This window comes from Pseudomonas sp. AC532 (assembly GCF_979258965.1).
This window is the reverse complement of the sequence record NZ_OZ409888.1, coordinates 904,224-1,015,837: the sequence shown is the minus strand read 5'-3', so window position 1 is coordinate 1,015,837 and position 111,614 is coordinate 904,224. Positions and strand designations below refer to the sequence as shown.

General features: G+C 63.6%; 103 protein-coding genes, 1 pseudogene and 1 riboswitch (2 of these 105 cut by a window edge). Of the genes and pseudogenes, 69 read left to right on the top strand and 35 right to left on the bottom strand.

The genetic code is table 11. The features are described from left to right. The 11 genes from ACZ0AV_RS04855 to ACZ0AV_RS04805 form a co-directional block, all read left to right on the top strand. Nucleotides 1-600, top strand: partial view of a DUF2797 domain-containing protein gene (locus tag ACZ0AV_RS04855; protein ID WP_499149990.1) — the 3' portion only. 234 nt of this gene lie to the left of the window's left edge; only the last 600 of its 834 coding nucleotides appear in the window; the start codon falls outside the window, past its left edge; its stop codon occupies nucleotides 598-600. A gap of 68 nt (nucleotides 601-668) precedes the next feature. Beyond that, a complete protein-coding gene (pepN, locus tag ACZ0AV_RS04850; protein WP_499149989.1) occupies nucleotides 669-3,332 on the top strand; it encodes an aminopeptidase N in 2,664 nt (887 codons plus the stop codon). Between the two features lie 515 nt (nucleotides 3,333-3,847). Next, entirely contained in the window at nucleotides 3,848-5,821 is a 1,974-nt protein-coding gene (locus tag ACZ0AV_RS04845) for a DUF1302 domain-containing protein (RefSeq protein WP_499149988.1), read from the top strand. 15 nt (nucleotides 5,822-5,836) lie between these two features. Continuing rightward, entirely contained in the window at nucleotides 5,837-7,198 is a 1,362-nt protein-coding gene (locus ACZ0AV_RS04840; RefSeq protein ID WP_499149987.1) for a DUF1329 domain-containing protein, read from the top strand. A 155-nt stretch (nucleotides 7,199-7,353) separates the two neighbouring features. Further along, nucleotides 7,354-8,400 (top strand): WD40/YVTN/BNR-like repeat-containing protein, encoded by a 1,047-nt coding sequence (locus ACZ0AV_RS04835; protein ID WP_499149986.1) that lies wholly within the window; start codon nucleotides 7,354-7,356, stop codon nucleotides 8,398-8,400. 19 nt (nucleotides 8,401-8,419) lie between these two features. Then, nucleotides 8,420-10,792 (top strand): efflux RND transporter permease subunit, encoded by a 2,373-nt coding sequence (locus tag ACZ0AV_RS04830; protein ID WP_499149985.1) that lies wholly within the window; start codon nucleotides 8,420-8,422, stop codon nucleotides 10,790-10,792. A 271-nt stretch (nucleotides 10,793-11,063) separates the two neighbouring features. Continuing rightward, nucleotides 11,064-11,780, top strand: coding sequence for a hypothetical protein (locus ACZ0AV_RS04825; protein WP_499149984.1), 717 nt, complete (start codon nucleotides 11,064-11,066; stop codon nucleotides 11,778-11,780). A 79-nt stretch (nucleotides 11,781-11,859) separates the two neighbouring features. Next, nucleotides 11,860-12,384 (top strand): GIY-YIG nuclease family protein, encoded by a 525-nt coding sequence (locus ACZ0AV_RS04820; RefSeq protein ID WP_499149983.1) that lies wholly within the window; start codon nucleotides 11,860-11,862, stop codon nucleotides 12,382-12,384. Between the two features lie 105 nt (nucleotides 12,385-12,489). Beyond that, nucleotides 12,490-13,389 carry a hypothetical protein gene (locus ACZ0AV_RS04815; protein WP_499149982.1) on the top strand — a complete coding sequence of 300 codons (900 nt, stop codon included), beginning with the start codon at nucleotides 12,490-12,492 and terminating at the stop codon, nucleotides 13,387-13,389. An 89-nt stretch (nucleotides 13,390-13,478) separates the two neighbouring features. Then, nucleotides 13,479-13,964, top strand: a complete 486-nt coding sequence (locus tag ACZ0AV_RS04810; protein WP_499149981.1) for a hypothetical protein — start codon at nucleotides 13,479-13,481, stop codon at nucleotides 13,962-13,964. Nucleotides 13,965-14,166: 202 nt separating this feature from the next. Next, entirely contained in the window at nucleotides 14,167-14,754 is a 588-nt protein-coding gene (locus ACZ0AV_RS04805) for a LysE family translocator (RefSeq protein WP_499153296.1), read from the top strand. 535 nt (nucleotides 14,755-15,289) lie between these two features. Here ACZ0AV_RS04805 and ACZ0AV_RS04800 read toward each other — a convergent pair. The 8 genes from ACZ0AV_RS04800 to ACZ0AV_RS04765 form a co-directional block, all read right to left on the bottom strand. Beyond that, entirely contained in the window at nucleotides 15,290-16,111 is an 822-nt protein-coding gene (locus ACZ0AV_RS04800) for an AraC family transcriptional regulator (protein ID WP_499149980.1), read from the bottom strand. 13 nt (nucleotides 16,112-16,124) lie between these two features. After that, nucleotides 16,125-17,765 carry a BatD family protein gene (locus ACZ0AV_RS04795; RefSeq protein WP_499149979.1) on the bottom strand — a complete coding sequence of 547 codons (1,641 nt, stop codon included), beginning with the start codon at nucleotides 17,763-17,765 and terminating at the stop codon, nucleotides 16,125-16,127. Next, nucleotides 17,762-19,516 (bottom strand): VWA domain-containing protein, encoded by a 1,755-nt coding sequence (locus ACZ0AV_RS04790; protein ID WP_499149978.1) that lies wholly within the window; start codon nucleotides 19,514-19,516, stop codon nucleotides 17,762-17,764. Before ACZ0AV_RS04790 ends, ACZ0AV_RS04795 begins: the two co-directional genes overlap by 4 nt. Further along, nucleotides 19,513-20,544: a vWA domain-containing protein gene (locus ACZ0AV_RS04785; protein WP_499149977.1), complete on the bottom strand. Its 1,032-nt coding sequence runs from the start codon at nucleotides 20,542-20,544 to the stop codon at nucleotides 19,513-19,515. The genes ACZ0AV_RS04790 and ACZ0AV_RS04785 overlap by 4 nt, the downstream gene beginning before the upstream one ends. After that, nucleotides 20,537-21,031: a DUF4381 domain-containing protein gene (locus tag ACZ0AV_RS04780; protein WP_499149976.1), complete on the bottom strand. Its 495-nt coding sequence runs from the start codon at nucleotides 21,029-21,031 to the stop codon at nucleotides 20,537-20,539. The genes ACZ0AV_RS04785 and ACZ0AV_RS04780 overlap by 8 nt, the downstream gene beginning before the upstream one ends. After that, nucleotides 21,028-21,981, bottom strand: a complete 954-nt coding sequence (locus ACZ0AV_RS04775; protein ID WP_499149975.1) for a DUF58 domain-containing protein — start codon at nucleotides 21,979-21,981, stop codon at nucleotides 21,028-21,030. The genes ACZ0AV_RS04780 and ACZ0AV_RS04775 overlap by 4 nt, the downstream gene beginning before the upstream one ends. After that, nucleotides 21,981-22,940, bottom strand: a complete 960-nt coding sequence (locus ACZ0AV_RS04770) for an AAA family ATPase (protein ID WP_499149974.1) — start codon at nucleotides 22,938-22,940, stop codon at nucleotides 21,981-21,983. Before ACZ0AV_RS04770 ends, ACZ0AV_RS04775 begins: the two co-directional genes overlap by 1 nt. A 182-nt stretch (nucleotides 22,941-23,122) precedes the next feature. Continuing rightward, entirely contained in the window at nucleotides 23,123-25,006 is a 1,884-nt protein-coding gene (locus ACZ0AV_RS04765) for a methyl-accepting chemotaxis protein (protein WP_499149973.1), read from the bottom strand. A gap of 282 nt (nucleotides 25,007-25,288) precedes the next feature. On the opposite strand from ACZ0AV_RS04765, the gene ACZ0AV_RS04760 reads away from it, so the two are divergent. Continuing rightward, nucleotides 25,289-30,157: an NAD-glutamate dehydrogenase gene (locus ACZ0AV_RS04760; protein WP_499149972.1), complete on the top strand. Its 4,869-nt coding sequence runs from the start codon at nucleotides 25,289-25,291 to the stop codon at nucleotides 30,155-30,157. Nucleotides 30,158-31,723: 1,566 nt separating this feature from the next. On the opposite strand, the gene ACZ0AV_RS04755 is transcribed toward ACZ0AV_RS04760, so the two are convergent. Together ACZ0AV_RS04755 and ACZ0AV_RS04750 are read right to left on the bottom strand one after the other, a co-directional pair. Then, the gene (locus ACZ0AV_RS04755; protein WP_499153295.1) at nucleotides 31,724-32,716 is read right to left on the bottom strand and encodes an alpha/beta fold hydrolase; all 993 of its coding nucleotides are present in this window, start codon (nucleotides 32,714-32,716) and stop codon (nucleotides 31,724-31,726) included. Between the two features lie 75 nt (nucleotides 32,717-32,791). Continuing rightward, on the bottom strand, nucleotides 32,792-33,682 hold the full coding sequence (locus ACZ0AV_RS04750; protein ID WP_499149971.1) for a DUF6685 family protein: 891 nt from the start codon (nucleotides 33,680-33,682) through the stop codon (nucleotides 32,792-32,794). A 158-nt stretch (nucleotides 33,683-33,840) separates the two neighbouring features. On the opposite strand from ACZ0AV_RS04750, the gene ACZ0AV_RS04745 reads away from it, so the two are divergent. Further along, a complete protein-coding gene (locus ACZ0AV_RS04745) occupies nucleotides 33,841-34,062 on the top strand; it encodes a DUF2835 domain-containing protein (protein ID WP_499149970.1) in 222 nt (73 codons plus the stop codon). Nucleotides 34,063-34,267: 205 nt separating this feature from the next. Further along, entirely contained in the window at nucleotides 34,268-35,287 is a 1,020-nt protein-coding gene (locus tag ACZ0AV_RS04740) for a quinone-dependent dihydroorotate dehydrogenase (RefSeq protein ID WP_499149969.1), read from the top strand. 95 nt (nucleotides 35,288-35,382) lie between these two features. Here ACZ0AV_RS04740 and rmf read toward each other — a convergent pair whose 3' ends face one another. Further along, a complete protein-coding gene (gene rmf / locus ACZ0AV_RS04735) occupies nucleotides 35,383-35,598 on the bottom strand; it encodes a ribosome modulation factor (protein ID WP_073268316.1) in 216 nt (71 codons plus the stop codon). A 423-nt stretch (nucleotides 35,599-36,021) separates the two neighbouring features. Here rmf and rlmKL point away from each other — a divergent pair, with 423 nt between their 5' ends. After that, entirely contained in the window at nucleotides 36,022-38,268 is a 2,247-nt protein-coding gene (rlmKL, locus tag ACZ0AV_RS04730) for a bifunctional 23S rRNA (guanine(2069)-N(7))-methyltransferase RlmK/23S rRNA (guanine(2445)-N(2))-methyltransferase RlmL (protein ID WP_499149968.1), read from the top strand. Nucleotides 38,269-38,419: 151 nt separating this feature from the next. Here rlmKL and dacB read toward each other — a convergent pair whose 3' ends face one another. After that, on the bottom strand, nucleotides 38,420-39,898 hold the full coding sequence (gene dacB / locus ACZ0AV_RS04725; protein ID WP_499149967.1) for a D-alanyl-D-alanine carboxypeptidase/D-alanyl-D-alanine endopeptidase: 1,479 nt from the start codon (nucleotides 39,896-39,898) through the stop codon (nucleotides 38,420-38,422). Nucleotides 39,899-40,101: 203 nt separating this feature from the next. On the opposite strand from dacB, the gene ACZ0AV_RS04720 reads away from it, so the two are divergent. Beyond that, on the top strand, nucleotides 40,102-40,446 hold the full coding sequence (locus ACZ0AV_RS04720) for a YggL family protein (protein WP_499149966.1): 345 nt from the start codon (nucleotides 40,102-40,104) through the stop codon (nucleotides 40,444-40,446). Between the two features lie 32 nt (nucleotides 40,447-40,478). On the opposite strand, the gene ACZ0AV_RS04715 is transcribed toward ACZ0AV_RS04720, so the two are convergent. The 7 genes from ACZ0AV_RS04715 to ACZ0AV_RS04685 all read right to left on the bottom strand — a co-directional run bounded on the left by ACZ0AV_RS04715 (nucleotide 40,479) and on the right by ACZ0AV_RS04685 (nucleotide 47,159). Beyond that, entirely contained in the window at nucleotides 40,479-42,194 is a 1,716-nt protein-coding gene (locus tag ACZ0AV_RS04715; RefSeq protein ID WP_499149965.1) for a PDC sensor domain-containing protein, read from the bottom strand. Between the two features lie 94 nt (nucleotides 42,195-42,288). Next, nucleotides 42,289-43,386 (bottom strand): FUSC family protein, encoded by a 1,098-nt coding sequence (locus ACZ0AV_RS04710; RefSeq protein WP_499149964.1) that lies wholly within the window; start codon nucleotides 43,384-43,386, stop codon nucleotides 42,289-42,291. Between the two features lie 2 nt (nucleotides 43,387-43,388). Beyond that, entirely contained in the window at nucleotides 43,389-44,720 is a 1,332-nt protein-coding gene (locus ACZ0AV_RS04705; protein WP_499149963.1) for a deoxyguanosinetriphosphate triphosphohydrolase, read from the bottom strand. Nucleotides 44,721-44,849: 129 nt separating this feature from the next. Beyond that, a complete protein-coding gene (locus ACZ0AV_RS04700) occupies nucleotides 44,850-46,010 on the bottom strand; it encodes an EAL domain-containing protein (protein ID WP_499149962.1) in 1,161 nt (386 codons plus the stop codon). A gap of 82 nt (nucleotides 46,011-46,092) precedes the next feature. Next, a complete protein-coding gene (locus ACZ0AV_RS04695; RefSeq protein ID WP_499149961.1) occupies nucleotides 46,093-46,434 on the bottom strand; it encodes a hypothetical protein in 342 nt (113 codons plus the stop codon). Next, entirely contained in the window at nucleotides 46,431-46,817 is a 387-nt protein-coding gene (locus ACZ0AV_RS04690; protein ID WP_499149960.1) for a phage holin family protein, read from the bottom strand. Before ACZ0AV_RS04690 ends, ACZ0AV_RS04695 begins: the two co-directional genes overlap by 4 nt. Nucleotides 46,818-46,829: 12 nt before the next feature. Further along, nucleotides 46,830-47,159 (bottom strand): ElaB/YgaM/YqjD family protein, encoded by a 330-nt coding sequence (locus ACZ0AV_RS04685; protein WP_131179119.1) that lies wholly within the window; start codon nucleotides 47,157-47,159, stop codon nucleotides 46,830-46,832. 368 nt (nucleotides 47,160-47,527) lie between these two features. Here ACZ0AV_RS04685 and ACZ0AV_RS04680 point away from each other — a divergent pair, with 368 nt between their 5' ends. From ACZ0AV_RS04680 to ACZ0AV_RS04665, 4 genes are all read left to right on the top strand, one after another. After that, nucleotides 47,528-48,736: an ammonium transporter gene (locus tag ACZ0AV_RS04680; RefSeq protein ID WP_499149959.1), complete on the top strand. Its 1,209-nt coding sequence runs from the start codon at nucleotides 47,528-47,530 to the stop codon at nucleotides 48,734-48,736. A 111-nt stretch (nucleotides 48,737-48,847) separates the two neighbouring features. Further along, a complete protein-coding gene (locus tag ACZ0AV_RS04675) occupies nucleotides 48,848-49,966 on the top strand; it encodes a DUF5610 domain-containing protein (protein ID WP_499149958.1) in 1,119 nt (372 codons plus the stop codon). Between the two features lie 53 nt (nucleotides 49,967-50,019). Further along, nucleotides 50,020-50,256: a glutaredoxin family protein gene (locus ACZ0AV_RS04670; RefSeq protein WP_499149957.1), complete on the top strand. Its 237-nt coding sequence runs from the start codon at nucleotides 50,020-50,022 to the stop codon at nucleotides 50,254-50,256. 81 nt (nucleotides 50,257-50,337) lie between these two features. Further along, nucleotides 50,338-51,225 carry a chemotaxis protein gene (locus tag ACZ0AV_RS04665; RefSeq protein WP_499149956.1) on the top strand — a complete coding sequence of 296 codons (888 nt, stop codon included), beginning with the start codon at nucleotides 50,338-50,340 and terminating at the stop codon, nucleotides 51,223-51,225. Between the two features lie 28 nt (nucleotides 51,226-51,253). Here the strand turns inward: ACZ0AV_RS04665 and ACZ0AV_RS04660 are convergent, their stop codons facing one another. Next, complete coding sequence (locus ACZ0AV_RS04660; protein WP_499153294.1) at nucleotides 51,254-51,790, bottom strand: SprT family zinc-dependent metalloprotease; 537 nt, start codon at nucleotides 51,788-51,790, stop codon at nucleotides 51,254-51,256. Between the two features lie 43 nt (nucleotides 51,791-51,833). After that, a complete protein-coding gene (locus ACZ0AV_RS04655; protein ID WP_499149955.1) occupies nucleotides 51,834-52,412 on the bottom strand; it encodes a DNA-J related domain-containing protein in 579 nt (192 codons plus the stop codon). 155 nt (nucleotides 52,413-52,567) lie between these two features. On the opposite strand from ACZ0AV_RS04655, the gene ttcA reads away from it, so the two are divergent. The 15 genes from ttcA (at nucleotide 52,568) to ACZ0AV_RS04580 (ending at nucleotide 65,803) form a co-directional block, all read left to right on the top strand. Next, a complete protein-coding gene (gene ttcA, locus ACZ0AV_RS04650) occupies nucleotides 52,568-53,392 on the top strand; it encodes a tRNA 2-thiocytidine(32) synthetase TtcA (protein ID WP_499149954.1) in 825 nt (274 codons plus the stop codon). A 20-nt stretch (nucleotides 53,393-53,412) separates the two neighbouring features. Then, nucleotides 53,413-54,132, top strand: coding sequence for a DNA-3-methyladenine glycosylase I (locus ACZ0AV_RS04645; protein WP_499149953.1), 720 nt, complete (start codon nucleotides 53,413-53,415; stop codon nucleotides 54,130-54,132). Further along, entirely contained in the window at nucleotides 54,132-54,920 is a 789-nt protein-coding gene (locus ACZ0AV_RS04640) for an NAD-dependent deacylase (protein ID WP_499149952.1), read from the top strand. Before ACZ0AV_RS04645 ends, ACZ0AV_RS04640 begins: the two co-directional genes overlap by 1 nt. A gap of 45 nt (nucleotides 54,921-54,965) precedes the next feature. Next, on the top strand, nucleotides 54,966-55,598 hold the full coding sequence (locus tag ACZ0AV_RS04635) for a C40 family peptidase (protein WP_499149951.1): 633 nt from the start codon (nucleotides 54,966-54,968) through the stop codon (nucleotides 55,596-55,598). Nucleotides 55,599-55,734: 136 nt separating this feature from the next. Beyond that, nucleotides 55,735-56,262, top strand: a complete 528-nt coding sequence (locus ACZ0AV_RS04630; protein ID WP_499149950.1) for a C40 family peptidase — start codon at nucleotides 55,735-55,737, stop codon at nucleotides 56,260-56,262. A gap of 271 nt (nucleotides 56,263-56,533) precedes the next feature. Next, nucleotides 56,534-56,766, top strand: a riboswitch (cobalamin riboswitch). A 144-nt stretch (nucleotides 56,767-56,910) separates the two neighbouring features. Further along, nucleotides 56,911-57,537 carry a cob(I)yrinic acid a,c-diamide adenosyltransferase gene (gene cobO / locus ACZ0AV_RS04625; protein WP_499149949.1) on the top strand — a complete coding sequence of 209 codons (627 nt, stop codon included), beginning with the start codon at nucleotides 56,911-56,913 and terminating at the stop codon, nucleotides 57,535-57,537. 8 nt (nucleotides 57,538-57,545) lie between these two features. Beyond that, nucleotides 57,546-58,862, top strand: coding sequence for a cobyrinic acid a,c-diamide synthase CobB (locus ACZ0AV_RS04620; protein ID WP_499153293.1), 1,317 nt, complete (start codon nucleotides 57,546-57,548; stop codon nucleotides 58,860-58,862). Then, nucleotides 58,859-59,524, top strand: a complete 666-nt coding sequence (gene bluB / locus ACZ0AV_RS04615) for a 5,6-dimethylbenzimidazole synthase (RefSeq protein ID WP_499149948.1) — start codon at nucleotides 58,859-58,861, stop codon at nucleotides 59,522-59,524. The genes ACZ0AV_RS04620 and bluB overlap by 4 nt, the downstream gene beginning before the upstream one ends. Before the next feature lie 12 nt (nucleotides 59,525-59,536). Beyond that, a complete protein-coding gene (gene cbiB, locus ACZ0AV_RS04610; RefSeq protein ID WP_499149947.1) occupies nucleotides 59,537-60,445 on the top strand; it encodes an adenosylcobinamide-phosphate synthase CbiB in 909 nt (302 codons plus the stop codon). Continuing rightward, nucleotides 60,438-61,430, top strand: coding sequence for a threonine-phosphate decarboxylase CobD (gene cobD, locus ACZ0AV_RS04605; RefSeq protein ID WP_499149946.1), 993 nt, complete (start codon nucleotides 60,438-60,440; stop codon nucleotides 61,428-61,430). The genes cbiB and cobD overlap by 8 nt, the downstream gene beginning before the upstream one ends. Next, nucleotides 61,427-62,938 (top strand): cobyric acid synthase, encoded by a 1,512-nt coding sequence (locus ACZ0AV_RS04600; protein ID WP_499149945.1) that lies wholly within the window; start codon nucleotides 61,427-61,429, stop codon nucleotides 62,936-62,938. The genes cobD and ACZ0AV_RS04600 overlap by 4 nt, the downstream gene beginning before the upstream one ends. Further along, nucleotides 62,939-63,460 (top strand): bifunctional adenosylcobinamide kinase/adenosylcobinamide-phosphate guanylyltransferase, encoded by a 522-nt coding sequence (cobU, locus tag ACZ0AV_RS04595; RefSeq protein WP_499149944.1) that lies wholly within the window; start codon nucleotides 62,939-62,941, stop codon nucleotides 63,458-63,460. Then, nucleotides 63,457-64,512, top strand: coding sequence for a nicotinate-nucleotide--dimethylbenzimidazole phosphoribosyltransferase (gene cobT, locus ACZ0AV_RS04590; RefSeq protein WP_499149943.1), 1,056 nt, complete (start codon nucleotides 63,457-63,459; stop codon nucleotides 64,510-64,512). Before cobU ends, cobT begins: the two co-directional genes overlap by 4 nt. Next, nucleotides 64,509-65,075: a histidine phosphatase family protein gene (locus ACZ0AV_RS04585; RefSeq protein ID WP_499149942.1), complete on the top strand. Its 567-nt coding sequence runs from the start codon at nucleotides 64,509-64,511 to the stop codon at nucleotides 65,073-65,075. Before cobT ends, ACZ0AV_RS04585 begins: the two co-directional genes overlap by 4 nt. Next, the gene (locus tag ACZ0AV_RS04580) at nucleotides 65,072-65,803 is read left to right on the top strand and encodes an adenosylcobinamide-GDP ribazoletransferase (RefSeq protein WP_499149941.1); all 732 of its coding nucleotides are present in this window, start codon (nucleotides 65,072-65,074) and stop codon (nucleotides 65,801-65,803) included. The genes ACZ0AV_RS04585 and ACZ0AV_RS04580 overlap by 4 nt, the downstream gene beginning before the upstream one ends. Here ACZ0AV_RS04580 and ACZ0AV_RS04575 read toward each other — a convergent pair whose 3' ends face one another. Continuing rightward, the gene (locus ACZ0AV_RS04575) at nucleotides 65,804-66,133 is read right to left on the bottom strand and encodes a four-helix bundle copper-binding protein (protein WP_499149940.1); all 330 of its coding nucleotides are present in this window, start codon (nucleotides 66,131-66,133) and stop codon (nucleotides 65,804-65,806) included. A 127-nt stretch (nucleotides 66,134-66,260) separates the two neighbouring features. On the opposite strand from ACZ0AV_RS04575, the gene ACZ0AV_RS04570 reads away from it, so the two are divergent. From ACZ0AV_RS04570 to ACZ0AV_RS04555, 4 genes are read left to right on the top strand one after another with little or no spacing between them, the layout of a single operon-like run. Further along, nucleotides 66,261-66,665: a MarR family winged helix-turn-helix transcriptional regulator gene (locus ACZ0AV_RS04570; RefSeq protein WP_499149939.1), complete on the top strand. Its 405-nt coding sequence runs from the start codon at nucleotides 66,261-66,263 to the stop codon at nucleotides 66,663-66,665. Nucleotides 66,666-66,722: 57 nt separating this feature from the next. Then, a complete protein-coding gene (locus ACZ0AV_RS04565) occupies nucleotides 66,723-67,925 on the top strand; it encodes an MFS transporter (protein ID WP_499149938.1) in 1,203 nt (400 codons plus the stop codon). Continuing rightward, nucleotides 67,922-68,047 (top strand): hypothetical protein, encoded by a 126-nt coding sequence (locus ACZ0AV_RS04560; protein WP_499149937.1) that lies wholly within the window; start codon nucleotides 67,922-67,924, stop codon nucleotides 68,045-68,047. The genes ACZ0AV_RS04565 and ACZ0AV_RS04560 overlap by 4 nt, the downstream gene beginning before the upstream one ends. Before the next feature lie 28 nt (nucleotides 68,048-68,075). Beyond that, nucleotides 68,076-68,627, top strand: a complete 552-nt coding sequence (locus ACZ0AV_RS04555) for a glutathione peroxidase (RefSeq protein ID WP_499149936.1) — start codon at nucleotides 68,076-68,078, stop codon at nucleotides 68,625-68,627. Nucleotides 68,628-68,686: 59 nt separating this feature from the next. Here ACZ0AV_RS04555 and ACZ0AV_RS04550 read toward each other — a convergent pair whose 3' ends face one another. Beyond that, on the bottom strand, nucleotides 68,687-69,988 hold the full coding sequence (locus ACZ0AV_RS04550; protein WP_499149935.1) for an OmpP1/FadL family transporter: 1,302 nt from the start codon (nucleotides 69,986-69,988) through the stop codon (nucleotides 68,687-68,689). A 640-nt stretch (nucleotides 69,989-70,628) separates the two neighbouring features. Between ACZ0AV_RS04550 and dapA the strand changes: the two genes are divergently transcribed. The 7 genes from dapA (at nucleotide 70,629) to ACZ0AV_RS04515 (ending at nucleotide 76,578) form a co-directional block, all read left to right on the top strand. Then, nucleotides 70,629-71,483 (top strand): 4-hydroxy-tetrahydrodipicolinate synthase, encoded by an 855-nt coding sequence (gene dapA / locus ACZ0AV_RS04545; RefSeq protein ID WP_499149934.1) that lies wholly within the window; start codon nucleotides 70,629-70,631, stop codon nucleotides 71,481-71,483. Between the two features lie 56 nt (nucleotides 71,484-71,539). Next, on the top strand, nucleotides 71,540-72,673 hold the full coding sequence (gene rnd / locus ACZ0AV_RS04540; protein ID WP_499149933.1) for a ribonuclease D: 1,134 nt from the start codon (nucleotides 71,540-71,542) through the stop codon (nucleotides 72,671-72,673). Beyond that, entirely contained in the window at nucleotides 72,670-72,963 is a 294-nt protein-coding gene (locus tag ACZ0AV_RS04535) for a YcgL domain-containing protein (protein ID WP_499149932.1), read from the top strand. The genes rnd and ACZ0AV_RS04535 overlap by 4 nt, the downstream gene beginning before the upstream one ends. A 15-nt stretch (nucleotides 72,964-72,978) precedes the next feature. Then, nucleotides 72,979-73,908: a D-2-hydroxyacid dehydrogenase gene (locus ACZ0AV_RS04530; protein ID WP_499149931.1), complete on the top strand. Its 930-nt coding sequence runs from the start codon at nucleotides 72,979-72,981 to the stop codon at nucleotides 73,906-73,908. 83 nt (nucleotides 73,909-73,991) lie between these two features. After that, entirely contained in the window at nucleotides 73,992-74,441 is a 450-nt protein-coding gene (locus tag ACZ0AV_RS04525; protein WP_499149930.1) for a YcgN family cysteine cluster protein, read from the top strand. A gap of 135 nt (nucleotides 74,442-74,576) precedes the next feature. Continuing rightward, nucleotides 74,577-75,803 carry a hypothetical protein gene (locus tag ACZ0AV_RS04520; protein ID WP_499149929.1) on the top strand — a complete coding sequence of 409 codons (1,227 nt, stop codon included), beginning with the start codon at nucleotides 74,577-74,579 and terminating at the stop codon, nucleotides 75,801-75,803. Between the two features lie 235 nt (nucleotides 75,804-76,038). Continuing rightward, nucleotides 76,039-76,578: a heme utilization protein gene (locus ACZ0AV_RS04515; RefSeq protein ID WP_499149928.1), complete on the top strand. Its 540-nt coding sequence runs from the start codon at nucleotides 76,039-76,041 to the stop codon at nucleotides 76,576-76,578. Nucleotides 76,579-76,638: 60 nt separating this feature from the next. Here the strand turns inward: ACZ0AV_RS04515 and ACZ0AV_RS04510 are convergent, their stop codons facing one another. Together ACZ0AV_RS04510 and ACZ0AV_RS04505 are read right to left on the bottom strand one after the other, a co-directional pair. Beyond that, the gene (locus ACZ0AV_RS04510; protein ID WP_499149927.1) at nucleotides 76,639-77,106 is read right to left on the bottom strand and encodes an RNA methyltransferase; all 468 of its coding nucleotides are present in this window, start codon (nucleotides 77,104-77,106) and stop codon (nucleotides 76,639-76,641) included. Between the two features lie 159 nt (nucleotides 77,107-77,265). Continuing rightward, complete coding sequence (locus ACZ0AV_RS04505) at nucleotides 77,266-77,634, bottom strand: YajD family HNH nuclease (protein WP_499149926.1); 369 nt, start codon at nucleotides 77,632-77,634, stop codon at nucleotides 77,266-77,268. Between the two features lie 135 nt (nucleotides 77,635-77,769). Here ACZ0AV_RS04505 and ACZ0AV_RS04500 point away from each other — a divergent pair, with 135 nt between their 5' ends. After that, nucleotides 77,770-78,027 carry a hypothetical protein gene (locus ACZ0AV_RS04500; RefSeq protein ID WP_499149925.1) on the top strand — a complete coding sequence of 86 codons (258 nt, stop codon included), beginning with the start codon at nucleotides 77,770-77,772 and terminating at the stop codon, nucleotides 78,025-78,027. Nucleotides 78,028-78,062: 35 nt separating this feature from the next. On the opposite strand, the gene ACZ0AV_RS04495 is transcribed toward ACZ0AV_RS04500, so the two are convergent. Continuing rightward, on the bottom strand, nucleotides 78,063-80,099 hold the full coding sequence (locus ACZ0AV_RS04495) for a S9 family peptidase (protein WP_499149924.1): 2,037 nt from the start codon (nucleotides 80,097-80,099) through the stop codon (nucleotides 78,063-78,065). A gap of 143 nt (nucleotides 80,100-80,242) precedes the next feature. Between ACZ0AV_RS04495 and ACZ0AV_RS04490 the strand changes: the two genes are divergently transcribed. From ACZ0AV_RS04490 to ACZ0AV_RS04480, 3 genes and pseudogenes are all read left to right on the top strand, one after another. Next, entirely contained in the window at nucleotides 80,243-80,713 is a 471-nt protein-coding gene (locus ACZ0AV_RS04490; RefSeq protein ID WP_499149923.1) for an MFS transporter, read from the top strand. A 24-nt stretch (nucleotides 80,714-80,737) separates the two neighbouring features. Beyond that, nucleotides 80,738-81,513 (top strand): annotated as a pseudogene (locus ACZ0AV_RS04485) (class II glutamine amidotransferase). Between the two features lie 34 nt (nucleotides 81,514-81,547). Continuing rightward, nucleotides 81,548-82,081 carry a DUF2937 family protein gene (locus tag ACZ0AV_RS04480; RefSeq protein ID WP_499149922.1) on the top strand — a complete coding sequence of 178 codons (534 nt, stop codon included), beginning with the start codon at nucleotides 81,548-81,550 and terminating at the stop codon, nucleotides 82,079-82,081. A gap of 500 nt (nucleotides 82,082-82,581) precedes the next feature. On the opposite strand, the gene ACZ0AV_RS04475 is transcribed toward ACZ0AV_RS04480, so the two are convergent. From ACZ0AV_RS04475 to ACZ0AV_RS04460, 4 genes are all read right to left on the bottom strand, one after another. Further along, nucleotides 82,582-83,760 (bottom strand): vWA domain-containing protein, encoded by a 1,179-nt coding sequence (locus tag ACZ0AV_RS04475; protein ID WP_499149921.1) that lies wholly within the window; start codon nucleotides 83,758-83,760, stop codon nucleotides 82,582-82,584. Between the two features lie 10 nt (nucleotides 83,761-83,770). Beyond that, nucleotides 83,771-84,166: a GFA family protein gene (locus tag ACZ0AV_RS04470; RefSeq protein WP_499149920.1), complete on the bottom strand. Its 396-nt coding sequence runs from the start codon at nucleotides 84,164-84,166 to the stop codon at nucleotides 83,771-83,773. Beyond that, nucleotides 84,166-85,011, bottom strand: a complete 846-nt coding sequence (locus tag ACZ0AV_RS04465) for an AAA family ATPase (RefSeq protein WP_499149919.1) — start codon at nucleotides 85,009-85,011, stop codon at nucleotides 84,166-84,168. The genes ACZ0AV_RS04470 and ACZ0AV_RS04465 overlap by 1 nt, the downstream gene beginning before the upstream one ends. A 121-nt stretch (nucleotides 85,012-85,132) precedes the next feature. Next, on the bottom strand, nucleotides 85,133-86,206 hold the full coding sequence (locus ACZ0AV_RS04460; protein ID WP_499149918.1) for a DUF748 domain-containing protein: 1,074 nt from the start codon (nucleotides 86,204-86,206) through the stop codon (nucleotides 85,133-85,135). Nucleotides 86,207-86,340: 134 nt separating this feature from the next. Between ACZ0AV_RS04460 and cysK the strand changes: the two genes are divergently transcribed. Beyond that, a complete protein-coding gene (gene cysK, locus ACZ0AV_RS04455) occupies nucleotides 86,341-87,315 on the top strand; it encodes a cysteine synthase A (protein ID WP_499149917.1) in 975 nt (324 codons plus the stop codon). 138 nt (nucleotides 87,316-87,453) lie between these two features. Here the strand turns inward: cysK and ACZ0AV_RS04450 are convergent, their stop codons facing one another. Beyond that, complete coding sequence (locus tag ACZ0AV_RS04450; RefSeq protein ID WP_499149916.1) at nucleotides 87,454-88,341, bottom strand: DMT family transporter; 888 nt, start codon at nucleotides 88,339-88,341, stop codon at nucleotides 87,454-87,456. A gap of 381 nt (nucleotides 88,342-88,722) precedes the next feature. Here ACZ0AV_RS04450 and ACZ0AV_RS04445 point away from each other — a divergent pair, with 381 nt between their 5' ends. From ACZ0AV_RS04445 to ACZ0AV_RS04430, 4 genes are all read left to right on the top strand, one after another. Beyond that, a complete protein-coding gene (locus tag ACZ0AV_RS04445) occupies nucleotides 88,723-90,774 on the top strand; it encodes a TonB-dependent receptor family protein (protein ID WP_499153292.1) in 2,052 nt (683 codons plus the stop codon). A gap of 171 nt (nucleotides 90,775-90,945) precedes the next feature. Continuing rightward, a complete protein-coding gene (locus ACZ0AV_RS04440; RefSeq protein ID WP_499149915.1) occupies nucleotides 90,946-91,071 on the top strand; it encodes a PA1414 family protein in 126 nt (41 codons plus the stop codon). A gap of 872 nt (nucleotides 91,072-91,943) precedes the next feature. Next, nucleotides 91,944-93,509, top strand: a complete 1,566-nt coding sequence (locus ACZ0AV_RS04435) for a methyl-accepting chemotaxis protein (RefSeq protein WP_499149914.1) — start codon at nucleotides 91,944-91,946, stop codon at nucleotides 93,507-93,509. 60 nt (nucleotides 93,510-93,569) lie between these two features. Then, nucleotides 93,570-94,169, top strand: a complete 600-nt coding sequence (locus ACZ0AV_RS04430) for a tRNA-uridine aminocarboxypropyltransferase (protein WP_499149913.1) — start codon at nucleotides 93,570-93,572, stop codon at nucleotides 94,167-94,169. 89 nt (nucleotides 94,170-94,258) lie between these two features. On the opposite strand, the gene ACZ0AV_RS04425 is transcribed toward ACZ0AV_RS04430, so the two are convergent. From ACZ0AV_RS04425 to ACZ0AV_RS04415, 3 genes are all read right to left on the bottom strand, one after another. Then, entirely contained in the window at nucleotides 94,259-95,107 is an 849-nt protein-coding gene (locus ACZ0AV_RS04425) for a pirin family protein (RefSeq protein WP_499149912.1), read from the bottom strand. A gap of 129 nt (nucleotides 95,108-95,236) precedes the next feature. Beyond that, on the bottom strand, nucleotides 95,237-96,016 hold the full coding sequence (locus ACZ0AV_RS04420) for an MlaA family lipoprotein (RefSeq protein WP_499149911.1): 780 nt from the start codon (nucleotides 96,014-96,016) through the stop codon (nucleotides 95,237-95,239). Next, complete coding sequence (locus ACZ0AV_RS04415) at nucleotides 96,009-97,307, bottom strand: serine/threonine protein kinase (protein ID WP_499149910.1); 1,299 nt, start codon at nucleotides 97,305-97,307, stop codon at nucleotides 96,009-96,011. Before ACZ0AV_RS04415 ends, ACZ0AV_RS04420 begins: the two co-directional genes overlap by 8 nt. 275 nt (nucleotides 97,308-97,582) lie before the next feature. Between ACZ0AV_RS04415 and ACZ0AV_RS04410 the strand changes: the two genes are divergently transcribed. Beyond that, nucleotides 97,583-97,957, top strand: a complete 375-nt coding sequence (locus tag ACZ0AV_RS04410; protein ID WP_499149909.1) for a hypothetical protein — start codon at nucleotides 97,583-97,585, stop codon at nucleotides 97,955-97,957. A gap of 47 nt (nucleotides 97,958-98,004) precedes the next feature. On the opposite strand, the gene ACZ0AV_RS04405 is transcribed toward ACZ0AV_RS04410, so the two are convergent. Then, on the bottom strand, nucleotides 98,005-99,561 hold the full coding sequence (locus ACZ0AV_RS04405) for a glycoside hydrolase family 17 protein (RefSeq protein ID WP_499149908.1): 1,557 nt from the start codon (nucleotides 99,559-99,561) through the stop codon (nucleotides 98,005-98,007). Between the two features lie 182 nt (nucleotides 99,562-99,743). On the opposite strand from ACZ0AV_RS04405, the gene ACZ0AV_RS04400 reads away from it, so the two are divergent. From ACZ0AV_RS04400 to fliM, 13 genes are all read left to right on the top strand, one after another. Further along, entirely contained in the window at nucleotides 99,744-100,070 is a 327-nt protein-coding gene (locus tag ACZ0AV_RS04400) for a ComEA family DNA-binding protein (RefSeq protein WP_499149907.1), read from the top strand. 292 nt (nucleotides 100,071-100,362) lie between these two features. Beyond that, on the top strand, nucleotides 100,363-100,692 hold the full coding sequence (gene fliE / locus ACZ0AV_RS04395) for a flagellar hook-basal body complex protein FliE (RefSeq protein ID WP_499149906.1): 330 nt from the start codon (nucleotides 100,363-100,365) through the stop codon (nucleotides 100,690-100,692). Nucleotides 100,693-100,708: 16 nt separating this feature from the next. Continuing rightward, nucleotides 100,709-102,514 (top strand): flagellar basal-body MS-ring/collar protein FliF, encoded by a 1,806-nt coding sequence (fliF, locus tag ACZ0AV_RS04390; protein ID WP_499149905.1) that lies wholly within the window; start codon nucleotides 100,709-100,711, stop codon nucleotides 102,512-102,514. Beyond that, a complete protein-coding gene (gene fliG / locus ACZ0AV_RS04385; RefSeq protein WP_499149904.1) occupies nucleotides 102,507-103,523 on the top strand; it encodes a flagellar motor switch protein FliG in 1,017 nt (338 codons plus the stop codon). Before fliF ends, fliG begins: the two co-directional genes overlap by 8 nt. A gap of 3 nt (nucleotides 103,524-103,526) precedes the next feature. Continuing rightward, on the top strand, nucleotides 103,527-104,315 hold the full coding sequence (fliH, locus tag ACZ0AV_RS04380) for a flagellar assembly protein FliH (protein WP_499149903.1): 789 nt from the start codon (nucleotides 103,527-103,529) through the stop codon (nucleotides 104,313-104,315). Then, nucleotides 104,305-105,663 (top strand): flagellar protein export ATPase FliI, encoded by a 1,359-nt coding sequence (gene fliI / locus ACZ0AV_RS04375; RefSeq protein ID WP_499149902.1) that lies wholly within the window; start codon nucleotides 104,305-104,307, stop codon nucleotides 105,661-105,663. Before fliH ends, fliI begins: the two co-directional genes overlap by 11 nt. Nucleotides 105,664-105,666: 3 nt before the next feature. Then, nucleotides 105,667-106,119, top strand: a complete 453-nt coding sequence (fliJ, locus tag ACZ0AV_RS04370) for a flagellar export protein FliJ (RefSeq protein ID WP_499149901.1) — start codon at nucleotides 105,667-105,669, stop codon at nucleotides 106,117-106,119. A 206-nt stretch (nucleotides 106,120-106,325) separates the two neighbouring features. Further along, nucleotides 106,326-106,631 carry an STAS domain-containing protein gene (locus tag ACZ0AV_RS04365; RefSeq protein WP_499149900.1) on the top strand — a complete coding sequence of 102 codons (306 nt, stop codon included), beginning with the start codon at nucleotides 106,326-106,328 and terminating at the stop codon, nucleotides 106,629-106,631. A 6-nt stretch (nucleotides 106,632-106,637) separates the two neighbouring features. Further along, complete coding sequence (locus tag ACZ0AV_RS04360) at nucleotides 106,638-108,335, top strand: fused response regulator/phosphatase (protein WP_499149899.1); 1,698 nt, start codon at nucleotides 106,638-106,640, stop codon at nucleotides 108,333-108,335. 86 nt (nucleotides 108,336-108,421) lie between these two features. Then, on the top strand, nucleotides 108,422-108,778 hold the full coding sequence (locus ACZ0AV_RS04355) for an Hpt domain-containing protein (protein ID WP_499153291.1): 357 nt from the start codon (nucleotides 108,422-108,424) through the stop codon (nucleotides 108,776-108,778). A 72-nt stretch (nucleotides 108,779-108,850) separates the two neighbouring features. Next, complete coding sequence (locus ACZ0AV_RS04350; RefSeq protein ID WP_499149898.1) at nucleotides 108,851-110,119, top strand: flagellar hook-length control protein FliK; 1,269 nt, start codon at nucleotides 108,851-108,853, stop codon at nucleotides 110,117-110,119. Between the two features lie 252 nt (nucleotides 110,120-110,371). Continuing rightward, on the top strand, nucleotides 110,372-110,896 hold the full coding sequence (gene fliL, locus ACZ0AV_RS04345) for a flagellar basal body-associated protein FliL (RefSeq protein ID WP_499149897.1): 525 nt from the start codon (nucleotides 110,372-110,374) through the stop codon (nucleotides 110,894-110,896). Between the two features lie 15 nt (nucleotides 110,897-110,911). After that, nucleotides 110,912-111,614 carry the 5' portion of a flagellar motor switch protein FliM gene (gene fliM, locus ACZ0AV_RS04340; RefSeq protein ID WP_499149896.1) on the top strand. The gene runs 269 nt beyond the window's last position, so the window shows 703 of its 972 coding nt (coding positions 1-703); the start codon lies at nucleotides 110,912-110,914; its stop codon lies beyond the right edge, outside the window.

The following is a 111,614-nucleotide window of genomic DNA, read 5'->3' as shown; positions in this document are numbered from 1 at the left end:
CTGTGCATCATGAGCCCGGAACGCTGCCACTACGATGCCGGCACCTGCCGCGACCCAAGCTGGGGCGAGCAGTTCTGCATGACCGATCACGTGGTCTACCTGGCCAACTCGTCGGGCATCAAGGTCGGTATTACCCGCGCGACGCAGATTCCCACCCGCTGGATCGACCAGGGTGCCACCCAGGCGCTGCCGATCATGCGTGTGGCCACGCGCCAGCAATCCGGCTTCGTCGAGGACCTGTTGCGCACTCAGGTGGCGGACAAGACCAACTGGCGCGCCTTGCTCAAGGGCGATGCGACGCCGGTCGATCTACTCTATGTGCGTGAACAGATTTTCCACGCCTGCGCCGAGGGTATTACTGCGCTGCAGCAGCGCTTTGGCTTGCAGGCCGTGCAACCGCTCAACGAGCAGAGCGTGGTCGAAATCCGTTATCCGATGGAAGGCTATCCGGCCAAGATCACCAGCTTCAACCTGGACAAGAATCCCGTCGCGGAAGGCACGTTGCTCGGTATCAAGGGCCAGTACCTGATGTTCGACACCGGCGTGATCAACATCCGCAAGTACACCGCTTACCAGATCGCAGCCAGCTGCGCCGCCTGAGCGGCGGGGGTTGCTGAGGCCATTCACCTGTCTGCCGCGCACATTGGCGTGGCATCGAAGAGGTTCCCATGCGCACCGAACAATCCAAGACCATCTACCTGAAAGACTATCAGGCACCGGATTACCTGATCGACGAAACCCACCTGACCTTCGAGCTGTTCGAAGATCACACCCTGGTGCATGCCCAACTGGTGATGCGCCGCAACCCCGAGTTGGCCGCCGAGCTGCCGGCGCTGGTGCTGGACGGCCAGCAGCTGGAGCTGCTCGAACTCAAGCTCGATGACCGCGAGCTGGGGGCAGGCGACTACCAGTTGACCGACAGCCACCTCACCCTGCAGCCGACCGCAGCCAGTTTCGTCATCGACAGCACCGTGCGTATCCACCCGGAAAGCAACACCGCGCTGGAAGGGCTGTACAAGTCCAGCGGCATGTTCTGCACCCAGTGCGAGGCCGAGGGGTTTCGCAAGATCACCTATTACCTCGACCGCCCGGACGTGATGAGCAGCTTCACCACCACGCTCAGCGGCGACAAGCAGAAGTACCCGATCCTGCTGTCCAACGGCAACCCGATCGCCAGCGGCGAGGAAGACGACGGCCGCCATTGGGCGACCTGGGAAGACCCCTTCAAGAAGCCGGCCTACCTGTTCGCCCTGGTCGCCGGTGACCTGTGGTGCGTGGAAGACACCTTCACCACCATGAGCAGCCGTGACGTGACCCTGCGCATCTATGTCGAGCCGGAAAACATCGACAAGGTGCAGCACGCCATGGACAGCCTGAAGAAGTCCATGAAGTGGGACGAAGAGGTGTATGGCCGCGAGTACGACCTGGACATCTTCATGATCGTCGCGGTCAACGACTTCAACATGGGCGCCATGGAGAACAAGGGCCTCAACATCTTCAACTCCAGCGCCGTGCTGGCCCGTGCCGAAACCGCCACCGATGCCGCCCACCAGCGCGTCGAGGCGATCGTCGCCCACGAGTATTTCCACAACTGGTCCGGTAACCGCGTGACCTGCCGCGACTGGTTCCAGCTGTCGCTCAAGGAAGGCTTCACGGTGTTCCGTGATGCGGCGTTCTCGGCTGACATGAACTCGGCGACGGTCAAGCGTATCCAGGATGTCGCCTACCTGCGTACCCACCAGTTCGCCGAGGATGCCGGCCCGATGGCCCACCCGGTGCGCCCTGATGCGTACATGGAAATCTCCAACTTCTACACCCTGACCATCTACGAGAAAGGTTCCGAAGTCCTGCGCATGATCCACACCCTGCTGGGCGCCGAGGCGTTCCGCAAAGGCTCGGACCTGTACTTCGAGCGCCACGACGGCCAGGCCGTGACCTGCGACGATTTCGTCAAGGCCATGGAAGATGCCAGTGGCATCGACCTGACCCAATTCAAGCGCTGGTACACCCAGGCCGGCACGCCGCGCCTGGCCGTCAGCGACAGCTACGACGCTGCCGCTAAAACCTACACGCTGACCTTCGCCCAGAGCTGCCCGGCCACGCCAGGGCAGCGCGAAAGCGACAAGCTGCCGTTCGTTATTCCGGTGGAACTTGGCCTGCTCGACGCTCAGGGCAACGACTTGCCGCTGCGCCTGCAGGGCGAGGCGGCGGCTGCTGGCAGCAACCGCGTGCTGTCGGTGACCGAGGCGCAGCAGTCGTTCACCTTCGTCGACGTCGCCGAGAGGCCATTGCCGTCGCTGCTGCGTGGCTTCAGCGCGCCAGTCAAACTGAGCTTCGCCTACGACCGCGATCAGCTGATGTTCCTGATGCAGCACGACAGTGACGGCTTCAACCGCTGGGAAGCCGGCCAGCAGCTCAGCGTGCAGGTGTTGCAGGCGTTGATCGGCCAGCATCAGCGCGGTGAGTCGCTGGTGCTCGATCAGCGCCTGGTAACCGCTCTGCGTACCCTGCTCGAAGACCCGTCGCTGGATCAGGCGATGGTCGCCGAGATGCTCTCCCTGCCGGGCGAGGCGTACCTGACCGAGATCAGCGAGGTAGCCGACGTCGAGGCCATTCACGGCGCCCGTGAGTTCGCCCGCCAGCAACTGGCCGACGCATTGTTCGAGCCGCTGTGGCAGCGTTACCAGGCCAACCGCGAGGTCTCGCGTACCACGCCGTATGTGGCCGAGGCCGAGCATTTCGCCCGTCGTGCGCTGCAGAACATCGCGCTGTCGTACCTGATGCTCAGTGGCAAGCCCCAGGTACTGGCTGCGGCGCTCGATCAATTCGACACCAGCGACAACATGACCGAGCGCCTGACCGCCCTGGCGGTGCTGGTCAATTCGCCGTTCGAGGCCGAGCGTGCCAAGGCTCTGGAAAGCTTCGCCGAGCAGTTCAAGGACAACGCCCTGGTCATGGACCAGTGGTTCAGCGTGCAGGCGGCCAGCACCCTGCCTGGGGGCCTGGCGCGCGTGCAGGCGCTGATGGAGCACCCGGCGTTCACCCTCAAGAACCCCAACAAGGTGCGCGCGCTGATTGGCGCTTTCGCGGGCCAGAACCTGGTCAACTTCCACGCGGCGGACGGCAGCGGTTACCGCTTCCTGGCCGACCAGGTGATCGTGCTCAATGCCCTCAACCCGCAAATCGCCTCGCGCCTGCTGGCGCCGCTGACTCGCTGGCGCAAGTACGGCCCTGCGCGGCAGGCGGCGATGAAGGCAGAGCTGGAGCGGATTCTCGCCTCCGGTGAGCTGTCGCCCGATGTGTATGAGGTGGTCAGCAAAAGCCTGGCATGAGTGTCGGCAGCATGCCGGTGATGCCCTGTCACCGGCTTGCAATCAGGCAGTAACAGGCAACCGGCATTTTTCTTCGCACGCTGTGCGCCCAGGTGATTTCATTCCTGGGCGGCAGTCGCTAATCTGCCGCCCAGGTGACACTGTTACGCTCGCTCGCAGCGGTAACAGATAACGTTACCGGCTGAAATAAAAAGCAACTTTCTACGGATTCCATCGCCCGGATTCAGCTTGCATTTTGGCGGCAGGCGCGCTCGTTCGTGTGCGTTCGGCCTGCACTTCTGGGGAGAAGTGCCGATATGTACCGCGAAATCGGGATTATTGGTCAGTGGACGATCAGTCACAAAGAGACGCAGCGGAACTGCTCTGGAAAAGCCGTTTCAGCTAATACGATCGTTTGAATTGGCACCAAGGTTGCACTGCATAAGGCAGTAACGCCAGCCAGTCCGACGCCCATACAGGTCTGCCCAAGCAGACCGATCAGAAAAACGACTGTCTGTCAGCGGAGTAGAGATTCGATGCGTATCAAGTCCTTTGAGCCGGCCTTGCGCCCGGTGCCGGCGAAGGCGGGCTATGCCCTGGTCAGCGTGTTACCGCTGCTGGTCGCGGTTCCCGTCCAGGCGGTGGAGTTCAGCTTCGCCGACAACGACGTCAGCGGCTCGCTCGATACCACGCTGTCCTACGGTCAGCTGTGGCGTGTGCAGGGGCAGAGCCGTAGCAACGACGACGTCAACCTCAACGACGGCAACCGCAATTTCGACACCGGGCTGGTCTCCGAGGTATTCAAGATCACCTCGGATCTGGAAATGAACTACCGGAACTACGGGCTCTTCGTACGGGGCACGGCGTTCTACGACACGCAGATCATGGACCGTCGCAACGATTTCAACAGCGGCGAGCGTGCCGCCCAGCCAAGCCAGAATTTCCCGCGCGATGACCGCTTTACCGGCGACACCCGGCACAAGGCCGGGCGCGATGCGCAGATTCTCGACGCGTACGTTTACGGCAACTGGGATGTCGCCGAACGCCCGGTCAGCGCGCGGCTCGGTCGTCAGGTGTTCAACTGGGGGGAGGGCGTGTTCTACCGCGGCGGGGTGAATACCAGCAACCCGGTGGATGGCGCGCGGTTCCGGTTGCCCGGTTCGGAAGTCAAGGAAGTGCTGATTCCCGTCGAGGCGGTGAGTTTCAATATCGGCCTGACCGACAACCTGTCGATGGAGACCTTCTACCAGTTCAACTGGAAAGAAACCGCCATCGACCCGGTGGGCAGCTATTTCTCGGAGACCGACCTGTTTGCCGAAGGCGGCCATACAGCCTACAGCCGCAATGCCGCGCTGGGCAGCCCGGCTTTCCAGGGCGGTTACGCGGCGTTGAGCGGCGCGGGCGTGGGCGGATTGCAGGGCAACAGTTACCTGGACGGCAACGGTTATTTCAAGGTTGCCACCATCGGCTCCGATCTCAACGCCAGGAACGACGGGCAGTTTGGCGTGGCGTTTCGTTACATCGCCGAGCAGCTGAATTCCACCGAGTTCGGCTTCTACTTCGTCAATTACCACGCCAAGGAACCCACCGTATACGCCGACCTGGAAGGCTTCACGGGGCTGGACCTGGACGCCATCACCAGTGCTGCCAGCAGCAATGGTTTCACCGATTACGCCTCTCTGGTCAGTGCCGCCGGTGCCGGTAGCCCGGTGGCGCAAACCCTGCTGGGCCTGGTGAACGGCGTGGCCACGGTGGATACCGCCAACCGTGTCACCGCCCGCCGCGAGTACGCCGAAGATATCCGCATGTACGGCTTCAGCTTCAACACCACCCTTGGCGATGCCTCGGTGTTCGGTGAACTGGCCTATCGACCCAACCTGCCAATTGGCGTGGCGGCGACCAACGACCTGCTCGGCGATCTGCTGCGCCAGGCACCGCAACTGGCGCAGGGGCAGCAGGGCAACATCGGCGGCAGCACCCTGCAACTGGGCGACCAGATTCACAACTACGAGCGGGTCGAGGCGTTCAACGCCTCGCTGGGCACCCTCTACAACTTCGGCCCGTCGCTGGGCTTCGACGGCCTGACCGGCGTGGCCGAGCTGGCTTCCGAGCACCTGCGTGGCACCGACCTGCAATACACCGCCTACGATGGGTCGACTCGCTACTACGTCGGGCGCGGCGACTCCTCTTACGTCTTCGGTTACGGGCGCAGCTACCAGGCGAACAAGAACGCCTACGGTTACACCCTGGTGCTGTCCGGCACCTGGAACGACGTGGTCGCCGGGGTGAACCTGTCGCCCTTCGTCGTTTACAAGGACGATTTCGAGGGCAACTCCTACCAGACCGGCAACTTCATCGAGGGCCGCAAGGCGTACACCGTCGGTATGAAGGCCGCGTACATGAACAGCCTGGAAGCGGAGCTGCAGTACACCGAGTTTTCCGGTGGCGGTAACAACAACGCCGTGCGTGACCGCGACAATATCGGCCTCAACGTCAAATACTCCTTCTGATCACGGAGAAACAGGATGCTGAATATCAAAGGCGTTGCCGTCGCGCTGGTTCTGCTGACCGGCAACAGTCTGGCAGCGGTTTCTCCGCAGGAAGCGGCCAGGCTGGGTGCCAGCCTGACGCCGCTCGGCGCCGAGAAATCCGGCAACGCAGCGGGCACCATTCCCGCCTGGACGGGCGGGATTACCCAGGCGCCGGCCGGCTATCAGGGCTCTGGCAAGCACCATGTCGACCCCTTCGCGGGCGACAAGCCGCTGTTCACCATTACCCGGGCCAACCTGGCGCAATACCGCGATAACCTGACGCCAGGGCAGGTCGCCCTATTCGAAGCCTACCCCGACACCTTCCAGATGCCGGTCTACGCGACCCGGCGTTCCGGCTCGGCGCCGCAGTGGGTCTATGACAACACCGCGAAGAACGCCGTCAGCGCGAAGCTGCTCAATGGCGGCAACGGCTTCGCCGACGCCTACGGCGGCATCCCGTTTCCGATTCCGCAGAGCGGCGTCGAGGCGTTGTGGAACCATATCGCCCGCTACCGCGGCACCTACGTGGTACGCCGCGCCTCGGAAGTGGCGGTGCAGCGCAACGGCGCCTATTCGCTGGTCACCTCGCAGCAGGAAGCGCTGTTCAAGTTCTATGACCCCAAAGGCAGCTACGCCAACCTCAACAACATCCTGTTCTATTACCTGTCGTTCACCCGCAGCCCGGCGCGCCTCGCCGGCGGCGCGGTGCTGGTTCACGAGACGCTCGATCAGGTAAAGGAAGCGCGCCAGGCCTGGGGCTACAACGCCGGCCAGCGCCGTGTGCGGCGTGCGCCTAACCTCGCGTATGACACACCGATCTCTGCCGCTGACGGCTTGCGTACCGCCGACGACACCGACATGTTCAACGGTGCCCCGGACCGCTATGAGTGGAAGCTGCTCGGCAAACGGGAAATCTACATCCCCTACAACAACTACAAGGTCACCAGCCCCCAGGTCAGCTACAAGGACCTGCTGCAGGTCGGTCACCTCAACCCGGCGTTCACCCGTCACGAGCTGCATCGGGTGTGGGTCGTGGAGGGCACGCTCAAGCCGGGCGCCCGGCACATCTATTCCAAGCGCACCCTGTACCTCGACGAAGACAGCTGGCAGGCCGCCGCGGTCGATCAGTACGATGGGCGCGGTGAGCTGTGGCGTGTGTCGCTGGCCTACCTGAAGAACTACTACGAACTGCCGACGACCTGGTCTGCCCTGGACGTGTTCCATGACCTGCAGGCGCGTCGCTACCACGTACAGAACCTGGACAACGAAGAGCCCGATACCATCGACTTCAGCCAGCCGATGGTCGATGACGGCCACTTCACGCCGGCCGCGCTGCGACGTCGCGGCACGCGCTGAGCAGGTGGCGCAAAGGCTTTCATTCGTGCGGTCGATAACGCGGGCTTTTTCTTACAAAACAGCAGATCGTGGTGGCTACCACGATTCGCGAAGGCCAATAGCATACGGGGCGCTCTGCAGGCGCTGGCAATAACAAGAAGAAGGGGAAGTTGTGTATGAGTGAGCCCATTGTGCGCTGCACCTGGAGCGCCAAAGCCCTGCGGCCGATGCTGCAGGTGCTGTCGGTTTGCGTGCTGCTGGCCAGTGCCGCGCCCCTCGTGCAGGCGCAGGTCGCCGAGCAGGCCGTTGTGTATTCGGTGCCCTCGGCCAGGGCGGCCTCCAGCCTGCTGCTCGACGTTGCCCACGCCGGCAAGCGCCTGGTGGCCGTTGGCGAACGCGGCCACATCGTGTATTCCGACAACGATGGGGTGGACTGGCAGCAGGCCAAGGTGCCGACCCGGCAGATGCTCACCGCCGTGTTCTTCCTCGACGACCAGCACGGCTGGGCGGTCGGCCATGACGCGTTGATCCTGGCCACCACCGACGGCGGCGTGACCTGGGCCAAACAGTTCGAGGACCTGCAGCGCGAAGCGCCGCTGCTCGACCTGTGGTTTACCGACCTGCAGCACGGCTTTGCCGTTGGCGCCTACGGGGCGCTGCTGGAAACCACCGACGGTGGCGGCAACTGGGAAGATGTCAGCGACCGGCTCGACAACGAAGACGCCTACCACCTCAACGCCATCACCGCGGTCGAGAATGTCGGCCTGTTCATCGTCGGCGAGATGGGCAGCCTGTTCCGCTCCGTGGACGGCGGCGTCAGCTGGGAAACCCTGGAGGGCCCTTACGAGGGTTCGCTGTTCGGGGTACTGGCCACGGGTGAGCCGCAGAGCCTGCTGATCTATGGCCTGCGCGGCCACCTGTTTCACTCCGCGGACGGCGGCGAGAACTGGCAGCAGGTCCCGCTGACCACCGCCAGCGGCGGCACCCTGGAATTCGGCCTGGCCAACGCTGCGCTATTGGGCGACGGCAGCATCGTGGTGGTTGGCCACGGTGGCAGCGTGCTCAGAAGTAGCGACCACGGGCGCACCTTCAGCGTCTTCAACCGCGCCGATCGGGTGTCGCTGGCCGCAGTGACGGCAAGTGCCGACGGCAATCTGATTCTGGTGGGGCAGGGCGGCGCACGCGTGGCCTCGGCGACCGGTGCCAATCCAGGCCAACAATAACAAGCTGGGGTAGTGTTCGATGAGTAACCAAGACAAGGCTAGCCTGCTTGAACGCCTGATCTTCAACAACCGGCCGGCGGTGATCGCGATCTGCCTGCTGGTCAGTCTGTTTCTGTTCTTCCAGGCCACCCAGGTGCGGCCGTCGACCAGCTTCGAGAAGATGATTCCGCTGAGCCATCCGTTCATCCAGAACATGATGGAGCACCGCAATGACCTGGCGAACCTCGGCAATACCGTGCGTATCGCCGTGGAAGCCAAGGATGGCGACATCTTCAGCAAGGACTACATGGAGACGCTGCGTCTGATCCACGACGAAGTGTTCTACATCCCGGGCGTCGACCGCTCCGGCTTGAAGTCGCTGTGGAGCCCCAGCGTGCGCTGGACCGAGGTCACCGAGGAAGGCTTCGCTGGAGGCGAGGTGATTCCGCAGACCTACGACGGCAGTGCGCAAAGCCTCGAAGAGCTGCGCGGCAACGTGCTCAAGTCCGGACAGATCGGACGCCTGGTGGCCAACAATTTCAAATCCAGCATCATCGACGTGCCGTTGCTCGAGTCCTACCCGGACCCTGAAGATCAGGGCCGCCTGATCAAGCTCGATTACCAGCAGTTCTCCCACCAGCTCGAAGAAAAGATCCGCAGCAAGTACCAGGCGCAGAACCCGGACGTGCAGGTGCACATCATCGGCTTCGCCAAAAAGGTCGGTGACCTGATCGACGGCCTGGTCATGGTCGCGCTGTTCTTTGGTGTGGCGCTGCTGATCACCTTCGTGCTGCTGTACTGGTTCACCTGGTGCATTCGCAGCACCATCGCCGTGCTGATCACCACCCTGGTAGCGGTCGGCTGGCAACTGGGGCTGATGCACACGGTCGGCTTCGGGCTCGACCCGTATTCGATGCTGGTGCCGTTCCTGATCTTCGCCATCGGCATTTCCCATGGCGTGCAGAAGATCAACGGCATCGCCCTGCAATCCAGCGCGGCTGACACGCCACTGATGGCCGCGCGGCTGACCTTCCGCCAGCTGTTCCTGCCGGGCATGATCGCCATCCTCGCCGATGCCGTGGGTTTCATCACGCTTCTGCTGATCGATATCGGCGTGATCCGCGAACTGGCCATCGGCGCGTCCATCGGTGTAGCGGTCATCGTCTTCACCAACCTGATCCTGCTGCCGGTGGCGATCTCCTACATCGGCATCAGCAAGAAGGCCGTCGAGCGCAGCAAGCGCGATGCGGTCAGCGAGCATCCGTTCTGGCGCCTGTTGTCGAACTTCGCCAGCTCCCGCGTGGCGCCGATTTCCGTGGCCCTGGCGTTGGTCGCCGGGATTGGCGGCTTCTGGTACCAGCAGCAGAACCTGCAAGTCGGTGACCTCGATCAGGGCGCCCCGGAGCTACGCCCGGATTCGCGTTACAACCTCGACAATGACTTCGTGATCCGCAACTACTCGACCAGCTCCGACGTGTTGGTGGTGATGGTCAAGACCGCGCCGGAAGGCTGCTCCACGTATGAAGCCATGGCCGCCATGGACGAGCTGATGTGGACCATGGACAACACGCCGGGCGTGCAGTCGTCGATCTCCATGGTCAGCGTGTCGCGCCAACTGATCAAGGGCATGAACGAGGGCAACCTGAAGTGGGAAACCCTGTCGCGCAACCAGGACGTGCTCAACAACTCCATCGCCCGCGCCGACGGCCTGTACAACGCCGACTGCTCGGTGGCGCCGGTGCTGGTGTTCCTCGAAGATCACAAGGCGGAAACCCTCAAGCGCGCGGTGGCGTCGGTCGAAGGTTTCATCGAGGAGCACCCGTCGCAGAACGTGGAATTCCTGCTGGCTGCCGGTAATGCCGGGATCGAGGCGGCGACCAACGAAGTCATCAGCACCTCGGAGTTGCTTATCCTCGTCCTGGTGTACCTGTGCGTCGGCGTGATGTGCATGATCACCTTCCGCTCGTTCGCCGCGACCGTCTGCATCGTGCTGCCGTTGATCCTCACCTCGATCCTGGGTAACGCACTGATGGCCTTCCTGGGCATCGGCGTGAAGGTCGCCACGCTGCCGGTGATCGCCCTGGGCGTGGGCATCGGCGTGGACTACGGCATCTACATCTACAGCCGCCTGGAAACCTTCCTGCGCGCCGGCCTGCCACTGCAGGAAGCCTACTACCAGACGCTGCGCTCCACCGGTAAAGCGGTGCTGTTCACCGGCCTGTGCCTGGCCATCGGCGTGGCGACCTGGATGTTCTCGGCGATCAAATTCCAGGCCGACATGGGCCTGATGCTGACCTTCATGTTTATCGTCAACATGTTCGGTGCGCTGTGGCTGCTGCCGGCGCTGGCGCACTTCCTGATCAAGCCCGAGAAGCTGGCGGGCAAGAAGGGTGGTTCGCTGCTGGCGCACTGACGGGTTGGCTCTATAAAAGGCGCGACCTCTACGGCATTTGCATGCCGTAGAGGTCGTTTTGCTAATGCACGGTGGGGCTGATTTTTATAGGGCAGTGATGGCCGTGAAAATGCGGAAGTCAGGCGAATACAGATGGGGCCGTTCTGTAGGTCGGTAAGTTGTTGATCGCCATGGAGTTTGATTTTTGCGAATACGGGTAGGGTGCGCTTATACAGAACGCTTTACTATTGCGTTAACGCAGAATTCTGTCTAATCACTGTTAGGTATGACAATGAATCAAGGCCAGACCATAAATCCTCAAAAAATAAATAAGCCAATACAGCTTCTAGCTGCCTGGCTGGCCGGTCTAATTCTAATAAATGGTACGTTTCTTTCTACCGCGGTACTTATCGAGAAACCTAGTTGGGCAGCAGGCTTCTTGGTCGTTGCAGCCACAATAAACGTGCCTGTATTCATACTGTCTCTTTTTCTACTGCAAACAAAATTTCGCCCTGAAATGCAGGAAGACTCTTTCTACCACGAGTATCTTATTAATAAACTTGGCGCCCCCAAAGACATAGCTAAGTCTGAGTTTCCCGCAACAACTAAAAACGCCACCTGGGAAGGGTATAAAATTTTAATTAACCATCATTTTATAAAAGACCAAATGCTTATAAGTTCATTATCACGCCACGGAATTCAAGTGACAGGAGCATTTGGAGCAAAAAATCCCCCTCAAGATAAAGTTGCCACCGTAGGCAGAAACTTCACCCTGGAGCAGCTAAAGCAAATATTGCCAGTATTGCGCGAAGCAAATTTCGGATGGGTAAACTTTGGGGCTGATGAAGAAATTGATGGAGAGTATGATAATACAATTCTTATTGGGTCGTATGTTTCATCCCCTAACAAGCACTCCATAACAACTTCGTCAGCATTAGAGATAACAAGCAAAGAGAATGCTGTTGCCAGCGATTTTTATACTGCGCTAACTTCAGCTTACGCAGGTTAACCTAACAAATGATTCAAATCGTTCGCTTCGCTCACTGGGACGGGCTAAAGCCCGCCCCTTAACCAAACGTTAGATGCCTATGAATAATCGCAGCCACCCTCACTACGAATCAATAAACTTCACTGACCAGCACCATGCTGAAATAGCGGAGCTATTTGACTATTCAAATGCATCGGACGCAGAGGTAGAGCTAGCTATCGCGAAGTATAAAAAATATGTAGGCAATGATGAATCACCAAGGTATCTGTACCTAATACGCCAGCTAAGAACAAAATATTATAAAATCGGAATAACTAACGACCTAGAAAAACGACTATCTACGCTCCAAACGGGCTGCCCTTACCAGCTAAGGGTTGTGTTTTATGTAGAAGCCGACATGGACGATTATTTAGGCAAGGAAATTAAGTACATCGAAAGCTTTCTACATAAAAATTTTGAGCAGTACCGACATAGAGGTGAGTGGTTCAAGCTTGACTATAGCCATCTTTCTGGCATCGTGATGTTTTTAGATATAAACAGAGAACTCGCAGTAAGAATTTGCTCGAACAATGAGCTGTCTTATTACTTCAATAAGTTAAAAAGGCTAGGTAGCCTTGATGATTAGGCATCTAACAATGCGCTCAAACCTTTCGCTTCGCTCACTGGGACCGGCTAAAGCCGGCCCCTTAGCTTAATCGTTATGTGTATCCGTCTTAGCCAAGGAAGCCTTATGGACAACAGAATAAAATTTGCACTATATCTCAAGGACTGGCTTTTCCAAGGCGGAGATAAAGCTCAACTCAAGAAAAACTCTGAAAACATATTGATTGATGAGTACACCCCACAAATGAAGGGGTTTGTATTCTGTCCTGAGTGCTCCGCAAATCTTTTTCGTTCACCAGAAGACAAAGAGTTTTCCTCTAACGGAAGAGCAGCCTACTTTGCTCATAGTAGAGGCACAAAAACAGATTGCGGCCTTCGCACCAAGAGGGCAGAAGGTAAAAAATATCTGACAGAAGAAGATGCAAAACGCGCAATTCAAAATGAGGAGCTTGTCATTGTAGAAGGCTTTATAAAAGACAAGCCCATTGCGCCAAACAAGAGCCCTGCCGAATATGATGCTTCGCAAGTAGAAGAGATTGATGGGCCGACCGCCAATGTTCCAATAGGTCGGCACAAAGGGGAGGCTTTCAAGCTGCCGAGCAAATTCAAGACTATTCGCGGGATTTGTAATAAGTTCGATGAAAATATCAGCAGATACTTTTACATGCCAAACGGGCAGCATGCCATTCAGCTACAAGACCTGCTTAAAAACATTGAAACCGTAACAGAAGAAGATGAAATCCCTAGAATTTATTATGGGAGAATCATTCGATCAGCTAATGCAGGTAAAACGCCACAGAATATCCGCATGACCAAACTTAAGTACAAAAAATCCGACTATGCCGATTTCTACCTAAAACTGACCGATGAGAAACAGCAGGAAAAAGGAATCGATGACAACTCTATCGGAAGAGTTGTTCTGATGTATGGAAAAATAACAACAAGCGGAGCAGGTCTCTGCATAGAAAATATTGGGTGGGGTGAGTTTGCTCTTCTCCCACAAAAGTATGAACGCTTGCTGTATTAAACACATAACAACTGGTTCAAATCGCTCGCTCCGCTCGCTGGGACGGACTAAAGCCCGCCCCTTTACCAAACGTTAGGTGTCTTGCAAACATGGTCATTGACCTAATATCAAAGCCAATGCTCGGCTACTGGGATGTTTCTCCTTCAATATCGCAGTGTGAATACCAGTTTGGACAAAGACTTATCTACGTGCAGCATCCAAAAAATGAGCCCCCTAATCTATACCTTTCGAGAGCACAGGAGACCGTTGAGGCTGCGTGGAGCGATATCGATAATGCAGTTCTCTTTGCAGAGAAATTGTCACGGAATTTGCTTCCTAACTTTTGGAAAGTGCACGATAAAAGCAACAAGGCCGGCGCAAGATTTACCGTTTACTCAATTCACTATAACCTCGACACACCACAGCTCATCTATGTAATCGGAAAGAGTCACGATTTTGATTTTGAGTACACATCCTACGCCGAAGAAGATTTGTGGCAAGAATCACCAATAACCACAAACCTACCTGAGCCACCGGATAACTTCTGGATATCTATAAAGCGTATAAAAGAAAACCACTTTGAAGAAGCCACCTAAGGGAAAAAAGGAACAGATTTATTTATGGCGCTGTGCCATTTGTATAAAATAAATCTGTCCGCTTATTTAGAGATGATCGGTAAATGAAAAAACGCGGTTTGGCCGCGGTTTTTCATTTCAGAGCATGCAAATTTTCTTCAATACGCCCGCATTGGCGCTGCGTAACGTGCCTCACTCGATCAGCAGTGAGGTAGGCGTGATGATGAGTCTGTATCTGTCCATGGCGGCGTTCGCGCTGGCCGCTTCCATTTCGCCCGGGCCGGTTAATCTGGTGTCGCTGAGCGCCGGTGCTCGACATGGCCTGCGGGTGGCCATGGGGCATGTCGCGGGGGCGACCCTGGGCTTTACGCTGCTGCTGGTGCTGATCGGCCTGGGATTGCACCAGCTGATGGTATGGCTGCCCTGGCTGGCGACCGCGATCCAGTGGGCCGGGGTGGCGTTTCTGCTCTATCTGGCCTGGCGCTTGGCGGTCGATAGCGGCGCGTTGCACAGCGCTGAGGGCGGGGCGGGTGCGTCCTTCGCAGGCGGCGCGTTGATGCAGTGGCTCAACCCCAAGGCGTGGCTGGCGGCGATTGCCGGCACGGGCGCCTTTGCAGCCGATGGCGATGCGTGGCGGGTGGGGCAGTTCGCGGCGATCTATTGTGTGGTCTGTTATTTGTCGCTGGCCTGCTGGGCCTACGCCGGGACCTGTTTGCAGCCGTATCTGCAGGCGCCGCAGCGGGTGCGGGTTTTCAATAGGGTATTGGCGGGGTTGCTGGTGGCCAGTGCGGGGTACCTGCTGCTGGCATAAGCCCGTTAAACCTGTTCACGATCTTTATGCGCGTGACGCGGCAACTACAAGGCAGAAGCAGACGTAGGGTGGACGACGCTTGCCTGCGCGGCCCGATCCGTCCACCGCACTACCTATCGCAATGGTGGACAAAAAAAGCGTTGTCCACCCTACGGGCTGTGGGAGCGGGCCATACCCGCGAAAAATCACGGGCATGGCCCGTTCCCACAATGAATCACCGAACGTCTGCTCTCGCCACTTAGCTGGCAAAATCGACAAACCTGGGCTGAAAGATTCTGAACAGGTTCTTAGAGCACGGCGTACTCGCGAAGCAGTACGCCGTTGCGGTGGCGTCAGGCCCGGCATGAATTGGCGGACTGTTCGCTTCGCTCCTGAGTCCGCCCTACGCGCTGATGGCATAAGCCGATTAAAGCGCCGGAGAGCCGTAGCCCGCGGTTGAGCGTAGCGATACCGGGGCAGCCTCGCGAGTGACTCCTGGGTATCGCTACGCTCAACGCCAGGCTAAGGGGTTGGGCCAGGTGCGGCGTGGTTGTCGCTAGCGGCGGTATTGGCCGGGGGTGGCGGCGAGGAATTGCTTGAAGGTACGCTGGAAATGGGCCTGGTCGGCGAAGCCGGCTTCCAGGGCGACTTCGGCCAGGGGGGCGCCGCTCTTCAAGCGAGCATGGGCAAACTGGATGCGGCGGTTGAGCAGGTAGGCGTGGGGCGTCATGCCGTAGCGCTGCTTGAAGCCGCGAATCAGCTGTGACGGCGAGAGCCGCGCCGCTTCGCACAGCGTGTCCAGCGTGAGCGTTGCGCCGCAGTGCTGGTGTATCAGGCGAGCGGCCTGTTCCAGTTGCGGGTTGATGCTGTCGTCATGTCGCTGCAGCGTCAGCCGCTGCAGCGCCAGGCTGAAGCAGGTAGTCGCCTGGGTGGCCTTGTCAGCTGCCGCGCGGCTGGGGTCGAGGAGGGTGTCGCGCAACCGCAGCAGGCCCTGGTAGAGCTCGCCGTCTTCGCTGGCGATGCAGGCGAAGCGCTGGAAGGCGGGCGTATCGACCAGCCCCTGCGCCTGTTGCAAGCGACCCAGCCAATGCGGGTCGACATAGAGCATCAGGTATGACCAGGGCGCGCCGTCGATGGGATTGCAGGCGTGCACATCGCCCGGATTCATCAGCACCACGGTGCCCTGGCTGACGTGGCAATCCGTATCGCGATTGCTGTAGGTGCTCTGGCCGTGAGTGATCGCGCCGATGGAGAAGAACTCATGGCTGTGGCGGCCATAGCAGACCTGACGACCGTCCTCGATCGAACGCATCTCCAGAAAGGGCACGGCATCGTCACGCCAGAAGCTGGGGATGGAGGGGGCGAGCAGAGCGGTCATCAACCTGTCCTGTTCAGCGTGGATAAAGCGGCGGAAGCTGGGTGGCTTCCTGGCCGTTTTCCTGAGTTTTTTCGGCAGCCGGTAATTCACCAATGGCTTGCCACAGCTGGGCCCCTTGCCAATGCTGGCCGCTTTCGCTGTACAGCGCGCCGTTGAGGCCGTCGAGGGCTTCGGACAGCGGTGCGAAGCGGGCGGCCATGTCGGCCAGGGTTTCCGGTTGCTGGCGGGCCCAGGCGTCGAGTGCCTGGCGGGTGGCCTGGCTGTCGTTGGCCAGGCAGGCACGCTTGAGGTCATCGAGCAGGGTGCGCGGGCTGGGGCCGGCTTGCGCGGCGCGCTGGATGGCCGGCTGGCGACGCGCGTGCCACCACAGGCCGAAGCCCAGCAGCGTGGTCAGCGCCAGCAGCACGGTGCTGACTTGCCAGGGCCAGAGCAGGACGCTTTCCATGGGCTCGCTGCGCGGCCGCGGGTCCGCTGGCTGCTCCGCGTTCATCGCCGGGTCGGCCGCGACCTCCAGGCTGCGACCGGGCAGGGTGGTGCGTTCCAGGCGATCTTCATGAGTGTTCCACCACACCAGCTCGACCGCCGGCAGTTCCAGGGTGCCAGCCTTGCTGGCGACCAGCGCCTCGCGTTCCTCGCGGCTGCCGATCACGCCGCGTTCGCTGCTTTCGTTGTGCAGCTGCGGTTGGTCCGGGTAGCGGCGCAGGCCATCCACCGTGGTGGCCGGCAGTGGCGGCAACTGCGCGCTGGACAGGCCGTCGGCCTTGAGCATCAGGCTGCGGGTCAGCGAGTCGCCGACCTTGACCTGCTCAGGTTCCGGGGTCCAGGCCTCGGCCAGGCTCAGGGCGCGGGCCGGCAGCCAGGGCACGTCGGTGGGGTACTCGGCCGGCCTGGGTTTGACCGTCAGCGGTATTTGCGGTGATTTGACCCGCGTGACCCTGCCGGGACGCGGGCCGAACGGCAGGTAGTCGCTGTTGTTGGAACGGTCGACCAGGGTGGCGGTGAACACCTGGGCCGGGATCGTCAGTTGGCCGCTCTTCTGCGGAAAAATGGCGTAGCGCAGCTCGATCACCCCGTGGCGCACGCCACCGATGTCCTGCTCGTAGGTGCGTGGCTCGCCCAGTGACTCGACCCGCGCGTCGGCGATCTCCAGCGGCGTCAGGCTGCTGTCGTCGTACAGCGATACGGAATGATAGATGCGCAGGGTCAGCACGCTTTGCGCCTGCACGTACACGCTGTCGTGATCCAGGCTGGCGTCGATGAACACCGGCGCCATCTGCTCGCCCGCCTTCTGCGTGGTGGATTCCAGTACATGCAGGCTGATCGGCTGGCTTTGCAGGTCGCCGAGACGCAGCGGCGGCACCACCACATAGCCGCTATGGCGCGGGCGCAGGGTGACGAGCCAGCGCGTGGTGGCGCGGGCCTGACCATCCAGGGTGGTCAGGCGATTGACCTGGCGGGTACCGAGCACCTCGAACAGCTCGTCGAGCGGCGCCAGGTCCGGCTTGCCGAACTGGGTGGCGTCGCTCGACTCCAGGGCCAGCTCGACGCTTTCGCCGAGGTTCAGCCGGCTGCGGTCAACGCTGGCGATAAAGTCCTGCGCGCTGGCCTGGAATGTCAGCAGGCAGAAGAGCAGGGTGCAGAGCAGACGGGTCATCGTGGTTGTTCCTGACGCTGTTGCTGTTCGTACCAGAATTTGCGGCGCAGCAGCTCGCCCGGGTCATCGGGAATCTGCCGCAGCCATTGTTCGAGGGCCTGGCGGCGTTCGCTGTCGAGGGGCGCGTTCGCGTCCGAGGTGCCGGTGTCATCGACCGGCGAGGCGGGCGATTCACCGTTCTCGGCGTTCTCGGTGGGCTGCGCCTGCGAGCCGGGCGGCTCGTCCGCTGGCGGCTGATCCTGCGCGCTGGCGGACTGCCCCTGGCTGTCCTGGCGCTGCTCCGGCGTGGGCGCGGTGGACTGCCCGGGCTGCTGCTGTTCGGCGCGCTCGTCGCGGCTCTGCTCGTCAGGTTGATCCTTGGGCTGGGCCTGCTGTTGTTCGCGCTGGCGCAGCAGTTCTTCCACCAGTGCCTTGTTCTTCGTGGCCTGGAGCAGTTGCGGGTCGATTTCCAGGGCCCGTTCGTAGGCATCCACGGCAGCTTCCAGCTCGTTGCTGCGGGCCAGGGCATTGCCACGGTTGTACAGCGAGGCAGCGCTGTCGGTGAGCGCGAACTGCTCGGCCGCGGCTGCATAGTCACCGGCCTCGTACAGCGCCAGCCCCCGCCACTGCGGGTCCTCGAAGCGTTCGGCGGCTTCCTTTGGGCGCTGCGCCTCGAGCAGGCGCTGGCCCTGTTGATCGGCACGCAGCCAGAGGTCCTCGAAGCTGAACGCCATCGCCGATTGCGGCATGCCAAGCAACAGCAGCGGCAGGCACAACAGCCAGCCGCGACGCCCGGCACAGGCGGCCAGCAACAACAGGGGCAGCAGCAGCCAGTGGCCCTGATCGGCCCAGGTGCGCAATTGGGTCTTGTGGCCGTTGTCGCGCAGCTGTTGCGGCCCGTCGAGCAGGCCGAGGGTGCGCAGGTCGCGCTCGTCGAGGCTGATGCTGCGGTATTGGCCGCCGAGGCTCCGGGCGAACTGGCTCAGGCCCTGCGCATCCAGGCGCGGCATGAGGATGGCGCCTTGCTCGTCCCTCATGAAGGCGCCGTCCTCCTGGATGATGGGCGCGCCTTCACTGCTGCCGACGCCAAGGATACGCAGGCGCTCGCCGCGCCGGCCGAGCTGTGTGGCGATGGCGCTGCGTTCGCTGGCGTCGAGGCTACCGGTGATCAGCAACAGCCGGCCCTGGCCCTGGGCGCCGCCCTTGAGCAGTTCGAGTGCCTTGGCCACGGCCAGGTCGGCGCGCTTGCCCGGTTCCGGCATGATCGACGGTTGCAGCGCTTCGAGCAGGTTGCGGCTGGTGCCCAGGTCGTCCGAGAGTGGCACCACGGTGTGGGCGCTACCGGCGTAGACGACGATGGCGGTTTGCGCATCGCCGCGTGCCTGCAGCAAATCCAGCAACTTGCGGCGCGCCTGGGCCAGGCGATTGGGCGAGGCGTCGCTGGCCAGCATCTGGGGCGTCAGTTCGAGCATCACCACCAGCGGGTCGGCGGGCTTGAGGTCATTGTGCTCGACCCGTTGCCAGCTCGGCCCGAGCAGGGCGAGCACGGCCAGCAGCCAGGCCAGGCCAAGGGCGATCCACGGCAGGCGGCTGGCGCGGCCGTGGCCGCCGCTCAGCAATGCCGCATGGAAGGCGGCTGGCAACAGGCTCTGCCAGCGGCCGCTGCGTTTTTCCCGGTGCGTGAGCAGCCACAGCAGCCAGGCCATCAGGGGCAACAGCAACAGCCACCAGGGGCGCAGCAGGTGCGGCCACAGGCCGCTGAGCTCGTTCATGGTGCCTTGCGCCTCAACCGCTGCAGGGCGCTCAGGCGCTGCTGTCGTAGCTGGGGCCACAGGCTGCGCAGCACCAGCGCCAGGCTGAGCAACACGGCCGCGGCCAGTGGCCACACGTACAGCGCCTGGGCCGGGCGAGCCAGGGTCGGCTGTTGGGCCACGGGTTCGAGGCGGTCGAGCGTGGCTTCGATGGCTTGCAACTCGCCCTGGTCGCGGGCGCGGAAATAGTCGCCGCCGCTGAGTTCGGCGATGGCGCGCAGGGTCGGTTCGTCGAGGTCCAGGCTCGGGGTGACGCCGAACGCGGCGAAGTTGCCGCCTTGTTGCGGGTCGGCACCAATGCCGATGGTGTAGATGGTCACGCCTTCCTCGGCGGCCAGGCGCGCGGCGATCATCGGTTCGATTTCACCGCCGTTGTTGGCGCCGTCGGTGATCAGCACCAGTACCCGGCTGTTGGCTGGTCGCTGGCGCAGGCGTTTGACGGCCAGGCCAATGGCATCGCCGATCGCGGTGTTCTTGCCGGCGATGCCGATCACCGCTTCGTCGAGCCAGGTGCGCACGGTCTGCCGGTCGAAGGTCAGCGGCGCCTGCAGATAGGCCTGGCTGCCGAACAGGATCAGCCCGAGACGATCGCCGGTGCGGCCCTCGATGAAGTCCCCGATCAGGTGCTTGACCAGTGCCAGGCGGCTGACTTCTTCGTCTTCCCAATGCATGTCGGCGTAGCCCATGGACCCGGACACATCCACGGCAATCAGCAGGTCGCGACCGCTGGCGGGCAACGGCAGCGCATCGCCAACCCACTCCGGGCGCGCCGCGGCGGTGAGCAGCAACAGCCAGAGCAGGGCGAAGTGTAGTTGTTTCTTCCAGGGCGGCAGTTGCAGGCGAGCGCGACGCCCGGAGAGGTTTTCCAGCTCACCGAGGAAACTGACCTGCAGCGCGGCCTCGCCGCTGTCGGCCGGCGGCAGGCACAGGCGTAGCAGCCACGGCAGCGGTGCGAGCAGGAACAGCCACGGCCAGGCGAACTCAAACATGCTTGCGAATCCAGATGGCGACCGCGCCGTTGAGGCCTTCGATGGCCTTGTCGTCGAGGGTGCACTGCGGCTTGTAGGCGCCCTCGACCAGGATCATCCAGCGCGTGAGGCCCGCCGCCGGGCAGCGGTTGTCGAGAAATGCCAGCCAGGCGCGGCTGCTCAGGGTATGGCTGTGGCTGTCCGGGTAGCGTTCGCGGCACAGGCGCTTGAGCAGCCCGTTGATCTGCTGCAGCCAGGGCCCGGCCGGGGCGCCGTCGTAGGGTTTGCTCATGCGCTGCAATTCCTGCAGCGCGGCTTCGCGCAGCGGCTCCAGCGGCTGCTCGGCTGTCTGTCGGCGCCGCCGCCGGGGCAGCCGCTTGAGCAGCCGGAAGGTGGCCCACAAAAGGGCTGGCAACAGCAGCGCGAGCAGCCACCAGCCCGGCGCCGGCGGCCACCAGCCGATGGCTGCGGGGGCGATCAGGGGGTCGAGCTGCTCCAACGGGTTCATGCCGATTTCCCGGGGCGCAGGTTGTTCAGGTGTTCGCGCAACTGGTCGACCAGCTCGTGGGCGGTGCTCAGCGACAGCAGTGGTACGCCGAGTTTTTGCGCCAGTCGCTGCCAGCGTGCCTGGCGCGCCTGGGCCTGGGCGGCGTAGCGGTGTTGCAGCTCGGCATCCTCGGTGTCGACGTCCAACTGCGCGTCACCGTCGGCGAAACGCAGCAGGCCGGAAGCGGGCAGGGCATGGTCCAGCGGGTCGGAGACGGGCAGCAGCAGCAGGTCGGTGTGGCGGGCGAGCAGGATCAACTGCTGCTCGCTGCTTTCGCTGAGCGTGCGTTCGTCGCACAGGATCACCACCAGGCTGCCAGGGCGCAGCACTTCGCGGGCGCGGCGCAGCGCCTGGCCGAAACCGTCGCGGTTCAGCGGCATTTCGGCGGACAGCGCCTGGTTGGCGCGGGCCAGCCGGCTGAGCAGTTGCAGAAGGCTCTGTTTGCTGCGCCGCGGCTTGATCTCGTGGTGCTCCGCGCCGCCAAACACCAGGCCGCCGATGCGGTCGTTATGGCCCAGCGCCGCCCAGCCGATCAGGCCGGCGGCGCGGGCGGCGAGCACCGACTTGAACATCAGCGCAGAGCCGAAGAACAGCTGACGACTCTGCTCCACGAGGATGTAGATCGGCCGTTCGCGCTCTTCATGGAACAGCTTGGTGTGCGGCTCCTGGGTACGCGCGGTGACGCGCCAGTCGATGGTGCGCACGTCGTCGCCGGGCTGGTAGACGCGCACCTGGTCGAAATCCACACCGCGGCCGCGCAGCTTCGAATGGTGCAGGCCGATCAGCGGGCTGCGCTGGCCAGGCGTGGAAAACAACTGCACCTCGCGCACGCGATGACGCATGTCGATGAGTTGATGGAGATCGGTACGGATGCCCGCCTGCAGCTCAGGGTTATCCGCCTGGGCGTGCATCAGGCCACCGCAACCACGTCGAGGATGCGCTGGATCACCCGGTCCTGGTCGACCCCCGAGGCTTCCGCCTCGAACGACAGGATGATGCGGTGGCGCAGCACGTCGAACAGCACCGCCTGGATGTCTTCCGGGCTGACGAAGTCGCGCCCGGCCAGCCAGGCGTGGGCGCGCGCGCAACGATCCAGGGCGATCGAGCCGCGCGGGCTGGAGCCGTGGGCAATCCATTCGGCAAGTTCGGCGTCGAACTTGCCGGGCGTGCGCGAGGCCATCACCAGCTGCACCAGGTATTCTTCCACCGCATCGGCCATGTACAGGCCGAGGATTTCCTTGCGGGCGGCGAAGATGGCCTGCTGGCTGAGGCGATGATCCGGCTTGGTTTCACCGTGCAGCGCTTCGCCACGGGCCTGGGCGAGGATCTTGCGTTCCACGCTGGCGTCGGGAAAGCCCATCTTCACGTGCATCAGGAAACGGTCGAGCTGGGCCTCGGGCAGGGGATAGGTGCCTTCCTGCTCGATGGGGTTCTGGGTGGCCATCACCAGAAACAGCGGCGACAAGTCGTAGGTGCTGCGGCCGACCGACACCTGGCGCTCGGCCATGGCTTCTAGCAGCGCCGACTGCACCTTGGCCGGTGCCCGGTTGATCTCGTCGGCCAGCACCAGATTATGGAAGATCGGCCCCTGCTGGAACACGAAACTGCCGGTTTCCGGGCGATAGATCTCGGTACCGGTGATATCGGCGGGCAATAGGTCCGGCGTGAACTGGATGCGGTGGAACTCGGCTTCGATACCCTCGGCCAGCTCTTTGATCGCTTTGGTCTTGGCCAGGCCGGGCGCACCTTCGACCAGCATGTGGCCGTCGGCAAGCAGGGCGATCAGCAGCCGATCGATGAGCTTCTCCTGGCCGAGGATCTGGCTGGCCAGGAAGTGGCGAAGGGCGAGCAGCGCGTCTCTGTGTTCCATAGGTTTTCCAGGATGGAAATCGCGAGCGACGACCCCGCTCGTGAGGGCCGTCCATGATAATCGAAGCCAGGGGTATTAAGCCACGCAGGCCACGACCCACTTCGCAGATCGGACGGCTGCGACGCTGCAAGCGTGGGCTGGTTCGCAGCGCTGGCTGCGGGCGTGGCAGCGGCCCATGACGGTCAGGCGATGCGGAACTGATTGGCGCTGTGGTTGAGAACCTCGACCTGGTGCGACAGACCCTGGGTGTGTTCGTCCAGGCTCAGGCGCAAGGTCTTGGTCTTGCCGGTGTGCAGGTTGATGTCCTCGACCTTGCTGGCGATCTCTTCCGTGCTGCCAGACACCTGTTCGATGGCGACCACCACCTGGCTCATCTGCCCATTGAGTTGCTCCATGGCGTTGGTGATGCCTGCGATGGCGCCGGCCACTTCACCGGAGCTGCGTTGGCCCGCTTCGGCGAGGCTCAGGCCGCTGGTCATCAGTTGATCCATTTGTTGGGTCTGCTGCCTGAGCTCATTGACGATCGCGGCGATGTCGGTGGTCGCCGACATGGTTTTCTGTGCCAGCGAGCGAACTTCGTCAGCCACCACCGAGAAGCCACGCCCGGCCTCGCCAGCCCGTGCAGCCTCGATGGCGGCATTGAGCGCCAGCAGGTTGGTCTGGTCGGCCAGACCGTTGATCACGCCGATGATGCTGGTGACCTTGCCGCTGGACAGGGTGAGCGCGCTGACCTGGGCATGGGTGTTCTGAATCAGCTGCGCCAGCTGGTTCATGCTCTCGGCGCTGGCACTGATCACCTGACCGCCGTTGCGCGCCGCATCGTAGGCGCTGTGGGTGGCGTTACCGACCGCTGCAGTGCGTTGGGCCATGTCGCTGAGCGTGGCGCTGATCTGCTGCGAAGCCGCGGCAGCCTGTTCGGTCTGCATTTCTACCTGGGTGCTGTTGTCGCCGAGCTGGCGCATGGCGTCATCGAGGTGCCCGTGCAGGCGGTTGAGCTCGCGGTTGGCGTCCATCACCTGAGCGACGATGCGGCCGATATCGCGAATCATGCTGTTCGCCGCGCCAGCCAACTGGTTGAACTCGTCCTTGGTGTTGCTGCCGACCGGCAGGGTGCGGGTCAGGTCGCCCGACGCCACCTGGCTCAGCAGTTGGGTAACGTTTTCCAGGCGCCTGACCAGTGTCCGGGATGCCTGCAACAGGGTCAGGGAGAGCAGGGCAGCGACTGCTGCGAAGCTCAGCCCCATCAGCCAGAGCGACGACAGCCGCGCCTGTTTGGCGGCCTCGGCGCGCTGTAGCAGCAGCCCGTTTTGCAGGTCGTGCCGTTGCGCGTCGATGCGCGCCTGCAGTTGCTCGCCGAGTTCGCTCAGTTGGGCGTTGGTGGCGTTGAGCTGCTCGACGCTGTTCTGGGTTTCGAGGAAGGTCTGCTGGAATACCTGCACGGTCTTGCCCACCGGCGTGTCCCGCCATTCGAGCTCGTCGATCTGCGCCTGCAGTTTCTTGATCGCGGTGAGGGTCATTTCGGCGAACACCGGGTCAGAGGTGGCCAGGTAGTCACGCTGGCTGCTCAGGGCGCTGGTGACGGCCGCCTTGATCATGTCGAAGCTGATGGCCTCCAGCGCCTTGCTCTTCTCGCTGAGCGCCTTGCGCTGCCCCTCGAATGGAGTGAGGCCGAGCGTCTGGTTGAGGCTCAGCAGGCGTCGCTGTTGCGCCACCTCCTGTTGCAACACGGCCTGGATTTGCCGGGCGTGCTCCAGCGTGCCGGCGTCGCCGAGTGTCTGTGCCTGCCTCGGCAGATCGTCGACCAGGGCCTGCAGCTCATCCAGGCCCGCGGCAAAGGCCGCCTGGTTGTCAGGCGTGAGTTGCTGGCGCTGCGCGTTGCTGCGCCACCATTGATTCATCAACGTGGTGCTGGCGTTGACGTAGGCGGCGGCGTCTTCTCGCGCGGCCAGCGAAGAATTGAGGCGCTGGCTGGCCCAGAACGAGGCGGCGGTGAGCAGCGCCAGGCTGGTCAGGGTGATGAGGATCAGCAGACGAAACTTCTGCTTCCACGAGAGGAAGAAGGGCATGGGGGCAGTCCGGTTGGCTTTATTTTTATTGACGCCAGACTTTAGGCGTTGTGCCACTACAGTGCAAGCAGTTGTATGACGTCTGCTGAGCCGTGACGGCGGTGAACGAAAATGTCGCCGCACCGCAAGCGCCCGCTACGCTTGCATCGTTAAGCTCGCGCAACGCCGGTGACCGGGCGTCGTTGTGCAGGCCGGGTTAGCGTTTGGAGGCAGCCGGTCTAAGGTTGAACTACGCATGGAAACACGAATCGCAGATACCAAGTCCATAGACGGAGCATAAACATGGCGTTCTTCACCGCGGCCAGCAAAGCCGACTTTCAGCACCAACTGCAAGCGGCCCTGGCGCAGCATGTCAGTGAGCAGGACCTACCACGAGTGGCCCTGTTCGCTGAACAGTTCTTCGGCATCATCGCGCTCGAGGAGCTGACGCAACGGCGCCTCTCCGACCTGGTCGGCTGCACGCTTTCCGCCTGGCGTCTGCTGGCCAGCTTCGACCCGGCCCAGCCGCAGGTTCGCGTGTTCAACCCCGATTATGAAAAGCATGGCTGGCAAAGCACGCACACCGGTATCGAGGTGCTGCACCCGGACATTCCGTTTCTCGTCGATTCCGTGCGTATCGAACTCAAGCGTCGCGGCTACAGCATTCACACCCTGCAGAACAGCGTACTGAGCGTACGTCGCGATGCCTCCGGTGCGCTGATCGACCTGCTGCCCAAGGGCAGCGCCGGCGAGGGCGTGAGCCACGAATCGCTGATGTTTCTGGAGATCAACCGCTGCGCCAGCAACACCGAGATCAAGTCGCTGCACAAGACCCTGCTCGACGTGCTCGAAGAAGTTCGCCTGAGCGTCGCCGACTTCCAGCCCATGAAGGCAAAGGCCCAGGAACTGCTGACCAAGCTGGGCGACGGCTCGTTTGGCCGCGGCCAGACCGAGGCAGCCGAACTGGACGAGATCAAGGTGTTTCTCGACTGGCTGCAGGATGACCATTTCACCTTCCTCGGCTACGAGGAGTTTACCGTTCATGACGATGCCGATGGCGGCTACCTGCAGTACGACGAGGCGTCTCTGCTCGGCCTCTCCAAGCGCCTGCGCAGCGGCCTGAGCAAGGAAGACCTGCACATCGAGCCCTACGCGCTGGCCTACCTGCGCGAGCCCAGCCTGCTGTCGTTCGCCAAGGCCGCGCAGCCGAGCCGCGTACACCGGCCGGCCTATCCGGATTTCGTCTCCATCCGGGAAATCGACGGCAATGGCAAGGTGGTCAAGGAATGCCGGTTCCTCGGCATCTACACCTCGACGTCCTACAGCGAAAGCGTGCGAGAGATACCCTACATCCGCCGCAAGGTCGCCGAGGTGGAGCAGCGCTCGGGGTTCATTTCCCAGGGGCACCTGAGCAAGGAACTGGTCAAGGTTCTGGAGGTGCTGCCGCGCGACGACCTGTTCCAGACCCCGGTGGACGAGCTGGCCAGCACTGCGCTGTCGATCGTGCAGATTCAGGAACGCAACAAGGTGCGCCTGTTCCTGCGCTTCGACCCCTACGGGCGTTTCGTCTACGCCCTGGCATACGTGCCGCGTGACATCTATTCCACCGAAACACGCCTGCGCATCCAGCAGGTACTGGTCGACCGCCTGCAGGCCAGCGATTGCGAATTCTGGACCTACTTCTCCGAGTCGGTGCTGGCGCGCGTGCAGTTCATTCTGCGTGTCGACCCGAAGAACAAGCTGAGCATCGATCCGCAGCAACTCGAACGCGAAGTCATTCAGGCGTGCCGGTCGTGGACCGACGATTACGCCGCCCTGGTCGTCGAGAATTTCGGCGAGGCCAAGGGCACCCGCGTGCTGACCGACTTCCCCAAGCATTTCCCGGCTGGTTACCGCGAGCGCTTCCCGGCGCACTCCGCAGTGGTCGACATGCAGCACCTGCGCAGCATCTCCGACGAGCGCCCGCTGGTGATGAGCTTCTACCAGCCGCTGATTCCCGGTGAGCGCCAGTTGCGCTGCAAGCTGTACCAGGCCGACGAGCCATTGGCGCTGTCCGATGTGCTGCCGATCCTGGAAAACCTCGGCCTGCGCGTACTCGGCGAGTTCCCCTATCGCCTGCAGCACCAGAATGGCCGTGAATTCTGGATTCACGATTTCGCCTTTACCTATGGTGAAGGGCTCAAGCTGGACATCCAGCAGCTCAACGACACGCTGCAGGATGCCTTCGTGCACATCGTGCGTGGCGACGCCGAGAACGATGCCTTCAACCGCCTGGTGCTGACTGCCGGCCTGCCATGGCGCGACGTGGCGCTGCTGCGCGCCTATGCCCGTTACCTGAAGCAGATCCGCCTGGGCTTCGACCTGGGCTACATCGCCAACACGCTGCTCAACCACGCCGATATCGCCCGCGAGCTGGTACGCCTGTTCAAGACGCGCTTCTACCTGGCACGCAAGCTCAGCGCCGACGACCTGCATGACAAGCAGAACAAGCTGGAACAGGCGATTCTCGGCGCTCTCGACAACGTTGCGGTGCTCAACGAAGACCGCATCCTGCGGCGCTATCTGGACCTGATCAAGGCCACCCTGCGCACCAACTTCTATCAGCCGGATGCCCAGGGCGAGGCGAAGCACTACTTCAGCTTCAAGTTCAACCCGAGCGCCATCCCGGAATTGCCGCGTCCGGTGCCGAAGTTCGAAATCTTCGTCTACTCGCCGCGGGTCGAAGGCGTGCACCTGCGCTTCGGCAATGTTGCGCGCGGTGGCCTGCGCTGGTCCGACCGGGAAGAGGACTTCCGTACCGAAGTGCTCGGGCTGGTAAAGGCCCAGCAGGTCAAGAACGCGGTGATCGTGCCGGTTGGCGCCAAGGGCGGTTTCGTGCCGCGCCGTCTGCCGGTGGGTGGCGGTCGTGACGAAATTCAGGCCGAAGCCATCGCCTGCTATCGCATCTTCATCAGCGGCCTGCTGGACATCACCGACAACCTGAAAGAAGGCGAGGTGGCGCCACCGGCCAACGTGGTTCGCCACGACGCCGATGATCCCTATCTGGTGGTTGCCGCCGACAAGGGCACCGCGACCTTCTCCGACATCGCCAACGGCATTGCCGAGGAATATGGCTTCTGGCTGGGCGACGCGTTCGCCTCCGGCGGCTCGGCCGGTTACGACCACAAGGGCATGGGCATCACTGCCAAGGGCGGCTGGGTTTCCGTGCAGCGGCACTTCCGCGAGCGCGGCATCGACGTGCAGAAAGACCTAACCACCGTCATCGGTATCGGCGACATGGCCGGCGACGTGTTCGGCAACGGCCTGCTGCTGTCCGAGTCGCTGCAGATGGTCGCTGCATTCAACCACCTGCATATCTTCATTGACCCGAACCCGGATGCGGCGCGCAGCTTCGTCGAGCGCAAGCGCCTGTTCGACCTGCCGCGCTCCAGCTGGGCCGATTACGACACCTCGCTGATTTCCCAGGGCGGCGGCATCTTCCTGCGCAGCGCCAAGAGCATTCCCATCAGCCCGGAAATGAAGGCCCGCTTCGACATCCAGGCCGACAAGCTGGCGCCAACAGAGCTGCTCAACGCGCTGCTCAAGGCGCCGGTGGACCTGATCTGGAACGGCGGCATCGGCACCTACGTGAAATCCAGCCGCGAAAGCCACGCCGACGTTGGCGACAAGGCCAACGACCTGCTGCGTGTCGACGGTCGTGAATTGCGCGCCAAGGTGGTGGGCGAGGGCGGCAACCTGGGCATGACCCAGCTGGGCCGCGTCGAGTTCGGCCTCAACGGCGGCGCCAGCAACACCGACTTCATCGACAACGCCGGCGGGGTGGACTGCTCCGACCATGAGGTGAACATCAAGATCCTGCTCAACGAGATCGTTACCGCAGGCGACATGACCGGCAAGCAGCGCAACACGCTGCTCGCCGAGATGACCGAGGATGTCGGCAACCTGGTGCTCGGCAACAACTACAAGCAGACCCAGGCACTGTCGCTCGCCGAGCGCCGGGCGCGCGAGCGCCAGGGTGAATACAAGCGGCTGATGGCCGCCATGGAAGCGAGCGGCAAGCTCGACCGTGCCCTGGAGTTCCTGCCGACCGAGGAAGAGCTCAACGAGCGCGCCACCAAGGGCCAGGGGCTGACCCGTCCGGAGCTCTCGGTATTGATTTCCTACAGCAAGATCGAGCTGCAGGAGTCGCTGATCAAGTCCGACATCGCCGATGACGATTACCTGGCCCGCGAGATGGAGACCGCGTTCCCGCCGCGCCTGGCGCAGCAGTACGGCGAGGCCATGCGGCGTCACCGTCTCAAGCGCGAAATCGTCAGCACGCAGATCGCCAACGATCTGGTCAACCACATGGGTATCACCTTCGTGCAGCGTCTGAAGGAGGCTACCGGCGTGGGCTCGGCACAGGTGGCGGCCGCCTACGTGGTGGTACGTGACGTGTTCCACCTGCCGTTCTGGTGGCGGCAGATCGAGGCACTGGACAACCAGGTGCCGGCCGACCTGCAGTTGACCATGATGGACGAGCTGATGCGTCTGGGCCGGCGGGCTACCCGCTGGTACCTGCGCAGCCGCCGCAACGACCTGGACGCGGCACGTGACGTGGCCCACCTCGGCCCGCGGGTCAAGGCGCTGGCCATGCGTCTCGACGAACTGCTGGAAGGCCCTGCCCGCGATGAGTGGATGGCGCGCTACCAGACCTACGTAGAGGCCGGTGTGCCGGAGCTGTTGTCGCGCGTGGTGGCGGGCACTGGCCACCTCTACACCCTGCTGCCGATCATCGAGTCGGCGGACCTCACCGGTCGCGAGCCCACCGAAGTGGCGTCGGCCTACTTTGCCGTTGCCGATGCGCTGGACCTGTCGTGGTACCTGCAGCAGATCAGCAGCCTGAGCGTGGAAAGCAACTGGCAGGCCCTGGCCCGCGAGGCGTTCCGTGACGACCTGGATGCCCAGCAGCGGGCCATCACGGTGTCCGTGCTGCAACTGCCGGGCGGTCCGGAGTCCATCGAGGAGCGGGTCGAGGCCTGGCTGGAGCAGAACCGTCGTCTGGTCGAGCGCTGGAAGGCCATGCTTGCAGAACTGCGTTCGGCCACGGGGAGCGACTACGCGATGTATGCCGTCGCCAACCGCGAGCTGAGCGACCTGGCGCAGAGCCAGTTGCCGGTGTTGCCAAGCTGATGGGCTGAGCACCTGCAGGTCACGAAAACGCCCCGACTGGTTCAGGGCGTTTTTTTGGGCGGTAGGAACAGGCGGCCAATGGCGGCCATGCCGCGAGCCTGCAGGCTGGCTGCGATCGTTCGCGCCGAGGTCGACGCGCCTACGCGAGAGGCGTGCCCGCAGGTTGCGAGATGGGCGCGCTTTTGTAGGAGCCGCGACCCCGCGGCGATTGGCGGGCATGCCGCGAGCCTGCAGGCTGGCCGCGATCGTTCGCGCCGAGGTCGACGCGCCTACGCGAGAGGCGTGCCCGCAGGTTGCGAGATGGGCGCGCTTTTTGTAGGAGCCGCGACCCCGCGGCGAATGGCGGCCATGCCGCGATCCTGCAGGCTGGCTGCGATCGTTCGCGCCGAGGTCGACGCTCCTACGCGAGAGGCGTGCCCGCAGGTTGCGAGATGGGCGCGCTTTTTGTAGGAGCCGCGACCCCGCAGCGAATGGCGGCCATGCCGCCAGCCTGCAGGCTGGCCGCGATCGTTCGCGCCGAGGTCGACGCTCCTACGCGAGAGGCGTGCCCGCAGGTTGCGAGATGGGCGCGCTTTTGTAGGAGCCGCGACCCCACGGCGAATGGCGGCCATGCCGCGAGCCTGCAGGCTGGCCGCGATCGTTCGCGCCGAGGTCGACGCGCCTACGCGAGAGAGGCGTGCCCGCAGGTTGCGAGATGGGCGCGCTTTTTGTAGGAGCCGCGACCCCGCGGCGAATGGCGGCCATGCCGCGAGCCTGCAGGCTGGCCGCAATCGTTCGCGCCGAGGTCGACGCGCCTACGCGAGAGGCGTGCCCGCAGGTTGCGAGATGGGCGCGCTTTTGTAGGAGCCGCGACCCCGCGGCTAATGGCGGCCATGCCGCGAGCCTGCAGGCTGGCTGCGATCGTTCGCGCCGAGGTCGACGCTCCTACGCGAGAGGCGTGCCCGCAGGTTGCGAGATGGGCGCGCTTTTGTAGGAGCCGCGACCCCGCGGCGAATGGCGGCCATGCCGCGAGCCTGCGGGCTGGCTGCGATCGTTCGCGCCTAGGTCGACGCGCCTACGCGAGAGGCGTGCCCGCAGGTTGCGAGATGGGCGCGCTTTTGTAGGAGCCGCGACCCCGCGGCGAATGGCGGGCATGCCGCGAGCCTGCAGGCTGGCCGCGATCGTTCGCGCCGAGGTCGACGCTCCTACGCGAGAGGCGTGCCCGCAGGTTGCGAGATGGGCGCGCTTTTGTAGGAGCCGCGACCCCGCGGTGAATGGCGGGCATGCCGCGAGCCTGCGGGCTGGCTGCGATCGTTCGCGCCGAGGTCGACGCGCCTACGCGAGAGGCGTGCCCGCAGGTTGCGAGATGGGCGCGCTTTTGTAGGAGCCGCGACCCCGCGGCGAATGGCGGCCATGCCGCGAGCCTGCAGGCTGGCCGCGATCGTTCGCGCCGAGGTCGACGCGCCTACGCGAGAGAGGCGTGCCCGCAGGTTGCGAGATGGGCGCGCTTTTGTAGGAGCCGCGACCCCGCGGCGAATGGCGGGCGTGCCGCGGGCTGGCTGGTTCAAGCAGCGACGCTAACGGACCTTACGACTTGGGCTGCAAGCCTTCGAGCAGGGCCTTGTGGAAGCGCTCGGGTTCCTGGATCTGTGGCGAGTGGCCGAGGTCCGGGAAGGTCACCAGGGTGGCATCGGGGATGCGCTTGGCGGTTGCCGGACCCAACGCCTTGTAATTGCCGAGTTTGCTGCGCAGGGCTTCGGGCGCTGCATCCTTGCCGATAGCCGTGTTGTCCTGTTCACCGATCAACAGCAGCACCGGCATCTTCAGGTCCTTGAACTCGTAGACCACCGGCTGCGTGTAGACCATGTCGTAAGTCAGCGCCGAATTCCAGGCGACGATTTCCTTGCCTTCGCCCTTGAACATGCCGGCCTGCATGTCGACCCAGCGGTCGAACTCGGCTCGCCATTGGCCGGCGTAATAGGTGTTCTTCTGGTAGTTGCGGCTGGCTTCGGCGGTGGTTTTCAGTTCTCGCTGGTACCACTGGTCGACGCTCAGGTAAGGAACGCCCAGGGTTTTCCAGTCTTCCAGGCCGATAGGATTGACCATTGCCAACTGCTCGACCTGCTGCGGGTAGAGCAGGGCATAGCGGGTGGCGAGCATGCCGCCCATGGAATGGCCCATGACCGTCACCTTGTCGATGTCGAGCTGTTCCAGCAGCGCGTGGGTGTTGCGTGCCAGTTGCTGGAAACTGTACTGATAGTGACTCGGCTTGCTGGATTTGCAGAAGCCCACCTGGTCGGGCACCACCACCCGGTAGCCGGCCTGGGTCAGCGCATCGATGCTGCCTTCCCAGGTTGCGCCGCAGAAGTTCTTGCCGTGCATCAGTAGCACCGTGCGGCCATTGGCCTTTTTCGGCTGCACATCCATATAGGCCATCTGCAACGAGGCGCCCTGGGAATCGAAGGTGAAGCGTTTGATCTCGTGAGGGTAATCGAAACCCTGCAGTTCAGGGCCATAGCTAGGGGTTTCGGCGGCCAGCGCTGGCAGGCTGCCAGCGATCAGCAGTGTGGCGAGGGCAATGCGCACGACGATGCTCCAGATCAGAGGGGGAACAAAGACTGACAAAGATGCCGCCCAGGCATTGCCGTCAAATCTTTACAAAACCTGTCTGGATGGCACTTGTGCGCCGAGGGTGCGGATGTAATCGAGCATATCCGGTGCGCCGGCCTGGCACAGCCCTTCGCCCAACGCGCAGGCCTGAGGGGACTGCTTGGGTAGCAGCAGGAATTCAGGCGAGCCCGGTGTGCGCAGCAGGCTAAGGCGCGCATACGGCACGTCATGCTCCATCAGCAGTTGCATGAAGCTGGCGTCGCTCCACGCTTCGCTGGGCATCGCCAGGGCATGATAGTGCTGCTCCAGCTCGCGCAGACCGGTAGCGCTGACCCGGTAGTGGGTGATGTCGGCGGGCAGGCTGATCTCCAGGCCACGCAGCCGCGCATAAGCCACCGCGCTGGCAAAAGCCTCGGGGTGCCGGTCTCCGTTCCAGAACAGCCGTTCGCCACGCCATTGTGCCTGGTAGAGGTCGAGACGCTGGTCCGGGAAGCCGGGCAGTGCGCGGCTCAGGGTTTTGACGAAGTCTCGGTAGCTGATGATGCGAATCTGCCGACAGGCCTGGCTTGCCGCATAGTCCTCGAAACTGGCCGGCCGTTCGTCGCAGTGAACCAGGCTGTCGACCTGGCGCAGGTCAAGCCTGTCGAGCTGGCGATGGTCGACCTCGATCAGCCGGGTCAACGCCGCATGAGCCTCGGCCTTGTCTTCCTGGACCGGACCGGACAGGGCGCCACGTGGCAGTTCCTTGAGGCGTTGCAACGGTGGGCCGCCGAGCCAGGCGATGTTGTCCGTGAAGCTCGGGATTGCCGTGAACGGCAAGCGCAACTGGCTGGCTCGCTCGAAGATCGGCCTGCAGCCACGGCCGAGCAAACCCACGCGCTGGGCCAGTGCGGCCAGGCGGGAGGTCAGCGGGCTGGGATGTTCAGGCAGGCTCATGGCAACTCACGGACGTCGGTGTGCCTGCGGCAGTTTGGCAGAGCGCGCCGCGACTTGCACGGCCTGCATCCACCCGATCGGCACCGCGTTGCAGTGACCACGGGCCTGATTGGCAGCGCTGTGGCAAAATCCGCCGATTCATTTGCAAGGGAGCCTCCATGCCCAGTCTGGTTCTGGATATCGCGTTGTCGGCAGAGCGCCTGCGGGTAGTCTATCAGGGACGGGCAAACCGCATTCAGGCCCTCAGTCGCGATGGCCGGCGCGTGAGCATTCCGGCTCATCATTTTCGGCCGTTTCTGACCCATGAGGGAATCTATGGTTCCTTCGAGCTGCAATTCAACGCCGAAGGCGAGTTGCTGAGCCTGCGGCGCCTGCCCTGAAGCGCTGCCCGGGCGTGTCGGCCAGGCGGCCGCGAGCACGCGCACGACTCCAAGGGAGCGTGCCGGCGCTGCGCTTGTTTGCCTGGCGTTAGCTGCCATGGCCGCACCTGCGAGCGGGTAGCTGGCGCTAAGCCTCGCTAGCCGGGCGCCTGGGCGGCTATAATTCGCGCCTTTCGAATTCGCCACTGACGAGCTGAGCCTGCCCATGTACAACCTGGCCCGCGAGCTGCTGTTCAAATTGTCCCCGGAAACCTCTCACGAGCTGTCCATCGACCTGATCGGCGCAGCCGGGCGCCTGGGCCTGGCCGCACGGCTGAGCAAGGCGCCGAGCAGCCTGCCAGTGACGGTGATGGGTCTGCAGTTCCCCAACCCGGTTGGCCTGGCCGCCGGTCTGGACAAGAACGGCGACGCCATCGACGGGTTCGCAGGGCTCGGTTTCGGTTTCGTCGAGATCGGCACCGTGACGCCGCGTCCGCAGCCCGGCAACCCCAAACCGAGGTTGTTCCGCCTGCCGGAAGCCGAGGCGATCATCAATCGCATGGGCTTCAACAACCATGGCGTCGACCACCTGTTGGCCCGGGTGCAGGCTGCCCGGTTTCGTGGCGTGCTGGGCATCAACATCGGCAAGAACGCCGATACCCCGGTAGAGCGGGCAGTGGACGATTACCTGATCTGCCTCGACAAGGTGTATGCCCACGCCAGCTACGTGACGGTCAACGTCAGCTCGCCCAACACCCCTGGGCTGCGCAGCCTGCAGTTCGGCGATTCGCTCAAGCAACTGCTCGACGCCCTGCACGTGCGGCAGAACCAGTTGACCATGAGCCATGGCCGTCGGGTGCCGCTGGCGATCAAGATCGCCCCGGACATGACCGACGAGGAAACCGTACAGGTTGCCGCCGCGCTGCTGGAAACCGGTATGGACGCGGTGATCGCCACCAACACCACGCTGAGCCGCGAGGGCGTCGAGAACCTGGCGTTTGCCAACGAGGCGGGCGGCCTGTCGGGTGCCCCGGTGCGCGACAAGAGCACGCATACCGTGCAGGTGTTGGCGGCTGAACTGGCCGGGCGGCTGCCGATCATCGCAGCCGGCGGTATCACCGAAGGGCGTCATGCGGCGCAGAAGATCGCGGCGGGTGCGAGCCTGGTGCAGATCTATTCTGGCTTCATCTACAAGGGCCCGGCGTTGATTCGCGAGGCCGTGGATGCCATCGCCGCGGCGCGCTGACGGGAGGATGCAAAAAGGGCTCCCCGTAGGGAGCCCCTGGGCTTGCGCCCGCCGCTCGGATGGAACGGCCTGGTTAAGTCGGTAGGTCCTTGGCTTTAGCCGACAGCGCGAAGTTCGTTAAGTCGATGGATTCCGGCGGTGCCGGTCAAACCGTCCCAGTTGTCGCCGCGGCCTTCACGCCAGCCATTGAGCCAGGCCTGACGCACGGACGGAAGAGTGAAAGGACAAAGCTCGCGGGATTTACCACTAATGCCGTACTGATAGCCGCGCAGAAAAGCTTTTTCTAACGGATCACGCTTAAGTCTTCTCATAGGGTGTTGCCCTCACTTGTTGACTGTTATGTCCCGTAGACCTCTGGGAGGTCAGGCAGAAGGATCTGCCGTGGAGTCCGCTGCCGGCGTCGCGAGCCTCCTGTGCCAGCGTCGTTGCGACGTTGGCCTGGGTAGATTTCTAACGAATGCTGGACGCCCTGTGAATGATCGATTTGTCATAAGGGCGTAACGCTTTTGCGGGTGAGGCCATAAGCTTGCCGTAATTATCAGGCGGCTCGGCGTGAAGGCCCCACCAACCGGGGCTTTGCGCGGTACTTGTGCGATCACGCCGATGGAAATGGCTATCGATTACACCTGCTATTTATTCCGACGAAGGGTCGATTTGCGACGTTTTGTCACTTATTTTGGTTGTGCCCGGTGGCGGCGCCCAACCCATTACTGCCTATCGGCACTGGATTGATGATGTCTGACGATAACGAACTCTTCCTCACGTGCCCCAAGGGGCTCGAAGGCTTGCTGCTCGAAGAGGCCAAGGCACTGGGCCTGGAACAGGCCCGCGAGCACACCTCGGCGATTCGTGGCGTGGCCAGCATGGAAACGGCCTATCGCCTGTGCCTGTGGTCACGCCTGGCCAACCGCGTGCTGCTGGTACTGGCGCGGTTTCCGGTGCGTGATGCCGAGACCCTTTACGAGGGCGTGCTCAATGTCGACTGGTTCGAGCACCTGGAGCCGACTGGCAGCCTGGCGGTTGAATTCAGTGGCAACGGCTCGGGCATCGATAACACGCATTTCGGCGCACTCAAGGTCAAGGACGCCATTGTCGACAAATTGCGCCAGGCCGACGGCACGCGTCCTTCGGTAGACAAGCTCAACCCCGATCTGCGTGTGCACCTGCGCCTGGACCGTGGCGAGGCTATCCTCTCGCTGGACCTGTCCGGCCACAGCCTGCACCAGCGTGGTTACCGCCTGCAGCAGGGCGCCGCGCCGCTGAAGGAAAACCTCGCCGCTGCCGTGCTGATTCGCGCCGGCTGGCCGCGCATCGCCGCCGAGGGCGGCGCGCTGGCCGACCCGATGTGCGGCGTGGGTACCTTCCTGGTCGAGGCGGCGATGATCGCGGCCGATATCGCACCGAACCTGACGCGCGAGCAGTGGGGCTTCAGCCACTGGCTCGGTCATGTGCCGGCGACCTGGAGCCGCCTGCGTGCCGAGGCCGAGGAGCGCGCTGCTGCAGGCCTGGCCAGGCCGCCGCTGTGGATCCGCGGCTATGAAGCGGACCCGCGCTTGATCCAGCCCGCGCGCAACAACATCGACCGCGCCGGGCTGAGCGACTGGATCAAGGTCTACCAGGGCGAAGTGGCGACCTTCGAACCGCGCCCGGACCAGAACCAGAAAGGCCTGGTGATCAGCAACCCGCCTTACGGCGAGCGCCTGGGCGACGAAGCGAGCCTGCTGTACCTTTATCAGAACCTGGGCGAGCGCCTGCGTCAGGCCTGCATGGGCTGGGAGGCCGCGGTGTTCACCGGCGCACCCGATCTGGGCAAGCGCATGGGCATTCGCAGCCACAAGCAGTACGCTTTCTGGAACGGCGCCTTGCCCTGCAAGCTGTTGCTGATCAAGGTGCAACCCGAACAGTTCGTCACCGGCGAGCGGCGCACACCGGAGCAGCGTGAACGCGAGCGCGAGCAGAGTGAACTGCAGGCCGAAGCGCCGCAGCTCAATCGCAACGGTAATCCGATCAAGCCGGCTCCGGCGCCTGTCGAGCAGGCCCGCCTGAGCGAAGGCGGGCAGATGTTCGCCAACCGCCTGCAGAAGAACCTCAAGCAGTTGGGCAAGTGGGCGCGCCGTGAGGGTGTCGATTGCTACCGGCTGTACGATGCCGACATGCCCGAGTACGCCCTGGCCGTGGACCTTTACCACGACTGGGTGCACGTGCAGGAATACGCGGCGCCGCGCTCCATCGACCCGGAAAAGGCCCAGGCCCGGCTGTTCGACGCGCTGGCGGCGATTCCCCAGGCGCTGGGTATCGACAAGAGCAAAGTGGTGATCAAGCGGCGCGAGCGGCAGAGCGGTACCAAGCAGTACGAGCGGCAGGCGGCGCAAGGTCAGTTCATGGAAGTGAAGGAGGGTGGCATCAAGCTGCTGGTCAACCTCACCGACTACCTGGATACCGGGCTGTTCCTCGATCACCGCCCCCTGCGCCTGCGCATCCAGAAGGAAGCTGCGGGCAAGCGCTTCCTCAACCTGTTCTGCTACACCGCGACGGCCAGCGTGCACGCGGCCAAGGGCGGTGCGCGCAGCACTACCAGTGTCGACCTGTCGAAAACCTACCTGGACTGGGCACGGCGCAATCTCTCGCTCAACGGCTTCTCCGACAAGAATCGGCTGGAGCAGGGCGACGTGATGAGCTGGCTGGCAGATGACCGTGGCGAATACGAGCTGATCTTCATCGATCCGCCCACCTTCTCCAACTCCAAGCGCATGGAGGGCGTGTTCGACGTGCAGCGTGACCATGTGCAACTGCTGGACCTTGCCATGGCGCGTCTGGCACCCGGTGGCGTGCTGTACTTCTCCAACAATTTCCGCAAGTTCGTGCTCGATGAGCAATTGCCGGCGCGTTATCAGGTGGAAGAAATCACCGCTTCGACCCTGGATCCGGATTTTGCGCGCAACGCCAAGATCCACCGTGCCTGGAAATTGATGGCCAGGTAATTACGCAAGGCGACTGGTCTCGATCCGGGTATCGCGCTGCGATACCCGGACGTGGCTGCTGATACCGTAATTGTGGCTCCAGCCGATCGACAGGCCCGGTGATGATTGCGATCACCGGGGCGACACGTGACGCGTCGTGCTGGCTTGATCGCTACCTGGCAGCGCTTTTGGGCTGCTTGTAGAGGTCGAGCAGGACCTGGTCGAGGATCGATGAGGCACCCCAGGGTTTCGAGTCGTTGAGGATCGCCACCACGGCCCAGCTGTTGCCGTTGCTGTCACGGCTGAAGCCGGCGATGGCTCGCACGTTGTTCAGGGTGCCCGTCTTGATGTGGGCCTGGCCGGCCATCGGCGTATTGCGCAGGCGCTTGCGCATGGTGCCGTCCAGCGCGACCAGCGGCATCGAGCTGATGAACTCGGCAGCGTAAGGGCTGTTCCAGGCGGCTTCGAGGATACGCCCCATTTCCCGTGCGCTGATGCGCTCGGCACGCGACAGGCCGGAACCGTTCTCCATGACCAGTTGCGGTGCAGTGATGCCCTTGCGTGCCAGCCAGGCGCGAATCATCCGCTGCGCGGCGTGCGCGTCGTCTACGTCCGCGCTGGTGCGGTTCTGCGCGCCGATGCTGAGGAACAGCTGACGGGCCATGGTGTTGTTACTGTACTTGTTGATGTCGCGGATGATTTCCACCAGGTCCGGCGAAAAGGCCCGGGCCAGCAGGGTCGCGCTCTTCGGCACCTCGGCCTGGCGGTTGCCGCCCATGATGCTGCCACCGAGCTCCTGGAAGATCGCGCGCACCGCGCCGGCGGCATAACCCGGGTGGTCAAGCAGCGAGAGATAGGTCTGGGCGCTGCAACCGTCCATCAACTGGCCAGTGACGATTACCCGGGTGCCGTCGAACTCCTTCACCGGGTTGTAGCGCACGTCCGGCCAGGCCGGGCACTTGCCGGCCTTGAGCACCTTGACCTGGTTGTCCAGGGTCAGGCCCGCCAGTGGCGGTTCGGCGGCAACGGTGACCTTGCCGTTCTCGGCGCGCGCAATGAAGCGCAGCGCCTTGAGGTTGACCAGCAGCGAGTCGGGTTTTACCAGGTAGGGTTTGTTGGCGTCGCCGCCGTCGTCATTGAAGGCCGGCAGGTCCGGCTGCACAAAGTGGCTGCGATCGAGCACCAGATCGCCCGTTACCTGGCGCACGCCGTTGGCGCGCAGGTCGCGCAGCAGCAGCCAGAGCTTCTCCATGTTGAGCTTGGGGTCACCGCCACCCTTGAGGTACAGGTTGCCGTTGAGCACGCCATCCTTCAGTTGCCCGTCGGTATAGAACTCGGTTTTCCACTGGTAGGTCGGGCCGAGTATTTCCAGCGCGGCGAAGGTGGTCAGCAGCTTCATGGTCGAGGCCGGGTTCACCGACACATCGGCGTTGAACAGCGTGCCGGTGCCCGGGCCGGTCAGCGGCAGGGTCACCACGGACAGCGATTGCTGGCTGATCTTGTTGGTCTTGAGGCTCTTGACCACCGCTTCGGGAAGCGTGGCACTGGTCGCCGCGTAAGCGGGCAGGGCGGCAGGCAGTACCAGGCAGGCAAGTACCAGAGGGCGGAGGATGCGCAGCCTCCCTACGGCAGGTACAACGGAAAATCGCATTACGAGCTCCCACAGCGGTTTGGGACAATGTCGCGCATTATGCCCCATGGCCGCGCCGCCAGGGCCGTGATTGCGGGATTTTGTAGCCGTGCTCGCCGCCGACCGTCGCCCGGTCCTGCCGGCGTTTTTTCGTCGGCTGGCGGGCATCCCGGCCGCTAAGCTGGTAGAGTGCCGCGCGTTATCACTCTGAAGGATTTTTACCCATGGCTACCAATCGTTCCCGTCGTCTGCGCAAGAAACTCTGTGTGGACGAATTTCAGGAGCTGGGTTTCGAGCTGAACCTGAACTTCAAGGAAGACCTGAGCGACAAAGCCGTCGATGCCTTCCTCGATGCGTTCCTGAGCGACGCCATGACCGCCAATGGTCTGGGCTACGTCGGCGGTGACGACTACGGTCTGGTATGCCTGGCCAAGCGTGGCTCGGTCAGCGAAGAGCAGCGTGCCGCTGTCGAAGCCTGGCTCAAGAGCCGCTCCGAGCTGGTCGATTTCACCGTCAGCCCACTGCTCGACGTCTGGTATCCGGAAAACGAGATCAACTCGGCTTCCTGATTCCTGCAAAGGCCTCGTCAGAGGCCTTTTTTCTACCGGGTCTCGTCCTGACGACTCGCCAGATGCCGCCCGGCAATCGTCGCCACCGCCTCGCTGAATGCCACGCACTGTTCGCTGCGGATCCCGGCTTCGCCGTCCAGCCGTTCGCCTTGCAGCAGCACCAGCAGACCAAGCAGCTCGGCGCCTGGGGCACGCAGGGCAATGGCCAGCAGGTTCACCCGTGGCGTGCCCAGCTCGTTGAGCAACGGCTGAAAGTCGCCCGCCTTGTCGAAGCCCAGTGAAACCGATGCGCGTCCGCTCGCCAGGGCCTCGCGCAGCCAGGCTGGCTGCTCGCCGTCTTCCAGCGCCTGGTCCGCCAGGTCACGGCTGCGTATGCGTGGGGCGTCCGTTTCGAGCACCAGCACCCGCGGTTGCAGGTGGCGGCCCTCGAGCAGGTAGACGATGCCCGCCTGGGCCTGCACGGCGTGCAGGGTCTGTCGAACGATTGCGCTCAGCAGGGCATCGAGGCTCGGCTGCCGGCCCAACTCGGCGATGACTGCCTGGTAGCGCGTCAGGGCAAGGTTGGTCTGATCCAGGGTGCGAGCCAGCGCATCCACTTCCAGCACCGAGAAGCGCAGGCCATCGGCAGCGAAATCGAAGCGCGCCATGGCCCTGGCGCGGTCCTGGAGTGCGGCGAGCGGGCGGGTGATGCAGCGCGACAGCAGCCAGGCGATGGGGAGGCACAGGAGCAGGGTGGTGAGGGTTATCAGCGCTCCTTGCCAGCGAATCCGGTAGGCGTCGGCGAGCAGCTCGTCTTCGGGTACCAGCAAGGCCAGGTACAGGCCGTCGGGCCCGCCTTCGCTGACGTGGTGGCGCGAAACCACCCAACGGCGCTTGGCCAGCGTTTCGACACGTTGCTGGTTGTCGCCCGGTTTCAGTTCGTCGAACGCATCGGCCAGTTCCGGCAGCAGCTCGGCCACCGGCTTGAGGCGCGGTTCCGGCTCCCTGATCAATAGGCGTTGCGGGTCCGGGTAGGCGATGGTCAGGCCCCTGGCATCGAACAGTACCACCTCGCTGCTCGGTGTGACCTGGTGCTTGACCAGGGTGCTGGAGAGCGCTTCCAGCGTAAGGTCGGCGGCGATCACTACCTGTGCGCCTACGGCACGGGCCAGGGTGGTGCCGATCACCCCGGAGGAAAAAAACACATAAGGCGTGGTGGTGGCCGTGTCCGGCTGGCTGCGGGCACGGCTGTACCAGTCGCGAAGCCGCGGGTCGAAAGTCTGCTGGCCCAGCGGGCGCCGTTCGAGGAGGTTGAGGGCGTCGTCGAAGAACAGGTATTCACCTGGGCGGCCGACACCTGCCTGTTCGATCGACCAGACCTGCAATGTGGCACCTGGCGGTGCCTGGAACTGCTGATGAAGGGCCTGGCTGCGCAGGGTACGGACCATGAAGAAGCCGCCATCCTGATAGCCGAGGTAAAGCGCGGCGAGCCTGGAATTGTCGCGCAATGCCCGTGCAAAGGGCGCCAGCATGGGCAGCCTGGCCTGCAGGTCGGCACCCTGGATACCCTCGGCGAAGGCCAGCACGCCGAGCAGGTGATCGATGGGCTGGTAGGTGGCGCTGATGTCGTGCTGCACATCCTGTTGGATGTGTTCGAACAGCGTGGCGCTGCTGGAAAAGATGATCGCGGTGGTCTGGCGGTATGTGAACAGGCCCAGTACGCCACCGGCAAGCAGCAGCGTCAGCACGAACAGCACGCTGATATGCACGTGCAGGGGGAGCCTTCGTCTGCGGCAAGTACTGCCTGGCATCGCGCGTCACTCCCCGTTTTGCGTCATTCAAGGGGGCAGCATAGTCAAGCGTTCAAGGCTCTGTCGACTCGGATGAAGGCACTTTGTCATTATTGTGCAGTGCTCGCTGTTTTGCCGCAGTGCGGGTCTCCAGCCACTGCTGCAGGCCATGCATCAGCAGGGCGATGAACAGGGCGAGGAGAATGCCGAGGGTGACGTTGAACAGGCGCACCTGGGGGAGGTGCCAGTCCCTGGCCAGGCTCTCGGCGAGCAGCACGAAACACACGGTGGTCTGCAACACGAAAAGGCCGTAATTGTGGGCCTGCAGCGCGCGGCTGACGGTGATCAGCGGGAGCATGATGGCGACCATCAGCGGCGGGCTCTGCAGGCTATTGCCAAACAGGATCAACAGCCCGGCGGCGCTCAGGCTGGCCATGCTCGCCTGCAGCGCGTGCACCAGGCTGCCCCTGAATTCCAGCTGCAAGGTGGTGACCACCGCCAACGTCAGCCAGTAGCCGCGTTGCAGATGCGCCAGGTTGACGATCAGGCCGGCCAGCGAGACGGCGAGCGTGCAGCCCAGGGCGTACAGCCACCACTGTTGGCGCGACTGGCGCCCGGCATGGCGACGCAGCACCCTGAGCAGGCTGACCAGGCGCGGCATGTAGGGCCACATGCGCAGGCCGTGCACGCCACGTAGGCCAAACGCCAGGAGCATGACCCAGAGCCCGCCGAGAATGAACAACATGGCAATGGCGTAGGGGTTGTTCAGGCTGCTGCTGCCGTACTGGCCCTGTCCCAGGCACAGGCACACGGTAAGCCCTATTCCCAGTTTGCCGGCTTCGGTGCCGTAGCGCTGCAGCCAGGCCAGCAGCAGGCCAAAGCCGGCGAACAGTGACAGGCTGATCAGCGGGTGGGTCGCCGACCAGAAGCCAAGGCCCGCGCTGCAGGCGCCCAGCCCGGTGAGCAGCAGCATGCGCAGCATGCCGAAACGGTGCAAGGGGTTGGCCTGGGCAGCCTGAAAGGCACCTACCGAGGCCCACAGGAACCCGGGGTGTGCGCTGAACAGGCCCAGCAGCAGCGGCAGGGCACAACCCAGCCCGGCCACCACGGCCGGGCCCCAGGCCGGCGGCCCGGCATGCCAGCTGAACAGCTGCCGCACGACTTGGCGCATGCTCAGACCGGGCTCGAACGACCGGTCATTTCGCGCGCCATCTCGGTGGCGTAGCTGTCGGTCATGCCGGCGATGAAGTCGATCATGCGCAGGAAAGAACGGTACAGCGGCCATTGCGGATCCGGTGCGTTATGGCCGAGCAGGTCGAGGATGCGGCGGTTCTTGAACGATGGCGTGCGCCCGCCGTGCTGCTCCAGCGCCGCGCCGCAGAAAGCGTTGAGGAGGATTTCCAGCGTGGTGTAGGCGCCGATCTCATGCAGCGTCTTGCGCTTGTCCTGAAAGATCTTTTCCCGCGCCATTGCCTTGGCGGCCTGTACGCAATCCTTGGCAGGGCCGTGCATGTGCTCGACCAGATCGCCTTCCAGGGTGCCAGCCAGGAGAGCGGACTGCTGCTCCACGAACGCGTGGGCTGCAGAGTTGGTCAGGTGCTCGATGGCCTTGCCACGCAGGATCGCCAGCTTGCGCCGACGCGAGTCGTTGGCACCCAGTTGGCGGTAGGTTTCCGGAAGGTCGTCACCCACCAGATCGAGCAGCAGCGCCTCCACTTCGGCGTAGTCGAGCAGCTCCATTTCCAGGCCGTCCTCGAGGTCGATCAAGCCATAGCAGATGTCGTCTGCCGCTTCCATCAGATACACCAGCGGGTGGCGCGCCCAGCGCTGTTCCTCGAGTTGCGGCAGGCCGAGCTTGCTGGCGATCTGCTCGAGCAGCGGCAGCTCGCTCTGGTAGCAGCCGAACTTGTGCTTCTTGTAACCCAGCGCCTCGGCGTGACGGGAGGTCCACGGGTACTTGAGATAGGCGCCGAGGGTCGCATAGGTCAGCCGCGTACCGCCGTCGAACTGGTGGTACTCCAGCTGGGTGAGCACGCGAAAGCCCTGTGCATTGCCTTCGAAACTGAGAAAGTCGCCACGCTCGGCTTCGCTCATGGCGTCCAGCCAGCCACGCCCGGCGGCCTGCTGGAACCAGTGGCGGATGGCGTCTTCACCGGAGTGGCCGAATGGCGGGTTGCCGATGTCGTGGGCCAGGCAGGAGGATTGCACCACCATGCCCAGATCGCTCGGTTCGCACCAGGCCGGCAGCTCGCTGCGCAGCATTTCGCCAACACGCATGCCTAGCGAGCGGCCGACGCAGCTGACTTCCAGCGAATGGGTGAGGCGCGTGTGGATGTGGTCGTTGCTGGATACCGGGTGCACCTGGGTCTTGCGGCCCAGGCGGCGGAATGCGCCGGAGAAGATGATCCGGTCATGGTCCTTGTGGAACGGGCTGCGGCCCAGCTCATCGGCGCTGGGCGCCGGTTTGCCGAGGCGTTCACGGGTGAGCAGGGTTTGCCAGTCCAAGCGTGCTTCCTTTGCCGGAGACGATGGCGAGGCCCTCGTCGGTCAGGTGCGTGCACGGCCCGCGGCCGCGCGTGTGCGAATTGCCCGTTAGCTTCCCTGTTCGCCGGAGCAACTGCAAGGCTACATCCACTAAAGTCCATGGGCATCGATGTCCACCAGCAGCAGGCGGGTACCGTTGTCGATGAATTGCCCGGCGGTGAGGCAGTACTGGTTGCTGGTGGCATCACGGTAAGTGCTGGACAGGATCAGGCGGCGTTCGTCCCAGCCTTCGGCGAGCAGCTGATAGAAGTACGGGCGCCACGACCAGTTGTGGCCCAGGTAGCGACTGTCGGCCTGCCAGGCACCGTCGCGCCACTCCAGGTTGGGAGTGATTTGCGTGCCGTGGCGATCGCACTGGTACAGGCGCAACAGCCAGGGGTACGCAGTCGGCGCCGGCATCGCGGTCGGCGTAGCGCTTTCGAGAGTGGCCTTGAGCTGTGCGAACAGCTCGGCGAGTCGCTTGCGCACGTCCACGAGGCGAGCGCGCTCGGCCAGCTTCTGTTGCACGTACAGGTCGCGCAGGCTGGCGAAGCGCTTCACGAAGGCATCGTTGGGGAAAAACTCCAACTCTGGCTGGGCAAACAGGTAGCCCTGCACGTAGCGAGCGCCACACTCGAGCGCGAAATCCAGTTCAGCATGGGTTTCCACGCCCTCGGCGATGATCCAGCAGCCGGTTTTCTCGGCCATCATGGCGAGTGCCTTGACCACCTCGCCGCTCGGTCCGCCACGGGCTGCTTCCTGAAACAGCCGCATGTCCAGCTTGAGGATGTCGGGTTGCAGGGCCAGTACGCGGTCGAGCTGCGAGTAACCGGCGCCAAAATCATCGATGGCCACGCGTGCGCCGGCCTCGCGGTAGCGTGCCACGACACCTGGCAAGCGCTGGCTCGCGCCACCCAGCTCGGTGATTTCGAACACCACCCGTGCCGGGTCGATGCCGCTACGCTCCAGTTGCTTGAGGCTGGGCAGCGCCTGACCGGGGCGCAGGCGACTGATCCAGCGCGGAGAAATATTCAGGCTCAGGAACCAGTGCGGCGGCGCTTCGTGAAACCGCGCCAGCGCCTGTTCTCGTACGCTGCGATCTAGGCGGCGCAGTGCCGTTGGTGGGGTCTTCGGATCCGCGAACAGCGGCCCGGCCGAATGCAGGTGGCCCTGGTCATCACGCAGCCTGGCCAAGGCCTCGACGCCGGCTATCTGACCGGTAGCGGTATCGATGAAAGGTTGGAAGACGGCGAGCGGTTGACCGTCGAGCACCGAACACATCCTTAGTAAAGAGAACGGTAGAGGCCGAGTAAGTGCGGCCAGAAACCGGAATCGCTAGCAAGAATGTGGCCAGTCAGCCGGGATCTGCCTCGTGCGATGGCTTTTTGCCTTCCGAGGCGGCCGATCGCTTGCGCAGGTTGGGAAAGGTTTCCAGGGCGATACGCAGCCAGCGGCGCCATTGGCCACCGCGCATGCCCAACAGCGTCAGCGCGAAAGCGCCCCCGGTGATCCACAGGGGCGCATTGCTGCTCTTGAGTTCCGTGCGCCAATGGTTGCCGAAATCCCGGGCTTTTTGCAGCGGCTCCAGGATGATCAGGGTCTCGTGGCGAATCTCTTGGCGGTGCATCTCCAGGCGCAGGCGCAGCATGGTCTTGCGCAGTTCCTGGGTGGATGCCTTTGACGATGAACGGCTCATGGCAGCAGTTGCTCCCGGTCTCGGGCCAGTTCTTCCAGGCTCGCGCTGAAGGGCGCAGGTGCGCTGCGCATGCGTTGCACCAGGCTGGCGGCGCAGGCGATCAGGCCTGCCGCATAGCACAGGCAGAGCAGGGCAATCACCCAGTAACGGTGACTGTCCCAGAAGGTGATCAATAGCGCAGCGGACAGGCCGATGATCAGCAACAGCCCGAATAAAACGCACAGACCCGTGAGCAGCAGCAAGGTGACGGTGCGCGCCTGCTGCTCGCGCAATTCCTCACTGAACAGGGCGACATGACCATGGACCAGCCCGAGCAGGGCACCGCCCAGGCGCCGCGGCGAAGGGCCGCGGCTGGAAGGTGCTGCTGTCTGGCTGTCATCCATGGGCTGTCCTGATCAACGTCGGCTAATGAGCATGCCGATGAGTATACCAATGCCGGCAGCGATGCCGATGGTCTGCCACGGATGCGTTTGCACGTAGTCTTCGGTCGCACCGACCGCTGCCTTGCCACGCAGGACCACTGATTCCTCGGTGTTTTTCAGCGTGGAACGCGCGCGGCCCAGGCTGTCACGGATTTGCGCACGCAGTTCTTCCGCCTGATCGCCAACCAGGCTGGCGGAGTGCTGCAGCAGGGTTTCGGTGTCGCGTACCAGCGCCTGGAACTCTTCGAGCAGTTCTTCTTTATTGGCAGGTGTAGCGGGGCGCGATGGAAGTGGGCGGGCCATAAATCGTTCTCCTGTAGGTGTGATGCGGTGTAAGGGTTCGAGTGGCCGTGGTTGGCCAGGTTCACTCTATCTGCGAATCGGCCTGCAATGGCCTTTGCAAGAGGGCATAGCGATTGCATCGGCACGGTGCGTCAGTGCCGCGAGTGCATGCTTATGGTGCTCGAGATGCAGGAATGGCAACACGCTGGTGCGCTATTAACCTATTGATAAAAAACACATAACCGCAAAAGACTTAATAAAGCCTGGCACCCATCCTGCGCCCGCGCGACCGAGCTGGGCGACGGATGATTCTATTCGTGCATCGTAATGGTGCCTTGTCTCGCTGCGATGTTCTTTTGTGGTGCTTTTTTTGCGGAGCCTCTGCCTCGATGGAAAACCTCAACAGTGCCGTGCAAACCCTGATTCACGGTTCCAATACGCTGTTCATCCTGATCGGCGCGATCATGGTGTTGGCCATGCATGCCGGCTTCGCATTTCTCGAAGTCGGTACGGTGCGGCAAAAAAACCAGGTCAACGCGCTGTCGAAGATTCTCTCCGACTTCGCCATCTCGGCCATCGCCTATTTCTTCGTCGGCTACTGGATCGCCTACGGCGTCACCTTCCTGCACCCGGCCAGCGTGCTGGTGGAGGGTAACGGCTACGCGCTGGTGAAGTTCTTTTTCCTGCTGACCTTCGCCGCGGCGATTCCGGCGATCATTTCCGGCGGGATTGCCGAGCGCGCCCGGTTCGGCCCGCAGTTGTGCGCCACGGCGCTGATCGTGGCGTTCGTCTACCCATTCTTCGAAGGCATGATCTGGAACGGCAACTTTGGTTTACAGGGTTGGCTGCAGGCGCAATTCGGCGCGCCATTCCATGATTTTGCCGGTTCTGTGGTGGTGCATGGCGTGGGTGGCTGGCTGGCGTTTACCGCTGTGCTGCTGCTGGGCCGCCGTGATGGCCGCTACCGCGATGGCCGGCTGGTCGCCATGGCGCCGTCGAGCATACCGTTTCTCGCCCTGGGCTCGTGGATTCTGATCATCGGCTGGTTCGGCTTCAACGTGATGAGCGCCCAGACGCTGGGCAGCATCAGCGGCCTGGTGGCGGTGAACACCTTGATGGCCATGGTCGGTGGCACCCTGGCGGCACTGCTGGTCGGTCGCAACGACCCAGGCTTCCTGCACAACGGCCCGCTGGCCGGTCTGGTGGCCATCTGTGCCGGTTCGGACCTCATGCACCCGGTCGGGGCGCTGGTCACCGGGGCAATTGCCGGCGCGCTGTTCGTCTGGGCGTTCACCGCGACCCAGGTGAAGTGGAAGATCGATGACGTGCTGGGCGTCTGGCCACTGCACGGCTTGTGCGGCGTATGGGGTGGTATCGCCTGTGGCATTTTCGGCCAGACGATGTGGGGCGGCCTTGGCGGTGTCAGTCTGGTCAGCCAACTGCTTGGCAGCGCCTTGGGTGTGGTGGTGGCGTTGACCGGCGGCTTCCTGGTGTATGGCTTGCTCAAGCTGGTCGTCGGCATCCGCCTGAGCCAGGAGGAGGAGTATTACGGCGCCGACCTGTCGATTCACAAGATCGGTGCGGTCAGCCAGGATTGAGGCGGCTGGCGAGTCGCTGGGCTCCTCTGGTCGAATGTGCGGCGGGCAGGCCTAAACTTTTGCCATGAGCTGCCGTCAACCTTGGACATGCTCCGCTTCCGGTGACTTGCCATGACTGTTTCCCTTCCGCTCTCGACACCCACGACCGGTCGTTCGCCGCAGCTTGGCGGGCAGACCACGATTCGCAACGCGGCCGATGCCCAGGTCGCGCTGTCCAACCGTCTCGCCGAGCGCCTGGGCTTGCCGCCGGGCTCGTTGACGGCCAAGCAGGACGACTTCTCCCCGGACAAGGTGGCGGATCGCGTGCTCGGCTTCATCGAGCAGCGGCTCAAGAGCGAAGCAGCCTCCGGCGCCGATCCGGAAAAACTGCAGAAGCTGCTTGACCAGGCGCGGTCTGGCGTCGAGAAGGGCTTCGACGAAGCACGCAAGATCCTCGATGGCATGGGGCTGCTCAAGGACAAGGTTGCCAGCGATATCGACGACACCTTCAAACGCATTCAGCAGGGCTTCGCCGGCCTCGACAAGCAGTACGGTGCCGCCCCTGCCGGCGGCACCGTCGCCGTGCCAGCCTCCAGTGACCGCTTCGCGGCAGTCGCGGAAAGTTTCGAGTTGGACATCACCACCCGTGACGGTGACCGCCTGCGGGTGTCCGTCGCGCAGGCCTCGGCAGCCTGGTCGCGCACCGAAGGCGCGAACAGCGAGTCTGGCAGCCTGCAGATCGGCGGCTGGCAGGTGCAGGTGGACGGCGACCTGGACGACGAGGAAAAGGCGGCACTGGATAAACTGTTCACCCAGGTGCAGGACCTGTCCAATTCCTTCTATTCCGGCGACATGGCCGGCGCTTTCGATCGCGCCATGTCGCTGGAAATGGACGGCTCGCAACTGGCATCCATGTCGCTGAGCCTGACGCAGACCAGCGTGCGTCAGGCCACCGATGCGTATGGTTCGGTGTCCAACCAGGGCGGCCAGTCGGCCAGTGCGGTCAATGGTGCCCTCACCGATTACGCCCAGGGCCTGCTCGATGCGCTGCGCACGGCCAATGAATGGGTCAGTGATGGCAAGGGGCTGATGCAGGATCTGCTCAAGGGTGGTTTCTCCCTTGACGAGCGCTTCGACAAGACGCGCCTGGACAAGGCCGAACAGCTCAACGACCGCTTGCTCGACGGCCTGCAGGGTGTACTGGATTCCACGCTGGCGCCCAAAGCCGGCGAGGGTGCCGCTGACGCCTGAGGGGCCTGTTCGAGGTGGTAGACTGGCGGCTTTCTCGTTGCGGAGGCTGATCCATGCTTCCTGAATGCCAGCTGTTGGGGACCCTCGGCTGTCACCTGTGTGAATACGCGGAGGCGGTATTGATGCCGTTCGTCGAACGCGGCCTGCTCGTCGAGCTGGTCGATATCGCCGAGCATGACGAGTGGCTGGAGCGCTACGCACTGCTGATTCCCGTGCTTGTACGCACCGACACCGGTGCGCAGTTGCCCTGGCCCTTCGATGCACCACAAGTGGCTGCCTTTCTAGGCTGAACGAGCACCCGAACAACCGCGAGCCTGGCGCAGTGCAGCCGGGCCGATACTACTTTTTTGCATGACTGGGGAGTTACATCAATGACCATGGTGCTGGGCGATTCGCTATCGCTGTTGCTGTTTCGTTTGCACAGTGGCCGGCTGCTGGGTATCAATCTGCTCAAGGTCAACGAGATCATTCCCTGCCCATCCCTGACCAAGATGCCCAGCCGTCACCCCCATGTGCGTGGCGTGGCAACCTTGCGTGGTTCGGCGCTGACGGTCATCGACCTGGCGCGTGCGATTGGCGAGCGCGGCGGTGGTGATAGCCAGGACGGTTGCCTGATCGTCACCGAGCTCAGCCGCTCGCGCCAGGGCCTGCACGTGCACAGCGTGGAACGCATCGTGCAGTGCTCGACCCGCGACGTGCGGCCGCCCCCTGCCGGGGCAGGCGTGCGGGCCTTCATCACTGGGGTGACGCAGATCGACGGTACCATCGTGCAGATTCTCGACATCGAGAAAGTGCTCCACGAAATCGCGCCTGCGCCTATCGAGGAAGTTGCCGAGCAACTGCTGAATCCGGCGGAGCGCCGGCTTCTGCAGGGGCGCCGGGTGCTGGTGGTCGACGACTCCCAGGTGGCCCTGCAGCAGACGCTGATCACCCTGCGCAAGCTAGATCTCGACTGTCAGGCCGTGCGCAGCGCCGCCGCCGCACTGGAGTTGTTGCATGCCCAGCACCAGCAGGGACAGCCGATCGAGGTGCTGGTGTCGGACATCGAAATGCCGGAGATGGATGGCTACAGCCTGGTGCAGCATATTCGCAAGGACGCCGTGCTGGGCGACACCTACGTGCTGCTGCACACCTCGCTGGACAGCACCATGAACACGGAAAAGGCGCGCGCAGTGGGTGCCAACGACGTGCTCACCAAATTCTCCAGTGTCGACCTCAGCAAGGCGCTGCTGCTCGCCTTCCAGCGTCTCGACGAATGAATCCGAGCGCCTCGCCTGTTGCGTCGCGCTACTCGGTGCGCTGCTCGCCGGTGAACTGCAGCGTGATCTTGCAGCGTCGACAGAAGTAGCGGCGGCCCTTGCCGACCAAGGCATGGCGCTGGGCTGAAAACGGGAATTCGCCTTGCGGGCACTGACAGCGGTAGATGAACCGGCTGACCTGCCGGCGCGTCACCGCATAGCTGTGGCAGCGATGCGGCGGCAGCTCGTAGACCCCGCGCATGATCAGTTGCCATTCCTCGCCGTGGGGTTGAATGCCCAGGCCGAAAAGCTGGTGGGCAACCAGGTGTGCGACTTCGTGAGGCACCGTCTGGCGCAGGAAGTCATCCTGATTGTCGCGGTACAGCTGTGGATTGAAGCGCAGCTTGTTTTCCGTGAGATGTGCCACGCCGGCCTTCTGGCCGCGCAGCTTGAAGCTCACTTCGGGGCGCCTGAAAGACCGTTTGAAGAAGTTTTCAGCCTGCTGATAACAGGCTTCGACGCGGGCGTGGATCTGCTCTGACATGGCTGTATCGGTGGCCGGGGATTGCCGGCGATTATGCCGCAGATCGATACGGCACGCAGCGCCCGTGGGCTGAGCGGCGCCCGGTTTAACGGTAGTAGCGTTGCAGGGTTTGCATGGCGTCGTTGATGCGTTGCAGACGCTGCGTGCTGCCACCGCGATCCGGGTGGTGCAGGCTTACCAGTTGGCGGTAGCGCTGCCTGATCGTCGACAGGTCGAGCTCGGCGCCATGGGCGTCCAGCTCGAGTACCGCCAGGGCGGCCTGTTTCTCTTCGCCCCCCTGCAGGCGTATCCAGAAATTGCCCAGCAAGGCGTGCACATCGTCTGCATCGGTATCGCGCAGCTGGTTCAGATCGAGGTAGTAGGCGCGCAACGGGTCGTTTTCGCCAAGGGCGTTTTCACCCGCCTGGTAGGGCAGCAGGCGAATGCACAGTGGAGTGATCTGCAGCACCGCCAGGCCTTGCGCATGCAACTGGTCACGCAGCGTATAAAGGGTATGGAAGAGCAGGAAGTGCGTGCGAAACAGCTCCAGGGGATCCGCGGGCAGGCGCTCATCCACGCCTTGCCAGCGGCTCAGGCGCAGCAGCAACTCGTACTCGGAAAGGCCTTGCGGGGCGGCTTTCAATAATTCGAGCAATTGCCCGGTGTGGTCGATTTCATCGTTCATCGGCTCACCTTAGTCGAAGGTGCGCGCGCTTGCACGGTGTGGCGCTCGCGACGTTTCACCCGGCCGGCGACGGTTGGCCGTTTTGTGGCTGGGGTGCGCCTCGTTTTCTGGGTAAACTGCGCGGCTTCAGTACTTCTAGCGGATTTTCACGCGCCATGGGCACCCTCTCGGTCAATCAGAATAAACTGCAAAAACGCCTGCGTCGCCAGGCCGGCGAAGCCATCGCCGATTTCAACATGATCGAAGAGGGCGACAAGGTCATGGTCTGCCTGTCCGGTGGCAAGGACAGCTACACCATGCTCGACATCCTGCTGTACCTGCAGAAGGTTGCGCCGATTCACTTCGAGATCGTCGCGGTGAACATGGACCAGAAGCAGCCGGGTTTCCCCGAGCACGTGCTGCCCGCGTATCTGGAGTCCATCGGCGTGCCTTACCACATCGTCGAGAAAGACACCTATTCGGTGGTCAAGGAGAAGATTCCGGAGGGCAAGACCACCTGCTCGCTGTGCTCGCGTCTGCGTCGCGGCACCCTGTATACCTTCGCCGACGAGATCGGGGCGACCAAGATGGCCCTCGGTCACCACCGAGACGACATTCTCGAGACCTTCTTCCTCAACATGTTCTACGGCGGCACCTTGAAGGCCATGCCGCCCAAGCTGCGTGCCGATGACGGCCGCAACGTGGTGATTCGCCCGCTGGCGTACTGCAACGAAGCGGACATCGAGGCCTACAGCACGCTCAAGGAATTCCCCATCATTCCGTGCAACCTCTGCGGCTCCCAGGAAAACCTGCAGCGCCAGGTGGTCAAGGAGATGCTGCGGGACTGGGAGCGCAAGTCGCCTGGCCGCACGGAAATCATGTTCCGTGCCCTGCAGAACGTGGTGCCCTCGCAACTGGCTGATCGCAATCTGTTCGACTTCGCCAGCCTGAAGATCGACGAGCAGGCCACGCCGCGATTTCTGAACGTGATGAACCTGTAATTCGAGGACTGGCCGTAACGATGCACGACTACCGATGGATGCATGAATACTGCGTCAACCGTTTCGGCTCGGTCGAGGCGTTAGAAGCGCGCCTGCCGCAGCCGGCATCCGACAAGAAACTGCGGGCTCTGAGCGATGATCGCTACCTGTCTATCATGAGCCTGCGCATTTTTCGCGCTGGGCTCAAGCACAGCCTGGTGGATGCCAAATGGCCGGCTTTCGAAGAGGTTTTTTTCGGTTTCGATCCTGAGAAGGTCGTGTTGATGGGCGGCGAGCGCCTCGAAAGGCTGATGCAGGACGCCCGTTTGATTCGCCACCTCGGTAAGCTCAAGAGCGTGCCGCGCAATGCGCAGTTCATTCTCGACGTGGAGCGCGGCGCATTGAGTGGTCCGGCCGCTGCGGTGAAAACCATCACGCCGAAGCCAGGCTTTGCCTTTGGTGCGCTGATTGCCGATTGGCCAGTGACCGATATCGTCGGCTTGTGGCATTGGTTGGCCAAGCAGGGTACGCAGCTTGGTGGCCTTTCGGCACCACGCTTTCTGCGCATGGTCGGCAAGGACACCTTCATTCCCACTGATGACATGGTCGCTGCGCTGAAAGCGCAGAAGATCGTCGACAAAGCGCCGACCAGCCAGCGGGATCGTGCGGCGGTGCAGGCAGCTTTCAACCAGTGGCATGAGCAGAGCGGGCGCCCGCTGTGCCAGCTGTCGGTGATGCTGGCGCACACGGTCAACCACTGATGCATGAGCATCTGCCGCGTATCGCATCGGCCATCGCCGAGGCGCGACGGATCCTGATCATCACCGGGGCAGGCCTGTCCGCCGACTCGGGTTTGCCGACGTATCGCGGGATCGGTGGGTTGTACAACGGCCACACCGAAGACGGGTTGCCAATCGAAGTGGCGCTGTCAGGCGACATGCTGCGACGCGACCCGGCGCTGTGCTGGAAGTACCTGGCGCAGCTTGGCGGCGCCTGCCTGGGCGGGCAGCCGAATGACGGCCATCGGGCGATTGCCGGGTTGCAGGCCCTGAAACCCGAGTGCTGGGTACTCACCCAGAACATCGATGGCTATCACCGACTTGCTGGCAGCCCGGCGCAGCGGTTGATCGAAATCCACGGCGAGCTGGCGCCGCTGTATTGCCAGCAGTGCGGTGCGGTGGATGAGCGACTGGCCGAGCACCTGCAGCAACCGTTGCCACCTTCATGCCGCGATTGCGGCGGCGTGTTGCGCCCGCCAGTGACGCTGTTCGGTGAAATGCTGCCGGAGCCTGCCGTCGAGCGGCTTTATACCGAAGTGGAGAAGGGTTTCGATCTGGTGATGAGCGTTGGCACCAGTGCGAGCTTTCCTTATATAAGGGAGCCACTGTTGCGCGCTCGTGCGGCGGGCAAGGTGACGGTGGAGGTCAATATGTCGCAGACGGACGTGAGCGATCTGGTTGACTTCAGGGTGGAGGAAAGGGCCTTAGATGTTTTCCCGGAACTACTGAGTCACATCACCGCTCATAATATTTGCAAATGGACCGGTTAGTAGGCATAGTCGCGGCTGTTAATTTTTCACGCCACGGTCGTGCCCATGCGCAAACGCTTCGCACCCCTCGTGCCTCTCGCACTTACCATGGTTCTCGCCGCCTGCGCCAACCATGCTCCACAATCCGAAATTGCCACGCCCGCCCAGGCTTCGATGCCTGCCAGGCCGGTTGTTGCAGCGCCCGTTGTAGATCGCAACGATGCACGCGAAGACGATGCAGCTGCCGAATTTGCCGATCACGCCCCCTACCAGTTGCCGCAGTTGGCTGACAGTGTTCTGGAAAAGGGCATGTCGCTGATCGGTACCCGTTATCGGTTTGGTGGCAGTTCGGTGAAAACCGGTTTCGACTGCAGTGGCTTCATCGGCTACCTGTTCCGTGAGGAGCTGGGCATGCAGCTGCCACGGTCCACCCGCGAAATGATCAACATCGATGCGCCGCTGGTCGAGCGCAAGGCACTGGAGCGTGGCGATCTGGTGTTCTTCAGCACCAACGGTCGCAATCGTGTCAGTCATGCCGGTATCTACCTGGGTGACAACCAATTCATCCATTCGTCGAGCAGCCGCAGCGGTGGCGTACGCATCGACAGCCTGGATGATCGTTACTGGAAGCGCACCTTCATAGAGGCCAAGCGGGTTCTGGCGCTGGCGCCTGCCGAGCACATGGCTTCCCAGCACTGAGCCAGGCGAATGCCCACTTTCGAAGGTGGGCAACATCCTCATAGTTTTCAAGCGACTGCGGCGTAAAGCTAAAGCTTGCACTGCAGTTGCGAACGGGGCAGAGTAGGGCGCATTCAGGCTCCAGGATCGTCCGTCCATGACTGCCACCGTCCGCATCGCCTTCCTGCTGCTTGCCGCGCTGCTCAGCGCCTGCTCCAGTCGTCCCCCCGTACCTGCCCCGCAGCCCGTGGTACTGGCGCCCGCGCCCGGCACCTATCAGGGCGGCGCTGACGACGTGCTGTTCCGGGCACTGGGGCTGGTAGGAACGCCTTACCGCTATGGCGGCAACACACCTGCCAGCGGCTTCGATTGCAGTGGCCTGATCGGTTTCGTGTACCGCGATGCGGCGGGCATTCAACTGCCTCGCTCAACCCGTGAGCTGATCAGCATGCGGGCACCGGTCGTCGGCCGTGAGGCCCTGCGCAGCGGCGACCTGGTGTTCTTCGCCACCAATGGTGGCCGCCAGGTGAGCCATGCCGGCATCTACGTTGGCGAAGGGCGTTTCGTGCATGCGCCGTCCTCTGGTGGCACGGTGCGTCTGGACAGTCTCGCCAACACCTACTGGCAGCGGACCTACATCGAAGCCAAGCGGGTCTTCCCCGTCGAGCTGGCCAGCCATCCCTGATGCTTCATTCGGCACCTGCCGCGCGTCGGCAGCCGGCTGTTGGCATCCGGTTGGCACGCAAGCCGAAAAAGACCGCATGAGGCTAACGCGTTCTGGCGCCGCCTGCAGGTGAGCCAGGCCCTTCATGTGTCGTGGCAGCCAGTGATTCGCCTGCATCGGCACGCCCCTCTTTGCCCGAACGCAATGGGCGCTCGATCCGTTGCCTGGCTCTGGCTCCTGGCATCGAACAGATTCTGCGTCTTCGATTGACGCTGACGTGACCAATCCTTAACCTTCCCGGCTTGCTTCAGGTGTCCCCGGTTTTGGCTGGGGGTGAAACTGGGAAGTCGGTGCGCCGCTGCCTCTGCAGGCGGGCAATGCCGACGCTGCCCCCGCAACGGTAAACGAGCCCAACCCCGCTTTTCGCCATCTGTATCGACGATACGTGAAGGCCGCGTGGGTGGCTGCGCCTAACCAGGCGTAGCGCTCGCAAGCCCGGAGACCGGCCTGTTGCTTTTTCCAGGGTTGCGCGGTGGGCGCGGCCGGCGCACGACCGACCCGGTCAGCTCCTGCCCGTTCCTGCGTGAATCCGTTTTCGTCCGGCATGAACCCTGTTCTGGCGGACCGTTTCACCTGCGTGGCCTGAAGGCCCGGCGCCGAGGAGCTGTCATGACCCCATCCGCAACCCGTGAATCCGCAGAGCGTGACGCCCGGCACAACGCCCGCATGGCGCGCAAGAAGGCGCTGATGGACGAGAAAATCGCCGGAGCCCAGAACGAATATGGGTTGCTGCTGGTGCACAGCGGCAATGGCAAGGGCAAGAGCAGCTCGGCTTTCGGCATGGTCGCCCGGGCGCTTGGGCATGGCCTCAAGGTCGGCGTGGTGCAGTTCATCAAGGGCGGCATGAGCACTGGCGAAGAGCAGTTCTTCCGACGCTTTCCCGACGAAGTCAGCTACCACGTGATGGGCGAGGGCTACACCTGGGACACCCAGGACCGCCAGCGCGATATCGAAAAAGCCGTTCAGGCCTGGGAAGTCGCCCGGCAACTGCTGAACGATCCGCAGATCGCCCTGGTGGTGCTGGACGAGCTGAACATCGCCCTCAAGCATGGCTACCTCGACCTGGACGTGGTACTGCGCGACATCGAGTCGCGGCCCGAGCTGCAGCATGTCGTGGCGACCGGCCGTGGCGCGCCGCCCGCGCTGCTGGAAGCCGCCGACACCGTCACCGAGATGACCCTGGTCAAGCACGCGTTCAAATCCGGCGTCAAAGCGCAGAAAGGCGTCGAGTTTTGACCAGCACCATGCCGACCGGCGAAGCGGATCAACGCGCAGCGCGCCATTGCCCGGCATTGCTGATCGCGGCGCCGGCCTCGGGGCAGGGCAAGACCACCGTCACCGCTGCCCTGGCGCGCCTGCACACGCGCCAGGGAAAGCGGGTGCGGGTGTTCAAGTGTGGCCCCGACTTTCTCGACCCCATGATTCTCTCCCGAGCCAGTGGCAACCCGGTGTATCAGCTGGACCTGTGGATGGTCGGCGAGGCCGAAAGCCGTCGTCTGCTGTGGGAAGCGGCCGGTGAGGCAGACCTGATTCTTATCGAAGGCGTGATGGGCCTTTTCGATGGCTCGCCATCCGCCGCCGACCTGGCACGTCGTTTCGGTGTACCGGTGCTGGGCGTGATCGACGGTTCGGCCATGGCGCAGACCTTTGGTGCACTGGCGGTCGGCCTGGCCAGCTATCAGCCCGATTTGCCGTTCTCCGGTGTGCTCGGCAACCGCGTCAATCCGGGCCGCCACAACGATCTGATTCGTGACAGCCTGCCTGCCTCGATCCACTGGTACGGTTCATTGCCGCGCAGCCCAGCGATCGAGTTGCCGAGCCGCCACTTGGGGCTGGTGCAGGCCGCCGAACTCGCCGACCTCGACGTGCGTCTGGACACCGCCGCCGACGCCCTCGCGCAGACGGCGACGGTAACCCTGCCGCCACCGGTGACGTTCTCAGCTCCTGCGGTAGCGCCGCTGGAGCCGCTGCTCGCCGGCGTGCGTATCGGCGTGGCGCGCGATGCCTCCTTTGCGTTCACCTACCAGGCCAACCTCGATTTGCTCGAGCAGATGGGCGCGAGCCTGGTGTTCTTCAGCCCGCTTACTGATCAGGCGTTGCCAGAGGTGGACAGCCTGTATCTGCCCGGCGGTTACCCCGAACTGCACCTGCAGGCGCTGGGCGCGAACCGCTCGATGATCGAGGCCATCAGCGCCCATCAGCGGGCCGGCAAGCCGATCCTCGCGGAATGCGGGGGCATGCTCTACCTGCTCGACTCGCTGAGCGACGTGGCCGGCGAGCGCGTCGAACTGGCGGGGCTGGTACCCGGCCAGGCGCAGATGCAGAAGCGCCTGGTCGCGCTCGCGCTGCAAGCGGTGAGGTTGCCGGAAGGGCTGTTGCGCGGGCACAGCTACCATCACTCGCGGCTCGAGTCTGACCTGCAACCGCTGGCTCGCGGTGAGTGCCCCAACGACAAGCCGGTATGTGAAGCGGTGTTTCGTCTTGGCCGGCTTACCGCCTCTTATATTCATTTCTACCTGCCCTCCAATCCCGCGGCAGCGGCGGCGCTGTTTCGGCCATGAGCGATCACGCCTTCAGCGCCGAGGAGCGTGCCGCGGTCTACCGGGCCATCGCCGAGCGCCGTGACATGCGCCACTTCAGCGGCGGCGAGGTGGCGCCCGAGCTGCTCGTCAAATTGCTCGAAGCCGCGCATCAGGCACCCAGCGTCGGGCTGATGCAGCCCTGGCGCTTCATTCGCATCGCCCGGCCGGCGCTGCGCGAAGAGATCTACCAGCTCGTCGAGACCGAGCGCCGGCTGACGGCCGAGGCACTGGGCGAGCGTTCGGACGCGTTCATGCAGCTCAAGGTCGAGGGCGTTCGCGACTGTGCCGAGGTGCTGGTCGCCGCCCTGATGGAGGGACGTGAGGCCCACGTTTTCGGCCGCCGCACCTTGCCGGAGATGGACATGGCATCGCTGTCGTGCGCCATTCAGAATCTCTGGCTGGCCGCCCGCGCCGAAGGCCTGGGCATGGGCTGGGTATCGCTGTTCGACCCCGTCGCCCTGGCCCGCTTGCTGGAGATGCCCCTCGGCGCCAAGCCTGTGGCCGTGCTGTGCCTGGGGCCGGTGCATGCGTTCTATCCGGCGCCGATGCTGGTCCAGGAAGGCTGGGCCGAGGTACGGCCCCTGCAGGAGCTGCTGTATGAAGATCGCTGGGCAGCCCATCACGGCAAGTCCGATGAATAGCGCGGGGCGGCCATGAGCCTGATCCTCGGTGCATTCGCTGGCGTGGCGCTGGATGCCGCGCTTGGCGAGCCCAGGCGCTGGCACCCGCTGGTGGGCTTTGGCAAGCTGGCCAATCGGCTGGAGCAGCGTTTCAACCCGTCCGGTGGCGGTTGGCGCAGCCATGGCGTGAGCGCCTGGTGCCTGGCTGTCCTGCCGCTGACCCTGGCGACGCTGCTGCTGGCGCAGTTGCCGTGGATCGGCTGGCTGGTGCAGGTGATCGCGCTGTACGCTGCCCTCGGCCTGCGCAGCCTCGACCAGCACGCCCAGCCGGTGGCCCAGGCGCTGCGCCTCGGTGATTTGCCGTTGGCGCGCCAGCGGGTCGGCTACATGGTCAGCCGGCGGACCGAGGACCTGGACGCCACCGGCGTGGCGCGGGCCGGTACCGAGTCGGTGCTGGAAAACGGCAGTGATGCGGTATTTGCCGCACTGTTCTGGTTCTTGATCGCCGGCGCGCCGGGTGTGGTGCTGTATCGCCTGAGCAATACCCTGGATGCCATGTGGGGCTATCGTAACGAGCGCTTCGAACGGTTTGGCTGGGCCGCGGCGAAGATCGACGACCTGCTCAACTACGTGCCGGCGCGCCTGGTGGCGTTGACCTACGCCGTGCTCGGGCGTACCCGCACGGCGATGCGCTGCTGGCAGTGCCAGGCGCCGAAGTGGGACAGCCCCAACGCCGGGCCGGTGATGGCCGCCGGCGCTGGCGCTCTGGGGGTAAGCCTCGGCGGTGCTGCGGTCTATCATGGCGAGCTGCACCAGCGCCCCGCGCTGGGCGAAGGCCCGCCGCCCCAGGCGCGGGATATCGAGAGGGCGATGAACCTAGTGTGGGGCGGCGTGCTGTTGTGGCTGCTGTTGATGCTGAGCGTGGAGGTGTGGGTTGCTTGAGCATGGCGGACGGCTGCGGCGCGCAGCCCTCACCTATGGCTTGCCGCTCGGCGATTGGCTGGACCTGTCGACCGGGGTGGCGCCCTACGGATTACCGCTGCCGGCGATCCCCGAACAGGCCTGGGCGCGCCTGCCCGAGGCCGATGATGGCCTTGAGGCTGCGGCCTGCGCCTACTATGGTGTCGAGCGCCTATTGCCGGTGGCGGGTTCCCAGGCCGCCATCCAGTGCCTGCCGCGGCTGCGCCGTGAAGCCCGGGTCGGCATCGTTTCGCCGGCCTATGCCGAGCATGCAGCGGCCTGGCAGCGCGAGGGCCACCGGGTGCTGGAAATCAGCGAGGCGAGCGTCAACCGGGCTCTGGAACGGCTCGACGTGCTGCTGCTGGTCAATCCCAACAACCCCACTGGCCGGCGCTTTTCACCGCAGCAACTGTACGCCTGGCACGCGCGGCTGGCCGAACGCGGCGGCTGGCTGATCGTCGACGAAGCCTTTATCGACTGCACCCCGGAGCAGAGCCTGGCTGCGCACAGTCACCTGCCGGGGCTGATCATCCTGCGCTCGTTCGGCAAGTTCTTTGGCATGGCCGGGGCCCGCCTGGGCTTCGTCCTGGCCGAGGCCAGGTTGCTGGGCGAACTTGAGGAACTGCTCGGGCCGTGGACGATCAGCGGGCCGACGCGCGCGCTGGGGGCCAGTTTGCTGGGCGATAGTGCCGGCCAGCAGGCCCAGCTCCAGCGCCTGATCAACGATGGCCAGCGGCTGGCCGAACTGCTGCGCGAGCATGGCCTGTCGCCCACTGGCGGCTGTGCGCTGTTCCAGTGGCTTGCCAGTGAACGGGCGGCCCTGCTGCACGAGTTTCTGGCCTGCAATGGCATTCTCACCCGGCTGTTCGAGCAGCCGCCCAGCATCCGTTTCGGCCTGCCGCCGGACGAGGAAGGCTGGCAGCGCCTGGCGCGCGCGCTGGCGGTATTTGCCGAGGAGTCGCGATGAGTCGGTCTGAATCGAACGCCGCCGGGCCGGCCACGGGCGCGACGTTGATGGTGCAGGGCACCACGTCCGATGCCGGCAAGAGTACCCTGGTTACCGCACTGTGCCGCTGGCTGCATCGGCAGGGCGTCAGCGTGGTGCCGTTCAAGCCGCAGAACATGGCACTCAACAGTGCGGTGACCGCCGACGGCGGCGAGATCGGCCGCGCGCAGGCGGTGCAGGCCCAGGCGTGTGGCCTGGCACCCCATACCGACATGAACCCGGTGTTGCTCAAACCGAACAGTGACACCGGCGCCCAGGTGATCATCCATGGGCAAGCAGTCGGCAACATGAACGCCGTGGCCTACCACGACTACAAGCAGGTCGCCCGCGAGGCAGTCCTGGCCTCCCACCGGCGGCTGCAGGCCACGCACCAGGTGGTGATGGTGGAGGGCGCCGGCTCGCCCGCGGAGATCAACCTGCGCGCCAACGACATCGCCAACATGGGCTTTGCCGAGGCGGTAGACTGCCCTGTCATCCTGGTCGCCGATATCGACAAGGGTGGTGTGTTCGCCCACCTGGTCGGCACTCTGGAGCTGTTGTCGCCCAGTGAACAGGCGCGTCTGAAAGGCTTCGTGATCAATCGATTTCGCGGCGACATCGCTTTGTTGCAACCTGGCCTGGACTGGCTCGAGCAGCGCACCGGCAAGCCGGTACTCGGCGTGCTGCCGTACCTCATGGACTTTCATCTGGAAGCCGAAGACGCCATCGACCGCCGCCAGGTGAGCAAGGCCAGCGACGTGCTCAAGGTGGTGGTGCCGGTGCTGCCGCGCATCAGCAACCACACCGATTTCGATCCGCTGCGTCTGCATCCGCAAGTCGCGCTGACCTTCGTCGGTCCGGGCGAGGCGATCCCGCCCGCTGACCTGATCATCCTGCCGGGCTCCAAGAGCGTGCGTGCCGACCTGGCTTTCCTGTGCGGCCATGGCTGGGCCGAGGCCATCGACCGGCACCTGCGTTATGGCGGCAAACTGCTCGGTATCTGTGGCGGGCTGCAGATGCTCGGGCGCCGGGTCGAGGACCCCGATGGCTTGGAAGGAGTGGCTGGCGGCAGCGACGGTCTGGGTCTGTTGCAGATCGACACGGTGCTGGAGCCGCACAAGCAACTGCGCAATGTTCGTGGCCGTCTGTGCCTGGAAGATGCCGCGATCAGCGGCTATGAGATTCACGCCGGCGTGACCACCGGCGCCGACCTGCAGCGCGCCGCGGTACAGCTCGATGACGGCCGTGCTGACGGTGCGCTGAGCGCCGATGGCCAGGTCATGGGGACTTACCTGCATGGTCTGTTCGAATCCTCGACGGCCTGTTCCGCGCTGCTGCGCTGGGCTGGCCTGGGCGAGGTGCAGGTGGTGGACTACCACGCCCTGCGCGAGCGCGATATCGAGCGCCTGGCCGACCTGGTCGAGGCTCATCTGGACCAATCGACCCTGCGTGCGCTCTGCGGCCTGGGCGCGGATACGGAGATCGACTAAATGCACGAGCTGATTCTTGGTGGCGCGCGCTCCGGCAAGAGCCGCCTGGCCGAGCGCCTGGCCCACGAGTCGGGCCACGAGGTGATCTACATCGCTACCAGCCAGGCGCCTGACGGGGAGATGAGCGAGCGGATTCGCGCACACCGCGATCGTCGCCCGGCGCAGTGGGCGCTGGTCGAGGAGCCGCTGGCGCTGGCGCGGGTGCTGGGCGAACACGCATCGACGCAGCGCTGCCTGCTGGTCGACTGCCTCACCCTGTGGCTGACCAACCTGTTGCTGCTGGATGACGACGCACGCCTGGCGCGCGAGCGCGACGCGCTGCTGGCCTGCCTGCCGAACCTGCCTGGGCGGGTGATTCTGGTCAGCAACGAAACCGGCCTTGGCGTAGTGCCGATGGGCGAGCTGACCCGCCGCTACATCGACGAAGCCGGCCTGCTGCACCAGGCCATCGCCGAACGCTGCCAGCGCGTGGTGTTCACGGTCGCCGGCCTGCCCATGACCCTCAAGGGAGACCCGCTATGACGCTCCACTGGTGGCTCGAGCCGATCCAGCCCATCGACCAGGCCGCTTGCGACCAGGCCGCGGCTCGGCAGGCGCAGCTGACTAAACCCGCCGGCTCACTCGGTGAGCTCGAGCGCCTGGCGATACGCCTTGCCGGCCTGCAGGGCCGTGAGCGGCCGAGTATCGACACGCTGTGGATCGCCATCTTTGCTGGTGACCACGGGGTGATGGCGGAGGGGGTATCGGCCTATCCTCAGGCGGTGACCGGGCAGATGCTGCGCAATTTCGTTGGCGGTGGCGCGGCGATCAGCGTCCTGGCCCGCCAGGTGGGCGCGTCGCTGGAAGTGACGGACCTGGGCACCGCGCTGCCACTCGAACCGCTGCCGGGGGTGCGCCACCTGCACCTGGGCGCGGGTACGGGCAACCTGATGCGCGAGGCGGCGATGACGCCTGCCCAGGTGCTGCTCGCCCTGCAGGCAGGCCGTGACAGCGTCGGCCGCGCCAGGCAGGACGGCGCCACGCTGTTCATCGGTGGCGAAATGGGCATCGGCAACACCACGTCGGCCACGGCGCTGGCCTGCCTGCTGCTCGACTGCCCGGTGGCCGAGCTGGTTGGTCCGGGTACCGGGCTTGCCGCAGCTGGTGTCGCCCACAAGGCGCAGGTGATCGAAACGGCACTGGCACTGCACCGCAGCGCTGCGGGCGAGCCGCTGGAGGCGCTGCGTTGCCTGGGCGGTTTCGAGATCGCTGCGCTCACCGGCGCTTACCTGGCCTGTGCCCAACAGGGTGTGGTGGCCTTGGTCGATGGCTTCATCTGCAGCGTTGCAGCGCTGCTGGCGGTGCGCCTGAACCCGGCATGCCGCGACTGGCTGCTGTTTTCCCATCAGAGCGCCGAGCCTGGCCACCAGCGCCTGCTCGCTGCCTTGCAGGCGACGCCGCTCATCAGCCTCGGCCTGCGCCTGGGCGAGGGCAGTGGGGCGGCGCTGGTGGTGCCGATGCTGCGCCTGGCCTGCGCGCTGCACAATGACATGGCCACCTTCGCCGAGGCGGCGGTGGCGGATCGCGCGTCGTGATCCTGCATCTGCTGCGCCACGGCGAAACGGAGCAGGGCGGCGGCCTGCGTGGCAGCCTGGACGATGCGCTGACCGTGGCAGGCTGGGCGCAGTTGCGAGCCGCAGTGCACGCCGATGAGCGGTGGGATGCGCTGGTCAGCTCGCCCTTGCAGCGTTGCGCGCGCTTTGCCGAGGAGCTGGCTGCTGCTCGCGACCTGCCTCTGCAATTCGAGGCGGGCTTGCAGGAACTGCATTTCGGCGAGTGGGAAGGGCGCAGCGCCGCGCAGTTGATGGAAACCGACGCCGACGATCTGGGCCGCTTCTGGGCCGACCCCTACGCCTTCACGCCCCCCGGTGGCGAGCCGCTGCTGGCGTTCGAGGCGCGCGTGCTGGCGGCCATCCAGCGCCTGCAGGCCGACTATCAGGGACAGCAGCTGCTGGTGGTCACCCATGGCGGGGTGATGCGCCTGCTGTTGGCGCGAGCCCGGGGCCTGCCCCGTGAGCAACTGCTGCAGGTCAGCATTACTCATGGGCAGCGGGTGCACCTGCAGGTCGATGCCCAAGGAATGCGGGAGCTGCCATGACGCCGTTGTGGATCGCTCTGCAGTTTCTCACCCGCCTGCCGGTGCGCCTGGCCGGCATGCCGACGCCCGAGCAGACGGGCCGCTCGCTGCTTTGTTATCCGCTGGTGGGTGGAGTGATCGGTCTGCTGCTGCTGATCGTGGCGCAGTTGCTCGACGCAGCACCTGTACCCCTGCAGGCGGCAATCCTCCTGGCCGTGTGGGTGGCCCTGACGGGGGCATTGCACCTCGACGGCCTGGCCGACAGCGCGGATGCCTGGATGGGCGGCTTTGGCGACCGTGAACGCACCCTTGCGATCATGAAGGACCCGCGTAGCGGGCCGATTGCCGTGGTGGTGCTGGTGCTGCTGCTGCTGCTCAAGTTCGCCGCGTTACTGGCCCTGCTCGAGCAGGGTAGCCACCTCGGGTTGCTGCTGGTTCCGGTGCTGGGGCGCGCTGCGCTGCTGGCCTTGTTTCTGAGCACGCGTTACGTGCGTGCAGGCGGTCTCGGTGAGGCACTGGCGAACCACCTGCCGCGTTCGGCAGCGGTCGTGGTGCTGGCGCTGACTTGCGCGGCTTGCCTGCTACTCGGCGGCTTCTGGATGATGGTGGCGGCAACGGGGATCTTTTTCTGCCTACGGCAGATGATGTTGCAGCGCCTCGGCGGTACCACGGGCGATACCGCCGGGGCGCTGCTGGAAGTGCTGGAGTGCGGTGCGTTGCTCGCGCTGGCGCTGCAGCTCGCCGGCTGATCAGGCTGCCATTGCCAGGCACTCGTCCGCGCAGCGCTGGCACGCCTGAGCGCATTGTTGGCAATGGTCGTGGTCATGTCTGGCACATTCTTCCGCGCACGCCTGACAGGCCTTGGCGCACAGCACGCAGAACTGCTCGGCCAGGGCGCTGTCGCGCAGCATCAGCGCCTCGGCCAGCCGGCACAGGTCCGCGCAATCACGATCGAGTCGAATGCAGGCGCGCATCATCTGCAGGTCCGGTTCTGCCAGGCAGGCTGCCGCACACGTTTCGCAGGCGATGGCACACGCGCTGCAGGCCTGGATGCATGAGGCATAGTGGGGTGAAAGCATGGTCAGTCCTCCTCATAGTCAATGGGTGCTGCGAGCGGTTGACTGGATGGTGTCGGCAACGTTCGGAGTTTCTGACGAGCCACATTCGGGTTGCGTGGGGCATGATGCGGGTATATACATCTAATCCATGTTGCCAACCGAATGCCTCTGCACACGCTTGCGTCGCGCCAGCCGCGGTGTCAGCAAACTCTACGACGATGCCCTGAGCGAAATCGGCCTCAACGTCGCCCAGTATTCGCTGCTGCGCCATCTGCAGCGCCTCGAACAGCCCAGCATCACCGACCTGGCCGCTGCCATGGGCCTGGAGCGCAGCACCCTGGGCCGCAACCTTCGCGTGCTGGAGGGCAGGGGGCTGGTTGCGTTACTGGATGGCGTCGATCAGCGCAATCGCCTGGTATCGCTGACGCCGGTTGGCGAGCGGCTACTCGGTGAAGCACTCGGCGCCTGGCAGACGGTGCAGGTGGATTTGAAGCGGCGACTGCAACCGCAACACCTCGACGCACTGGACGAGCTGCTCGCCAGCCTGGGTTGACCAACGCGGCAAGGCAGCGCTGCTGTCGTTTGACCTGACAACAAGAAAGGACACGCAATGAGCTCGGTATGGCGCACACGTTTCTGGCTGATGCTGGGAGCCTCCCTGATTCTTGCCCTGTCCCTTGGCACGCGCCATGGGTTTGGCTTGTTCCTGTCGCCAATGAGTGACGATTTCGGCTGGGGGCGTGGCGTCTTCGCATTCGCCATCGCCTTGCAAAACCTGATCTGGGGCATCGCCCAGCCATTCACCGGCGCCCTGGCCGACCGCTTTGGCGCGCAGCGAGCGATCATTGTCGGCGGTCTGCTGTATGCGGTCGGGCTGGTGCTGATGGGTCTGTCCGATTCACCTTTGTCGCTGTCGTTGAGCGCCGGCCTGTTGATCGGTATCGGCCTGTCGGGAACATCGTTCTCGGTGATTCTCGGTGTCGTCGGCCGTGCGGTACCACTGGAGAAGCGCAGCATGGCCATGGGCATCGCGGCGGCGGCTGGCTCTTTCGGCCAGTTCGCCATGCTGCCGGGCACCTTGGGGCTGATCGGCTGGCTAGGCTGGTCGGCCGCACTGGTGGCGCTGGGCATCATGGTGGCGCTGATCGCGCCGCTCGCTGCCATGGTCAAGGATCGCCCGCCAGTCCCTCAGGGGCCGCAGCAGACCCTGGGAGAGGCGCTGCGCGAGGCATGCAGCCACTCCGGTTTCTGGCTGCTGTCGCTGGGCTTCTTCGTGTGTGGTTTTCAGGTGGTGTTCATTGGCGTCCACCTGCCGGCCTACCTGGTCGATCAGCATTTACCGGCCATTGTCGGCACCACGGTGCTGGCGCTCGTTGGCCTGTTCAATGTGTTCGGTACCTACATCGCCGGCTGGCTGGGCGGCCGGCGATCCAAACCGCGACTGTTGAGTGCTCTGTATCTGGCGCGCGGGGTGGTCATCACGTTGTTCATCAGTGTGCCGCTGACCGTCTGGACGGCCTATGCGTTCGGCATCGCCATGGGCTTGCTGTGGCTGTCCACCGTGCCGTTGACCAATGGCACGGTGGCAACGCTGTTCGGGGTGCGTAACCTGTCGATGCTCGGCGGTATCGTGTTCCTGTTCCATCAATTGGGGTCTTTTCTCGGCGGCTGGCTCGGCGGTTACCTTTATGACCACACGGGCAGCTATGATCTGGTATGGCAGATATCCATCCTGCTCAGCGTATTGGCCGCAGCGCTGAACTGGCCGGTTCGCGAGCAGCCTGTGGCGCGCTTGCAAGGAGTCCAGGCATGACCGTTAACCCATGGATCGCTACATGCGCCGGTGTTGTCGGCCTGTTGCTGCTGGCCGCGATCTTTTGGGGCTGGCAGCAGGGTGGGTTGGCAATCATGCAGCTGGGCATGAGCCTGTGCTGAGCATCTCCATCGATAAGGAAACCACCTGATGCGTGTGTCATTGTTTGCTCTGCCGCTGGTCCTGCTGGCGTTCACGGCGTCCGTGCAGGCCGCGGAGTGCCCGGTGTTGCTGCAGGGCGAACTGCCCAAGCTGCGCTCCAAGGAAACCATCGACCTGTGCGAGCAGTTCGCCGGCAAGCCACTGGTGGTGGTCAATACGGCGAGTTTTTGCGGCTTCACTTCGCAGTTCGAAGGGCTGGAGGCGCTCAATAAACGCTACCGTGATCAGGGGCTGCAGATCCTCGGGGTGCCATCGGACTCGTTCAAGCAGGAGTCCGATGATGCCGAGGAGACCGCCAAGGTCTGTTACGTGAATTACGGTGTGACCTTCACCATGAGTGACACTCAGCCCGTCACCGGCGACAACGCCATCCCGCTGTTCAAGGAACTGACTCGGCAGACGGCGGCACCGCGGTGGAATTTTTTCAAGTATGTGGTGGATCGCAAGGGCCAGGTGATCGCGCGTTTTTCCAGCATGACCAAGCCGGATGACCCGCAATTGCTCGCGGCGGTGGGAAAGGCGATTGCGTCCAAGCCGTGACCTGCGAATCAGCGAAATAAAAAAACGCGGCCAAGGCCGCGTTTTTTACTGATCTGCGCTTAGAAGCGGTAGGTCAGGGATGCGCCCAGGCCATGGGCGCTGTTCTTGTAGGAGGCGTTGTAACTGCCGCGAGCTGGCGTGCTGCGGTTGACCTCGACCTCTTCCTCCTTGAGGTAGGAGTAGGCCAGGTCGATGGTCATGTCGTCGCTCGGGCTCCAGCCGGCGCCAAGGCTGAAGATCGTCCGGTCGCCAGAGGGGATGCGTGGCGAGCGGTCGGTGTTGTTGGTCGGGGCCTGATCGATCGCCAGACCGGTGCGCAGTACCCACTGCGGGTTCACCTTGTAGGCCAGGCCGACAGCATGCGCCCAGGTGTCGTGCCACTCCTGTTCTTCGACGATGGTGCCGAGCGAGCCGGCAAATGCGCCGCCCACCCCCTCGTTCTCGATACGCAGCTCCTTGAAGCGGCTCCAGCGCGTCCAGGTACTGCCGGCGTACAAGGTCCAGGCATCGTTCAGTTCGTGGGTGAAGGACATGTCCACCGATTCGGGTGTGGTCACGTCAAGCGCAGCGTCGTACTTGCCGGCCGAGGTGGCGATCGCCGGGCCTGGGCCCGATACGCGAGTATCGCCTTCCAACTCGTACTTGACTCGGGAGCGGTAGGTCACGCCGACACGGGTTTGCGGAGTGAACTCGTAGAGCACGCCGGCATTGAAGCCCACAGCCACGTCATCGCCCTTGACCTTGACCTTGCCGTCGTTGGCACCGGGCGGGCCAGCCGGATTGGTCAATGACGAGCTCAGTTCGCCCTCGATATGGTTGAAGGTGGGGCCGAAACCAACCGACAGCTTGTCGTTGAAGCGGTAGCTCAGCGTCGGCTGTACGGTAATCACCCGCACATAGCTCTTGTCGGCGAAGTAGCGGCCCTGGAAGCCGCTTTCATATTCCGTGGACAAGCCAAAGGGCACGTAGATGCCCACACCAAAGGCGACTTTCTCGTCGAGCGGTTTGACGTAGTAGCCCATCGGGACACCCGTGGTCGGGACCATGTCGCCGTCATTGCTACCACCGTTTGCCCCGCCGCCACCTGCCGCCACGGCAGTGGTACTGCTGGTGTCGCTGATGCTGCTCTTGGCATGGATGGCGGCCACACCGAAGTTGACCTGCTCACGCTGGATACGCGCCATACCTGCCGGGTTGCCGAACACCGTGCTGGCATCTTCAGCGGAGGAGGAGCGGCCGGCGAACGACATGCCCATGCCGGCGACGCTCTGCTCGTTGAGCGCGAAGCCGCTGGCCAGGCTGTAGCTGGACGTGGATGCGATGGCGATGGCCAGACCGGTTCTTAGGATTCTTGTACTCACGGGTTGCTCCTTGGCGGGGTCGGGGAACTCTCGCTTTGCTGACTCGGTGCCAATCGGGAAAGTTCAGGGTTAAACACGATCCATCGAGGTCAAGCTGTCCGTCGGGTCAGGATATAGAGCCTCGCGCGGCTTGGCACCCGTGACTCGACAGTCAGTTTTTGCAGCGTGCGACGGGCTTTCCGAAACATGGCGATGTTTCGGCTGCAATGAATTCCCGGGGCTTGCGAGAGGGTAGCAAAGCCGATCGTGGCGAAGCGCTGCAGTCCCTGCGTCATTGGCGGGCGGCGCTGCAGGTTTTCGCCCTGTGCGTTTTGGCTGATTGCCGGCCATGGCCCTTTCAGCAGGCCGTTGACACCGCAGGTGAGCCTTGGGCAGTATCGACGCCTACCGCCTTGTTCGAGCATCGCATGTTCACCAGCTCCCAGCCTTCGCTTCCTGCACACAGCCCTCTGGCTGCGTTGCCGCGCGTCTGCCTGGTGGTTGGCAAGTCGAAGAAACAGTCGCTCATTTGACCGGGGCGCGCTGTCCCGTCAGATGGGCTGACAGGACAGAGGCGCGAGGTCGAAGCATCCCTTCGTCACACTCCCTTTCCGCACTCCATCGACGGTGACCGAACGGTCTACACCGAGGAGTTGCAAGCATGTCTACATTTTCTGGAGTCTGGGTCGCCCTGGTGACGCCTTTTCGCGACGGGCAGGTGGACTTCCCGGCGTTGCGCGCGCTGGCCGTTCATCTGATCGACGCCGGTGCGGCAGGGCTGGTGGTGTGTGGCACCAGCGGAGAAGCCGCCGCATTGGAGGAGGGCGAGCAACTGGCGGTGCTCGATGCGGTACTCGAGAGGGTACCGGCCTGCCGTGTGGTGATGGGGCTCAGTGGCAATAATCAGGCGGCGGTGCTTGGGCGTTTGCAGCGCATCCAGAATCGCCCCCTGGCCGGTGTGCTGGTGCCGGCGCCTTATTACATCAGGCCGTCGCAGCAGGGCCTGCTGAGGTTCTTCGAGGCCATCGCCGACGCTTCACGGCTGCCGATCATCCTCTACGACATTCCCTATCGCAGTGCCGTCAGCCTGGAACTGGACACCCTCCGCCAGCTTGCCAGGCATCCGCGAATCGTGGCGATCAAGGATTGCGGCGGCGACCTTCGCAAGACCCAGGCGCTGATTCAGGACGCTACCCTCGATGTGCTCACCGGCGAGGAAGAGCAGCTGTTCACCACCCTCTGCCTGGGCGGCAGCGGGGCCATCTCTGCCGCGGCGCACCTGCGTACGGCCGATTTCGTTGCGGTGGTCACGCTCTTGCAGCAGGGTGATCTGCTTGCCGGTCGCGCCTTGTTCCGTGAATTGCTGCCGTTGATCCGCCTGGTTTTCGCCGAGCCCAACCCGGCGCCAGTTAAAAGCCTGCTGGCCATGCAGGGGCTGATTGCCGACGAGCTACGCGAGCCGATGCTGCGCTGCTCCGATGAGTTGCGTGAACGTATGCGTGCCGAACTACTGTGAGCGCACAGCAGCGGCTCACGGGATATACTGCGCGGCAATCTTTACGGGAGAGCCGCGTGACCATCGAAATTCTCTGGATTCGAGACAACGCCAGCCTGGCCGAGCACTGCTCGGCCTGGCGCAAGCAGCCCTTCGTGGCGCTGGACACCGAGTTCATGCGCGTCGATACCTTTTACCCGATCGCCGGGCTCTTGCAGATCAGCGAGGGCGCGTGCGCGTACCTGATCGACCCGCTGCTGATCGACGACTGGTCGCCGTTCGCCGCGTTGCTCGAGGACCGAGAAGTCATCAAGGTAGTGCACGCCTGCAGCGAAGACCTCGAAGTGCTGCTGCGCCTGACCGGCAGCCTGCCTGTGCCGCTGTTCGACTCGCAGTTGGCTGCCGGCTACCTCAATCTAGGCTTTTCCATGGGGTATTCGCGGCTGGTACAGGCGGTGCTGGACATCGAACTGCCCAAGGGCGAGACCCGTTCCGACTGGCTGCAGCGCCCGTTGTCCGACACCCAGGTCAGCTACGCCGCCGAAGACGTGGTGCACCTGGCGGAGCTCTACCGACGCCTGCAGGAAAAACTCTCGGCAGAAAAAAACGCCTGGATCCTTGAAGACGGTGCCGAGCTGGTCGCCAACCTGGGCCGGGAAATTCCGGCCGAAGAGGCCTACCGCGAAGCCAAGCTGGCCTGGAAACTGTCACGCGCCCAGTTGGCCGTGTTGCGCGCACTGTGCACCTGGCGCGAGCGGCAGGCGCGGGCGCGTAACCAGCCACGCAACCGCATCCTGCGCGAGCATTCGCTGTGGCCGCTGGCTCGCCAGCAGCCGAGCGATCTGGTCGCCCTGGCGCGCATCGAGGACATGCACCCGAAAACCGTGCGCCAGGACGGCGAAACCATCCTGCAGATCATCCGCGAGGCCGCCGCAACGCCGGCGAGCGAGTGGCCGCCGGCCATGCCCGAGCCGCTGCCGCTGGAGTCCACGGCGTTGCTCAAGAAGCTGCGCGCCATCGGCCAACGCGAAGGTGAACGCCTGGATATCGCCCCCGAACTGATGCTGCGCAAGAAGACCCTCGAGGCCTTGCTCAAGAGCGGCTACCCGAACGGGCCTTATCGCTTGCCCGATAGCCTGCGCGGCTGGCGCCGCGAGCGGATGGGCCAGGCACTGCTCGATTGCCTCGCCGGCGAAGGGGAGTGCGCATGAAGCGTATCTGCTCGATCTACAAGAGCCGCCGCAAGGACGGCATGTACCTCTACGTGCTGCGCGCCGATGCCCTGAAACAGGTGCCCGACAGCCTGCTAAACGCCTTTGGCCCGCCGGTGCATGCCTTCGACATGGTGCTCACGCCGGAGCGTACCCTGGCCCGTGAAGACATCCACAAGGTGTTGGAGAACCTCGACAGCCAGGGCTACCACCTGCAGATGCCGCCCCCCGAAGAGGATTACATCGAACACCTGCCGGAAGAACTGCTGCGCCGCAACGACCCGGTCTAAGCGAGGAGATTTCCCATGCGCGTACTGATTGCCGAGGGCGATCACGCCCTGTACCGCCGCCTGCTACAGGAGGCCGTGCCGGATCACGAACTGATCGCCGGCGACGGCATGGAGTTGGCGGGGCAGGCCGGCGACTGCCCGATCTGGCTCGGCGAGCCGCATGTGTTCGCCGAGCTGATGCGCGCCGGCCACCAGCCTGCGTGGCTGCAATCGACCTGGGCCGGCATCACTCCGTTGCTGGCGCAGGATTTGCCACGGGACTATCAGCTGACGCGCGCGGTCGGGGTGTTCGGCCAGGTCATGGCCGAGTACGTGCTCTGTCACATGCTTGCCCACGAACGCGAGCTGTTTACCCGCCTGCAGGCGCAGCGCGAGCAACGCTGGGATGGCCGGCTGCCGAGCAGCCTGGCAGGGCGTACGGTGCTGATTGTCGGTACTGGCGAAATCGGCGTGGCGGTCGCGGGTTTCCTGCAACCGTTCAAGGTCGAACTGGTCGGAGTGGCCAGCAGCGCGCGCACCCTCGCGCCGTTCAGTGAAGTGGCTGCTCTCGAGGACTTGCCACGGCTCGTCGCGCAGGCCGATTACGTGGTCAACCTGCTGCCCAACACGCCGGCGACCTCGGACCTCTACGATGCCGAGCTGTTCGCGCACTTCAAGCCGTCAGCTGTGCTGATCAACGCCGGACGCGGCGCGGCGGTGGTTGACGACGACCTGGTCGCGGCGCTCGCCAGGGGGCAACTGGCCGCCGCAGTGATCGACGTCTGCCGTGAAGAGCCGCTGCCTGCCGGGCACCCGTTCTGGGGCACCGACAACCTGCTGCTGACCGGCCACAGCGCCGCGCCCAGCCTGCCGTCGCTGGTGGTCGAGCTGTTCGTCGACAACCTGCAACGTTATCGAGACGGCCACACGCTGCACGGCGCGGTTGATTTCTCCAAAGGCTACTAGACGCATCGTCGTGCGCGGCTTGTGCTGCGCGGCCGGCAGACCTAGACTGCCGGCCTTTTCGCCCGCTTCCTGCAGTCTCGATCATGGCCGCGTCCGCACTTCCGTTCTGGCAACACAAGACCCTCGAGCAGCTCGATACCCAGGAGTGGGAATCGTTGTGCGACGGTTGCGGGCTGTGCTGCCTGCAGAAACTCGAAGATGAGGACGACGGTGCCGTCTACTACACGCGCGTGGCCTGCAAGCTGCTCGACCTCGACAGCTGCCGCTGCAGTGATTACCCCAACCGCAAGACCTTCGTGCCGGACTGCATCCAGCTTACGCCCGCCCAGGCGGATCAGTTCCAGTGGCTGCCGCCGACCTGCGGTTACCGGCTGGTAAGCGAAGGCAAGGACCTGCCGTCATGGCACCACCTGGTATGCGGTGACCCGGACGCGGTGCACCGTGAGCGCATTTCCCAGGCCGGGCGTATGCTCAGTGAAAACAGCGTGGCCGAGGATGACTGGGAAGAACACCTGATCTTTCGTGCTGGCTGAGTGTCTGTGATGTGCCGCCGCAGCCCGTTAAGGCTCGCTTAAGCACACCCGTGTTTCATGGTGCTGTTGCGCCATGCGGTTGTTGTGCCCTGATCCCGTGGACCGTTCCAATTCGTCTGTTCTGGAGTTGCCTGTATGTCGATGCGCTGCTTGCTGCTGTCCGCTGTTCTGTTGAGTACCGGCACCCCCCTGTGGGCCGCCGACAAGGTCGATCTCGACTACAAGGTGAAATTCCTGCCGCAAAGCGATCAGGCGCAGGTCAGCATCAGCCTGGAGAAGGGCGAGCAGGTGCGCAGCCTCGACTTCAACCTGGGCGACGAGGGCTACTACAGCGACTTTCAGGCCGATGGTGAGTGGACCCAGAAGGATCCGCAGCGCGGCCGGTGGGTGCCGGGCAAAGGCAAGGCCAGCCTCACCTACAAGGTGCGCATCAGCCACCCGCGCGGCGATGATCGTTTCGATGCACGTATGACCGAGGACTGGGCGCTGCTGCGTGGCGATGACCTGGTTCCCAGCGCGGTGCTCAACCAGGTCGACGGCACGGAACTGGTCTCGCGCATCGAATTCGACTTGCCCGAGGGCTGGCGTAGCGTCGAGACCGGTTGGCCGCGGATCGGCGACAACAAGTTTCGCATCGACAACCCCCAGCGCAAGTTCGACCGCCCGACTGGCTGGATCGTCGCCGGCAAGATCGGCACGCGCCGCGCCAAGCTCGGTGAAACCCAGGTAACCATCGCCGCGCCGGTGGGCGAGGGCATGCGTCGCATGGATGTGCTGACCCTGCTGACCTTCGTCTGGCCGGAAATTCAGGCTGTGTTCCCGCGTGATCCCGCCAAGCTGCTGGTAGTCGGTGCTGGCGACCCGATGTGGCGCGGCGGTCTGTCGGCGCCCAACTCGTACTTCATGCACGCCGACCGCCCGCTGGTCAGCGAGAACGGCACCAGCTCCCTGGTACACGAGCTGGTGCACGTGTTCAGCCGAATAAGCGACACCGACAAGAGCGACTGGATCAGCGAGGGGCTGGCCGAGTACTACGCCATCGAGGTGATGCGCCGTGCCGGCGGGCTCAGCGAAGACCGCTATCAGAAGGTCCGCGAACACCTGATCACCTGGAGCAAGCCGGTCAAGTCCCTGCGCACCGAAAACGCTACCGGGCCGGTCACCGCCCGCGCAGTACTGCTGTTGCAGGAGCTCGACCGCGAAATCCGCCAAGCCACCAAAGATGGCGAGCAGCGCTCGCTGGACGACGTGGCCCGCGGCCTGATGCGCATGGACAACGCCAGTACCAAAGACTTCATCGAAATGACCGAGAACGTCATGGGGCGCAGTTCCAAGGTGCTGGATACCCGACTGCTGCGTTGAGGTTTCGTCTCTAGCGTCCCGCTCGTCAGGGCAGAAACGCCCCTCTTTGATGCCCAATCGCCCAATCCGGTGCAGCCGCCGGATTGGGCGTTTTGCGTACAGGCCCCGCCATTGCTGGTGCCCACCAAGCTATCAATGAAGTCGATCTTTACTATTCCTGGGAACGAGTTTTTGATCAAATTTTCTTGAGTAACATGAGCTCCATACCCACTTACTTCCTCCCAAGGAGCTCGACATGAAAACTGAATTCATCGCCAGTCTGTTTATCGCCACCCTCGCCAGCGCCGCTTTTGCTCTTCCGCAAGCACCGGTCGACGCGACTACCTCGCACTCGGTTGGTGCGCAAAAAGTGGCCGAATACGGTTACGAGCGCACCGGTGGCAAGATCGCCGAGAGCGGCTTCGAACGCGTCGGTGGCAAGCTGGTTGCCGAGGACGGCTACAGCCGCACCGGTGGCAAGATCGCCGAGAGTGGCTTCGAACGCGTCGGCGGCAAGCTGGTTGCCGAGGATGGCTACGAGCGCACCGGTGGCAAGATCGCCGAGAGCGGCTTCGAACGTGTCGGCGGCAAGCTGGTTGCCGAGGATGGCTACGAGCGCACCGGTGGCAAGATCGCCGAGAGCGGCTTCGAACGTGTCGGTGGCAAGCTGGTTGCCGAAGATGGTTACAGCCGTACCAGTGGCAAGATCGCCGAGAGCGGTTTCGAACGCGTCGGTGGCAAGCTGGTTGCCGAGGACGGCTACAGCCGCACCGGTGGCAAGGTTCAGCCGTCCTGATCGGTAGGTGTCAACACGAAGCCCGGCTTGTCCGGGCTTTATTTGGCCTGGCGTTTGAGCTCAGTACTTGGCGCCGGTCTTGGTGTTGTTGCCTTTGGCCAGGCGGTCGTAGAGCACCACGTTGACGGTGGCCGCCAGGTTCATGCAGCCCTGGGTCGGGATATACACCACTTCTTCGCACCAGTCGCGCACCGCTTTGCTCAGTGAGCCATCTTCAGGGCCGAAGATGTAGAAAGCGCGATCAGGGTGAGTATAGGTCGGCAGCGGTAGGGCGCCGTCAACCAGTTCCACCGCCACGGGCGTACAGCCCAGTGGAATCACCTTTTGCAGGTCGTCGATACCGATCAGGGGAATGTCCAGGTGCACACGCTTGGTGTCGGTCACGAAGTCCCGGGCGCGCTCGTAGCGTTTGCCGGTGTAGAACACCGAGGCCACGCCATAGCAGCCAGCAGCGCGCATCACCGCGCCGACGTTCTCCGGTGACTTGGGGTTGTAGAGACCAATGCAGCTGTATCGTTTGTTGCCCACGGGCAGGCCTCGTGCAAAAGGGGCGGCATTATACGGCCTGTTGGGTTACCCGTGGCTGTTGGCGTGGCAGCGCTAGCCGCGTTGCCGCGAGAAATTTCGCCAGGCCGTGTCGCTCCCTCGCGAACCTTCAACGATGCATGGCGAAATTTTCCGTTCGACTCAGGGCTTTTTCTGCAGCAGGTCGGCGAGGTTGGCAAATGCCTTGTGGGTGGTTTTCGGACCGGTCTGGCTGGCCAGCGAACCTTCACTGAAATACTGCTGGTCGGTGTAACGGGCGTGTTCGTTGTCATGACAGAACAGGCACAGCAGTTCCCAGTTCGAGCCGTCCTGAGGATTGTTGTCATGGTTGTGGTCGCGGTGGTGCACCGTCAGCTCGCTCAGGCGCTTGCCGGAAAACTCCCGGGCGCAGCGGCCGCAGACGTGCGGATACATGCGCAAGGCCTTGTCCCGGTAGCCTTCTTCACGGCTGCGCTGGGCATCGGCGAGGATGCGGTCGAGTTTGGAGGTAGGCGTGGACGGGCTGCTCATGATCGCTCCTTGGTGGTGATGTCCGAGTATAGAGCGCAGGCGTTGTCGTTGGCTGCCTTGCTGAATCAATTTGCACTTTTTCAGCCCTTGCCCTGCCCAACGCAACACGCCCCATTGATTAAAGGAGTTTCGAACATGCTCAAGCCCATTCTGATATTGATCAGCCTGCTGTCATTGGCCAGCGCCGCTCAGGCTCAGCAGAGCCCAACGTCGCCCGCCCAACCGTCGGGTGCCATACAGACCCCCAGCGTTCCGGATCCTTCAGCCGCAGACCCGGATAGCCCGCCAGTGGTTCGCGATGGTCGTGACAACGATGAGTCGACCGAGGCGGCTGAAGACGCTGCCGAGCGTCGCGACGAGCAGGACACCGAGCACGACGACGAGCAGCACTGAGTGCGCTCGGCAGCCGGCCTGGCAGCGCTGATCCTTCAGTTGCCAGACCGCAAGCCGAGCACCTTGAACAGGAACGCATATTCCAGTGCGACATCTCGCAGCGCCTGATAGCGACCGCTCATGCCGCCATGGCCGGCCTCCAGGTCGGTCTTGAGCAGCAGCAGGTTGGTGTCGGTCTTCAACTCGCGCAGGCGCGCCACCCATTTGGCGGCTTCCCAATACTGCACGCGGCTGTCGTTGTAGCCCGCCACTGCGAGGATCGCCGGATAGGCCTGCGCTCTCACGTTCTCGTACGGCGCGTAACCCTTGATACGTGCGTACACGTCCGCGTTGTCGGGATTGCCCCATTCGTCATACTCGGTGACGGTCAGTGGCAGCTCCGGGTTGAGCATGGTGTTGAGCACATCGACGAACGGCACTTCGGCGATAGCCGCCGCGAACAGCTCTGGTCGCAGATTGAGCGTTGCACCGATCAGCAGGCCGCCGGCGCTCCCGCCGCTGATGGCCAGTTGCGACGGGCTGGTGAAACCCTCGGCAATCAGGTGTTCGGCGCAGGCGATGAAGTCTTCGAAACTGTTCTGCTTGTGCTCCAGTTTACCGGCGCGGTACCAGGCTTCGCCCAGCTCACCGCCACCGCGCACGTGAGCGATGGCGAACACGACGCCGCGATCGAGCAGGCTCAGTCGCGCATGGGAAAACCACGGGTCGAGACTTTCACCGTAGGCGCCATAACCATAGAGATAAAGGGGGGCTTGTTGGCCCAGGGCATCGCGTCGGGCAACCAGGCTGATCGGCACCTGGGCGCCATCCCGGGCGGTCGCCCACAGGCGCTGGCTCACGTAAGCGTCGGCATCGAACTCACCGAGTACCGGGGTTTCCTTGAGCACCTGCTGGCTGCCGTCGGCCAGGTTCAACTGGCGGATCTGCGCGGGTCGGTTAAGCGCTTCGTAACGTAGGCGAATCACCGGGCTGGCGAATTCCAGGCTGTCCTGCACATACAGGCTGTAGGCCGCGTCCGGCAGGGCGACGCGATACCCGGCCAGCCCTTGTGGGCGCACGTCGATCACGGGCAGGCCGCCCTCGCGCAGGCTGAGCACCAGAGCCGACTCGGCCAGGCTGACGCCTTCGAGCATCACCCTGTCGTCGTGTGCGACCAGCTGCTGCCAGTTGGCCCGGGTCGGCTGCTGTGGCGTTGCGCTGTACAGGGCGAAGTTGATACCGGCCTGGTTGCTGCGAATCAGCCAGGCCCAGTGGCCGTTGAGCTTGCCGTGGTCGGCGTAGTATTCGTGGTGTTCTTCTCGTGGAGCCAGGCACTGGAAGGGCTGCTCCGGAGCATCCGCATCCAGCACCCAGCATTCGCTGGTGGTCTTGCTGCCGAGCAGCAGCACCAACTGGCGCTCTGAACTGCTGCGGTAGCAGCTGAGAAAGAAGCGCTCGTCCGCTTCATGAAAGACCTGCGTACTGGCGGTTTCGCCAAGCCGGTAGCGGTGCAGCGTGCTGGGGCGGTGCGCCTCGTCGAGCTCGCCATAGAACAGCGTCTGGTTGTCGTTGGCCCAGGTCATGCTGCCGTCACAATTCTCGAACGGTAGTTCGATGATCGCGCCGCCGGCCAGTTCCTTGATGAACAGGCGGTAGATCTCGTCGCCGCTGGTGTCCAGGCTGTAGGCGAGGCGCTGCTGGTCCGGGCTGATGCTGAATGCGCCGAGTGACAGGAAGCCGCCCGCGGCCAGTTCATTCGGATCGAGCAGCAGCTGTTCGGCCGTTTCGTCGATGGATAGGCCGCCATCGGCCGGTCGCGGGCAGCGATAGTGACGCGGGTATTCGTCGCCGGCGGTGGTGCGCTGATAATAGAGGTAGTCGCCCCACGGCGTGGGTAGCGACAGGTCGGTTTCACGGATGCGCGCCTTGATTTCCTGAAACAGCTGTTCGCGCAGTTCGTGGTCGTTCAGCTGGTTTTCCAGGTGGGCGTTCTCGGCGCGCAGGTGCTCGAGCACCTCGTCGCTGTCGCGGGCTTCAAGCCAGCGGTAGGGATCGGCGCCAGCAGCCTTGCGGGCGATAGGGGCGTTGCTCATCGATGTCTCCATGGCGCGGGGGCGACGCCAGCAGCGCCGAACCGGGTAAAAGCCGTTATCATAAGCGTCTTTGTCGTCAGGCAACCGTCGCACATGCGCATTCGCCCGATCGAGTCCAGTCAGTCACGGGAACCGTCCCCCTTATGATCGAAAACGACTATCTCCTCGCCTGGGGCGCCTATGCAATCGCCGCACTGGGCTGCCTGCTGGTGTGGTTTCGCATCACCCGCTGGATGTGGCGCTACCTGCGCGAGCCCCTGCGCCTGCTGGCGGCCATCCTGCTGTTCTGCCCGACCATCGTCGACCCCGCCAAGGAGCTGTTTGCGCCAGCCGTGGCGATCGTCGCCCTCGACCTGATCTTCAAGGTCGGCAGCAGCGTCTGGCGCGCCGTGGCGGACCTTGCCATGTACGGGCTCATCGCGTTCGCCCTCTACCTCGTGTTCGTGGCCATCCGCTGGCCGCTCGAACGCAGTGCGAAGGCGCGCAAAGCCACCCGTGAGCAACAGCAGGGCGAGGACAGTGACCTGACCCTGCGCGAGCACCTCGAGCAGGAGCAGCAACCGAAGCACGCGCCACGCAGTACCCGCAGCGCTCGCGTCGAGCCGCGGCTGTAAGCACCCCTCAGCGAGAGACCGATCATGTGTGAACTGCTCGGCATGAGCGCCAACGTCCCCACCGACATCGTCTTCAGCTTCACCGGGCTGATGCAACGGGGGGGCGCACCGGTCCACACCGCGATGGCTGGGGCATCGGCTTCTATGAAGGCCGCGGCCTGCGCCTGTTTCAAGACCCGCAGGCGAGCAGCGAATCGGAAGTGGCGCAACTGGTGCAGCGCTACCCGATCAAGAGCGAAGTGGTGATCGGCCATATCCGTCAGGCCAATGTAGGCCGTGTCTGCCTGGCCAATACCCACCCCTTTGTACGTGAGCTGTGGGGGCGCAACTGGTGCTTTGCCCACAACGGCCAGTTGGCTGATTTCCGTCCGGCGTTGAGCTTCTACCGCGCCGTGGGGGACACCGACAGCGAGAGCGCGTTCTGCGATCTGCTCAACCGCGTTCGAACCGCATTCCCCGAAGCGGTACCGATCGAGGTGCTATTGCCTGAACTTGTCGCGGCCTGCGCGGCCTATCGACAGCATGGCGTGTTCAACTGCCTGCTCAGCGACGGTGACTGGCTGTTCAGCTTCTGTTCCAGCAAGCTGGCGCATATCACTCGGCGTGCACCGTTCGGCCCCGCGCACCTGCGTGATGCCGACATGAGCGTGGATTTCCATGCCGAGACCACGCCCAACGATGTGGTTTCGGTGCTGGCCACCGAGCCGCTCACCGATAATGAGCAGTGGTTGCTGTATCAGCCCGGCGAATGGCGCCTGTGGCGTGCCGGCGAGTGCATCGCCCAGGGCCTGAGCAACTGACTAGCGCCCCGTATGGCGGGGCTGCGGGGGAATGATGGTTAGAAGTTATCTGCGCCTGGCGCTGTTCGCCCTGGGGCTGCTCCTAGGCGTCCAGGTGCCGGGCTTCATCGATGATTATGCCAAGCGCGTCGAAGCCCATCGCCTGGAGTCCGAACAAAGCCTGAGCGGCTTTCGCGATACGGCTCGGCGTTTCTTCGAGGGCGACCTCGAACGCCTGGTCGGCCATTATCGCAGCAGCAGCGATCCGGTGATGCAGAGCGACGCACGCAGCGTGAGCCTGCTGGTCGAGCGCTCCGCGTTGCTCGAACGCGAATCGCTGGCGATGCAGGGGCCCTGGTATCGCCAGGTTTGGCACCTGGCGACTGGCGCCGATGAGCAACTGCTGCAGGAAACTCATGCGGCCTACCGCTATCAGGTATTGCTGGCGCCCGAGGCGATTGCCTGGGGCATCGCCTGTGCGCTGTTCCTGGCCTGGGCAGTGGAAAGCATCATGCTGTTGCTGGCACTGCCGTTTCGCCGCCGGGAACGCCGCCCCGTACCCGGTCGACAGCAACCGCGCATGCGTTGACGCGCCATCGTCCGTCATCGCGGCGCCCGCCGTTGCAGGCTCCACACCTCGGCAGGTGCCTAGCCTAGAACATACAAGCGGCGCCCTTGGCGCGAATGATTGCGGGGCGCCGGAAGGTCGGCATCGTTCTTTCGATTCGCCGCGGGGTCGCGGCTCCTACAGGGCGCATACACGCGTAGGCGCGTCGCCCTCGGTGCGAACGATTGGGGGCGCGCCGCGAGATCGGCGTCGTTCTTTCGATTCGCCGCGGGGTCGCGGCTCCTACAGAGCGCGTACACGCGTAGGTGCGGCGCCCTCGGTGCGAATGATTGCGGGGGCGCCGCAAGGTCGGCATCGTTCTTTCGATTCGCCGCGGGGTCGCGGCTCCTACAGGGCGCGTACACGCGTAGGCGCGTCGCCCTTGGCATGATCGATTGGGGCGCGCCGCGAGATCGGCGTCGTTCTTTCGATTCGCCGCGAGGGCGGCTCTTTCCGGCGCAGGCAGCCCTTTTGGCGGTATTTCACTTCGCGAGAAAGCGCATCCCGTCCTCGAGCCCCTGCAAGGTCAGCGGGAACATCTGATCGTTGATCAGTTCGCGGATGATGCCGGTCGAAGAGGTGTATTCCCAAGTCTGTCGCGGGTAGGGGTTGATCCAGATGAGTTTCTTGTAGGTGTCCATGAACCGGCGAATCCACAGGTAACCCGCTTCCTCGTTCCAGTGCTCGACGCTACCGCCCGGTTGGGTGATCTCGTAGGGCGCCATCGCTGCGTCACCGATGAACACGACCTTGTAGTCGGCGCCATACTTGTGCAACAGGTCATGGGTCGAAAAGCGTTCTGCATTGCGCCGCTGGTTGTTCTTCCATACGGATTCATACACGCAGTTGTGGAAGTAGAAATACTCCAGGTGCTTGAACTCGGTGCGACAGGCGGAGAACAGCTCCTCGCAGACCTTGACGTGGGCGTCCATGGAACCGCCGATGTCGAACAGCAGGAGCAGCTTGACGGTGTTGCGCCGTTCCGGACGCATCTGGATGTTCAGCAGGCCGCCATCGCGGGCGGTGTGGTCGATGGTGCCATCCAGATCCAGCTCATCCTGAGCGCCCTGGCGGGCGAACTTGCGCAGGCGGCGCAGCGCCACCTTGATATTTCGCGTGCCGATCTCCACCGAATCATCGAGGTTCTTGTAGTCGCGCTGTTCCCAGACCTTGACCGCCTTGCCCTGGCGTTTGCCCGCGTCGCCGACACGGATGCCCTCGGGGTTGTAGCCGCCCGAGCCAAAGGGGCTGGTGCCGCCGGTGCCGATCCACTTGTTGCCGCCGGCGTGGCGTTCCTTCTGTTCTTCCAGCCGTTTCTTGAACGCTTCGATCAGCTTGTCGAGGCCGCCGAGCGACTGGATTTGCGCGCGTTCCTCGTCGCTTAGGGAGCGCTCGAATTCCTTGCGCAGCCATTCTTCGGGAATCAGCGCTTCAAGGTGCTGATCGAGGTTCTGCAGACCGTCGAAATAGGCCGAAAAGGCACGGTCGAACTTGTCGAAATGGCGCTCGTCCTTTACCAGGATGGCCCGCGCCAGGTAGTAGAACTCGTCCATGTCGGCGAACACGACCTTGTGCTCCAGCGCACCTATCAGGTCGAGCAGCTCGCGCAGGGATACCGGCACCTTGGCCGCGCGCATCTCGTTGAACAGGTTGAGTAGCATGGTGGCACCCTCAGTCGCGATCGTCGACGGGCAGGCCGTCGTTGATGCAGTACCAGTCGGCTTTCGACTGCACGTAGATGTGCGTCTGCCCGAGGTTTTCCAATGGCGTATCCAGAGTGCCGAGCGCGACCGATATCCACTTCGGGTGAGGCTGTTCGGCGAACCATTGCAGATTGGAGCCGCAGCGCTGGCAGAACGTACGGCCTACGCCTGGCGAAGCGCTGAACAGCGCCACCGCTTCTTCGCCCTGGGTAAAGCGGAAATGCTCACGCCGCACATTGCCGTAGGTGGCGAACGCCGCGCCATGCCCCTTGCGGCACTGGCTGCAATGGCAATGGTTGGCCGACTCGATGGGCGCGTCGATCTGGTACCTGACCGTGCCGCACAGGCAGCTGCCGCGATGCATCAGCGGTTACCGCGGCGTGCCATGAACGCCAGGCGCTCCAGCAACTGCACGTCCTGCTCGTTCTTCACCAGGGCCCCCGCCATCGGCGGGATTGCCTTGGTGGGGTCGCGTTCGCGCAGTACCGCTTCGCCGATGTTGTCGGCCATCAGCAGCTTGAGCCAGTCGACCAGCTCGCTGGTGGAGGGTTTTTTCTTCAAGCCCGGCACCTTGCGTACATCGAAGAACACGTCGAGGGCTTCGGCCACCAGGCTGTTGCTGATACCGGGGTAGTGCACGTCGACGATCTTCTGCAGGGTCTGGCGGTCCGGGAAGGCGATGTAATGGAAGAAACAGCGGCGCAGGAAGGCATCCGGCAGCTCCTTCTCGTTGTTCGAGGTGATGATGATGATCGGTCGATGCCGGGCCTTGATCGTCTCGTCGGTTTCGTAAACGTAGAACTCCATCTTGTCGAGTTCCTGCAACAGGTCGTTGGGAAACTCGATGTCGGCCTTGTCGATCTCGTCGATCAGCAGCACTACGCGCTCTTCGGCCTCGAAGGCCTCCCAGAGCTTGCCTTTCTTGATGTAGTTGCGAACCTCGTGAACCTTGTCGGAGCTGAGCTGCGAATCGCGCAGACGGCTCACCGCGTCGTATTCATAAAGGCCCTGATGGGCCTTGGTGGTGGACTTGATGTGCCAGGTGATCAGCCGCGTGCCGAAAGATTCGGCCAACTGCTCGGCGAGCAGAGTCTTGCCGGTGCCCGGCTCGCCCTTGACCAGCAGGGGACGTTGCAGGGTGATGGCCGCATTGACCGCCAGCTTCAGGTCGTCGGTGGCGACGTAGGACGGGGTGCCTTCGAACTTCATTGGATGATCCTTATGCAGCGGTGCCGGCCTGAGGCAGGGCAGTTGGCAAAGCGGGAACTATAGCGTGGAGCGGCCGCGACTGTGAACGCGGGGCGGCTATTCAGTCACTGAATGGACGCGCTCATTCTTCTCTTGCTGCGCCGCGCTCGAAACGGCTGTTGAACGCTTCGACGAAGCCATTGCGCAGGATGCCGATGAACGCCTGAAACGCGCTGATGTCCTGCTGGCGCGTGCTGCCACGCAGTTCCACGCGGGTGGCGATCTGGTCCTGACGCTGGTTCTTCAGCACCTTTTCGCCACCGCCGACCACGGCTTCCCAGAGGGACCGAAAGAAGCCCTTGTCGTCGTTATTCACGTCCTGCTGCCAGTCGAATACCTCGACATTGCGCAGTAGCGGCTTGATGTAGCCGCTGAGCTGCGAGTCCTCGGCGAATGCCTCGATCACCACATCGCCATTGCCACTCTTGAAGTCGAACCTGCCATAGGCATTGGCCAGATCGTTGAGGCGCGGCAGCTCGATACCGGTGGCGCGTACGCGGAACTCGAAATCCTGGAAGTTGTGGAAGGGGTCGAACACTGCGCTGGCTTCCAGCGGAGCGTGGTCGAGCAGCTGCGCCTTGCCCTCGAAGCGGGCGACCCGGTCGCCCTGTTCGTCGGCGACGTTGGTCAGGTTGTAGAGGCTTGCCTGGATGGCATTGGCCTGGACCTTCACTGGCGGCGATGCATTGAAATTGTAGAAACCCAGGGTGCCGTCGTTGACGCGCACTTCGTTGAGGGTAATCGGGAGCAGTTTGTTCAACTGCTCGCGCCAGTCGACGCCTTCACCGGTCTGTGCATCGTCGCGGTTCTCGCTGTCGACGAAATTCACCACCGGCTTGTCGAAAATCACCCGGGCGACTACCGACCGTGCGCTCCAGAGCTCTTTCCAGCTCACCGAAATGTCGATCTGCGGCGCTTCGACGAAGGGCACCGGCGCCTCACGCCGAGCCTTGACGATCTGCAGCCCATTGATGCGATAGCCGCCGCGCCACAGGGCTACGTCGATGTCGTCGATATGCCCGCGGTAATCGCCCATGTCGGCGAGCTTGTCGTTCAGGTAGTCGCGCACCAGATAGGGCAGGGCGACGTGAGCAACCAGTACGAGTGCAAGCAGGCCCAGGGCTATCCAGAGCGGCAGGCTGTAGCGGCGTTTCATCGGGCGCATCCGTTGTGGGTGTTGTCTGGGTGGACTGCGCCCGCCCGTTGAGAGTTCGACCTTCCGGACGCTGGACGCCCCGGCGCATCGGGCATAGTCTGATTGGCCCCGTCATGACAAGGAACCGATACACCATGAGCCGCATTTTCGCAGACAACGCACAGGCTATCGGCAACACGCCTCTGGTGATGATCAACCGCCTGGGCCCCAAAGGCGTGACCATCCTGGCCAAGATCGAGGGGCGCAACCCGGCCTATTCGGTGAAGTGCCGGATCGGCGCCAACATGGTCTGGGACGCCGAGTCCCGTGGCGTGCTCAAGCCAGGCATGACCCTGGTCGAGCCCACCTCGGGCAACACCGGGATCGGCTTGGCGTTCGTCGCCGCGGCCCGTGGTTACAAACTGATGCTGACCATGCCGGCGTCAATGAGCCTGGAACGGCGCAAGGTGCTCAAGGCCCTTGGCGCCGAGCTGGTGCTCACCGAGCCGGCCAAGGGCATGAAGGGCGCGATAGAGAAGGCCGCTGAAATCGCCGCCTCTGATACCGCCAAGTACTACATGCCGCAGCAGTTCGAGAACCCGGCCAACCCGGCTATCCACGAAAAGACCACTGGCCCGGAAATCTGGAACGACACTGACGGCGCGGTCGACGTGCTGGTTTCCGGGGTCGGTACGGGCGGCACCATCACCGGTGTTTCACGCTACATCAAACAGACCCAGGGCAAGGCGATCGTGTCCGTGGCGGTCGAGCCGGTGTCGTCACCGGTGATCAGCCAGACACTGGCCGGTGAGGAGGTCAAACCCAGTCCGCACAAGATTCAGGGCATCGGTGCCGGCTTCGTGCCGAAGAACCTCGATTTGTCGCTGGTCGACCGCGTCGAGCAGGTGACCGACGAGGACTCGAAGGCCATGGCCCTGCGCCTGATGCGCGAGGAAGGCATTCTCTGTGGCATTTCCTGCGGCGCCGCGATGGCCGTAGCGGTGCGCCTGGCCGAAAAGCCGGAGATGCAGGGCAAGACCATCGTGGTGATCCTGCCGGACTCCGGCGAGCGCTACCTGACCAGCATGCTGTTCAGCGACCTGTTCACCGAGCAGGAATTGCAGCAGTAGGACAGCCAGGTAACCGACCGGATCGCTCTCAGGCTCGCGCCTGGGAGTGATCGAACGAGGCGAGCTGGCGGACTGAAGCCGGTCTCGCATCCACCCTGTGGGTGGGCTTTAGCCCACTGAACGTGGGCGTGCGCCGTGTCATGCCGGTACCTTCGTTGCCGGGCGAACCACCATCCATAAGGCGATGGCGATCAATATCCCGCCGTACAGATGCGCCCAGGACAACGGCTCGTCGAGCAGCAGCGCGCCCCACAGTACCCCGAATATCGGGATCAGAAAGGTGGTGGTGGAGGCCTTGATGGGCCCGATGTCGTTGAGCAGCCGGAAATACAGCACGTAGGCGAAAGCCGTGCAGCCCAGGCCCAATGCCAGCAGGGACCCCCATTCCACCCAGCCTCCCCAACTGGCCGGCATCTCGATGGCCAGCGAGCCGGCAAACAGGGGCAGCAGAAACAGGCTGGCGCCGCACAGGCTGCCAAAGGCAGTGAGCCGGTTGTCCAGGCGGCCGGCTATCCAGCGGCGAGCGAGAAACCCTGCGAAGCCATAACACAGGGTCGCCACCAGGCAGGCCAGTGCGCCCAGCAGCAGGCTCAAATCCGCCTCGACCGGCCCGCTGCGGGTCAGCACGGCAACCCCGAACAGGCCCAGCGCCACACCGGCGGCACGGGTCGGGGTCATCGCTTCGGCAAAGAACAGCGCACCGATCAGCACGCCCATCATCGGCGTGGTGGCATTGATGATCGCCGAATAACCAGCCGGCAGCACCAGCGCAGCGAGGCTGTACATGGCCGATGGCAGGCCCGCGTTGATCACGCCGAGCATCAGGCACAGGCCCAGTTTGCCGCGAAAATCCCACTTGACGCGCATCAGCAGCAGGATCGCCAGCAGGCCAAGGGTGCCGATACCTGCACGAAAGAACGCAGTCGGCATGCTGCCGATCACCGGCGCCACCAGGCGCAGGAACAGGAAACTGGCGCCCCAGATTGCGGCGAGTAGCAAGAGGCGCGACATGTCGGCAGGACGCAAGGTGAGCTCCAGTGAATGGGCGAAAGGCCGGCAGTTTTGCCGCATGGCTGTTGCAAGGCAAGCCCACAATCGACTTTCAAAATGTAGCGCGGGCGCGCCCGGGCTCAAGCGAGGCGCTGGAGGGATTACAGGCGGCCACTATTGTTTGAACGACTGAGTTGGCCGGCGGGTCGCACCTCAGGGCCGAATGCGCACCGCCGCAGTCGCGCTCGCTGCATGACTTGAAGTCGCTGCCGCTGATCGACGTCGATAGCGTCGGTGGGTAACTTCGATGCGCCACAATCGAGAATCAAAGGATCAATGCCAATGCGCTGCAACCCGCCTGCACGACTGCCCGACCTGTCCCGACTGAGCAAGGCCATGCTGCTGTGCAGTGTTGGCATGGCGACCACGGCCCACGCCGCGCAGCCAGTCGGCCAGGTAGTGCTGGAACCCAGTGTGGTCAGCGGCTCGCGTAGCGCGGCGCAGAGTTTCGACCTGCCGTTCTCGGTCGATCGCATAGACCGCGAGCAGATCAGCGACGGGCAGTTGGGCATCAATGCTTCGGAAGCACTGGCCCGAGTGCCAGGGCTGGTGGTGCAAAATCGCCAGAACTATGCACAGGACCTGCAAATATCGTCCCGTGGTTTTGGTGCTCGCTCGGCGTTCGGCGTACGTGGCCTGAAGCTGATCACCGATGGCATTCCAGCCAGCACGCCGGACGGCCAGGGCCAAGCGGCCACCTTCAACCTCGACACGGCAGAGCGCATCGAAGTGCTGCGCGGTCCGGCCTCGACGCTGTACGGCAGCAACGCCGGGGGAGTGATCCAGATGTTTTCGCGAGACGGCGTCGGCCGGCCGCGCATCGGCGCCGAGACGCTGATAGGCAGCGATGGTTTGTCGCGCAACCACCTCACCGCCGAAGGCGAGGCGGATGGCGTGGGCTTCGTGCTCGACGCCTCGCGGATGGATACCGACGGCTACCGTGATCACAGCGCGGCGCGCCGTGACCAGACCTTCGCCAAGCTCAACTTCAAACCGGACGAAGACAGCAAGCTGGCGCTGATCTACAGCAGCCTGGAGCAGAACGGCACTCAGGATCCGCTGGGGCAGGCGTGGGCGGCGTACAAGGCCGACCCGCGCTCGGTGGCAGTCAATGCGCTTAACTTCAACACCCGCAAGAGCATCGACCACCAGCAACTGGGCGCCAACTATGAGCGCTATTTCGGTGACGCAACGTTGCAAACCACGGCCTACGTCGGTAAACGCAGCGTCATCCAGTATCTGTCCATCCCCGTTGGCCCTCAGGGCAACCCCAACCACGGTGGTGGGGTAGTGGATTTCGACCGTGAGTTTCATGGCGGTAGCGTTCGCTGGTTACAGCCCGTGGCTGGCGTGGCCGGTGATCTGCGCCTGGTATTCGGCCTGGATTACGATCAGAGCCGTGACGATCGCCGCGGCTATGAAAATTTCTCTGGTTCGCAAATTGGTGTCAAAGGTGCATTGCGCCGTGACGAGGTGGATACCGTCACCAGCCTGGACCCCTATACCCAGGCGACCTGGACACTGGGGAACTGGACGCTGCAGGGCGGCCTGCGCTACAGCACCGTCGAGGTGGATGTGGACGACAAGTACATCGTCGGCGCCAACGGTGACGACAGCGGCACCCGGCGGTACGAAAAGGCCACGCCTTCGGTCAGCCTGGGATACGCGTTCACGCCTGACCTGAATGGCTATATCAGTGTCGGCAAGGGCTTCGAGACACCGAGTCAGGCTGAACTGGCTTACTCTCTGGGCAACGCGGGCTTCAACTACGGCCTGGAGCCTTCGCAAAGTACGCAATACGAAATCGGTCTGAAAGCCCGTGTCGCCGAGAACACCCGTATCAATGCTGCGATTTTCCAAATCAATACTGACGACGAGATTGTGGTGCTGGAAAACCGCGACGGCCGTACCAGCTACCAGAACGCCGGCAAGACCCTGCGTCGCGGTTTCGAGCTCGGTGTCGAGAGCCAGTTCAATGAGCAGTGGTCGGCGGCGCTGGCCTACACCTACCTGGCGGCGACCTACGATTCACGCTTCGCTGCGGGCAGCAATACCATCGACAAGGGCAACGACCTGCCCGGCGTGCCGCGCACCACGCTGTTTGGCGAGCTGGCCTGGAAGCCGGTCGATGGCATCAGCACCGCGCTGGAAGGCCTCTACCGCAGCAAGGTGTATGTCGAGGACACCAACACCCAGCGGGCGGCGCCCAGCTATGCGGTGTTCAACTGGCGTACCCGCTTCGAGCAGAACCTGGGTGCCTGGAAGACTCACCAGACGCTGCGCCTGGATAATCTGCTGGACAAGCAATATGTCGGCTCGGTGATCGTCGGTGACGGCAACAATCGTTATTACGAGGCCGCACCAGGTCGCTCGTGGTACGCCGGAGCGGGCGTCGAGTACCAGTTCTAGGGCGCAGGAGGGTGATCATCGTTGTCGCCCGCGCCTGGGAAGGGCTCAATGCGACGGTCGGTAGTGCTTTGCAACGGTTGGAGACCAGTTACCGCTCCACTCGCGTGCGGGTTTGGGCTACTCTGAGGTCAAGCGGTCACCATAGCCGCGTGTAGTTCGAGGATATCTCTTATGAATGCCTGGTTCGAAAAGCTTGCCGCACAACTCAAGTCCCTGTTTGCCCCGCGCATGCAGCCTATCCCCATTCGCAGTGACGAGCAGCGCCGCCTGGCTGCAGAGCGTCGACGCCGCCGCTAAGCCGCTGCATCAGCCGATACACGAGTGAGGACGCCGCTGGGCGTGCTTCATACCGCCTCTGTATCCCTGATCGCTGACGCAGCATAGCCGCACTGAGCAATTGCTCAGGTCATCCTGATGGTGCCATCTCTGGATCGCGCCATCTGTTCGTTTCCGTGTGCTGATTACGAAATGGCTGGCCTGACTCGTGCCGCATTCAGCAGGTGTCGGAACGGCACTTGGTGATTTTTTTCCGGCGGCCCGACTGGCTGGTCATCATTCGGTCGGGCCAGCGCGCGATGCCGGGTCGTAAGACTCCTGCGACTTCCTGCCGATGGCACTTGATTCGGACACAGGTCTCGCTGGTCGGCACTCTCCATTGGCGTAACGCAATCTGTTGAGCTGTTTGTCCTTTGGCAGCCCAGGTGCTCGCTCACTTGCCGGTTTGCAGCCCCAATTGCGGTACCCGTCAACATCCGTATTGGACTGCCCATGCAGTTGCGCAGGCGTCCCCTGGTAACCGCATAGCCCACCCTAAATGAATGCGCAGCGCTCGCCGGCAGCCACTAATTCCTCGGACCACAGCCTTGCCAACGCAGGCTCGCCCAATCCATGGACAAACGCGCGCTGCTCGCTGACCACCCCGGCACGCTTCGCTGCCGATAAAAAGCTTCGCCGTGACACTCAAGTCGCTGCGCCCGGAGCCGACACTCTGGTAAGCCCGTTCGGTTGATCCGCAAAGCCTTCCCAGGCTCCGATAACCCGCCGCGCTATTTGTCGTACCGAAGCCCCCGGGAACCAAACGCCTACCTGTGCTGGCGCGGCAGTTTTGCTGTGCTAGACATAGTGGAGTGGCAGGGATGTACCCTTCACGATCAGAAAGGATTGCAAGCATGCGTCAGAATCTGCCGGTGACTCAGCGGGAAAGGACTTTCCCGGCTCACGAGCGGCTAATCTCCACCACCGATCTGAACAGCAAGATCACCTACTGCAATGACGCATTCGTTGCCATCAGCGGTTTCACCCGCGAAGAACTGATCGGCCAACCCCATAACCTGGTACGCCACCCGGACATGCCACCGGCGGTGTTCGGCCACATGTGGGACACCATCAAGCAAGGCAAGCCCTGGATGGGGATCGTCAAGAATCGCTCCAAGAACGGCGATTACTACTGGGTCAGCGCCTATGTCACGCCGATCTACCAGAACGGCCAGGTCGCAGGCTACGAGTCGGTGCGGTCGCTCCCCAGCGAAGACCAGAAACGTCGTGCCGAGGCGTTGTACGCCAGGTTGCGCGCCGGCAAGGCGCCGGTGCCCAAGATCGAGTACCTGACTTATGACCTGATCCGTTCCTGGCCGCTGATTCTCGCCACATTGGTGGTACTGGCTGCTCACTCGGTATTGAGCGGGCTCGGGTTGCTGCTGTTCATCGTCGCGGTGATGGCGGCCCTTGGCTCCTACCAGCTGTACAGCAAGCGGGCGCTGATCCGTCGAACCCTGGCCAATCATCCCAAGGCATTCACCAGCAGCCTGGTGGCGCTGACCTACAGTGAAAGCCGTGGGGCTCAGGCCCTGTTGGACATGGCGATGATCAGCGAAGAGGCGCGATTGCAGACCGCGCTTACCCGGCTCGAAGATGCGGGCGTCAACGTCAAGAAGCAGGCCGCCCAGTCCGCCGGGTTCTCGCGAGCCGGTGCCGAGATGCTCGACCAGCAGCGCAGCGAAACCGACCAGTCGGCCACCGCGATCAACCAGATGGCCGCGACCATCCAGGAAGTCACGCAAAACGTACAGAGCACCAGCCACGCGGCCGAGGAAGCCGATCGCCTGGCCAAGGAAGGGCGTCAGCTGGCTGGCGGCAGCCTGGAATCCATGCAGCACATGGCGCAGGCCGTCGCGGATATCGGCCAGGCGGTCAACGACCTTGCCGATTCGACCCAGTCGATCGGCAGCGTCGCCGACGTGATCACCTCGATTGCCGAACAGACCAACCTGCTGGCGCTCAACGCCGCCATCGAGGCGGCGCGGGCGGGTGAGCAGGGGCGGGGGTTCGCGGTGGTGGCCGATGAAGTGCGTTCGCTGGCCTCGCGCACGCGCGAGTCGACCCAGCAGATCCACCAGATCATTGCGTCGTTGCGTGCCGGCGCCGAGCGCGCGGTGGTGACAGCCGGGCGTGGGGAGGAAATTTCCCGGGAAAGCGTGCAGAGCGTCGAAGCCGTGCGCATCGCGCTCGATGGCATCAGCGAGTCGGTCAGCCGCATCACCGGCATGAGCCAGCAGATCGCCGCTGCTTCTGAGGAGCAGGGGCAAGTGGCCGATGACATCAGTCGGCAGATTACGCGTATCGCCCAACTGTCCGAGCAGGGCGCCGAGCAGGCTCACCAGGGCGCGGCGATTGGCCAGGAGCTGGAAACCATGGCCGATTACCTGCACAGCCTCGCCGAACGCTTCAACCGTTGAACCGGCTCCTCGGCTGCGCCGTTGTGCTATGGCACACTGCGTAGCCGAGGAGACCCAGCCATGCCACGCCCCCGCTGTTCCCGCTGCAAGCGTCCCGCCAGCCATTGCCTGTGTGCCCTGATTCCCGATCTGCCCAGCCGCACCGAGATTCTCGTGCTGCAGCATCCCGATGAGGTCGATCACGCCCTCAATACCGCGAGTCTGGCGGTGCTTGGCTTGCGCAACGCAACGCTGCAGGTGGGCGAGGTGTTCGCGCAGCTGCCGGACTGGCTGGCGCAGCCGGGCTACCGCAGCTGCCTGCTGTTCCCGGGGGAGGAAGCGCAGCCGCTGGCCGGTAGCCCAGGCGCGGGTGACGACCGGCCGGTGCGCCTGGTGGTACCCGATGGCACGTGGCGCAAGGCGCGCAAACTGTTGCACCTCAATCCGGCGCTGGCAGCACTGCCGCGGGTAACCCTGACGGACGTGCCCACGTCGCGCTATCGCCTGCGCAAGGCGCCGATGGCAGGGTCGCTGTCGACCCTGGAAGCGATCGTCGCGGCGCTCGAGGTCCTGGAGGCGCCTGCCGATTACCAGGCCTTGCTCAGACCCTTCGACGCCCTGATCGAGGGACAGATCGCCGCCATGGGCGAAGAGACTTTCAGGCGCAACCACCTGCGTTAGTCGGCTACTTGGCAGTTCTTGCCAGGCATGCCGCGTACGGGCCAGACATGCTCAGGCATGGCGGCGTTCGGGGCGCGGCAGCGGCGCACTCAGGCGAACGTGCCTTCGCGGAAATCGCGCAGCGCCTGCTCGATCTCCTCGCGGCTGTTCATCACGAAGGGCCCGTATTGCACGATCGGCTCGTTGAGCGGTTTGCCGGCGATCAACAGCACCCGGGCACCGTTGCTGCTGCTCAGTTGCAGTTGGCCCTGATCACTCAGGCGCACCAGCCTGCCGGCCTTCACGTCGTGGCTTTGCTGCACCTGTGCCTCGCCCTGGTACACGTACAGTAACGCGCGATGGCCGTCAGGCAAACGGGGGCGCAGCACGCTGCCGGCAGGCAACTGCATATCCAGTACATAGGGTTCGGTGGTCGGGCGTTGTACCGCCCCGGCCTGGACGATATCGCCCTCATCGAAGATGCCGGCGATGACCGTTACCTGTGCGCCGTTTTCGGTGCGCAGCCGGGGAATCTGCGCCGAGGGGATATCGCGGTAGTCGGGCTCGGCCATCTTGGCCTTGGCCGGCAGGTTCAGCCACAGTTGGAAGCCGCGCATGGTGCCGCTTACCTGCTCGGGCATTTCGCTGTGGATGATGCCGCGCGCGGCGGTCATCCACTGCACGTCGCCGCCCTGCAACACGCCTACATTACCCAGGTGATCCTCGTGGCGCATGCGCCCTTCGAGCATGTAGGTGATGGTTTCGAAGCCGCGGTGCGGATGAGGCGGGAAGCCGGCGATATAGTCGTCGGCGTTCTCGGTGCTGAACTCGTCGAGCATCAGAAAGGGATCGAAACGCTCGATGCCGCCACCACCGATGACCCGGTTGAGGCGTACGCCCGCACCGTCGGAGGCGGGCTGGCCCGGTTGCACGGCGATTACGCTGCGTAAAGGGTTCATGGCGAAGGCTCCTGGGACGCGATGTGCCTATGGTAGGCGAGGCGCCCCGGGAATTGGATGGGAAAAGAGTGTGCAATGCATCGATAAAATCGATGTGGGAGGGCGGCGCCGTGGACGCCGCCTGGGCCCTTACTCCGCGATTTGCAGCTTGCGCGACTCGGTATAGAAGAAGCGCAGTTTCTCGTATTCGAATGGCGAGTTGATCTGGCCGTAGCGGAAGCTGGTTGTGGAGCGCTGGTCGACCGCCCTGAGGATCAATACTTCCGGGTGATCGCTGCTGACCTCCGCCATGTCGAGAAAGTTGACCGCTTGTGCAGCGCCGTAATCCACGGCCAGGCCGCCGGTGTCACGCAGATTCGAAGGCCCCAGGATCGGCAGCATCAGGTAGGGCCCGGCAGGCGTTCCATAGAAGCCAAGGGTCTGGCCAAAGTCCTCGGGCTGCCGGGGCAGGCCCATCAGCGTGGCCGGGTCCCATAGCCCGACTACCCCGATGGTGGTGTTGAACAACAACCGGGCGGTGGTGTTGAGCGCCCGTTGGCCCTTGAGCTGCAGCGCGCTGTTGAGCAGGTTGGGGACATCACCCAAATTGCCGAAAAAGTTGCTGACGCCCTTTTGCACGAGGCTCGGGGTGACGTAGCGGTAGCCATCGACCACCGGCAGGAATACCCATTCGTCGAAGCGATAGTTGAAGTGGTAGACGCGCCGGTTCCACGACTCAAGTGGGTCGAAGATCTCCAGAGCAGAGAGCGTGGAGCGCTCGAATTCTCGCTGGTTCAGGCCCGGGTTGAACTTCAGGCTGCGCAGCGGGTGCTTGAAACCGTCGTCTTCGATCGTGGTGGTCTGGGCGGCGGCGGTACCGCAGCTCAGCAGTGCGGCGAACAGCGCGAGAGTAGGGAAGGACTTAGCCACGGAAGAACTCCAACATGTCGTTGCTGTTGACGCGGTAATTGAGGTTGCCGCAATGGCCGCCCAGTGGATACACGGTCAGGCGATCACCCATGGTGCGGCGCAGGAAGCCGAGGTCGCCCGGGCCGAGGATGACGTCATCGGCGTTGTGCATCACCGCGATCTTCGGGCTGTTCTTCAGGTAATCCTCGATACCGTAGAGGCTCACCTGGTTGATCAGCTGGGCCATGCTGCCGCCGTCATAGCGAGCGCGCCACATGGGGATCAGCTGTTCGGCCATGTAGCAGTCGAAGTCGCACTGCAGGGCACGGCGGAAGAACGGTGTCAGGCTGGTGCCCTCGCCAATCGGGTACTCCACCGGGGTGATCAAGCCGCGCCGGTTGATCAGGTCCGAGGTAAAGGCGATATCGGCTGCCGAGAAACGGAACGAGGTGCCGATCAGCATGGCCATCTGTTCGTCGGTGAGCTGCTCCTTCGACTGCTGGAAGTCATACAGCAGCGCGTCATTGATATCGACGTAACCCCTCTCCTGGAAGTAGCGGGTCAGCTTGCCGAGCACCAGTTCATAGAAGGTCGTGCGGTTATTGATGCCCTTGACCTCGGTCTGCACCAGGCGATCCAGGTTGGTGATCGAGGTGTACAGGTTGACCGGCGGGTTGAGCATCAGCACGCGCTTGAAGTTGAAGCTGCGGCGGGTTTCGTCCAGCTGGCTGACAAAGGCGGCATGCAGGGCGCCGAGGCTGTAGCCGGTCAGGTAGAAGTCGGTGACCTCAAGGCGCGGATGCTGGGCACGCACGGCCTGCATGGCGCGATACAGGTCCTCGGCGTCGTCACGGCTGATACCCGGCGTGGCGAACCGCGAGGCAGAGGTCATGAAGTCATAGCTGGTCGGCGATGACAGCTGCACGACGTGGTAACCCGCGCCATAGAACAGCTTCTTGAGGTACTCGGGCGTGCTGCTCGAATAATGCGCACCCGTGCCAGCAATGATGAAGATCAACGGCGCCGGGCCTTTCTGTTCGGCCAGCCGATAGCGCATCTTGGTCACGGCCCAGAAATTGTCCGGCAGCTGGAACTCGCGCTCCGGTCGCAGGCGAACCTGGTAATCCTTCTGGTTGATATCGGCATCTTCCGGCAACTCGGGTCGCAGTTCCGGTGGGGTGGTCGCTATCGTTGCCTCGAACGGGTTGGTCAGGGGATAGCCGTAAGTCAGGGGGTCGACGTCGACCGCCCAGAGCGGGGTACTGAGTAACAGGCCGCTAAGCAGGGCAGCAACGCGGGGAATGAAAGACATACAAGATCCCTTTGGAAGAGAACATTCTTTTCAGAGGTGGGCGAGGCTGCCCGGGCTTTCGGCGTAAGCCGCGATGCCTACGACAACTGCCCGTGTATCAAAGTGCCATGGGAAGTTATCGCGATGCTGCAGCGTAGTGCAGTAGATACCTGAATTACCATCAGCGGTCGAGGGCGCGCGGTTTCCAGCGCTGCACGCAGGCCTGTATTTGTGACTTGCATCCGCCGGGCGGGAGATTATGCTGGGCGCCGTTTCCATGCCCTCTGGAGTGCCGCATGCCTCGCCGTCTGTCTGTCGTTGTGTTGGTGATCGTCGCCGTTCTGTGCGTGATCGCCAGTTATGGCTTGCGTTACCTGCTCATGGAGGGCGATCAGTGGGTGGGCCGATGCGTCGAGGACCCCACCAGCCTGGCCTGCCAGGTTCGCGCCACCCTGGGCTGGATGATTCACCTGCGGGTCATCGCCTGGGCGGCCCTGGCCTGCGCCGTGCTGGCATTCGTGCTGCCGGGCGCCTGGGGTTGGCGCCTGGCAGTGCCCGGGTTGCTGCTCGGTTTACCGGCACTTGCTCTTTATACCGCCAGCCTTGGCGTGTTCGCCGTCGTGCTGGCGCTGCTGCGGCTGGTACGTGCACCCGCTCCGGTGGCGGCCTAGCTTCAGCCAGCCAGCGTTGCCCGGGGGGCTGCGCTGGTGGCTATTGCCTAGCGGCCCCTGGTGAGCCGCTGGCCGCGCCAGAGCGCAGCTGCCAGTAGCGTGCTGGTTACCGCCCAGCCAATCGCCTGCAGGTTTTGCAGCGTCTCTTCATAGAGCTGGGGTATGACGCCGGCGGCAATCAGTACTGCCAGCAGGGCGATTTCCCGACGCGGCCCGGCAACCGGGCGCAGCAGGTAGACCAGTGCCGGCAGCAGCAGCGCCGCGCTTGGGAAGCTGCGATAGCGGGCATCGGCTACCATGGCCAGCATCATCACTGCACCGGCAAAACCGGCAGCCGCCAGCCACCAGCCAGCACGGCGCTCCAGCCAGTTGAACGCCTGGCCACGCCAGCCGTTTGCGGTGGACAGGGCCAGCGCCGCATGGGCCAGTACCAGCAGGTTGAGTACCAACAGTGCGCCGGCCCACAGCCATTCGCCGACGTAGCGGCTGGTGACCCACGACAACTCAGCCCATAGCCCGACACAGGCAGCGCCCAGGGTGGTCACCAGCGGCAGCAGCACGGCATTGCGTTTCGAACTCGGGCGCCCGCCCAGCAACAGGCCGAAAGCCAGAACGCCACTGCTGAGGGCCAGCCACAGCGGCCAATGCGGCAGGTTGGAGACCGGCCCGGCGAGGATCGACTTGTCCTGGCGGTCAGCGTCATACAAACCCCAGAAACCGCCAACGGCACCTTCGCTGACACGCTTCCAGGGCTGGTCGAATGCCTCGATCAGGTTGTAGCGCCAGCCGTGCTGTTCGGCCAGTGCGACGAAACCGCGGATGAAGGTGGCCTGGTTGACGCGGCTCGGCACGGCTGTTTCACGCTGGCGGCCTTCGCTGGGCCAACCGGTTTCACCGATCATGATGTCCTTGGGCGCGAACTGTTTGCCGAACAGCTCGCGCACTTCGCTGACTTCATGCAGCGCGGCATCGATGCCCGCCGGGTCGTCTTCCCAGTACGGCAGCAGGTGGATGGTGATGAAATCCACCGCCGGTGCCACTTCCGGGTGCTTGAGCCAGAATTCCCAGACATCGGCGTAGGTCACCGGCTGGGTGATTTCGGCCTTGACCTGATTGATCAGTTCGACCAGTTGCCCGCCGGTGACTTCCTTGCGCAGCAGCGCTTCGTTGCCGACGATAACGGCTTCGACGACGTCCGGGTTTTCCTTGGCCAGCTTGATCAGGCCCTGGATCTCGATGGCCGTGTCATGGGGGTTGCGGCTTACCCAGGCGCCGGTGATCAGCTTCAGGCCGTGCTTGCGCGCCAGATCCGGCAGTGCTTCGAGGCCAGTGACCGAGTAGGTGCGGATGCACTGGAAGCGTTCGGCGAGCAGGGCCAGGTCGGTGTCCATCTGCTGCGGATGAATTTCCAGCGGCAGGTCGAATGGCGACTGGTCCTTGCCGAATGGCGTATAGGAGGCGCACTGCAATTTGTGTGTCGGTGTTGCAGCGTCAGCCAGCACAACCGGTTTGCCGATGGTTTGCCAAAGGCTGCCAAGGGCGAGGAAACCGACGACGCAGGCACAGATATACGGGAGCAGGGGAAAGCGGGCGGTGGCGGGCATGATCGAACACGCTGGGTAAGAGAGACGCGCATCTTAGCGGCGAGCAGGGGGTTTAGATAGCGCCGGAAAATGCGGTAACAGACCGCGGATTGACAGGGTGGGCGAGCGCTTTAGTTTTGTACCTGCGGCGTAGGGATGTCCGCGTCGCTCAATCCATCGACCTCCAGGAAGGACCTTCAATCATGGCTAAATCAATCTTGCATGCTCTGCTGTTCGCCGCTCTCGCCAGTGCTTCGCTACTGGTCAGCGCCAACGAAGCGGCAAAACCTCCCGCCAACGAGGCGGTCGCTCAGCAAGCTACCGCGACCTCCTCTATCAACCTCAACACCGCCGACGCTCAAACCCTGCAGCGCGAGCTCAGCGGCGTCGGCGCGGTGAAGGCGCAGGCGATCGTCAGTTATCGCGACACCCATGGCGAGTTCGCCTCGGTGGACGAGTTGCTGGAGGTCAACGGCATCGGTGAGGCGCTGCTGGAACGCAACCGCGACAAGCTGACCGTCGCCCAGTAAACCCCTGCTACCCGAACCGCTCGACCCCGTTGGGGCGAGCGGTTTTTTTATGCGCGGGTAATCCGCTCTGATCGCTTTTCTGACGCGGCGCCTGACCTGAGATCACGGCGGTACGCGCACCTGCTGGGGTTTCGGCAGTTGGCCCGCTTCCTGCTCGTGGCAGTGCCGAGGCAGATGCATGACATGAAACAGGGTGGGTATTGATGGATTCCGGCAATTGGCACCCTTGTTGCAATCACCCTTGCAAAGCACACGCGGCGTCAAAAAACCGCGGTCAGTGAGAGGAAGAGCCATGAGTCAGGGTGTCGCGTTCAATCGTCTAATGCTGGAAATGCGCTCGATGCAGGCCGAGGCCATGGCGCGCAAGCCAGCTGTTTCCGAAGCCCAGGAAGCCGGCGCGCCGAGTTTCTCGGACATGCTCGGGCAGGCGGTGAACAAGGTCAGCGAAACCCAGCAGGCTTCCGGCCAGTTGGCCACTGCCTTCGAGATGGGGCAGAGCGGCGTTGACCTGACTGACGTGATGATCGCCTCGCAGAAGGCCAGCGTTTCCTTCCAGGCCATGACCCAGGTGCGTAACAAGCTGGTTCAGGCTTATCAAGACATCATGCAAATGCCGGTTTAAGGGGTAGATCACGATCATGGCCGAAGCACTTGCCACCACCGTACCCGCCACCGCACCTGGCAGCGCGCCAAAAAAGCCGCTGCTCGGGCTGACCTTCCTGGAAAACCTGTCGGACATGCCGCTGCTGCGCCAGGCCGGGCTGCTGGTCGGCCTGGCCGCCAGCGTGGCGATCGGCTTTGCCGTGGTGCTGTGGTCCCAGCAGCCGGATTACAAACCGTTGTATGGCAGCCTCGAGGGCATGGATGCCCGTGGCGTCATGGAAACCCTGACGGCGGCCAACATCGAATACACCGTCGAGCCTAATTCCGGGGCGCTGCTGGTCAAGTCATCGGACCTGGCCCAGGCCCGCATTCGCCTCGCTTCCGCTGGCGTGGCGCCGACCGATACCAGCATCGGCTTCGAGATCCTCGACAAGGAGCAGGGGCTGGGCACCAGCCAGTTCATGGAAGCGACGCGTTACCGTCGCGGCCTGGAAGGCGAGCTGGCGCGCACCGTATCCAGCCTGAACAACGTCAAGGCGGCGCGCGTGCACCTGGCGATTCCGAAGAGCTCGGTGTTCGTGCGTGACGAGCGCAAGCCCAGCGCATCGGTACTGGTCGAGTTGTATGCGGGGCGCAACCTGGAGCCGAGCCAGGTGATGGCGATCGTCAACCTGGTGGCCAGCAGCGTGCCTGAGATGGACAAGGGCCAGGTGACCGTGGTTGACCAGAAGGGCAACCTGCTCTCCGATCAGCAGGAAATGTCCGAGCTGAGCATGGCCGGCAAGCAATTCGATTACAGCCGCCGTATGGAAAGCCTGTTCACCCAGCGTGTGCACAACATTCTGCAGCCTGTGCTCGGCATGGGTCGCTACAAGGCCGAAGTATCGGCGGACGTGGATTTCAGCGCGGTCGAGTCCACTTCGGAAACCTTCAACCCGGATCAGCCGGCGCTGCGCAGCGAGCAGCAGGTCAACGAACAACGCAGCAGCGGCAGCGGCCCGCAGGGCGTCCCGGGTGCGCTGAGCAATCAGCCTCCAGGCCCCGCCGCTGCGCCACAGCAGGCCGGTGGCGCCGCGGCTCCAGGTGGCCCGATTGCGCCCGGCCAGCCGCTGGTCGATGCCAATGGCCAGCAGATCATGGACCCGGCCACTGGCCAGCCGATGCTCGCGCCTTACCCTGCCGACAAGCGTGACCAGTCGACCCGCAACTTCGAGCTCGACCGCTCGGTGAGCTACACCAAGCAGCAGCAGGGTCGCCTGCGCCGGCTTTCCGTCGCGGTGGTGGTGGATGACCAGATGCGCGTCGATCCGGCCACCGGGGAAACCAGCCGCGTGCCGTGGACCAGCGACGACCTGGCGCGTTTCACCCGCCTGGTGCAGGATTCGGTGGGCTTCGATGCCAGCCGCGGCGACAGCGTCAGCGTGATCAATACGGCGTTCAGCAGCGAAGTGGCTGAAGTGATCGAGATGCCGTGGTACCAGAGCGAACTGTTCCTGATGGCCATGGGTGGGCTCAAATCACTGTTCCCGGCTCTGCTGATCTTCCTGCTGGTGTGGTTCGTGCTGCGTCCGGTGCTGAACAACATCACCGGTGGCGGCAAGGGCAAGGAGCTGGCACTGGCTGGTGGTGGTCGTGATGGCGATGTGGATCTCGGCGAAATGGGCGGCCTGGACGGTCAGCTCGCCTCCGATCGGGTAAGCCTCGGCGGCCCGCAGAGCATTCTTCTGCCGAGCCCGAGCGAGGGGTATGATGCACAACTGAACGCGATCAAGACCTTGGTCGCCGAAGATCCGGGCCGCGTAGCTCAGGTCGTCAAAGACTGGATCAATGCCGATGAATGACAACCGTTCCACCGCCAAGATGAGCAAGGTCGAAAAGGCCGCGATTCTTCTGCTGTCGCTCGGCGAAACCGATGCGGCCCAGGTGCTGCGCCACCTCGGGCCCAAGGAGGTGCAGCGCGTCGGCGTGGCCATGGCCGGCATGCGCAACATTCATCGCGAGCAGGTCGAGCAGGTGATGGGTGAGTTCGTCGAAACCGTCGGCGATCAGACCAGCCTGGGCGTCGGCGCTGACGGGTACATCCGCAAGATGCTTACCCAGGCGCTGGGCGAGGACAAGGCCGGCAACCTGATCGACCGCATCCTGCTCGGTGGCAGCACCAGTGGCCTGGACAGCCTGAAGTGGATGGAGCCGCGCGCGGTAGCCGACGTGATCCGCTACGAGCACCCGCAGATTCAGGCCATCGTGGTGGCTTATCTGGATCCCGACCAGGCCGGCGAAGTATTGGCGCATTTCGATCACAAGGTACGCCTGGACATCGTCCTGCGCGTGTCGTCGCTCAATACCGTGCAGCCGGCGGCGCTCAAGGAGCTCAACCTGATTCTCGAGAAGCAGTTCTCCGGCAGCTCCAACACCACCCGCGCCACCATGGGCGGCGTGAAGCGCGCGGCGGACATCATGAACTACCTCGACAGCTCGGTCGAAGGGCAACTGATGGACTCCATCCGCGAGATCGACGAAGACCTGTCGTCGCAGATCGAGGACCTGATGTTCGTGTTCGACAACCTCGCCGAGGTCGACGACCGCGGCATCCAGGCGCTGCTGCGTGAAGTGTCGTCCGATGTGCTGGTACTGGCGCTCAAGGGCGCGGACGAAGCGATCAAGGAAAAAGTCTTCAAGAACATGTCCAAGCGTGCTGCCGAACTGCTGCGTGATGACCTGGAAGCGAAAGGGCCGGTGCGCGTGAGTGACGTCGAAACCGCGCAGAAGGAGATCCTCACCATTGCCCGGCGTATGGCCGAGGCTGGCGAAATCGTCCTTGGCGGCAAGGGTGGCGAGGAGATGGTTTAACCCATGGCCGCCAAGGAACCCGCCAGCGAGCTGATTCGCGCCAAGGACCTGGGCAGCGTCAATCGCTGGTCGCTGCCCAGCTTCGACGAACATGTGGACGCACCCGAAGAGCTGCCGGCAGTCAACCCGCCGGCCGCCGAGGCGCCGCCAGCTGCGCCGCAGGAAAGCGAGGAGATCGCCCTCGAAGATGTCAAACCCTTGACACTCGACGAGCTCGAAGCGATTCGCCAGGACGCCTACAACGAAGGCTTCGCCACCGGAGAGAAGGACGGCTTCCGCGCCGGCCAGCTCAAGGCCAAGCAGGAAGCCGATGCGGCGCTGGCCACCCGCGTCAAACAGCTCGAACAGGTCATGAGTCACCTGTTCGAACCGATCGCCGATCAGGACCAGCAACTCGAAGTGGCACTGGTCGCCCTGGTCGGGCAGATTTCCCGGGAAGTCATCCAGCGCGAGCTGAACCGTGACTCCAGCCAGATTCGCCAGGTCCTGCGCGAAGCCCTCAAGTTGTTGCCCATGGGCGCGGAGAATATCCGCATCCACCTCAATCCCCAGGACTTCGAACTGGTCAAGGCGCTGCGCGATCGCCATGAGGAAAGCTGGCGGATTCTCGAGGACGACTCGCTGCTGCCCGGCGGCTGCCGGCTGGAGACCGAACACAGCCGTATCGACGCGAGCGTCGAGACGCGCCTGAGCCAGGCGCTCAAGCAGTTGTTCGAACAGCAGCGTGAACAGGCCACCACGCCGCGCGCCGCTGACATGCAGATCGACCTGGACGCCGCCGATGCGCCTTGAACGCATCAGCTTTGCCCGCCGCATGGAGGGCTATGCTGACGCCGTGAAGCTGCCGTCGCAGCCGGTGGTCGAGGGGCGCCTGCTGCGCATGGTCGGCCTCACCCTGGAAGCCGAAGGCTTGCGTGCAGCCCTGGGCAGCCGCTGCCTGGTGATCAACGACGACAGCTATCACCCCGTGCAGGTGGAAGCCGAGGTCATGGGCTTTTCCTCCGGCAAGATCTACCTGATGCCGGTCGGCAGCCTGGCGGGCATCGCGCCGGGGGCCCGCGTGGTGCCGCTGCCGGATACCGGCCGCCTGCCGATGGGCATGTCGATGCTCGGGCGGGTGCTCGATGGCGCCGGTCGTGCCCTCGACGGCAAGGGCGGCATGAAGGCCGAGGACTGGGTGCCGATGGACGGCCCGACCATCAACCCGCTCAAGCGTCACCCGATCAGCGAGCCCCTGGATGTGGGCATCCGCAGCATCAATGGCCTGCTGACCGTTGGCCGTGGCCAGCGCCTCGGCCTGTTCGCCGGTACCGGTGTCGGCAAGTCGGTCCTGCTGGGCATGATGACGCGCTTCACCGAAGCGGAAATCATCGTGGTCGGGCTGATCGGTGAACGTGGCCGCGAGGTGAAGGAGTTCATCGACGAGATCCTTGGCAAGGAGGGCATCAAGCGCTCCGTGGTGGTTGCCTCGCCGGCCGACGATGCCCCGCTGATGCGCCTGCGTGCCGCGATGTACTGCACGCGGATCGCCGAATATTTTCGCGACAAGGGCAAGAATGTCCTGTTGCTGATGGACTCGCTGACCCGTTTCGCCCAGGCACAACGGGAAATCGCCCTGGCCATTGGCGAGCCGCCCGCGACCAAGGGTTACCCACCGTCGGTATTCGCCAAGCTGCCGCGGCTGGTCGAACGCGCGGGTAATGCGGAGCAGGGCGGTGGCTCGATCACCGCGTTCTATACGGTGTTGTCGGAAGGTGATGATCAGCAGGACCCTATAGCCGACGCGGCGCGTGGCGTGCTCGACGGCCATTTCGTGCTGTCCCGGCGCCTCGCCGAGGAAGGCCATTACCCGGCCATCGACATCGAAGCATCGATCAGCCGAGTCATGCCCCAGGTCGTCAGCGCCGAACACATGCGCAACGCGCAGCGGTTCAAGCAGCTGTGGTCGCGCTACCAGCAGAGCCGCGACCTGATCAGCGTGGGCGCCTATGTGCCGGGCGGCGATGCCGACACGGACCTGGCCATCGCTCGCCAGCCGGTCATGGTGCGTTACCTGCGCCAGAGCCTGGGCGAAAGCGAAAGCCTGGACAGCAGCCGTGATCTGCTGGCTGCCGTTCTGAACCCGTCGGCGGCGCCCTAACCGGTGGCCACGAGCCGCGCCGCACGGTTGGCGCCCGTTGTCGAAATGGCCGAAAAGGCCGAGCGCGAGGCCGCCCTGCAACTGGGCCGGGCCCAGGGCATGCTTGGCCAGGCCCAGGGTAAGCTGGCGGATCTGGAAACCTACCTGCGGGGCTATCAGCAGCAGTGGATCAATGAAGGGCAGCACGGCGTATCCGGCCAGTGGCTGATGAATTACCAGCGCTTTCTGTCGCAGCTCGATGTGGCCATCGCTCAGCAACAGCAGGCGGTGGCCTGGCACCGCAACAACCTCGACAAGGTGCGTGATGTCTGGCAACAGCGCTACGCACGCCTCGAAGGGCTGCGCAAGCTGGTACAGCGCTATCTGGATGAAGCGCGTGCAGCCGAGGACAAGCGTGAGCAGAAGCTGCTCGACGAGCTTTCGCAGCGCCTGCCACGACGTGATTCCCACGAATGATGGTTGCCGCTGACGTAGGCTAATGTTACATCTTCACAGGCCGTGGTTCAGGTTGCCGGAGTGCGCCCTGCAGCGGTCAGGAAAAACAGGTGAGACACCGCCTCTCGGCTCTGGTCAACAAGGTATAACCTGCTCATCGAGGCAGGCTCGGCCATGTGGGTCCGTTCACGCGTCTGGCGGGTTTCCCGGATCTCAAGGAGTGCTTCATGCCCATCACCTCGCTGCCTTCGGAAGACGGGCAAGAGTTGACCATCACGATTCAGGGACGCTTCGATTTTGGCGTCCACCAGGAGTTTCGCCGCGCTTACGAGCGCGTCGACCTTCGTCCCAAACGGTATGCGGTCGACCTCAAGGCGACCACCTACCTCGACAGCTCGGCGCTCGGCATGTTGCTGCTGCTGCGCGACCATGCAGGTGGTGACCGTGCGCAGATTCGCCTGCTCAACTGCAACGCCGACGTGCGCAAGATCCTGTCCATTTCCAATTTCGAACAGCTTTTCCAGATCGTCTGAGGCGTGATGAGCGCCTCGTTCCTCACCATCCTGATCGCCGAAGACAGCGCCACTGACCGCATGCTGCTGTCGACCATCGTCGCTCGCCAGGGGCATCGGGTGCTGGCGGCCAGCGATGGCCTGGAAGCCGTGGCGCTGTTCGAGTCGCAACGCCCGCAGCTGGTGCTGATGGACGCCCTGATGCCGGTGATGGATGGCTTCGAGGCAGCCCGACGAATCAAGGCGCTGGCCGGCGACGCCATGGTGCCGATCATCTTTCTGACCTCGCTGAGCGAAGACGAGGCCTTGGCCAGTTGCCTGGAAGCGGGCGGCGACGACTTCCTCGCCAAACCCTACAGCCGGGTGATTCTCGAGGCCAAGATCAATGCGATGGACCGTCTGCGGCGCCTGCATCAGGAGGTACTGCAGCAACGTGACCTGATCGCCCGGCACAACGAGCACTTGCTCAACGAGCAGCAGGTGGCCAAGGCGGTGTTCGACAAGGTGGCTCATTCCGGCTGCCTGGGCTCTGGCAACATCCGCTATTTGCAGTCGCCCTACGCCCTGTTCAATGGCGATCTGCTGTTGGCGGCGTTTCACCCCAGTGGCGACATGCACGTTCTGCTCGGTGATTTCACCGGTCACGGGTTGCCGGCAGCGATTGGCGCGATGCCTCTGGCCGACGTGTTCTACCGCATGACCGGCAAAGGCCACTCGCTGGCGGAGATCCTTCGCGAGAGCAACGCCAAGATGCGCCGCATCCTGCCGCGTGGCGTGTTCTGCTGCGCGACGGTACTGAACATCAGCTTCCGGCGGCAGGTCGTGGAATTCTGGGGCGGCGGCCTGCCGGATGGTTATGTACTGCGCAATGACGGCGGCGAGCGGATACCGCTGGTGTCCCGCCACCTGCCGCTGGGGGTGCTGGAGCCCGACCGGTTCCGTGACGACTACGAAGCCTACCCGATGGCGATCGGTGACCGGGTTTTTCTGTTGTCCGATGGCGTGCTCGAGGCACGTAACGAGCAGGAGCAATTGTTTGGCGAGCAGCGCCTGCTCGACGTGCTCGACAACGGCCGCCCGCCCGCTGCGCTGTTCGACGACATCCAGCAGGCGTTGCAACGTTTTCACTGCGAAGCGCGAGACGACGTCAGCCTGGTCGAGGTGACCATGGTCGACGACAGCCAGGTCGTCCGGCCGCCGCTGCACCCCGGCGAATGGCGCGCCGGCCCCGAGCGGTGGTCGGCGCGTTTCGATTTCCGAGGCGCCACCCTGCGCGACTTCTACCCGCTGCCGTACCTGTTGCAACTGTTGCTCGAAGTTCCTGGGCTGCGCGGGCATGGTGGTGATCTCTACAGCGTGTTGTGCGAGCTGTACACCAACGCGCTGGAGCATGGCGTGCTGGGCCTCGATTCGGCATTGAAGCGCGACGCCGCCGGGTTCTCCGAATACTACCGGCAACGTGCCGAACGTCTCGACGCGCTGGAGGACGGTTGCGTGAGCATCGCCATCGACACCTGCCGCGAAGGCAGTGGCGGCCGCCTGACGCTGACCGTGGAAGACAATGGTGGCGGGTTCGACCCTGTCGCCGTGCTGGCTCATGAGGGGCCGGTGGCGGGGCTAAGCGGTCGTGGTATGCGGCTGGTTCGCGACCTGTGCGAGCGCTGCAGCTGGTCACCTGACGGGCGTCGCGTGAGTGTGGAGTTTTCCTGGCCTGGCGAGGCATAATCCGCCGCTCGGCGCTTCCCTCGGCAGCCGGCTGAGGGGCGTGATCAGCAATGGCGTGCTGCCGCTCAGGCCGGCATGGAGTGAAGGTGTCCGACAATCATCTAGACCGCGACGTGTTGGTGACCCTCCAGGACATCATGGAGGACGAGTATCCCGTGCTGCTGGATACTTTCGTCGCTGATTCGCAAGAGCGCCTGCGTCTGCTGCATGCCGCCGAGCACGTCCAGGATTCGCAAGCGATGCGCCACGCCGCGCATAGTTTCAAGGGCAGTTGCAGCAACATGGGCGCCAAGGCTCTGGCGGAATCCTGCCGCGAACTCGAAGAACTGGCTCGGCGTGGTGACCTGCCCGGGTCCGCCGAATTGATCGCGCGCATCGAGCGTGAATTCGCCATTGTCCGCATCCTGCTGAAGGCCGAGCGGCAACGCTTTTTGCCCGACTGACCAGCCGCGCTGGATGTTGGCCCGGCGCTTGCTAGCGCTATGCTCACTACTTCATTCAAGCGGAGAGCATTCATGCCCGTTGCCCCCGATCTGCTGCTGACCCCGGCGGCGCCTGCCAAGCCCAAGGCTCCTGCGGCCAACACCGCGTCGAACAAGGCTGAGCCGCGCTCGCAGGAGGCTTCCAGCTTCTCGCAGGTGTATGCCAAGGAGCGTCAGGCCAAGGCCGCCGAGCGTCAGGATAACGCTGCCAGGGATGCCCGCGAGAGCAAGGCCGACCCGCAGAAAAGCGCCAGTAGTCCGGCGCCGAGCGCCGACCAGGCGCCGGAAGTTGCCGAGAGCGGCAAGGAGTTGCCAGTCGATCCGGCAAGCGAGGAGGCGGTCGTCGATCCGCTGCTGATGCTCGGCCTGTTCGAGCCGCCGGTTGTGGTAGAGGTCGTCAACCCCGAACTGCAAGTGCCAGCCACAGCGGTGTCGACCAGCCTGATCGGCTCGGCACCGGCGAGCATGACCGAAGCCAGCTTCGACCCGGAAATCGACGCGCTCAACCAGTTGCCGGCGGTGCGTCTGGCGCTGGATGTCGGCGTTCAGGAGAAGGTGGCCGAGCAGGCCGCAGTCACTAACGGCAGTGCCTCGACGTCTTCGTCCGCCAGCAGTGGCCAGGCGTTCGCCAGCGCCATGGCGGCGATGGGCATGAAGTCGACCGCGGTGGATGGCGAGGTTGCCGAAACCACCGAGCTGCCAGTGCTGGAGCTGAGTACCGAAGGCCTGGAGGCACTCAAGGAAAGTTCGGCCAATACCGCGCCCGAGCAGTTCGTCAGCAAGCTGAGTGCACTGAGCCAGGCCATCGGCCAGCAGACTTCGCAGGTTGCACGCGCCGTGCAGGTACCGGGGCAACCGGTGGCCATGCAACAGGCCGGCTGGAGCGAGGGCGTGGTGGACAAGGTCATGTGGATGTCCAGCCAGAACCTCAAGTCCGCCGAGATCCAGCTCGACCCCGCCGAACTGGGGCGCCTGGATGTGCGCATCAGCGTGAACCAGGACCAGACTCAGATCAGCTTCGCCAGCGCCCACCCGGGCGTGCGCGAGGCGCTGGAAAGCCAGGTGCACCGGCTGCGCGAGATGTTTACCCAGCAGGGCATGAACCTCGCCGACGTGAACGTCTCCGACCAGTCCCAGGGCCGCGCCTGGCAGGGCCAGGAAAACGATAGCCGGGGGCGCGGCGGGCGCATGGCTGACGAAGGCGGCACCGGGGGCGGTGAAGAGGAGCGGGTGATCGGCAGCGTCGAGCTGCGCGACCCCGCCCAGGGCGCCGGCCGTGGCATGGTCGATTATTACGCCTGATGCCGATCTGCTGCCGGGCACGCCTGCACCTGCCTGGGAGCGCGCTTGATCGGCAGACTGTTCTAGACTTCACCCTGACCGAGACCATCGGCCAGGGTGATTTCGTTTCTGCGCCAATGCCCGGGTCTGTGCTGGTGCTTTCGCGTAACATGGCGCGCCGCGGCGATTGCGCCCACGCTTATGAGCTGGCATAACACTTGCTCTTAACCCTTTGAAAGCGGACGAATCTCCGCTCCGTGACGGATTTTTGGCATGGCTAAGAAAAACGCGGCACCCGCGGCTGCGGCCGAGGCAGGAAGCAAGCCGCCCGGCAAGCTGAAACTCATCATCGTGATCGTCCTGGCGCTGCTGGTCGCCGTGGGGGCGTCGGTTGGCGGTACCTGGTTCTTCCTCAGCAAGGATTCGGCCAAGGAAGAGGTGGCCTCCGAATCCGCAGAACATGCTGCACCGGTCAAACAGCCGGCGATCTATGAAGAACTGGCGCCCGCGTTCGTCGTGAATTTCACGCAGAACGGCCGTGCCCGCTACATGCAGGTCAGCCTGGCGCTGATGACCCGCGACCAGGCCGGCCTGGATGCGCTCAAGGTGCACATGCCGGTGCTGCGCAACAACCTGGTGATGCTGTTCTCCAGCCAGGATTTCGCCACGCTGGTCACCCCGGTAGGCAAGGAGATGCTGCGCCAGCAGGCCACCGCCAGCGTGCAGCAACTGGCCGAGAAGGAGACCGGCAAGGTCGTCGTCGAGCAGGTGCTGTTCACCAACCTCGTATTGCAATAGGGCAGGAGTTCGATAATGGCTGTGCAAGACCTGCTATCCCAGGACGAGATCGATGCGCTGCTGCACGGTGTCGATGACGGCCTGGTGGAAGCCGAGGAGTTCGTCGAGCCGGGCAGCGTCAAACAGTACGACCTGACCAGCCAGGACCGCATCGTGCGCGGTCGCATGCCGACCCTGGAAATGATCAACGAGCGCTTCGCACGCTACACGCGCATCAGCATGTTCAACCTGCTGCGCCGTTCCGCCGATGTCGCGGTCGGCGGCGTGCAGGTGATGAAGTTCGGTGAATACGTGCATTCGCTGTACGTACCCACCAGCCTGAACCTGGTGAAGATGAAGCCGCTGCGTGGCACCGGCCTGTTCATCCTCGATGCCAAACTGGTGTTCAAGCTGGTCGACAATTTCTTCGGTGGTGATGGGCGCCATGCCAAGATCGAAGGGCGTGAATTCACCCCGACCGAGTTGCGCGTGGTGCGCATGGTGCTCGATCAGGCGTTCATCGACCTGCGTGAAGCCTGGGCCGCGGTAATGGACATCAACTTCGAATATGTCGGTTCCGAGGTCAACCCGGCGCTGGCGAACATCGTCAGCCCCAGTGAAGTCATCGTCGTGTCGACCTTTCACATCGAGCTCGATGGCGGCGGCGGCGATCTGCACGTGACCATGCCGTACGCGATGGTCGAGCCCATTCGCGAGATGCTCGACGCCGGTTTCCAGT

Bases quoted from the DNA above. Each gene is read 5' to 3' on its own strand.
- ACZ0AV_RS04695 (WP_499149961.1), bottom strand. From the start codon at position 46,434: ATGAGCCGTTCATCGTCAAAGGCATCCACCCAGGAACTGCGCAAGACC.
- ACZ0AV_RS04790 (WP_499149978.1), bottom strand. From the start codon at position 19,516: ATGAACGAGCTCAGCGGCCTGTGGCCGCACCTGCTGCGCCCCTGGTGG.
- ACZ0AV_RS04675 (WP_499149958.1), top strand. From the start codon at position 48,848: ATGACTGTTTCCCTTCCGCTCTCGACACCCACGACCGGTCGTTCGCCG.
- ACZ0AV_RS04350 (WP_499149898.1), top strand. From the start codon at position 108,851: ATGCCCGTTGCCCCCGATCTGCTGCTGACCCCGGCGGCGCCTGCCAAG.
- dapA (WP_499149934.1), top strand. From the start codon at position 70,629: ATGTCTACATTTTCTGGAGTCTGGGTCGCCCTGGTGACGCCTTTTCGC.
- fliE (WP_499149906.1), top strand. From the start codon at position 100,363: ATGAGTCAGGGTGTCGCGTTCAATCGTCTAATGCTGGAAATGCGCTCG.
- ACZ0AV_RS04635 (WP_499149951.1), top strand. From the start codon at position 54,966: ATGCGCAAACGCTTCGCACCCCTCGTGCCTCTCGCACTTACCATGGTT.
- rlmKL (WP_499149968.1), top strand. From the start codon at position 36,022: ATGTCTGACGATAACGAACTCTTCCTCACGTGCCCCAAGGGGCTCGAA.
- ACZ0AV_RS04570 (WP_499149939.1), top strand. From the start codon at position 66,261: ATGTTGCCAACCGAATGCCTCTGCACACGCTTGCGTCGCGCCAGCCGC.
- ACZ0AV_RS04400 (WP_499149907.1), top strand. From the start codon at position 99,744: ATGGCTAAATCAATCTTGCATGCTCTGCTGTTCGCCGCTCTCGCCAGT.
- ACZ0AV_RS04670 (WP_499149957.1), top strand. From the start codon at position 50,020: ATGCTTCCTGAATGCCAGCTGTTGGGGACCCTCGGCTGTCACCTGTGT.
- fliI (WP_499149902.1), top strand. From the start codon at position 104,305: ATGCGCCTTGAACGCATCAGCTTTGCCCGCCGCATGGAGGGCTATGCT.
- ACZ0AV_RS04720 (WP_499149966.1), top strand. From the start codon at position 40,102: ATGGCTACCAATCGTTCCCGTCGTCTGCGCAAGAAACTCTGTGTGGAC.
- ACZ0AV_RS04445 (WP_499153292.1), top strand. From the start codon at position 88,723: ATGGCGACCACGGCCCACGCCGCGCAGCCAGTCGGCCAGGTAGTGCTG.
- ACZ0AV_RS04425 (WP_499149912.1), bottom strand. From the start codon at position 95,107: ATGAACCCTTTACGCAGCGTAATCGCCGTGCAACCGGGCCAGCCCGCC.
- ACZ0AV_RS04440 (WP_499149915.1), top strand. From the start codon at position 90,946: ATGAATGCCTGGTTCGAAAAGCTTGCCGCACAACTCAAGTCCCTGTTT.
- ACZ0AV_RS04430 (WP_499149913.1), top strand. From the start codon at position 93,570: ATGCCACGCCCCCGCTGTTCCCGCTGCAAGCGTCCCGCCAGCCATTGC.
- fliL (WP_499149897.1), top strand. From the start codon at position 110,372: ATGGCTAAGAAAAACGCGGCACCCGCGGCTGCGGCCGAGGCAGGAAGC.
- ACZ0AV_RS04410 (WP_499149909.1), top strand. From the start codon at position 97,583: ATGCCTCGCCGTCTGTCTGTCGTTGTGTTGGTGATCGTCGCCGTTCTG.
- cobT (WP_499149943.1), top strand. From the start codon at position 63,457: ATGACGCTCCACTGGTGGCTCGAGCCGATCCAGCCCATCGACCAGGCC.
- ACZ0AV_RS04460 (WP_499149918.1), bottom strand. From the start codon at position 86,206: ATGAAACGCCGCTACAGCCTGCCGCTCTGGATAGCCCTGGGCCTGCTT.
- ACZ0AV_RS04405 (WP_499149908.1), bottom strand. From the start codon at position 99,561: ATGCCCGCCACCGCCCGCTTTCCCCTGCTCCCGTATATCTGTGCCTGC.
- ACZ0AV_RS04565 (WP_499149938.1), top strand. From the start codon at position 66,723: ATGAGCTCGGTATGGCGCACACGTTTCTGGCTGATGCTGGGAGCCTCC.
- ACZ0AV_RS04750 (WP_499149971.1), bottom strand. From the start codon at position 33,682: ATGAGCCTGCCTGAACATCCCAGCCCGCTGACCTCCCGCCTGGCCGCA.
- bluB (WP_499149948.1), top strand. From the start codon at position 58,859: ATGAGCGATCACGCCTTCAGCGCCGAGGAGCGTGCCGCGGTCTACCGG.
- ACZ0AV_RS04470 (WP_499149920.1), bottom strand. From the start codon at position 84,166: ATGCATCGCGGCAGCTGCCTGTGCGGCACGGTCAGGTACCAGATCGAC.
- ACZ0AV_RS04435 (WP_499149914.1), top strand. From the start codon at position 91,944: ATGCGTCAGAATCTGCCGGTGACTCAGCGGGAAAGGACTTTCCCGGCT.
- ACZ0AV_RS04795 (WP_499149979.1), bottom strand. From the start codon at position 17,765: ATGACCCGTCTGCTCTGCACCCTGCTCTTCTGCCTGCTGACATTCCAG.
- ACZ0AV_RS04620 (WP_499153293.1), top strand. From the start codon at position 57,546: ATGCCGACCGGCGAAGCGGATCAACGCGCAGCGCGCCATTGCCCGGCA.
- ACZ0AV_RS04830 (WP_499149985.1), top strand. From the start codon at position 8,420: ATGAGTAACCAAGACAAGGCTAGCCTGCTTGAACGCCTGATCTTCAAC.
- ACZ0AV_RS04740 (WP_499149969.1), top strand. From the start codon at position 34,268: ATGTACAACCTGGCCCGCGAGCTGCTGTTCAAATTGTCCCCGGAAACC.
- ACZ0AV_RS04530 (WP_499149931.1), top strand. From the start codon at position 72,979: ATGCGCGTACTGATTGCCGAGGGCGATCACGCCCTGTACCGCCGCCTG.
- ACZ0AV_RS04535 (WP_499149932.1), top strand. From the start codon at position 72,670: ATGAAGCGTATCTGCTCGATCTACAAGAGCCGCCGCAAGGACGGCATG.
- fliF (WP_499149905.1), top strand. From the start codon at position 100,709: ATGGCCGAAGCACTTGCCACCACCGTACCCGCCACCGCACCTGGCAGC.
- ACZ0AV_RS04765 (WP_499149973.1), bottom strand. From the start codon at position 25,006: ATGCCCTTCTTCCTCTCGTGGAAGCAGAAGTTTCGTCTGCTGATCCTC.
- ACZ0AV_RS04500 (WP_499149925.1), top strand. From the start codon at position 77,770: ATGCTCAAGCCCATTCTGATATTGATCAGCCTGCTGTCATTGGCCAGC.
- ACZ0AV_RS04815 (WP_499149982.1), top strand. From the start codon at position 12,490: ATGGACAACAGAATAAAATTTGCACTATATCTCAAGGACTGGCTTTTC.
- ACZ0AV_RS04770 (WP_499149974.1), bottom strand. From the start codon at position 22,940: ATGGAACACAGAGACGCGCTGCTCGCCCTTCGCCACTTCCTGGCCAGC.
- cobO (WP_499149949.1), top strand. From the start codon at position 56,911: ATGACCCCATCCGCAACCCGTGAATCCGCAGAGCGTGACGCCCGGCAC.
- ACZ0AV_RS04775 (WP_499149975.1), bottom strand. From the start codon at position 21,981: ATGCACGCCCAGGCGGATAACCCTGAGCTGCAGGCGGGCATCCGTACC.
- ACZ0AV_RS04690 (WP_499149960.1), bottom strand. From the start codon at position 46,817: ATGGATGACAGCCAGACAGCAGCACCTTCCAGCCGCGGCCCTTCGCCG.
- cbiB (WP_499149947.1), top strand. From the start codon at position 59,537: ATGAGCCTGATCCTCGGTGCATTCGCTGGCGTGGCGCTGGATGCCGCG.
- ACZ0AV_RS04630 (WP_499149950.1), top strand. From the start codon at position 55,735: ATGACTGCCACCGTCCGCATCGCCTTCCTGCTGCTTGCCGCGCTGCTC.
- ACZ0AV_RS04780 (WP_499149976.1), bottom strand. From the start codon at position 21,031: ATGAACCCGTTGGAGCAGCTCGACCCCCTGATCGCCCCCGCAGCCATC.
- ACZ0AV_RS04560 (WP_499149937.1), top strand. From the start codon at position 67,922: ATGACCGTTAACCCATGGATCGCTACATGCGCCGGTGTTGTCGGCCTG.
- ACZ0AV_RS04465 (WP_499149919.1), bottom strand. From the start codon at position 85,011: ATGAAGTTCGAAGGCACCCCGTCCTACGTCGCCACCGACGACCTGAAG.
- ACZ0AV_RS04825 (WP_499149984.1), top strand. From the start codon at position 11,064: ATGAATCAAGGCCAGACCATAAATCCTCAAAAAATAAATAAGCCAATA.
- dacB (WP_499149967.1), bottom strand. From the start codon at position 39,898: ATGCGATTTTCCGTTGTACCTGCCGTAGGGAGGCTGCGCATCCTCCGC.
- ACZ0AV_RS04600 (WP_499149945.1), top strand. From the start codon at position 61,427: ATGAGTCGGTCTGAATCGAACGCCGCCGGGCCGGCCACGGGCGCGACG.
- ACZ0AV_RS04800 (WP_499149980.1), bottom strand. From the start codon at position 16,111: ATGACCGCTCTGCTCGCCCCCTCCATCCCCAGCTTCTGGCGTGACGAT.
- ACZ0AV_RS04520 (WP_499149929.1), top strand. From the start codon at position 74,577: ATGTCGATGCGCTGCTTGCTGCTGTCCGCTGTTCTGTTGAGTACCGGC.
- ACZ0AV_RS04680 (WP_499149959.1), top strand. From the start codon at position 47,528: ATGGAAAACCTCAACAGTGCCGTGCAAACCCTGATTCACGGTTCCAAT.
- ACZ0AV_RS04640 (WP_499149952.1), top strand. From the start codon at position 54,132: ATGCATGAGCATCTGCCGCGTATCGCATCGGCCATCGCCGAGGCGCGA.
- ACZ0AV_RS04785 (WP_499149977.1), bottom strand. From the start codon at position 20,544: ATGTTTGAGTTCGCCTGGCCGTGGCTGTTCCTGCTCGCACCGCTGCCG.
- ACZ0AV_RS04685 (WP_131179119.1), bottom strand. From the start codon at position 47,159: ATGGCCCGCCCACTTCCATCGCGCCCCGCTACACCTGCCAATAAAGAA.
- fliH (WP_499149903.1), top strand. From the start codon at position 103,527: ATGGCCGCCAAGGAACCCGCCAGCGAGCTGATTCGCGCCAAGGACCTG.
- ACZ0AV_RS04845 (WP_499149988.1), top strand. From the start codon at position 3,848: ATGCGTATCAAGTCCTTTGAGCCGGCCTTGCGCCCGGTGCCGGCGAAG.
- ACZ0AV_RS04505 (WP_499149926.1), bottom strand. From the start codon at position 77,634: ATGAGCAGCCCGTCCACGCCTACCTCCAAACTCGACCGCATCCTCGCC.
- ACZ0AV_RS04365 (WP_499149900.1), top strand. From the start codon at position 106,326: ATGCCCATCACCTCGCTGCCTTCGGAAGACGGGCAAGAGTTGACCATC.
- ACZ0AV_RS04645 (WP_499149953.1), top strand. From the start codon at position 53,413: ATGCACGACTACCGATGGATGCATGAATACTGCGTCAACCGTTTCGGC.
- ACZ0AV_RS04745 (WP_499149970.1), top strand. From the start codon at position 33,841: ATGCCCAGTCTGGTTCTGGATATCGCGTTGTCGGCAGAGCGCCTGCGG.
- ACZ0AV_RS04415 (WP_499149910.1), bottom strand. From the start codon at position 97,307: ATGTCTTTCATTCCCCGCGTTGCTGCCCTGCTTAGCGGCCTGTTACTC.
- cysK (WP_499149917.1), top strand. From the start codon at position 86,341: ATGAGCCGCATTTTCGCAGACAACGCACAGGCTATCGGCAACACGCCT.
- ACZ0AV_RS04655 (WP_499149955.1), bottom strand. From the start codon at position 52,412: ATGAACGATGAAATCGACCACACCGGGCAATTGCTCGAATTATTGAAA.
- ACZ0AV_RS04515 (WP_499149928.1), top strand. From the start codon at position 76,039: ATGAAAACTGAATTCATCGCCAGTCTGTTTATCGCCACCCTCGCCAGC.
- ACZ0AV_RS04480 (WP_499149922.1), top strand. From the start codon at position 81,548: ATGGTTAGAAGTTATCTGCGCCTGGCGCTGTTCGCCCTGGGGCTGCTC.
- pepN (WP_499149989.1), top strand. From the start codon at position 669: ATGCGCACCGAACAATCCAAGACCATCTACCTGAAAGACTATCAGGCA.
- ACZ0AV_RS04810 (WP_499149981.1), top strand. From the start codon at position 13,479: ATGGTCATTGACCTAATATCAAAGCCAATGCTCGGCTACTGGGATGTT.
- ACZ0AV_RS04665 (WP_499149956.1), top strand. From the start codon at position 50,338: ATGACCATGGTGCTGGGCGATTCGCTATCGCTGTTGCTGTTTCGTTTG.
- ACZ0AV_RS04805 (WP_499153296.1), top strand. From the start codon at position 14,167: ATGAGTCTGTATCTGTCCATGGCGGCGTTCGCGCTGGCCGCTTCCATT.
- rmf (WP_073268316.1), bottom strand. From the start codon at position 35,598: ATGAGAAGACTTAAGCGTGATCCGTTAGAAAAAGCTTTTCTGCGCGGC.
- ACZ0AV_RS04360 (WP_499149899.1), top strand. From the start codon at position 106,638: ATGAGCGCCTCGTTCCTCACCATCCTGATCGCCGAAGACAGCGCCACT.
- ACZ0AV_RS04555 (WP_499149936.1), top strand. From the start codon at position 68,076: ATGCGTGTGTCATTGTTTGCTCTGCCGCTGGTCCTGCTGGCGTTCACG.
- ACZ0AV_RS04760 (WP_499149972.1), top strand. From the start codon at position 25,289: ATGGCGTTCTTCACCGCGGCCAGCAAAGCCGACTTTCAGCACCAACTG.
- cobU (WP_499149944.1), top strand. From the start codon at position 62,939: ATGCACGAGCTGATTCTTGGTGGCGCGCGCTCCGGCAAGAGCCGCCTG.
- ACZ0AV_RS04840 (WP_499149987.1), top strand. From the start codon at position 5,837: ATGCTGAATATCAAAGGCGTTGCCGTCGCGCTGGTTCTGCTGACCGGC.
- ACZ0AV_RS04525 (WP_499149930.1), top strand. From the start codon at position 73,992: ATGGCCGCGTCCGCACTTCCGTTCTGGCAACACAAGACCCTCGAGCAG.
- ACZ0AV_RS04490 (WP_499149923.1), top strand. From the start codon at position 80,243: ATGATCGAAAACGACTATCTCCTCGCCTGGGGCGCCTATGCAATCGCC.
- ACZ0AV_RS04575 (WP_499149940.1), bottom strand. From the start codon at position 66,133: ATGCTTTCACCCCACTATGCCTCATGCATCCAGGCCTGCAGCGCGTGT.
- ACZ0AV_RS04820 (WP_499149983.1), top strand. From the start codon at position 11,860: ATGAATAATCGCAGCCACCCTCACTACGAATCAATAAACTTCACTGAC.
- ACZ0AV_RS04835 (WP_499149986.1), top strand. From the start codon at position 7,354: ATGAGTGAGCCCATTGTGCGCTGCACCTGGAGCGCCAAAGCCCTGCGG.
- ACZ0AV_RS04710 (WP_499149964.1), bottom strand. From the start codon at position 43,386: ATGCGCCAAGTCGTGCGGCAGCTGTTCAGCTGGCATGCCGGGCCGCCG.
- ACZ0AV_RS04495 (WP_499149924.1), bottom strand. From the start codon at position 80,099: ATGAGCAACGCCCCTATCGCCCGCAAGGCTGCTGGCGCCGATCCCTAC.
- ttcA (WP_499149954.1), top strand. From the start codon at position 52,568: ATGGGCACCCTCTCGGTCAATCAGAATAAACTGCAAAAACGCCTGCGT.
- fliG (WP_499149904.1), top strand. From the start codon at position 102,507: ATGAATGACAACCGTTCCACCGCCAAGATGAGCAAGGTCGAAAAGGCC.
- ACZ0AV_RS04475 (WP_499149921.1), bottom strand. From the start codon at position 83,760: ATGCTACTCAACCTGTTCAACGAGATGCGCGCGGCCAAGGTGCCGGTA.
- ACZ0AV_RS04580 (WP_499149941.1), top strand. From the start codon at position 65,072: ATGACGCCGTTGTGGATCGCTCTGCAGTTTCTCACCCGCCTGCCGGTG.